The following is a 114320-nucleotide window of genomic DNA, read 5'->3' on the forward strand; positions in this document are numbered from 1 at the left end:
GCCCGCGCCTCGCCGTCGAGCGACTGGAGCTCGTGCAGCGGATAGGAGGGGGCATCGCCGCCGGGCGAGGTGCAGTTGAGGACGAGACGCTCGACGAGCTGCGGATGGCGGATCGCGAGGTGCTGGGCGACCATCCCGCCGAACGACGTGCCCATCACGTGACAGCGCTCCCAGCCGACCGCCGCGCAGAGCGCGGCGGCGTCGTCGGCGAAGTCGGCCATCGTCGGTTGCCGGTCGCCGCGGCTGGTGCGGCCGAGCCCTCGCTGGTCGTAGTGGAGCCCGCGGAAGTCACGGTTGAGCGGCGAGCGGTCGGGCATCGTCGCGCGCAGGTCCCCACCGGAGCCCGAGATGTGCAGCAGCGGCGGTCCCTCACCGTGGAACTCGTGGTACACACGCAGGTCGCCGACGTCGATGAAGGACATCGCGGGACCCTAGAGGTCGGCCGCCACGGTGGCCACCGTCGTGTAGCGAGCGCCGTCCGGGTGCAGCTCCGAGCGGACGAGCGCGATCTCCCGGACCGTGAAGGTGCCCCGCACCCCCACCCCGTCCAACGAGCAGGGGCCGTCGCCCTTCGAGCGAGCGAGCGTGATGTGGCCGACGAACGAACGCGGGTCGACCGGCTCCCCCACCGACGCCGTCGCCTCCCGAACGACCTTGGCGATCGTCTCCAGCCCTGCCACCGGGGCGACGACCACCCCCGGCCCGAGCCGTTCGACGGTCGGGCCGAGTCGCACGGCCGTCGCCGCGAACCGAACCTGGCGGAGCGCGGCCCGCGCCTCGGTCTCCGAACACGACCCGAGGAACCGCACGGTCGCGTGCCACTGCTCGGCGGTGGTGAAGCGCAGGCCGGGCGCCGCCTGGCGCGGGAGCGCGGCGAGGACATCCACGACGGCGGGCGGCGGCCACACGGCGACGAACAAACGAGGCACGATCGGCGAAACTAGCCCGCCCCACCAGCGCCCGGATGCGAGACTGGCCGGTGATGGACCTCCGCCCCCTCCTCCAGACGACCGACGATCAGTTCGCGGCCGCGCTCGGCATCCAGCAGCGGTCCGAGCGCAGATACGACCCGCATGTCGCGCCCACCACCGCCGAGGAACTGCGGCTGCTCGCGGCCCACGACCGGTCGGACGCCAACCACCACGAACGGTTCGTGGTCCTGGACACCGACGAGCCCCGGGCCGTGTGCCACCTCGAGTTCGAGCTCGACGAGGCGAACGCCCACCTCGCCAGCACCGAGATCTTCGGCGCGGCCGAGGACCCCGACGCCGGCCGGGCCGGTCTGGCCGCCGTGCTCGACCTCGTCGAGGCGGACGGGCGGACGAGTGTGCTCGGCTGGGGTCCGCAGCTGCCGGCGGAGACGGCGTTCTGGGAGGGCGTCGGGGCCGAGCTGCGCTACCGGGAGCGGATCTCCGTGCTGGACGTCGCCGCCGTCGACGCCGACCTGATGGACGCCTGGATCGAGCAGCGCCACGAGCGGGCGGCCGACGTCGAGCTCGTCCGCTTCGTCGAACGCTGCCCGGACGAGCACCTCGACGCCTGGACCGTCAGCCGCAGCGCCATGAGCGACGCGCCGATGGAGGACCTGGACATCAACGACACGGCGTACGACGCGGCGGACATCCGCGAGGACGAGGCGTCCTACATCGCCCTGGGCTATCGCATGATGCACCTGCTCGCCCTGACGCCCGACGGCGCCCCGTGCGGGCACACGAGCGTCCGGGTGAACACCCACCGCCCCGCCGTGTCGGACCAGTGGGACACCGTCGTGCTCGCCGACCACCGACGCCGCGGCATCGGCCGCTGGCTGAAGGCCGAGATGTGGCAATGGCTCCGCGAGACCGAACCGGAGGTGGCCCGGCTCGCCACGGGCAACGCCCAGAGCAACGATCCGATGCTCGCGATCAACGTCGCGATGGGCTACGTGCCGCTGTGCGTGTTCGGGGCGTGGCAGGCCGACGTCAGTACGTACCGACGGGCGCTGGCCTAGTCAGACCCGCACCTCGAAGTAGCGGTTGAGCGGATCCACGTCGAACTCCCGTGCGTCGACCGAGCCGAACCCGGCCGCCGCGGTGAGTTCGCCGAAGACGGGCTCGGTGAGACCGAGCGTGCCCAGCCCCGCGCCACCGGGCTCCGACATCGCCGACGACATGCAGTAGAGGATCGACATGCCGTACATCAGCGGCAGCACCGGGATCTTGCGGTTGTCCTCGAGGCCGCCGCGGGTCTTGATGTCCGCGACGAACCACACGCCGTCGTCGGCCAGGCACGAGCGAGCCGCCCGGACCGCGTCGCCGGGGCGAGGGAGGTCGTGGATCACGTCGAGGGTGAGCAGCAGGTCCACGCCGTCGAGGTCCGCCAGGTTGTCGAACACGCCCTGGCGATAGGACAGGTTGGTCAGGCCCGCTTCGGTCGCGCGGGCCTGAGCGGCGTCGATCGCGTGGCGGGACGGGTCCATGCCGATCACGGTCGACGCGGGGTAGGCCGCGGCGATCGCCGAGGCCGCGACGCCCGCCCCGCACCCGATGTCGACGACGGACGCGCCCTCGGTGAGGCGCTGGGTCATGCCCTCGATCGAGTCGAGGATCACCGGCACGAGCCAGGTCTTCTGTCCGGCCGCGCCCATGGCGGCCTGGAAATGGCAGGTGTCCGCGCCGTGCTCGTCCCACGTCATACCGATCCCCGTGGCGAAGGCCTCGACGGTGCGATCGATCTCACGATGGGTGATCGGCGGCCCGAACACGCCACCCACCGCGGCCGGGTGGTCCGGCTCGGTCAGGGTCGCCTTGGCCTCCGGGGTGAGGGTGAACCGGCCGTCGTCGTGTTCGGCGAGCTCCGCCGCCGCGACCGCGTGCAACCACTCCCGCACCCAGCGCTCGTGCAGCCCGGTCGTGGCGGCCAGCGACTCACTCATCGCGCCGTCGTTCGCCGCGAGGGCGTCGAACAGCCCGAGGCGGTTGCCGATGTGCACGATGGCGCTCATCACCTCGCCCTGCTTGTAGCGGTAGAGCTGTTGGACGGTCTCGCCCAGCTTCTCGAGATCGAGTTCGGTGCGCATGTTCACGATCCTCCGAGGATCCGGGTACGAAGCAGGTCGAGCGCCATGATGCACGTGAACTGCCGGATGCGCTCACGATCGAACGGCAGGGTGAGGGTGATCGCCTCGGAGTGACCGGGCCGATGCAGGCCGATCCACAGCGCGCCGGGGTCGAGCCCCTCGTGGGGGTCGGGACCGGCGACACCGCTCACCGCGATGCCCACGTCCGAGCCCAGGATCTCGCACACGCCCTCGGCCATGGCGAGCACCATCTCCTCGGACACCGCGGGCACGTCCGGCGCGCCGAGGACGGACTGCTTCAGGTCCCGGTGGTAGGGCACGACGGCTCCCCGGAAGACGTCCGAGCACCCCGGAATGTTCGTGAGCCGGCTGGCGATCAGGCCGCCGGTCAGCGACTCCGCCAGGCCCAGCGTGAGGCCGCGGTCGCGCAGCAACTGGAGGACGACGGACTCCATCGTGTCGTCGTCCATCCCGAAGACGACGTCGCCGATGATCTCGCGGACACGCGCCTCCTCCTCGTCGAGGATGTCGATCACCTCCGCCTCGGTGGCGGCCTTGGCGGTGATACGGACCTTCAGCCCCTCCCAGCCGCTGGCGAGGAACGCGATCGTCGCCGTGCCGGCGTCATCGAGGCGGCGGATCTCCTCGTCGAGCTGTTCGGCCAGCCCGGACTCGGACTGTCCCCAGGTGCGGAGCGTCCGGCTGCGGAGCACGGAGGTGATCCCGGCCCGGACCTGGAGATCGGGCAGGATGCCGGCGGTCACCATCTGCTGCATCTCCCACGGCACGCCGGGCACCGCGTAGATGACCTTGCCCTCGTCGGTGCCGGTCAGCGGGCAGATCAGTCCGGGCGCGGTGCCGGGCATCGCCGGGTTCAGCGAGGCCCCGATGGGGACATCCGCCTGGAGCAGGTTGTTCTCGGGCATGACCCGACCCCGTCCGCCGAACATGTTCCGGATCTTGTCGACGAGCTCCGGGTCGCGAACGAGCTCGACGCCCATCACCGCGGCGATGGCGTTGCGGGTGATGTCGTCCTGCGTGGGACCGAGCCCGCCGCACACGATCACGGCGTCGCTGCGATCCACGGCCTGACGGAGCACCTCCACCATGCGGTCGAGGTTGTCGCCGACCTTGGTCTGGTAGTGGCTGTCGATCCCGACCAGGGCGAGCTGCTCCCCGATCCACGAGGAGTTGGTGTCCACGATCTGTCCCAACAACAGCTCGGTACCCACCGCGACCACTTCACACTTCATGTCGCTCAGTCGCCCGTCGTGCTCAGCGCGTTCTGACCGTCGATCAGATACTGGATGCCGGTCACGGCGGTCCACGCCACGGCGATCCACAACAGCACGGCGATCGCCGTGTCCTGGTCCTCGAGCGTCGGCATCACCGCGGCGGCGAGCGCCACGCCCTGCACGACGGTCTTGTACTTCGCCGAGCGCCGCGCCGGAAGCGACAGCCCCTCCCGGGCCCACCGGCCGCGCCAGGCCGTGATCCCCAGCTCGCGCACGGCCATGATCGTCACGGGGAGCCACCAGTAGCGCTCCACCGCGACCAGACAGAACGCGGATCCGAGGATGACCACCTTGTCCGCGAGCGGATCCAGGAACGCGCCGCTGCGGCTGACGACGTTGGCCCGGCGCGCGACCTTGCCGTCGAAGAAGTCGGTCGATGCGAGCGCGACGCCGAGGCCGAAAGCGGCCCAGGAGACGCCGCGGGTGTCCTCCGCGTCCAACAGGAGCCAGAACAGCAACGGCGCGAGCACGAGGCGCGTGATGGTCAAGAGGTTCGCCGGGTGGGTGATCCCGGCCTGGCGCGGCTCCACGAGCTCGCTCACGAGGCCTCGAGATCGGGCCCGAGGGCGCCGGTGACGGTCAGGGTGGCGAAGGTGCCCACCTCGACAGTCTGGGGCACGGCGATGATCCCGTCGATCTCAGGAGCTTCGCGATGGCTGCGACCGATACCGGGTTCGTCCACGAGCACTTCGACCGTCTCGCCGACCAATTCGTCACGTTTGGTCGCCGTGATCCGGTCCTGGATCTCGCGGAGCTCCGCCAGCCGCTCCCCGGCGAGGGCTGCGTCGACGGCTCCGTCGAGGCCCGCGGCGTAGGTGCCGTCCTCCTTCGAGTAGGCGAAGAAGCCGCACCAGTCGAGCTGTGCGGCTTCGACGAAATCGAGCAGCCGATCGTGGTCGTCCTCGGTCTCGCCCGGGTAGCCGACGATGAAGTTGGAGCGGAAAGCGGCGTCGGGCTCCCGGTCGCGGATCGCGGCGATTCGCTCGAGGAACCGCTCACCGTCACCCCAGCGACGCATCCGGCGCATGAGCGGGGGCGAGACGTGCTGGAGGCTCAGGTCGAAGTAGGGCACGCCGGTCGCGCAGATCGCATCGATGAGCGCCTCGTTCAGGTCGGACGGATACAGGTAGAGCAGGCGCACCCGATCCACCCGGGCGGCGACCTGCTCGACGAGCGGCACGATGGCCCGCTCCCCCACACCCTGATCGCGGCCGAAGGCGGCCAGGTCCTGGGCGACCAGCACGATCTCCCGGGCGGCGAGCTGCTCGACCTCGGTGAGGATCTGCTCGATGGACCGGCTGCGTTGCGGACCGCGGAACGTGGGGATGGCACAGAAGCCACAGGCCCGGTCGCAGCCCTCGGCGATCTTGACGTAGGCCCACGGACGGGCCGAGGCCGGCCGCGGCAGGTTGAGCAGGTCGAAGTCCGGCGCACGGCGGGTCGGCCCCAGCGAGACGGGGACGGCCGTGTCCGCGTGCAACGACACGCCGAACGGTGCGACATGGTCGATCTCGTCCAGTTCCGCTGCGAGTTCGGCGCCGTGCCGCTCCGCCATGCAGCCCGTGACCACCAGATGCGCCCCGGGGCGACGGTCGGCCGCCGCGGCGAGGATGGTCTCGATCGACTCGGCCCGGGCCTCCTCGATGAACGCGCAGGTGTTGACGACCACGATGTCGGCCGCGCCGACGTCGTCCACGCGCGCCAGGCCGTCGGCGACGAGGGTGCCCTCCAGCTTGTCGGAGTCGACCTCGTTCTTCGGACAGCCGAGCGTCGTCAGGTGGTACGTCTGGCCGGCCCCGCTCACGGGGAGGGAGTCTACGACCGGAACGGGCTCGCCCCGCCCGGTCGACCGGCCCGCACCACCATCAGGGCGCCCAGCGCGATGAGGGCGACACCGAACACGACCGCGGCGGGGCCCGGCCCGCCCGTGACCGCGAGGCCGGGTGGTTCGGTCGGCGGCACCGACGACGCAGGCGGCGGAAGCAGGGTCGTCGGCGGCTCAGACGTGGTCGTCGGCGGCTCGGACGTCGTGGCCGGCGGCTCGATCGTGGTCGTCGGCGGCTCGGTCGTGGTGGTGGTCGTGGTCGTCGTCGTTGTGGTGGTCGTGGGCGGCTCGAGTTCGCACTCGATCGAGATGAGGAACCCACCGCTCGACACGCCGTCGGGGCCCAGCCGGACGAGCACGTCGACGCGGGCGGGCATCTGTTCGATCTGGCGGAACTCGTAGCGGATGTCGCGCTCGTCCTCGAAGTTCTCGATCACCCGGACCTGGTCACCGAGGCGGACCAGGAGATCGTTGCCCTCGTGCACCGAGTCCTGGTTGAGCGTCTCGCCGACCATCTCGCACTGCAAGCCGACGAGATCGGCCGGCACGTCCGCCGACGCGACCAGGATCTCGTCGCCTTCGTCGCCGCGGGTGATCTGCTCGATCGGTATGGAGATCAGCTCCGAGGCGGCCGCAGCCGGCCCGACGACCGTCCAACTCATCGCGGCGAGCAGACCGATCAGACAACTGGCACGCCGCATGGCATCGCCTCCGGCGTCAAACTAGCCGCCGAACAACGCGCTCGCGTTCTCCGTCACCTCACCACCGGAGAGCACCACGACGCTGGCGACCCAGAGCCCCAGGAGCACGACCGCATCGCGTCGGGTGACCCGCCCGCCGAGCAGCATCATCAACCAGCTCAACACCACCACGATCGCCATGAGTATCGACCCCCACTGGGCGAGTCGGGTGTCGAGCACGGGCCCGGGGCCGATCACGCCGATGAGCCCGCCGACCGCGAGGCTGTTGAAGATGTTGGAGCCGAGCAGGTTGCCGATGAGCAGCTCCGTCTCCCCCTGGCGGACCGCGGCGATGGCGGTCACCAGCTCGGGCGCCGAGGTGCCGACGGCCACGAGGGTGAACCCGACGAAGCCGCCGGACAGCTCGAGTTCGTCGGCCACCCGGGTGGCTCCTTCGACGATGAACCACGCCGACCCGGCCACGAAGACGAGGCCCACCAGCGTGCGCACCGACTCCGCGGTCACGGAGTGCTCCTCGTCGCCGACCAGGCCCTCGACTTCGACGAGGAGTGGGTCGTCGGGCCGCGCCGCGCCGAACACGAGGGCCAGGGCGAGGACCAGGAGCACGCCGAGAGCCGCGCCCTCCGCCCGGCTCAGCTCACCCTGGAGAAACGTGGCGAAGACGAGGACGGAGGCGACCGAGATCGGCGCCTCGAGGCGGACCGTGGCCGAGTTGACGGGGATCGTCGAGATGAACGCCGCGGCGGCGAGGACCAGCGAGATGTTGGCGACGTTGGAGCCGATGATGTTGCCGACGCCGATGTCGAGATTGCCGTCCACCGCGGCGAGGCCTGACACGACCATCTCGGGCGCACTCGTGCCGAACCCGACGATGATCGCACCGACGATCACCGGCGCGACCTGGAAGATCACGGCGACGCGGGCCGCGCCCTTGACGAACTGGTCGGCGGCGATCGTGAGTACGGCCAGCCCACCGACCGCGTAGACCAGCCCGAGAACCATCCTCGAGGAGGCTATCGCCGGGTGCGGTCAGCCCTCGCCGCGGCGGGCCGCGAGCTCGTCCGGGCCGATGAGCACGTCGCGCGCCTTCGATCCGGTCGACGGCCCGACGACGCCGCTCTCCTCCAGGAGATCCATGATGCGCCCGGCCCGGGCGAAGCCGACCCGGAGCTTGCGCTGGAGCATCGAGGTGGAACCGAGCTGTGTCTGCACGACGAGCTCCATCGCCTGTCCGAGCAACTCGTCGCCGTCGTCGTCCGTCGCGGGCGGGGCGTCGGTGATGTCGAGCGAGGGTGGGGTGTCGCTGACGCCACCCGGGTTGGCCGCTCCCGGCCCGGCACCGGGGTCGAGCGCGACGGTCGCCGCGTTGTCACCGTCGGTCGCCACCGACTGGTCGTCGGTGAACTCCGGCGCCTGGTCCTTCCAGTGCTTGACGATGGCGCGGACTTCCTCCTCCTCGACCCAGCATCCCTGCACGCGGTGGGGGCTGGACGACGAGGGCCCGAGCATCAACAGGTCGCCCTTGCCGACGAGCCGTTCGGCGCCGGGCTGGTCGAGGATCACCCGGGAGTCCGTGAGGCTCGACACCGCGAAGGCGAGACGGGCCGGCACATTGGCCTTGATGACGCCGGTGATGACGTTGACCGACGGGCGCTGGGTGGCGATCACCAGATGGATGCCGACGGCGCGGGCCATCTGGGCGATGCGGGCGATGGAGTCCTCCACGTCACGCGCCGCGACCATCATGAGATCGGCGAGCTCGTCGACCACGACGAGGATGAACGGCAGGCGGCGGTGCTGGAGCGGCTCGCCGTGCTCGTCGGTCTCACCGAGCCCGACCTCGAGCGAGTTGTTGTCGACCGCGTTGTTGTAGCCCGTGATGTCACGGAAGCCGACCTTGTGGAGCAGGTCGTAGCGGCGCTCCATCTCGCGCACGGCCCAGGCCAGCGCGTTCGCCGCCTTGCGGGGATCGGTGACCGGCGCGGTCAGCAGGTGCGGCGCCTTGTCGTACTGGCCCATCTCGACTCGCTTCGGGTCGACGAGGATCAGCCGGACCTGGTCCGGCGTGGACCGCATGAGGATCGAGGTGAGCAGGGAGTTGAGACACGACGACTTGCCCGCACCGGTGGCGCCGGCGATCAGCACGTGGGGCATCGTCGCCAGGTTGACCATGAGATTGCGGCCGTTGATGTCGCGACCGATCGCGACCTCCAGCGGATGGGCGGCCTGCCGGGCCTCCTTCGAGGTGAGGATGTCGCCGACGGTGATGATGTCGCGACTGGTGTTGGGCACCTCGACACCGATCGCACGCCGGCCGGGGATCGGCGCCAGGATGCGCACGTCCGGCGAGGCCATCGCGTAGGCGATGTCCTTGCGCAGGCTCTCCAGCTTCGAGACCTTGACGCCCTCGCCGAGCTCCAGCACGTAGCGGGTGACGGTGGGGCCGACGACGGGTTCGAGCAGGGTGGTCTCCACCCCGAACTGGTCGAGGGTCGCCTGGAGCAGACGGCCCCGCTCGGCCACCTCCATCGCGTCGACTTCCTGCTTCGCGCTGCGACCCAGCATCGAGAGGGGCGGCAGGGTCCACTCGCCCGGATCCATCGGCAGCGCCTGCTGCTCCTGCTCGCGGACGGGCTCGGCCGGTGTCTTCTTGCGCGACTTCTTCGGCTTCGGGTCCGGCTCGAGCGCCACGGTCTCCTCGGGCTCGGGAGCGGGGGGCGGGGCGGGTTCGTCGCGGAGATCGATCACGTCGGAGTTGGGATCGGCGAAGAGGCCGCGGAAGGAGCGGGAGACCGCGGCCCAGACCGGCCGCAGGATCCGCCCGGCGCCGGACCCGACCTCGCGAGCGGACGAGGCCGTGAGCACCATGACGCCCACGACCGCGATCGCGCCGAGGATGAGGACACTGCCGATGAGCGCGGTGAGCCCGTGGAGCGGACCGCCGACCGCCATGCCGAGCACACCACCGGCGGCGCCGATCTCGCTGACCGGATCATCGATTCCGGGACGGCCCCGAAGCACGTGGAAGAGGCCGGCGAGTGCGACCAGCACCAGGGCACCGCCGACCGCGGCGCGTGCGAGGCGCTCGGCATCGCTGTCGTCGCTGTCCTCGTCGCCGCCGCGGATCAGGGCGATGCCGACGAGCACGAGTCCGATCGGAACGAGCACTCGGAGGAGACCGAGTCCGAGCGCGAGCACGTCGTCGAGACCATCGCCGATGGGACCGGCCGCGCCGATCCACACACTGGCCGCTGAGAATAGGCCGAGCAGGATCGCCCCGACGCCCCAGATGTCGGCCTGATGGCCCGACAGCACCGAGCCGACCGCCTGGCGGGACGCGGAGGGGCCCTTCGCCGCCGATTTCCGGGCGGGGGCGCGCTTCTTGGACGGGGATTTCCGGGATTTCGTTTTCGTGGCCACGATGGCCCCGACGCTACCAGCGCCGTGTGACGGGTCTGGCGCACCCTCGCGCGGACCGCGCGATCAATCGCGCGTGAGGAGGTTATCCACAGCCCTGCGGGCCGGATTCGTGCTCGTTGCCCGGCGTCTCCGCGGAGACGTCGACGGCGCGCCGTCGCGCGATGTGCTGGGCGAGCACGCTCACCACGAAGTGGAAGTCGAGCCGGTCGTTCGCCTTCGATTCGATGGATCTCGGCGTGATGCGCAGCGGTTGCTGCGACGCGACGAGGGTGTCGGCGTCGCCGCGGAGCGGTTCGACCGTGGCCGGGACACCGTCGGGGTCCGACCACACCACCGCCCCATCGGCGATCGCCACCGCCCAACCGCCCTCGTGGACCAGCCGGTGATGGAAGCCGCACAGGCTCACGAGGTTGTCGAGGTCGGTCGGCCCGTCGTGGCTCCAATGGACGATGTGGTGGGCATGCAGCCACGAGGAGACGCCACAACCCGGGAACCGACACAGACCACCGTCGCGCCGATGCAGCGCCCGGCGGAGCTTGCGGTTGAGCACGGGGGTGTCGCGACCTTCGTCGTGGACGTGACCCTCGTGCTCGAGCATGACCGACGCCCGGATGTCACAGCACCAGCGCTTCGCCACCTCCGGCGCGATCCGTCGGCCGGACAGGGTGATCTCGCCGGCTTCGGCCTCCCCAGCATCGTCGGCGTTGTCGTCGGCGGCGGCGATCTCGGCCAGCCCGTCGGTGTCGATCACCAGCGCCAACCGGCCGACGTCACCACGAACGGCGGCAGCCGGGGTCGAGGCGACCGCCCGCTCGGCCACCTGGGTGAGCGCGTCGAATCGCATCGCCGCCATTCCGCCACGCTCGGCCATCACCTCCCGACGGGTGCGCCCCGACCCGGCCACCGCCTCGTCGACCATCTGCGAGACCACGACCTCCACCGCGGCCCAGATCACCTCGACCGCGTCGGCGGGGCCGATGATCTTCATCTCGTCCTGCCCGTCGGGCCGGCGGCCCCGGGTGACCATCCGGCGCTCGAAGGCCCGGCGGGCATCGGCGTTCTCGCCCCGGGCGATCGCCGCCCGTGCGGCGGACACGGACTTCTCGAGTTGGGCTCCCGTGGAGTGTCGGGCCATCTCCACCCACTCGTGTTCGTCGGCCGGTACGGCGACCCTCGTGACGGCGCGCACCTTGGTGAACGACAGCTCTCCCGCCGCGAACGACGCCGCGAGCACCGGGAGGGACTCCAGCGCACGCGCCGTACGCACCTTCTCGCGCGCGGCATGGAGCCCGTCGCCACACTTCCACGCCAACCATTGGGCCGCCGACGCGCAGCCCCAGGTACGCCACCCCTCGCGCCGGTCGTACTCGGCGATCCACATCAGCAGCCGGGCACTGGCCGCGGCGATGTGGCCGGAGAGCTCGGCGATCTCGGCTTCCAGCCGCTCGAGCGGCATGTCCGCCGGCGAGATTCCCGTCGTGTCGATCACGGTCATCGGATCCTCGTTTCTCGTTGTCGTTCCAACGAAAATACCGAGGGGGTGTGACACCCACGGATGGCGATCGGACGTCTCCGCGGAGACGTTCTTGCCGCTTCGGCTGCGCTCAGCCGTCGATAGGGTCCTCGGATGATCACCGTCCCCGAGATCGTGCAGGAGAAGGCTCGGGTGGAGGGCGTTGCCTGGTGGATCGACGCCGCGCCACGCGTGGTGGAGGATCTCGCCGCTGCGTGGCAGTTGGAGGTCGGACCGGTGCTCACCGGAGGAACCGAGTCGCTCGTCGCCGAGGTCGTCCTGTCCGACGGCCGGGACGCGGTGCTGAAGGTCCTCATCCCCCGCCAGGACTTCGCCTCCGCCGAGGCGCTCGCGCTGCAGCGGGCGGACGGGCGTGGCGCAGCTCGGCTCTTCGCGTACGACGAGGAGCACGGCGCCCTGCTCCTCGAGCGCCTGGGGCCACCGTTGGATCGTGCCGGATTGCCGGCCGCCGCGCGGCACGAAATCCTCGCCCGCGCCGCACAGGCGTTCTGGCGCCCGATCGAGCCGGGTCTGCTGCGCGACGGCACCGAGCAGGCGACGTGGCTGGCCGACTGCATCGAACGCATGTGGGTGGACCTCGGCCGTCCGTGTTCGCGCGCGGCGATCGACCACGCGTTGTCGTGTGCCGAGCGGCGGGCGGCCGCGCACGACGACGAGCGCGCCGTCCTCGTGCACGGCGACGTCCACCAGTGGAACACGCTGCGCCGAGGAGACGAGTGGGTCCTGATCGATCCCGACGGCCTCTTCATGGCGCCCGCGTACGACCTCGGGATCATCATGCGGGAGGACCCCGAGGAGCAGCTGAGCGGCGATCCCCGCGACCGCAGCCGTCGGCTCGCCGCGCTGACCGGTGTCGACGAGACCGCAGTGTGGGAGTGGGGCGTCGTCGAACGGGTCGCCACGGGACTCACCGCCCGCTCGATCGATCTCGAACCGGTGGCGACCACCATGCTCGCCGTCGCGGACCGACTGGCCGCCCGCCGCTGACAGCTCAGCCCAGGGCGGGCGCGAGGACCACGGCGAGTTCCTCGCGGCTGGCGACGTCGAGCCGTCGATAGACGGCTCGCAGGTGGTTGTCGACGGTACGCCGCGCGACCACGAGGCGATCGGCGATCTCCTGGCTCGAGAGCCCGCGCCCGGCGAGGCCGGCGATCTCGTGCTGCCGTTCGGTGAGCCCCCGCGGTGCGTCGGCGAGGGCGGGAGGCATGGTGCCGGAACAGCGCCGCCACCAGATCTCCGATCGGGCCGCCGATCTGGCCTGCGTCGTCTCGTCGCGGCCGTGGCGGGACGCCTGCGCCGCTGCCTCGGCGGCGAGGAGCGGGCACCCCAGGGCGGCTAGGTCGTGAGCTGCGGTGTCGAGACCGGCCGCGCTTGCGGCGACGAGCGACTCACCGTGCGCGGCGAACGCCCCCACCAGCGCCCCTCCGATCTCCGTCGCAGCCGCCGTCAGGTCGTCGATCACGAGCTCGGCCGCGCCCAGTCGCACCGCCTCGTGGAGTCCGACGACGCCCCACAACCGGTGACCGGCCTCCATCGCCAGGCGCGCCGCGGACGCGGCCTCGCCGGCACCCACCGTGCGCTCGCCGCGCCGCACCGCCTCCCAGGCGCGCCGGCGCCCGGCCGCGATCTCGCGAATTCTGGGGTCGGTGATCCCGACCGCGGACTCTGCAACCCGAGCGAGCGTGGTTGCCATGCCGGGCCGACCGGCCTGCCACGCGGCGGTGGCGCCGACCGCGGCGGAGAAGGGTCGCAAGCCGAACGGGTCCATGGCCCGGAAGCTGCGATCGGCATCGAAGGCCGCCGCCGCGGCGCCGTCGAGATCGCCGGTGAGCGGACCTGAGAACGCGACGCACAACCCCCACATACCGAGCGGCTCACCACGCGCCGTCGCGGCGGCGAGGGCTGTGGTGGCCGCGGCGTGGGCCTCGCCGACCCCACCCCGGCCCACGAGCGCGAGATGTTCGCACACCGCGATGCGGGCCTGGATCAGCGGCTCGGGATCGTGGTCTTCGACCGACGCGCGAAGCCGAGCGAGCACCGAGTCCAGCCCGCCGAGGTCGAGGTGCAGACACCGCAGCAAGGCGACGGCCAGTAGTTCCTCCGTCCGCGCGTCAGAGACCCGAGCATCGACGGGTCCGGAACCGGTGACGGTGTCGACCGGCTCGACGAAGGAGCGGACGAGCTCCTGCTCGCGCGACAGCCGCCGCGTCGCGCCGGGGTCCGAGACCGTGGTCGCCGCCGCGTCGAGATGCCGCAACGCCGCGTCCGGCGCCCGATTGAGCAACGTCTCGATCTGGGACCGCAGAACGGCGATGTCGGCGCGCTGCCCGTCATCGTCGGCGTGCGTCGCCGCGACATCGAGTTCGGCGAGCGCATCATCTGCGCGACGACCGCGACGGAGACACTCCGCGAGGACCAGACGCACGGACACGTCGTCGGGCTGCGCGGTCGACGCGGCATCGGCCAAGTGCTCAGCGAGGTCGAGGTCGGACTCGTCGAGGGCCAGACGGGCGAGTCCGGCGAGGTCCGCGGTGCCCAGCGGCACCGCGGACTCGATGGCCCACCGGGCGTGACGAAGCGCCCACGACGCGTCTGGCTCCGGGTGGACGCCGGCCAACCGCGCGAGGTGCCGGCGTCGCGCCGCGGGACCCAATCCGGCGGCCACGCACGCGGCGACCAGCGGCCGGGCGGGCAGAATCGCACCGGACTCACCAGTCCGGGCTGAATCCAGCAGTTCGGCCCGCTCGAGCTCCTCACGGGCGTCGTCGTCGAGCACCACGTCCGCGACGAGCGCCGGCAACGGCGCGCCGACCGCGACGAGCTCGTACGCGCGCCGAGCACCGTCGCCGAGCCCGGCGAGGTGCTGGTCGACGACGGCGCGGAGGCCGCTCGACACCGTGATCTCGCCGGTCCAATGCCAGACCTCGGCATCGGGGTCGACGCCCCCGGCGCGGTCGATGGCGTCGAGAAGGAGCTCCAGGTCACGGGGCCGACCACCCGTGTGATCCCAGAGCCGCTGGGCGCTCTCACGGGTCACCGGCCTGTCGCACACCGTGCCGACGAGCTGATCGTGCGCCTCCCGGCCGAGCGGCCCGATGTCGATGATGGTCGTGTCGGTCGTGGCGAAGGACCAACCCGTGGCCGCGGGCGCGGCTCGGGCATCGCGCCCGACGATCACGATCCGGGACCCCCGCCGGCTCCGGAGACGCTCCAGGAGCGCGACGGACGCGTCGTCGAGCCACTGCGCCTCGTCGACCACCATGAGGAGGTCCATGCCGTCGGCGGCATCGAGAAGATCCTGTTCGAGTGCAGCGATCACACCCAGTCGGTCGGCGGTGTCCAGTGCGCCGTCACGCGCGGCGAGCGGCGCCACGGCGCCGAACGGCACGGTGTGGAGCGCCCGCGACGCAACGCTCGTGCACACGTGCCAGCCCCGCCGACTTCCGTGCTCGACGACGCATTCGAGCAATCGGGACGTCCCCGCGCCCGGAGTGCCGACGAGCGCGACGGGGCGCCGGGACGGATCGTCGAGCGCCTCCCGGATGCGCCGGTCCTCGCTCTCTCGCCCGATCAGCGGCCATGCCATCGCCGGCAGCGTACCGACCATGATCCACCCGGTTCGAACGCTGTCATCCGGCACACTCCACGGCGAAGGCGAACGGCACGGGTGTCGGCATCTCCGTCCCTCCCGCCGCGGCGGTCGTGACGGCGAAGGTGTCGATCATCTGCCCGCTGCCGGTCGCCCGCCTGCCGTCGATCGAGAAGTCGTTGATCACGGCAGTGCTCGCGTCCACGTCGGCTGCGAGCCCGATGTCCGGTCCCGACTCGAAGATGCGCCAGTTCAGCTCGTCGCGCTCATCTCGAACCGTCATCGAGGGTGGCGCCCAGTCGACGGTCGTCGATGACTCCCAATCCTCGACCGGCAGGTCGATCGACATCTCCAGACCGGCCCCATCGGTAAACGTCGCGCTCAGCGCGCCCTGCAGCGCGACGCAGACGAGCTCCTGGGGAAACGTGAGCTCCTCGCCGACCGGGAAGATCGTCACGAGCGCGCCTGCGTCACCCGAGGGCGCCGAGGGACCGTCGTCGGCCCCGTCGTCGGTGCCGTCATCACCGCTGTCGTCGGTCTCGACGGGTTCCGGATCGTCGGCCGGATCCGCGGTTCGCCCATCATCGCCGTCATCACCACACGCGGCCAGGACGAGCATGAGACCGAGGAACAGGGCGAGGAGCCGACGGGTCGAGGGAATGGTCATGGGAAATCTCCGATCAATGGCGGGTGGATGGGTCGTCCGGGTCACGATGTGCAGTCGAGGTCGAGGGTGAAGGGGTCGAAGGTCGCTCCGTCGGGGAGCTCCGACCCGGGGGCCAGGCGGTCGAAGGACTCGTTCACGTACAGCTCGCCTCGCGCGGTGAACCGCTCACCCTCGATCGTCATGGTGTCGACGGCGTCGGCGAAGTGCGGAGCACGGGTCTCGACCCAGGCGTAGTTGCTGGTGACGCCTTCCTCGTTCGGGGTGGTGAGGATCAGGGTGAGTCGGGGCTCGGAGGCGAGGTACTGCACGGTGATCGAATACGGCGGCCCATCGGCCAGGTCGATGCGACCGTCGGCGAAGAGGTCGCCATCGGTGATCTGGCAGTTCCACGTCGCCTGGATACCGCGGGGACGCTGATTGGGCGGGTCGTGGCCGAACACGAGGATCTCGTCACCGATGGCGAGGATCGTGTCGCCCGGTGCCGGGGCCGGAACGGACGAATCACCCGCGGCGATCTCCCGCTCCGCCACCATGAGGAGGGCATCGAACGAATCGAGCGCCAGTGCGGGCTCGCCCGTCACCGCAACGTCGATGACGCAGGAGTCGAAGAGCGGCCCGTCGACGAAGACGCCGGCCGTGCGACAGGCCTGCTCGCCGAACACCCGGTCCTCCTCCGACAGCGACCCGACCACCACCTCATCCTCCGGGAACCCCTCGATCGTGAACGTCTCGTTCGACTCGCCGTCGTCGTAGTGGAAGAGCGATTCCGCGGCGGCGATGCGCCACGTCTCGATGAACTCGGGGTAGATCCGGTCGGTGAGCCGGCGCGGGTCGCCGTCGAACGGCGTGCCGTCGCGCCGGACGAGGTCTCCCTCGGGATCGCCGTCGCCGTCGCCGAACAACCCCACGGATCGACCACCGGCAGCCGGCTCGACCGTGATGACGAGGCTGAACAGGTTCTTGTCGACCCGGATCACCGTGCCGTCCGGGGTGATCGCCAACCATCGGTCACCGAACGAGACCAGCTCGCCCCCGCCCAAATCGAACGCGACGCCGCGCTCCAGCTCGACCGGCTCGCCATCGACCCACACGCCGCCGTCGAGGTGGAGCGAGACCTCGTGTCCGTCGACGGCCAAGCCCGCGGCGGTGGCGACCGACACGCCGATCGTCCCGTCGGCCCAGGGTTCGAGCCGCACCTGCACGATGGTGGAATCGTCGTCGTACAGGATGAACTCCCCGGCGGCGTTGTTGGTGTAGACCACCCCGTCGATGGTCGTGATGCGCACGTCGCCGTAGGCGATTCCCCCGGGCGACGGGGGCAGTTCGCCCGAGAATCCCGGCTCCTCGCATCCCGGGGGAGGCGGCGGCTCGTCGTCATCCTCCGGAGGATCGAAGTACGGGGTGAGGAGGGGCAATTCCGGCGCGCTGTCGTCCACCTCGCCCTCACCGATGATCTCGACGCCGAGCGGCGGATCTGCCTGCTCCCGCACACTCGGGAACGAGTCGATGATCGGGAACACCGGATCCGGCGACGAGGCGGCCTCGTTGAGCTCCCGGGCGACCGTGGCGAGGACCACGCAGCGGGCACGTGCCGCCAGGAGTCGGACCGTCGCGGTCATCTCCGCCTTCGAATCCATGGTGAAGATCTCGCCCAGATAGTGGACGGCGAACGATTCCTGGCCGTCCTCGACGTCGCCGGTGACGATGCCGGGAACGTCCGAGCCCGGAATCGTGAACGTCGTACGGAAACTCGCCGTGCCCGGCGACGACGCCGCCCGGTTCTTCACCAGCGAGTCCCAGACCTGATCCGTGTCCGGGCGTTCCAAGGCGAGGTCGAGCTGGACCAGAATGGCCGCCTTGACGTGACGATCGAGCAAGGTCGACCCCTCCCGTACCTCGACCGCCGTGTCGAGGAACGGTGCCGCCACACCATCGTCGCCCAGGAAGCGGACGAACCCCTGGTCCCACCGGTGGGCGAAGAGCTCGATCGGCGACAGCCCGACCTCGGCGTCGGGGGCGTCGGGAAGCGTCTGGGCGAAGAGGTACTCCATCGCGACCGAGTCACCGGGCTGGATCTGGTCGACGACGGTGATGTCGACGACCGACCGGTCCGTAGAGCCCACGTGGTTGAGACCGTCGGGCTCGGCGGTGATGACCTCGACCAGAAGCGGTTGTCCCTGGGCGTCGTCGGCGAGCGCAGCAAGGACGTCCTCCGCGCCCTCTCCCTCCGCATTCGCCACAAGCTCGTCGATCAGATCGGTGTTCTCGCCCGGCGTCGCCGAGAGAAGGGCGAAATCGGACGAGAGGCCGGGGATCTCGTCTCCGTCGGCGTCGAGCACCCGGCCGTCCAACCCCGCGACCGGCTGGAGGGTCATGCCGTCGGCGAGTTCGATCGCGTCGCCCACCGGAACGGCCGTATCGACCACCGAGGCGAGGAACGACTCCACCCCGTCGTCGCGTTCGACCCACATGCCGAGGTGGACCGCCACGTCCTGGACCTTCGGCGCGCCCCGCAGGGCGTCGGCCACCGTCATCGGGCGCGGCTCGTCCGGTGGGTCCGCCACCGTCGTGGTGGTCGTGGATGCGGTCGTTGTCGTCGTGGGTGCGAGCGTGGTCGTCGGAGGGTCGGGGGCTGTCGCGCCGCCGTCGTCGCCACTGCACGCCGCCGCCAGGAGGGCGACGCAGAGGAAGACCGACACCGCCGTCGACCGGGCTCGCTCCACGTCTCCCTCCCCCGCCGCTCGTGTGCGGTTCAACCTAGGGACGCGGTGCCGTGCCGTCAGTACTCAATCACCCGGGATTCGCTACTCAGTCCTCGCGCTCAGCCCTCGCGGACCATGGGCACGATCATCGGGCGGCGCCGGGTGCGGTCGCTCACCGTCTGACCTGCCGCGCGACGGGTGACCTGGTTGAGCTTCTCCAGGTCCTTCTCGCCCTTCTTCAGGGCCTTGTGCAGCTCCCGTTCGACTGCGTCCGCCACGGCGTCCTCGTGGGCGAGCAGGGCCGGCTTCTCGACCCAGCCGCGGGAGATGACGTCGGGCCCGGCGGTGATCTCCCGCCGTTCGATGTCGACGTGCACGACCACGGACACGAATCCGTCATCGCCCAGCACCCGGCGGTCGCCGAGCACGGCGTTGCCGATGTCGCCGACGGTGCCGTCGACGTAGACCCGGTCGGTCCCGATCGAACCGAGATGGGTGATGCCGTCGTCGGCGATCTCGATCTGGTCGCCGTCCTCGCAGAAGACGACACGGTCTTCGGGCATGCCCATGCGGTGGGCGAGGTCACGATGGGCGACGAGGTGGGCGTACTCCCCGTGGACCGGGACGAACCATTCGGGCACGGCCACCGAGTGGAGCGTGGCCAGCTCCTGCTGCTTGCCGTGGCCGCTCGTGTGGACGTCGACCTGACCACTGTGGAGCACCTTGGCCCCGAGGCGGGCGAGGCCGTTGCGCACGGCCGCAACCGCGGCTTCGTTGCCGGGAATCGGGTGCGAGCTGAAGACGACCGTGTCGTTGCCGTCCAGCTTCAGCCAGCGGCTCTCCCCGATCGACATCTGGGTCAGCGCGGCCCGAGGCTCGCCCTGTGAGCCGGTGCAGACCACACAGATCCGCTCCGGTTCGAGATCGTCGATGTCCTCGATGTCGCGGATCGACGCGTCGGGAATCCGCAGGATGCCCACGTCACGGGCGAGCTTCACGTTGCGGCGCATCGACAGGCCGAGGGTGACGAGCACCCGGCCCGTCTCGACCGCGGCATCGGCGATCTGCTGGATCCGATGGATGTGGCTGGCGAACGAGGCGATGATCACCCGTCGCCCCTCCTCGCCGCGGATGACGGCGTTCAGCGCGGCACCGACGTCCTTCTCCGAGCGCGACGCACCCGGCTGATCGGCGTTGGTCGAGTCGGCCAGCAGCAGCCGGATTCCCGGGTCGGAGCCGAGCGCGCCGATGCGCGAGAGATCGGTGCGGCGACCGTCGACCGGTGTGAGGTCGAGCTTGAAGTCGCTCGAGTGCAGGATGACGCCCTGCGCGGTGTGGAACGCGGTGATGTTGCCCGACGGGATCGAGTGGGTGACCGGGAGGAACTCGCAGTCGAAGGGACCCACCATGCCGCGGTCGCCGTCGTTGATCTTCTTCAGCGTTGTCTTGTCGAGCAGGCGCGCTTCCTTGAGCTTGTGCTGGACGAGCCCGAGGGTGAAGGCGGAGCCGTAGATCGGCGCCGAGAGGTGTTCCATCAGGTACGGCAGGGCGCCGATGTGATCCTCGTGGGCATGCGTGGCGATGATCGCCTCGACCCGATCCGCGTTGTCGATCAGGTAGGAGAGATCCGGCAGGACGGCGTCGACGCCGGGGAGATCGTCGCCCGCGAACATCTGGCCGCAGTCGAGCACGACGATCCGGCCCTCGGTCTCGATCGCGGCACAGTTGCGGCCGATCTGACCGAGGCCGCCGAGGAAGGTGATCTTGACCGGTGCGGCCACGTCAGCCCCTTCCGAGGTCGGCGAGGACCTGCTTGGCGTCGGCTTCGACGAAGTCCGGTTCGGGCCCCATCGGCATACGAGTGGGTCCGCCGGGCAGGCCGAGCACCCGCAGCATCGCCTTGCTCGGAATCGGGTTCGGGGCGAGGTCGCCCGTCTCGAACTCGTAGGACGGGATCAGCCGTCGGTTGATCGCGGCGGCGCCACGCACGTCGCCGGCGAAGAACGCGTTCATCATCTCGGTGGTCTCGTTGCCGACCCAGTGGGTCGCGACGCCGATGGTGCCGACCGCACCGATGGCGAGCAGAGCGAGCGTGAGCCCGTCGTCGCCGCTGTAGACCTCGGTGCCCTCCGGGGCCAGCGACAGCAGCCGCGCCGTCTCGCCCGGATTGCCGGCGGCGTCCTTCACGCCGATGATGTTGTCGACGTCCGCGAACAGGTCGACCATCGTCTCCGTCGCGATCTTGCGGCCCGTCCGTCCGGGGATGTCGTAGAGCAGGATCGGCAGGTCCGTGGACGCGGCGCAGGCCCGGAAGTGTTCGCTCAGCCCGGCCTGCGACGGCCGGTTGTAGTAGCCGGCGACGTGGAGCAGGCCGGCCGCGCCGACCTCCGTGGCCCGCTCGGTGTTGCTGATGGCCGAACGGGTGTCGTTGCTCCCGACCCCGGCCACGACCGGCACGTCGACCGCGTCCACGACGGCGGCGATCAGGGCGATGTGTTCGTCCTGCGTGAGCGTCGGTGCCTCACCGGTGGTGCCGGCGACGACGAGACCGTCGTTGCCGCCCTCGGTGGTCAGATGGGAGGCGAGCGCCCGAGCTCCGTCCAGATCGAGCGAGCCGTCCTCGTTGAAGGGTGTGACCATCGCCGTCAGTACCCGGCCGAAACGTGCGTTCATGTCGTCATCGTGCCACGTTCCGTCCCGATTCCCATCAGCGTTCGCCGGTGCGGTCCCGCCCGAGGGTGGCGAGCAGGTGCTCGTGGAGCTCGAACCAGATGGTGTGGACGGAGTCACGCGTCGGCGACGCGATCCAGTCGGGGTCCATTTCCGCGAGCCCGAGCGCCGTGTCGAACCGGGCGCGATAGGACCGGAACCGGGGCAGGGCCGTCGTGAGGACCTCGAGCACCGGCTCCAGATCGTCCACCATCTCCCGCAGTGCCTCGACGGGCACGTCCTCCGCCTGCACCGCGGCGAGGAAGGCCCGGTTGAGCGGGAGGAAGGCCTCGTAGGCCGTGGTCAGATCGGCCCGACCGACGACGTCGGTCTCCGCGCCGAGGTGGGCCGCCAGCTCCGCCTCACCGGCGCCCGTCAGCGAGCGCCGCTCCTCCTCGCCTCGGGTGCGGACCTGGTCGAGCGCCCCGGCCGCGGCGAGCCGCCGGTCGAAGGTCGCCGGGTCGCCGCCGAGCAGCGCGTCGGTGACCTGCACGAGTTCGCTCGGCGCACGGCTGCGCAGCCGGACGGCCAACAGCACGAGGATGTCGGGATGGGTCACCCGACCGCCTGGGGCTCGGCCCGGCGGCGGTGCAGGATCAGCGCGTAGGCCACGATCGTCGCCGCGGAGAAGAAGAACCACTGGAACGCGTAGGAGAGATGCGACCCCTCGTCGAGCCCGGGCGGCGGGACGGGGACGGGCAGGTCTCCGAGCGGTGGAGCCTGCTCGACGAGCTGGACCCAGACCGTGCCGAGGTCGTCGATCGCAAGGACCTCCTCGACGCGAGCGAGGTCGAGCCGCGTGATCTCGACAATGCCGATGTCGGTCGCCTCCCCGATCCGGCCACCGCCGACCGACGCGTTCACCCGGCCGAGGATCTCGATGTCTCCCTGCGGGGTCTCGATCGCCCGGCTGTCGTTTCCGGCGACCCATGACCGCGGCACCCAGCCCCGGCTGACCATGACCCGTCGTCCGTCCTCCAACCGCACTGCGGTGACGAGCCAGTAGCCGGCCTGGCTCTCGTGGGTCCGATTGGCGACGAGGACCGACAGGTCCGGCTCGTAGGTGCCCCGCACGAGGACGGGGCGGTGGTCGGCCGGTTCGGTGTCGAGGAGATCCTCGAGCGGCACGGGCTCGGCCTCGATCGCGGCCTGGACCTCCGCGTTCAGCGCCTTGCGCTCGTCCAGACGCCGCAGCTGCCAGAAGCCGAGGTTGACCATCAGGACGATCATCGCCAGCACGAAGACGTGCGACAGGATCCACTTCGGCGTGAGGAACTGCCGCACGGGTGCGGGTCAGAGACCGAGGTAGCTGTCGAGCCCGACGGTCAGGCCGGGATGGTCCGCGATGCGCTTGCAGGCGAGGACGACCCCGGGCATGAACGACGTGCGATCAAGGGTGTCGTGACGGATCGCGAGCGTCTGTCCCGTCGTGCCCAGCAGCACTTCCTGGTTCGCGACGACACCCTTCATGCGGACGGCGTGGACCCGGATGCCGGCCGGCCCCTCGCCGCCACGAGCGCCGTCGAAGACCTCGGTCTCGGTCGGGTCCGGCGCCCAGTCGGACTTGGCCGCGGCCATGCGCGCCGCGGTGTGGGTCGCGGTGCCGGACGGCGCATCGACCTTCTCGTTGTGGTGGTACTCGACGATCTCGGCGGTGTCGAAGAAGGGGGCCGCGAGCTCGGCGAAGCGGGTCATCAGCACGGCCCCGATGGCGAAGTTGGGCGCGAGGAGGCAGTTGCTCGAGGTGAACGCGGCGGCGAACGACTCGTGGTCCTCGTCGGTGAGTCCGGAGGTGCCGACGACCGCGTGGATGCCGTTGGCGGCGAGGAACGGCAGCGTCGTGCGGACGGCCTCGGCGACCGTGAAGTCGACGACCACGTCACACCCGGCGTCGACGAGCGTCTGGAGGTCGTCGTCCTCGTCCACCGTCGCCACGAGCTCGAGCGAATCGTCGTCCTCGACCGCGCGGCAGACTTCCTGACCCATGCGCCCGGCGGCGCCGACGACTCCGACTCGTGTCATGCCCCGAGACTACGCGGCCGTGTGCGCCTTCAGACGGAGAGTGCGATCGCTGCGACCAGGTCGGCCGTGACGCCGTCGAGCTCGGCCTGCGAATCGGCGACGGCGGCGACATAGCGGTCCGGACGCACGATCGAGCAGGCATGCCCCCCGATCTCCGCGGCCTCGACCGGCACGACGACACCGTGCGGGAGCCAGACCGACGGGACGGTGAGGGAGGAGTCCGCGACCAGCACCGCGAATCCCGAGCCGAGTCGATCGTCCGAGTAGGTGCCGTCGTCGCGGCGGATCTGGGTGCACTGCGCGCCGACGAACGTGCCCTCACCGACGAAGAGCGGGCCAGCGAGGCCCGGGAACTCTCGTCCGCCGCCGTAGCCCGCGGACTCGTCGATCTCACCGCCCTTGCCGGACAGCGCGTCGATCAGGCGCCCGGCGTCCACCGCGTACTGCACGACCGTGGCCGCGTGGGGCCGCCGCTCCCCGTCGTAGCTGTCGAGCAGCCGGTCGTCCGCCTCACCGCGGGCGACCATGCCGAGCTTCCACGCCAGGTTGAAGACGTCCCGCAGGCCGGAGTTGAGCCCCTGGCCGAGAAAGGGCGGCATCTGGTGGGCGGCGTCGCCGGCGAGGAACACATTCCCCGCCCGCATGCGATCGGCGACGACCGCGTGGAACCGGTACGCGACGGCCCGGATGAGCTCGCCGTCGTCGGGCGTCATCCACGGGGCGAGCAACTCCCACACCTTCGCCGGCGATTCGAGCTCCTCGCGGGTCTCGCCCGGCAGGGCCTGGAACTCCCAGCGGCGATGATTCCGGTCGCCGGGGACGAAGGTCCCCGGCCGCGCCGGGTCACAGATCTGCGTCGCATTTCGCGGCAGCCCGTCCGCGGCGCCGTGCCACTCGATGTCGATGACGATCCACTCCTGATCGAACCCCTGGTCGATCGGCTGGATGCCGAGCCGCTTGCGGGTGGCGCTCGACGCGCCGTCGCAAGCGACCACCCAGCGCGCCTCGATCGCCTCGCCGGCGGCCAACTCGACGGACACCGACTCCGCCCCCTCGACGACGTCCGTCACCTCGACCGAGAGCCGCAGGTCGGCCCCCCGCTCGACCGCCGTCCGTCGCAGCAGTGCGTCGAGGTTGGGCTGGTAGTACATCGCCATCGGCGGATGGCCGAGGCGACCGACGGTGCCGTCGGGCAGGTCGAAGCCGACGATGCGGTTGCCCTCGACGTCCACGAACTCGGCGCCGGGGAGCGGCGTCGTGATCTCGTCGATCTCGTCCCCCAGGCCGTGGTTCCGGAACGCCCGGAAGAGCTCCTCGTCCAACCCGATCGCCCGGGGCAGGTGGTAGATGTCTGGCTCCTTCTCGAGCACGGTCACCGACAGGCCCTGCGCCCGCAACGCGATCGCCAGCGCGGCGCCGACGGGCCCGCACCCGATCACGGCGACATCGCAGGTGGGCCCGTTCGCCATCGCCCTAGCCCTCGGCCATGGCCGCGAACACCTCGTCGATGTCGGGCGGGGCGAGGAACGACTCGGGGACGGGCGGTCCCCAGCTGGCGAGACCCTCGGGTCCGCTCCAGTCCTTGGGGCGGTACGCGTCCTGGCTGGAGATCCGGTCGATGTCCGACGAGTACTCGGCGAAGTTGCCGGACGGGTCCCGGAGGTACCAGAAGTAGTTGGAGCCGATCGCGTGGCGGCCGAGGCCCCAGACATGGCTGTCCGCGTCGAGTTCCAGCATGTGCGCCGCGCCGCGACCGACCTCGTCCACGTCGTCGCACTCGAAACTGACATGGTGCAGGAACGGGGCCGGGGCCTTCTGCACCGCCATGTTGTGGTGCACGTCGCTGCAGCGCATGAACCCCCCGAAGTCCCCGAGGGCGTCGCTCAGCTCGAACCCGAGGACCTCGGTGTGGAAGCGAATCGATTCGGCGGGATCGGTCGTCCCCCGCACGAGATGCGTCAGGTTCGAGGGCCGCACCGCGCTCCCCCGCAACACCGCGTCCGCCGGCACGTCGCGCCGTTCGACCGCGCTCGGACGGTTGACCGTCGAGGGGCCGATCGGTGCCGCGTCGTAGCGTGGCGCGACGGAGACCTCGTAGGGGATCGCGTCGATCGGGTCGCGGAAGCGGAGGGTCTCATCGTGCGCGACCTCGATGCCCATGTCCGCCGACTCCAGGGCGGCGGCGAGTCGGGCCAGGTCGTCCGGGTCGTCGACCCCGAGGCCGATCTGGCGGATGCCGCGGTAGGGCGCCTCGACGACGCGGAGCTGGACGCCCCCGTCGCGGGTCGCCAGCTCGCCGGGGGTCTCCTCGGTCAGCCCGAAGGCGCGGTACCACGCCCGGGTCTCGTCCAGCCGGGTGACACCGACGTCCAGTGTCGTGATCCGATGCAGTGCCATGTGACCGACTATTATCAAGTGATATGGTTTCGTCAAGTGCCTGACCAGGGAGAGAGCATGGGATTCCGCTTCGCCAACGTCGACAACCGCGCCGTTCTCGTCACCGGCGACCACTACCACGACGTCGAGTCGCTCTCGGACGGCGCCATCCCGAGCGACCCGATCCAGGCGATCGGCGCGGCCGACCGGCTCCACGAGCTCGCCGCGAAGCTCGATGCGAACACACCGACGGGGGCCCTCGCCGATGTCACGCTCGGCGCGCCGATCCCTCGTCCCTGCAACTCCATCGCGATCGGCCTGAACTACAAGGACCACGCCGCGGAGGCGGACATGGAGCTGCCGGAGAACCCGATGGTGTTCACCAAGTTCCCGTCGTGCATCGTCGGCCCGACGGCCACCGTCGAGATGCGGGGCGACATGGTCGACTACGAAGGCGAGCTGGTCGTCGTCATCGGCAAGCAGGGCAAGGACATCGCGGAGGCCGACGCCTACGACCACATCGCCGGCTTCACGATCGGCCAGGACATCTCCGACCGCCCCGCCCAGTTCATGGCGAAGCCCGCCCACTTCGCCCTGGGGAAGTCGTTCGACACCTACGGGCCACTCGGTCCGTGGGTCGTCTCCTGCGACGAGTTCGCCGACCCGAACGATCTCGGACTGACCACCGTCATCGACGGGGAAGAACGCCAGAACGCGCGGACATCGAGTCTGATCTTCGACGTGCCGTTCCTCGTCTCCTTCCTGTCTCACATCATGACGCTCCAGGTCGGCGACCTCATCTGGACCGGCACGCCCGAGGGCATCGGCTTCACCTCGGGCAACCTGCTCACCGACGGCCAGGTGATCACCACCGAGATCGAAGGAATCGGCGCACTGGTGAACCCGTGTGTCCGAGTCGGCGACTGGCGCTGACCCTCCCGTGACCCCGGGACCACACCACACCGTCGACACCGCGCTCGTCGCCCTCCCGCTCGCCCAGCCGATCGAGACGCCCCACCATCGCATCGAGTCCCTCGCGTGTGTGCTGGTGACGACGCGCACCGAGGACGGCACCGAGGGAACCGGCTTCTGCTATTCGATCGACCGGGATCACGCGGCGACGTTGCGGGACCGGGTGACGGCGCTCGCCGCCGGTGCCACCCCGACCGGCGAACGGGACGACGTGCTCGCCGCGGCGGCGCTGGACGTCGCCGCGTGGGACGCCCACGCGCGCTCGGCGGGCGAACCGCTGGCCGCCCTCTGGGGCCGGACCCGCACCCACGTCGACTGCTACGCGTCCGCCGGGTTCTGGCTCACCGCCTCGATCGGCGAGCTCGCGGCCGAGGCGCGACGGTGTCGCTCAGCGGGGATCCGCACGGTGAAGGTGCGGGTCGGCCACGACCTCGAAACCGATCTCGCCCGGGTGGCCGCCGTCGCCGACGCGCTCGGGCCGGGCGGCACCGTCCTCGTCGACGCGGCACAGGCGTTCGGGCCGGACGACGCGATCCGGCGGGGCCACGCCCTCGCCGAACTCGGCGTGACCTGGTTCGAGGAACCCGTCGCCTTCGACGATCACGCCGGCATGGCCGCCGTGCGCGACGCGGTGACCATCGACGTCGTCGCCGGCGAGAGCGAGATCGGGGCGCGGGCGTTGGTCGACCTGCTGGACGCGGGGGCCGTCGACATCGTCATGCCGGACCTCCAGACGGTCGGCGGCTTCACGCCCTTCCGGCAGGTCGCGGCCGACGCCGAGGGCCGCAGCGTCCCCGTGTCCTCGCACTTCTTCACCGAGTACACGCTGTCGTTGGCGGCAGCCACACCAGCGGTGGGCGCCATCGAGTGGATCGACTGGTTCGCACCCTTGTTCGCCGAGACGCTGACGTTCGACGACGGCCGGCTCGTCGTGCCGGAACGGCCCGGCCACGGGTTCACGTTCTCGACCGAGACCATCGGGCGCTACGGCATCTGAGCGCCGCGCGGGGTCTCAGCGCGGCTCGACGATCGAGCGGACCTGCGGGCCGCGGACGACCTTCGTGAGCACCCGCTGGACGTCGTCCGCGCTGACCGCTCGGACCTTCTCGAGGTACTCGGGGACGAGCACGACCCGGTCGCGCACGAGCAGGTTGGTGGCGATCTGGGTCATCCGCGAGCCGGCGTCCTCCATGGCGAGCACCGTGCCGCCCTCGAATCCGCCGCTCGCGACCTCCATCTCGCGCTCGCTCGGCCCGTTCTCGACCAGATCGGCGAGTTCACGTTCGACGACATCGGCGAGCTCCGGCACTCGGGCGGGGTGGGTGCCGGCGTAGATCGAGAACGTGCCGCTGTCGACATAGCTGCCCATCGAGGAGAAGACCGAGTACGAGATGCCCCGCTTCTCCCGGACCTCCTGGAAGAGCCGGCTGGACCAGCCACCCCCGATCAGCTGGTTCGCGACGGCCAGCGCGAAGCGGTCGTCGTCGAACTGGTCGACCGCCCGCCAGCCGAGGGTGACGTGGGACTGCTCGATGTCGCGGCGCACGATGGTCTCGGGAACGACCGGCTGGGTCGGCGCGATGCGCACGGGAGCCTCACCGTCGGCGAGGCCCCCGAGGCGGGCGTCCACCCGGGCGCAGATCTCGTCGTGATCGACGTCGCCGACCACGGCGACGACGAGATTCGCCCGCCGGTACCAGCGCTCGTGGAACGATCGGATGTCGTCCGCCGTGATCGCGGCCACGGACTCGGCGGACCCGAGGACCTCCCAGCCGAGGGAATGGTCCGGGAACAGCCCGAGCGCGAGATTCTGGTGCACGACGTCGTCGGGCGTGTCGGCGCTCCAGGCCAGCTCCTCGAGGATCACCTGGCGTTCCGCGTCGACGTCCGCCGCGGTGAAACCGGGATCGGCGACGACGTCGAGCAGCGTGTCGAGCCCGAAATCGAGATCCTTCGCCGGGGTGCGGGCGTGGAAGGCCGTGTACTCCTTCGACGTGAAGGCGTTGAGGTCGCCGCCGACCGCATCGATCCCCTCCGCGATGTCGCGCGCCGAACGGGAGGTGCTCCCCTTGAAGAGGAGGTGCTCGAGGAAGTGGGACGCACCGGCGATCTCGGGCGTCTCGTCGCGGTTGCCCACGCCGACCCACACGCCGACCGCGACGGACCGGGCCGTGGGGTCGTGCTGGGTCGCGAGACGAAGCCCGCCGGGCAGGCGGGAGACCCGGGTCTCCCGTTCGATGTCCGGCGTCGTCATCGGGCGAACTCGTAGGCGAAGAGGTCGATGTCTCGACGGTAGACCTCGGCGACCATGTCTCTCGTTTCGGGCGTGTAGTAGTCCGGATAGTCGACGGTTCGCTCCGTCTGATTGAGGTGATCGAGCGAGAGCGCCCGGCCGAGCGCGGCCTCCACGACCTGCAGGTCCTCCGCGAGCCGTTCGACCCGGCCGACATGGTCGACCAGCGGCTCACCGCGGCGATCGCACAGGAACGTCCACTGGGGACGGAACACGACGTCGACCTCGCCCATGGGGGCGGTCACGAGCCACTCCGCCACGAAACGCTCGAACGTCGCGAACGACTCGGAGCGGTAGACGGGATCGGGGATGGGACGCACCCACTCCGTGCCGCCGGAGCGGGCGAACTCGTAGGCGGACACCACCCGATCCCAGGGATTGCGCACGAAACCGAACCGGAAGTAGCGCCGGAAGTGCCGGGCCGAGATCCGGTGGTACTCGAGGGCTGTGCGATGGCCGACGTTGCCGCCGTACAGCGCATGGCTGATGCTCGTTCCCGCCGCCTTCGGCACGTGGATCTGGATCGATCCCGTCTCCCGGAAGCACGGAAGGAAGACATCCGTGCCGCCCCGGGCGAGATGGATGCGTTGACGCCAGAGCTCCGGGACCAGCCGGTCGTAGGACCGACGGATCACCGGAGCTCCCCGTCGTGGGTCAGCGTCGACCGCGACCGCCGCGGCCACGGCCACGGCCGCCGCCACCACCGCCGCCACCGCGACGCGGGGCCTCGGGGCCGAGATCGCCGAACTCCTCGCTGAGCTCGGCGTCGAAGGCGTCCTCGAAGGACACCGTCTCGGCGTCGCGCTCGTCGGACGCCGGCGAGTCGTCGCCGTTGTCGTCGCGCTCGCGGCGGGGACCACGGTCACGGTCGTTGCGGTCACCACGGTCGTTGCGCTCACCGCGATCACGGTCACGACCGCCACCCGACTTCTTGTCGGAGTCGGGCGCGCCCTCGGGCTTGAGGCTGATCTTGCCGTTGGGATCGACGTCCTCGACGGTGACGGCCACTTCCTGGCCGAGCTCCAGCACGTCCTCGACGCGATCGATGCGCTTGTCGCCACCGATCTTCGAGATGTGGAGCAGTCCGTCGCGGCCCGGGAGGATGTTCACGAACGCACCGAACTTGGTGATGTTCACGACCCGACCCTGATAGGTGGCGCCCACCTCGGCGGTCGGCGGATCGAGGATCAGCTCGATCTGACGCTGCGCCTCGGCGACCTTGGCGTTGTCCACCGAGGCGATCGCGACCACACCAACCATGCCGTCGTCGTCGACGGAGATGTCGGCGCCGGTCTCGGCCTGGATGGTGTTGATGACCTTGCCCTTCGGGCCGATGACCTCGCCGATCTTGTCGATCGGGATCTCGAAGCTGACGATCTTCGGCGCGGTGTCTCGCACCTCGGGACGGGGCTCGGCGATTGCCTCGGCCATCACGTCGAGGATGTCGAGACGGGCTTCCTTGGCCTGGGCCAGCGCATCGGCCAGCACGGTGGCCGGGATGCCGGAGATCTTCGTGTCGAGCTGGAGCGCCGTGATGAAGTCGGTGGTGCCGGCGACCTTGAAGTCCATGTCACCGAACGCGTCCTCCGCACCGAGGATGTCGGTGAGGGTGACGTATTCGCCTTCGGCATGGACGAGGCCCATGGCGATACCGGCGACGGGGGCCTTGATCGGCACACCGGCGTCCATCAGCGACAGGGTCGAGCCACAGACCGAACCCATCGAGGACGAACCGTTGGAGGCCATGACCTCGGAGACGGTGCGGACCGTGTAGGGCCACTCCTCGAAGCTCGGGACCACCGGGAACACCGCACGCTCGGCGAGCGCACCGTGGCCGATCTCACGACGCTTGGGACCGCGCATGAAGCCGGTCTCACCCGTGGAGAAGGGCGGGAAGTTGTAGTGGTGGAAGTAGCGCTTCTTGTCGGTCGGCGAGAGGTCGTCGATCATCATGTCGCTGCGGCCCATGCCGAGCGTCGTGAAGTTGAGGACCTGGGTCTCGCCGCGCTGGAAGAGGCCGGAGCCGTGCGCCGTCGGGATGACGCCGACTTCGCTGGTGACGTGGCGCAGCTCGTTGGTCTTGCGACCGTCGATGCGGATGCCTTCCTCGACGATGCGCTTGCGCACGACCGCCTTGGTGACCGAGCGGATCGCGTTCTTGATCTGCTGCACGGCGTCGTCGTTATCGGCGAACTGGCCTTCGAGCTCCGCGATGAGCGCGTCCTTGAGCTCACCCTCGGCGTTCTGACGGGCCGTCTTGTCGGCGATCTTCTGGGTCTCGGCGATGCGATCGGTGCCGGCCGACTGCACGGCGGCGAGGATCTCGTCGGTGTAGTCGGTGACCGTCGGCGGATCCATCTTGGCGATGGGCCCCGCGGCGTCGATCGCCTTCTGCTGAAGCTCGATCATCTCGCGGATCCACACCTTGCAGGCCTCGAGGCCACCGGCGAGGACGTCCTCGTCGACCTTCGGCGTGCCGGACTCGTAGAGGTTCCACGAGTTCCCGGTGCCGCCGGCCTCGACCATCATCACGGCGACGTCGTCGTCGGCGAGACGGCCGGCGACGACCATCTCGAAGGCCGACTCCTCGGACTCCTCGTAGGTCGGGAAGGGGACCCACTCACCGTCGGGCGACCAGCTCATCCGCACGGCACCGAGGGGGCCGTCGAACGGGATCGGCGACAGGCACAGGGCGAGCGACGCGGCGTTGAGGGCCAGGACGTCGTAGGGGTTCTCCTGGTCGGCGCCGAGCACGGTGCCGACGACGTGGACCTCGTTGCGGTACCCGTCGGGGAACGCGGGGCGCAGCGGACGGTCGATCAGGCGGCAGGTGAGGATCGCCTGCTCGCCGGCACGGGCCTCGCGCCGGAAGAACGAGCCGGGGATCTTGCCCGCGGCGTACATGCGCTCCTCGATGTCGACGGTCAGCGGGAAGAAGTCGGCGCCGGGACGGGCCGACTTCGCGCCGGTTGCAGTGACGAGGACGACGGTGTCGCCGATGCTCGCCGTGACGGAGCCACCGGCGAGAGGGGCGAACTTGCCGATCTCGAAGGTGGCGTCTTTGCCCTCACCGCGCGTGAATGCGCCGGTGAAGGAAGTGGTTTCAGTCATGTGGTGTATTCCTTGGAATTCGGACACATGACTGCCAGTTCCCAGTCGAGTACCTCGGAACCGGTGGGGCTCCGAAACACTCGACTAACACCAACTGCCATGTGTTCGGTTGTTCGCAGGACGTTCCTGCTACTGGGTTTCGTCGGGTTCGCCGGGATCCGTCCCGGTAAACCGAAAGGAGCGGCCCCGAAAGGACCGCTCCCACATCTTGTCAGCGACGCAGCCCGAGATGGGCGATCACTGCTCGGTACCGCTCGACGTCGTTGTCCTTGACATAGTCGAGGAGTCGACGGCGCTTGCCCACCAGCATCTGGAGGCCTCGCCGGCTGTGATGGTCCTTCTTGTGGACCTTCACGTGTTCGGTGAGGTGGTCGATGCGAGCCGAGAGCAACGCGATCTGGATCTCGGGAGATCCCGTGTCGTTCTCGTCGAGTTCGAAGGCCTTGGCCATCGTGGCCATGGTCTCGGACTTCGGAGGCAGGTTCACTGCGGCCATAGTTCGTGTTCTTTCCTGTGGGTCTCGTACCCGGCCACAAGCCCCGCGGTGCGCAGGCCGTCGCCGCCGACTCGTCTGAATCGGACTCCCCCCACGCTACCCGCAACATCGCAGGTCCGACACCTGCAGCTTCGTGCTTCGTCAGGGCGCGATCTCGACGCTCCAGTTCCCGTCCCCGTCGAGGAGCCGCACGGTGAAGTCGATCGGTGACCCGTCGTTGCTGGCGGTACAGGGGATCTCCGTTCCCGTGCGGGCGAGGACCACCGAGCGGGTGCACGTCACCGTCGGCGGACTGATGCCGAGGTCGTCGGCCAGTCGACCGGCCAGCTGCGCCTCGGCGTCGGCGACGCGGAAGAGCGTCTGACGCACCACGGCGGCGACGAATCCGACCTCGTCCACCACCACGTCCGCCGTGATCGGCTCGCCGTCGAGCGTGGCGGTGCACGCGACCGACTGGGCGATGAACTCGGCGAGGAGATCCGGACACGACACGTCGGCCACCAACGCCGGGTCGTCGGGCCAGACGAGCGCGGGCACCACCTCGTGCACGCTCTCGACGTCCAGGGTCGGCGGTCCGGCCTCCGCACAGGCGGCGAGCAGGAGGACCAGCGAGATCAGGCGGCGAGCCACAGCACCAGGCCCGCCTGGCCGAGGTGGTACGTGACGTGCACCAGCACTCGTCCACCCGGAGCGGGGCCGACGAAGCGGCCCCACCCGAGCAGTGCGTCGGAGACCACGAAGAGCATGCCGCCGACGCCGGTGACGGCGACCGCGGTACCCGCCGCGACGACACCCATCGCGCTCACGACGAGGACATACGCCGCGACGGCGACGACGATCGCCCGGCCGTGTGGCCGCGCGCCGGCGAGCAACTGCGGAACCACCCCGAAGCCCAAGGCGACGATGAGCAGGCCCGCGGCCAGGGCCGGCCCGACCGTGAAGTCCGACGCGAGCGCGGCGATGTAGAAGAGGTGGGCGATCAGGAACGACGCCAGCCCCGCCTCGAAACGGGCGTCCGGCGTCATCAGCACGACGTCGCCCGCCAGCGACGCGCCGAGGGCGGCGATGATGATTCCCCGCTGGACGTTGGAGGCCCCGCCCGGTTCGATCTCGATCGCGAGCGCGACGCCGATCAGGCAGATGATCACCGCCGGCTTCGCGAGGAACTCGACGCCGAGCTTGTCCGTCGCCACGGACCACCAGTCGACGGTCGCGGCGAGGCCGGCCACCACGAGCAACACCACCGCCGTGGTCGTCATCGTCAGAGATCGGCCGCGAGGGCCTCGTCGTAGGACACGCCCTGCTCGATGAGCGTCTTGTACTGCATGACGTGACGGGGGCGGTTGAAGCCGAGGACGCCGACGAGCCGCCCGGCGCGGCCGTAGAGGGCGGCGAAGCGCCGTTCCTCGACGGAACCGGTGACGATCTGCATGTCGTCGTCGGGGCGGATCCGCCCGGCGAGCTGGATCTTGCGGTCGTACTGGTCCGACCAAAACCACGGGACGGGCGTGAACGGCTCGGCCTCCTCGTCGGATTGCAGGAGGCGGCGAGCGGCATGGCCGCCCTGTTCGACGGCGTTGTCCCAGTGTTCGACCCGCATCACCTCGTCGAATCGCTGGTTCGGCCACCGGGCGACATCACCCGCCGCGGTCACGCCGGGAGCGGCGAGGCAGGTGGCGTCACACACGACGCCGTTGTCGATCTCGAGGCCGGAGCCCTCCAGCCACTCGGTGTTGGGGATCACACCGATCCCCACGACGACGACATCAGCGTCGATCACCGAACCGTCGGACAGGCGTACCCGCTCGACCCGGCCGTCGCCCTCGATCGCCTCGACGCCGACGCCGAGCCGCAGGTCGACCCCGTGATCCCGGTGGACGTCGGCGCACACGGCACCCATCTCGTCGCCGAGCACACGGCCGAGCGGCTGCGGCAGCGCCTCGACGAGGGTGACGTCGAGCCCCCGGCCCCGCGCCGTGGCGGCGACTTCGGCCCCGATGAAGCCGGCCCCCACGACGACAACTCGGCTCGGACCGGCGTCGAAGGCGCTCCGGATCGCCGACGAGTCGTCCAGGTCGCGCAGGACGAACACGCCCTCGAGCCCTTCGGTGCCGGGAAGGGTGCGACACCGTGCGCCGGTGGCGATCAACAACCCGTCGACCTCCACCTCCTCGCCGCCATCGAGCGTGAGCCGGCGGTCGGCGAGATCGAACGCGGTGGCCCGGGTGCCGAGCCGGAAGGTGAGGTCGTGATCGGCGAGCTTCTCCGGCTTGGTGAGCGCCAGCCGTTCCTCGTCCCACTCGCCCGCGAGGAACTGCTTCGAGAGCGGCGGACGGTCGTAGGGCGCGTGCGGCTCGTCACCGATCAGGACGATCGGCCCGTCGAAGTCGTGCCGGCGCAGCGACTCGGCGGCCCGCAGGCCGGCGAGCGACGCGCCGACGATCGTGATGTGACGCCGGGTCACTCCGCGATGGAGATGGCCTGCTTGGGGCAACGCTGCACGCACTCCTCGACGTCCGCACGGCGGTCCTCACCGGGCTCCTCGTTGAGCACGTAGAGGAAGTCGTCGTCGCGGACCTCGAACAGATCGGGCGCGATCTGCATGCAGATTGCGTTGCTCTCGCAGAGATCGAAGTCGACCACGATCTTCATGTGCGTCACCTTTCGTGCCTGTGGGCATCTGAGACAGGACGCCCATCATGCCCCACCCGGCGCGCCGGTGCGAACCCCTGCTCCGGGTGATTCGCGGTCATCCATCACAGGCGACGCGCGCCCGCTCGATGGTCGCCAGGTGCTCGGCGACGGCCGGACGCAGCGCGACCGCGGCGCGTTCCTCGAACGACGCGTCCGGCCCGAGGGCGCCGACCTGGCGCGACACCACGGCCAGCGCAGCGGCTGCCGCCGCCTCGTCACCGTCGAGCGAATCCGCGATCGCCCGCCAGCGCGCCTCGCTCTCGGGCTGATCCAGCGGCGGGAGCTCGCCGGCGATCAGCTCGCAGGGCGACGCGCCGTCGTCCGTGCACGCGACGAAGAACAGCCCTGCCGTGATGCACACCGCCACTCCCCGACGCATCCCGGCACCGTAGGCGGCACCGAGCGTGGTCGAAACGCGTCAGGTGAGCACAGCGTCGTCCGCCCCGGTCAACTCGAGCGACAGGTCCCAGAGCCGCGCCGCGTCCGGTGCCGACCGCGCCTTGGCCGTGCGACCGACCTTCTTCGGGTGGCCCCGCATCTCGCCCAGTCCGTCCGGCCCGTAGTAGTCGTCACCGGCGACGCCGGGGGCGACGGCCGCGTGGAGCTGGGGCAGCGCGCCCATGGCCGCCGACTGCGACATCGTCGCGTTCGCCAGCGGCCGCACCACACGGAACATCGTGCTCACGATGCCGCCCGCGCTCTCCTTGCCGAGCTCGGTGCGCGACCCACCCGGGTGGGCGGCCGCGGCGATCGTCGGGTGACCGCCCGCGGTGAGCCGACGCTGCAGCTCGCTGGTGAACAGCAGGTTGGCGAGCTTGCTCTGCCCGTACGCACCCCAGGGGCTGTAGCGCTTCTCGCTCATGAGATCCCCGAAGTTCATCGAGCCGAACTTGTGCGCGTTGCTGCTCACGCTGACGACCCGGCTCCCCGGCCCGGCCGTGAACAACGACGGGAGCAGCGCCATGGTGAGCGCGAAGTGGCCGAGGTGGTTGACGCCCAACTGCTGCTCGAACCCCTGTGCGGTGACACCCTTCGGGGTCGCCATGATGCCGGCGTTGTTGACGAGGAGATCGAGACGGTCGTGGGCGGCGGTGAACTGGGCCACGGAGCCGGCGATCGAGTCGAGGTCGGCCATGTCGGTCAGGAGCACCTCGACCGAGCCGCTCGGATCGAGCGCGTTGATCCGTGCCTCGGCATCGGCGGCCTTCGTGGCGTTGCGACATGCCATCACGACGTGGGCGCCGTGCTGGGCCAACGCCCGGGCGGTCTCGAACCCGAGCCCGCTGTTCGCGCCGGTCACCAGGGCGACACGGCCCGACTGGTCCGGAATGTCGTCTTCGGTCCACGTGGTCATGGCGGACGGTACCGCGTGACTCAGCCGCGGTCGACGGCGATGCCCCAACGATCGCGCACGGCGGCCTCGCGATCGGCGGGGATGTGCGCCGGATGGTGGGTCCGGAGGATCTCGCACGCCCGCTCGTGGGCGACGTCCATCGCCGACTTCCCGCCGGCCTCGAGCCAGTTGTCCGGGGTGTCCCGGTCCCCGATCTCCGGGTAGACGTACTCCTTCTGCATCAGCTCGAGGGTCTGGGCCGACCCGAGGAAGTGGCCGGGGCCGGCGATCACCTCGGCGATCACCTCCCGGGACAGGGTCTCCTCGTTGACCTCGATCCCCCGCACCGTGCGATTGACCGACCCGAGCATGTCGTTGTCGATCACGAGCGCCTCGTGGGAGCAGGCCAGCAGCGAGGCGAGCATGCCCGCGGACTCGTAGACCAGGTTCGCCCCGGCATGGCCAGCGAGCGTGATGTTGATGCCCTTCTCGTAGCCCGCCTGGTTGTCCGGGATCTTCGAGTCGGACATCCCGGCGGCCACGCCCGACGGCAGGCCCATCCAGTTCACCAGCTGGGCCGCCGCCGCGTTCAGCACACCCTCCTCCCCCGAGCCACCCGACATCGCGCCCGTGCGCAGATCGGAGACGAAGGGCCACAGCCCCATCACGCAGGGGTGGCCGGGCACCATGAGGTTCACCGCGGTGAGCGCCGACAGGCACTCCGCGAGCGCCTGGGCCAGCGACCCCGCGAGTGCCGCCGGCGACGTCGCGCCCGCCTGCCCGGCGGACAGCAGGTTGATCGGCATGCCCATCTCGACCTGCGCCACCATGCAGGCCGTCGATTCCTCGGCGTAGCGCAGGGGCGGCACCACGAAGGTGTTGTTGGCCGCGACGAAGGGCCGCTTGCGGAACTCCCCGGCGCCGCCGGCGAGCATGTCGTACATCGCCACGGTCTCGTAGACGTGCTCGCGCTCGAACCACGACGTCCCGACCGGCTTACCGGTGCCGATCGTCGCGCCGTACGCCGTGTTGAGATCGAGGAGGCGGGCGTCCTCCTGGTCGCGAGCGACCACCGTGCGCACCAGGAAGTGGATGTTGTCGAGCGTGTCGACGAGCCGGGCGGTGTCGTAGACGTCCTGCGCGGTGCTGTGACGGAACGTGTTGGTCGCGTAGTCGTGCATCAGCACGGCGGCCCCGGCGGTGCCGAAGTGGACCCGGTCGCCACCGACCTCGATGGAGCGGTCGTCGTCGAAGCCGTGCCAGACCCACTCCTTGCGAGCCGTGCGGATCGCGTTCTCCACGATCGCCCTCGGAAAGAAGAGCCGGTCGCCGTCGACGCGCCCGCCGGCCCCGGTGACGACCTGGACGAACTCGGGAACCGGCGAACCCATGCCGACGTTCTCCAACAGCCACAGCGCCGTGTCGTAGACCTGCTGGAGATCGGACTCCGACAGGGGCGCGTACCTCCCGCCGGGGAGCCCGGGCCGCACCGCCCGCTCGTCGACCGCGATCGGGGCGGCCCGCTCCGCGAGGCGCCCGGCCCGGCCGCCGGAGCGACGACGACGGGGCTCCTCGGTCATGGCCGTCTAGCTCCGCAGCGCCACGTTGGCGGGGTCGTAGGCCGGCTCGGCCAGGACGGTGGCCGTTCGCCGGTTGCCCAGCATGTCCAGCTCGAAGGTCGACCCCGGCGCCTCGTAGTCCGGGTGCACGTAGACGAACCCGAGCGACGAACCGACGGTGTGACCGAACGCCCCACTCGTGCCGATGCCCATTACCTCGCCGTCGCGGCCGTACGCCGGTTCGTTGCCGAGCAGGTCGGAGGGCCCGTCCTCGATGGCGCAGTACACCAGGACCATCGACAGCGGCTCGGCCTGATCCCGCCGGGCGATCGTCGCCTCCTTGCCGATGAACTCGCCGTCGAAGTCGACGAACCGTTCGAGGCGCGCTTCGATCGGAGTGATCTCGGTGGTGAGCTCGCTCCCCCAGGCCTTGTAGCCCTTCTCGATGCGCATCACGTTCATGGCGTAGGAGCCGAAATGGACGAGACCGTGCGGCTCCCCCGCCTGGACGATCGCGTCGTAGAGCGACGCCATCTGCTCGATCGGGACGTGCAGTTCCCATCCGAGCTCGCCGACGTAGCTGACCCGCAGGGCCTTGCACGGCACCCCGGCGACGTCGATCTCCTGCGCGGTGAGCCAGCGAAACGACTCGTTCGTGAGGTCTGCGTCGGTCAGCGTTTCGAGCAGCTCGCGGGACCTCGGTCCGGTGACGGCGAGCAGGCCGAGCCGATCGGTCACGTCGGTCACGGTGACGTCCTCGCCGTCGAGGATGTGGGCGTTGAGCCAGTCCTCGTCGTGGGTGGTGCCCATGATCGCGGAGTTCAGGTAGAAGCGATCGTCACCGAAACGGGTGATCGTCATCTCGCACTCGATGCCGCCGAGGTCGGTGAGCATGTGGACCAGCCGCATCCCGCCGGTCCGAGCGGGGATCCGGTTGGCCGACACGCGATCGAGCAGCGCCGCGGCGTCGGCACCGACCACCTCGAACTTGGCGAACGCGGTCAGATCCGCGATGCCGACCCGTTCCCGCGTGCCCCGCACCTCCTCGGCGACGATCGGGAAGGCGTTGGAACGTAGGAACGAGTGCTTCTCCGGCTCGCCGTAGTACTGGGGCCGCTCCCAGCCGTACACCTCCTGCCACTGGGCGCCACGGGCATCGAGCTTGTCGTGGATCGGCGTGACCTTCTGCCTGCGCGCCGCCGGGAGGTTCTCGCCCGGGAGCCGGGCCTGGTACATCTCGTGGTATTCCTCGATCGCCTTCTCGCACGCGAACACACCCTTCGGTCCGGTGTGATCGCCGAAGCGGCGGGGATCCATCCCCCGCACGTTGATCTCGGTCTGACCATGGACCATCCACTGGGCCAGGTACTTCCCGGCCCCGGGGCCCTGGGTGATTCCGATCGACGCGCCGTTGCAGTGCCAGTAGTTGCGCAGACCGGGCGCGGGGCCCATCAGGTAGCCCGAGTCCGGCGTGTGGGTGATCGGTCCGGAGACCACCTTCTTGATGCCGGCATCGGCCCACGCGGGCACCCGGTCGAGCGCGATGGTCAGGCACTCGGCGATCGCGTCCATGTCGGGTGGGGTCAGGTGGAAGTCGAGCTTCCAGTCGATGCCGTCGACGCCGTAGGCCTGCGCGCCGGACGTCTCGTAGGGGCCGATCAGCAGACCGTCGATCTCGCGGCGGTAGTACGACGACGAGATCGGGTCACGGGTGACCGGCGGCTCGAACCCGAGCTCCTTCATCGCGTCGAGGGGCTCGGTGATGATGTACTGGTGGATCACCGAGACGATCGGGACGTCGAGGCCCACCATCGCGCCGAGCTGGGGCGCGTAGCAGCCCGCCGCATTGACGACGTGCTCGCAGACGATCCGACCCTTCTCGGTGATGACCTCCCAACGCCCGTCGGCGAGCTGGTTCATGTCCGTGACCCGGTTGTGGCGTTCGATCTCGCAGCCGAGAAGCCGCGCGCCCTTCGCCATCGTCATCGTCGTGCCGGTGGGGTCGGCCCAGCCGTCGTTCGGCGTGTAGAAGCCGGTCTGGACGTCGTCGATGTTCTCGAAGAGCGGGTTGAGCTCCGTGATCTCCTTCGGGGAGATGATGTGGCTCTCGAGTCCGAGCTGCTCGAGCTGGGCATGGACCTGCCGGTGCCAGAGCACCTCCTCGTCGGTGATGGCGAAGCGGATCGCGCCACATCCGTGCCACCCGGATGCCAGCCCGGTCTCCTCCTCGATCCGCGGGTAGAGGGAGATGGCCTCCTGGTGGACCTTGGCCATGTTGAGGTCCCCGATGAAGTTGGGGACGAGCCCCGCCGCGTGCCAGGTCGACCCGGAGGTGAGTTCGCCCTTCTCGATCAGGACGGTGTCGGTCCAGCCCTCGTGGGCGAGGTGGTAGAGGAGGCCGGCGCCCATCGCGCCGCCGCCGATGATGACGCACTGCGCCTCGTCCTTCATCCCCGTTCCCCCGGAGCAACCCTCGGTGTTCCACTGAATGGAACGTTTCATTCCATGAGCTAGTGTAGTTCCTGTCATGCAGGCGATCGAGCGAACCTTCGGCATTCTCGGCGCGCTGGCCGAGCACCCGGAACGGGCCGGGGTCAGCGAGATCGCCCGACGGGCCGATCTGCCGAAGAGCACGACCTCGCGGATTCTCGCCAGCCTCGAGTCGCTCGGCATGGTCGAACGGATCGGCGATCAGTACGGCATCGGCGCCGCCCTCGCGACCCTGACCCACGGGGCGTCCCCGATCGGATCGCTGCGCGAGGTCGCCCGGCCCCAGCTGGTCGAGCTCGCCGATGCGTTCGGGGAGAACGCGTCGCTCGTGGTCGACGACGGCGACATGGTGCTCTACATCGACACGGCGACCCCGTCCGACACCCAGGTGCAGGTCCAGGACTGGACGGGCGAACGCCTGCCCTTCCACCCGGCGGCGGGTGGGCTGTCGCTGATGAGCACCTGGCCCGACGAGCGGGTCGCGGCGCTCGTCGACGACGGCCTCGAAGCGTTCACGGACGCGACGGTGACCTCGATCGAGGCGTTGCGCGCCAAGCTCCACGACGTGCGCACCCGCGGCGTCGTCTGGACGATCCAGGAGTTCGCCGACGACGTGAACGGCATCGGCGCACCGATTCTCGGCCCGGACGGCGCGGCGGTCGGGGCCATCAACGTCTACGGGCCGACCTATCGCTTCCCGGGCGACCGGACGGCCGCAATCGAAGCCGCCGTGCTCGACGCGGCCCACCGGATCGCCACCCGCCTGGTCGGCACCGCTCAGACCTCGAGATAGCGGAACGGCGCGCCCGGCTCCGCCCAGAACCACCAGATCGCCACGATCGCGGCGGCGAGCACGATCGCCGTCACGACGACCGCGACGGGACGAGGCAGCACGGACGCCACGAGCCGGAAGATGACCACGTCACCAGCCTCCCACGAAGAGGTCGCGGAACTCGTCGAGCATGACGTCGACGGATGCGGCCCGCGTGATCGTGAACCCGGCCATCACGAACGCGACGGTGAGCAGCGTCGCCGCACCCCGGGAGACCAGGCCCGCACGGGCGGGGCCCCGTCGATCCGCGTACGCACGATGGATCGCCAGCCCGGCGGCGTGGTACGCGCCCCAGATCAGGTAGCGAGCGGTCAACTCGTGCCACAGCCCGATCGCGACCATCGTCACGGTGATCGCCGGCACGTGGCGACGCCATTGGGCCATTGCCGGCCGGTACAGATAGTCCGTCGCCCAGCGGGTGAGCGAGATGTGCCACCCCCGCCAGAAGTCGGCGATGTTGCGCTGCAGGAACGGACGGTGGAAGTTCGGCAGCACCCGGATGCCCTGGAGATTCGCGATGCCGATCGCGACCGCACTCCATCCTGCGAACGCGGCGTAGAGGTTCGCGCCGTACTCGACCGAGCGCAGCGCCGACACGAGGCCGGCCCGTTCCGGGTCGATGCCGTCGATCCAGTCGCCGAACCAGCGGGACACGACGATGTTGGCGATCACCACGGCCGTGAACAGCCCGACGACGACCCGCTCGACCCCCTGGGCCAGGACCGCCGGGTCGGCCCGGTGGCGACGGAACTCCCGCTCGTGGTCGGGGAACCGGTGGATCGGACCGATCACGAGCAGCGGCCAGTACCAGAGGTAGCTGCACAGGGCGAGCAGCGACGGTGGGCGAAGACGCCCCGAACGGACGTCGATCACGACGTGGGCGACCCGCGGTGCCGTGTAGGCGAAGCCGAGCAGGGTCGCGACCGTGGCGACGTCGCGCTCGGCCGAGTCCATCGCCAGGAGCTTCGCCAGCACGAAGGCCGTCGCGATCGTGACGAGGGCGATCGCGGTGCGACTCGCCCGCGCCCCACGTGTGCCGAGGAAGGCGATCGTCGTCGCGCCGACGAGGGCGGCGGCACCGACCGGCGAGGCCGCGGTGAGGAGAACCACGCCCACGGCGAGGTTGACGCGGGCGCGATGGCGATGGGGCGTGATCCAGTGGATCGCCACGGCGACCGCGACGGCGAGGATCCAGCGTCCGTCGATCACCCGTCGCTCCTGTCGAGCGCCTCGTGCACCAGCGCGGCGACGGTCGCGGACACCACCGCGCGACCGTCGTCGTTGACATGCGTCCAGTCGCAGAACGAGTCGAGACCGAGCTCGACGCCGGCCTCGACGGGCCCGATCACGTTCGGCTCTCCGGCCAGCGCGTCGAACAGCACCGCCCGCCAGGCCTCGTCGACGCCGTCGATCGCCTCGATGATCGGCGGCGATCGCGGGGGTACGTAGAGCACGATCGCCACGCCGTTGCGGGCCGCGTGGTGGACCAACTCGAGTGCCTCGGCGACATACGGCACGGTGGTCGTGTGCCGGGCGAGGTTGCGCTCCACCGACGTCTCGAAGGCCCGGTCCGTCTGTTCGGGACAGCGACGCGTGTCGAGCGGCGCGAGGTCGGGCGGGTCGAAGCGGCGACGCAGCCGCTCCCGCAGCGTGTTCTCGTCGTCGCGCACCTCCGGTCGGAAGACGTCCGGTTGGAGGACGAGCACGTCGGGGTCGGCCGCCCACACCCGGTCGAGGATCGGCGCGAACGTCTCGTAACCGGCCGCGCTGTAGCCGAGGTTCACCGCACCGACCCGTCGGTCCTCGGTGCTGAGCACGGCGCTCAGTTCCGCCGCGGTCCCGAGCGCGTTGCGGTCGAGGCTCGTGCCGAGCACGACGACTCGATGATCGACGTCGGCCCCGCCGAGGCCGTCGAGCAGCTCCACCATCTGGACCTGGTAGGGATGCAGGGTCTCGGTGGTCCGGTCGGCGACGAACCAGGCGATCCCGAGCAGGGCCACCACGAGCCCGACGATCGTCGCCAACTCACCGCGGCGTGGCGTCACGTGGGCAGCTGATCCCGAACGCATTCCACGATGTCACCGAGCGATCGGATGCCGATCACCGCGGTGTTGGACAACTCGATCGTCCAGTGCTCCTCGACCGCGGCCACGAGCTCCATGTGCGCGAGCGAGTCCCAACCCGGCGTGGCATCGATGTCGCTGCCGAGCGACAACGCCGCGACGTCGACACCGAGCACCGTCGCGGCGAGCTCCAGCACCGTCTCGTCGACCGAGCTGCCGGTCACCGCGACCCGGTCGAGCTCGGCGAGCGTCACCGCGACCGCCCGCGCGTCGATCTTTCCGGCCGGAGTCCGGGGCAGGGCCTCCAGCCGCACCACCTCCCGAGGAACCTTCTCCGGCGCGAGCTGCCCCCGGCAGTACGAGAGCACGGCGGCCGGGTCGAAGGGGTCGCCCGCCGTCACGGCGGTGACGACACGCTCTCCCCACACGGCGTCGTCGAGGCCCACGGTGCACGACTCGACGACGCCCGGAGCGGCACCGACCACGTCGTCCACCTCGTCCGGGGCGACGTTGGTGCCGGCCGTGATGATCATCCGTGACGCACGACCGACGATGACGAACGCCCCGTCGTCGGTCCGGCGGGCGAGGTCGCCGGTACGGAAGCGGGTGCCGTCGAACACGGCCGCGGTCGCCGCCGGGTCGCCGAGATACCCGGAGAAGAGATGGTCGCCCTCGATGACGAGTTCGCCGACCTCCCCGTGGGCCGCAGGTGCACCGTCCTCGCGCACGATGGAGATGGTCGCGTCCAGTGGTCGACCCACCGTCCCGACGGCACGGCCGGTCTCGGCCGTCGGCCCGCTCAGCAGGCTGCTCGTGACCGTCTCCGTGAGGCCGTAGCTGTTGCACACGGTCACCCCGAACTGGTCCTCGATCCGACGCCAGAGACGCTCGCCGAGCGGTGCGGCGTTCGAGACGATCGAGCGGAAGTCGTCGGTGCGGAACGCATCGTGGAAGTCCGCGCCGAGCCGATCCAACAACGCCAGGATCGTCGGCACGGTGATCATGTGGGTCACCCGGTGCGTGTACACGGCGTCGACGATCTCCGGCAGCGCCCCGACCGAGAACGCGCCGGGCCGGACCCACGTGCCGCCGTTGACCCACGCCTGGAGCGGACCCTGCACGAGCCCGTCGCTGTGATGGAGCGGGAGCACGTTGTGGATGACGGTCGCGTCGTGGTCGAGCGCCCGGCGCAGACTCTCGAGGTGCACCGACAGCGCCCGCCGGCTGAGCAGGACGCCCTTCGGCGCGGCGCTCGAGCCGGAGGTGAACATGATCAGGGCGATCGACGCCGCGTCGCCCGCCGAGTCGACCGCGACCGGTTCGATCCCCGCGAGCCGCTCCGTCAGTTCGTCGGCCGGACCGGCGGACTTCCGGCGACCGAGGAGCCGCGACGCCATGGTGGGCCGAGCGACGGCGTCGAGGGGCAGCAGCGCCACACCGCACTGGGCCGCGCCGCTCGACTCGACGGCCGTGCGGTCGACGACGATGAGCTCGGGTTCCACGAGTCCGACGGCATGGTGGAGTTCGCGGGGTCGGGCCGAGGGGTCGACAACGGCGAGCGTGCGGCCGGACCCGACGACGGCCGTGAGCACCGCGGCGACGTGACGGGGTTCGGCGCTCATGAGCACGACCCGTCCGGTCGCGCTCACGTTCTCGGCGTCGAGCAACCCGGCCAGGCGACCGGCCCGGTCGCGCAGCTCGCCGTAGGTGAGGGAGCCGTGCTCGTCGACGAGGAACGTCGCGCGGTCCGGGGTGTCGCGGGCGCGGGCGTGGAGGTCGGCGGTCATGGGGCGGGCAGGCGGTCGACGAGGTCGATCCGGTCGGGGGTCTTGTCGGGCCCGAGCGTCTCGTGCAGGCGCGTTCGGAGATCGGCGACGAGGTACTCCCGGCCGGCATCGGGAATCGCGACGACCAGGGCTCGCAGCTCGCCCCGCTCCGCCGTCGTCGCCACCGTGCAGGAGGCGACGCCCGGGTGGGCGCGGATCGCGTTCTCGATCTCCGCACCCGAGACCCGCTCGCCGACGCGATTGTTCAACAGTGCGTCGTTGCGCCCGAGTAGGCGGACCGTTCCCCGCTCGTCGACGACACCCTGGTCGCCGGTGTGGATCCACCCGTCGTGACGAGCCATCACTGCATCGCCCACATAGCGGCCGGCGATGCCTGGCCCACTGACCCGGATCTCCCCCACCTCGCCGACCGCGGCGCGCCGACCGTCGACATGCACCTCGACCACCGCGCCGAGCGCCCGCCCGAGCGACCCGTCCGCTTCGGCATGGGGCAGGCTGCCCGCGCAGAACCCGCCGGTCTCGGTGAGGCCGTAATAGTCACCCACCCGGACGCCGGTCGAGCGTTCGAACCGGGCGGCCCGGGCCGGGTCGAGAGGCGAGCCGGTGCTGAGGAGCAGGCGAAGGGCGCCGAGCGGCCGGGACGCGGGCAGGCGGTCGGCCTGGGTCTCGATTGCCGAGACGAAGCTGGGCCCGGCGGTGAGCACGGACACGCCGGTGCGGCGGACGCACTCCGCCGCACCGAGGCCGTGCTGGGCGTCCGGGCCGGGGACGACCACGCTCGCGCCCGCCCGGAGCGCGACGAGCGACGGGTTGCGCAGACCGGACATCGTGTGGAAACCGCTCAGCGACATCAGGGTGTCGTCGTGACGCAGGCCGGCGAAGTCGGCGACGCCGGCCGACGTGTGCATCAGCGAGCGCATCGTCAGTTCGACGCCCTTCGGCTCGCCGGTGGTGCCCGACGTGAAGAGGACCGCGGCCGCGACGTCCGGACCTTGGTCCGCCCCGGGGGGCGGCGGGGCATCGAGAAACGGTTCGACGACGACGGCGAAGTGCTCCTCGGCCAGCTCGGCCTCCAGGTCGACCGGGTCGAACACGACGACGGCGTCGTCCCGGAAGCGGTGGCGATGCCGGTCGTCGACGAACACGGCCTTCGGGGTGATCTCGCACCGAATGGCCTGGACCGCGGCCGGCGTCGATCTCGTCGGCAACGGGACGACGACGAGCCCCGCCCGCCAGGCCGCCCAGATCGTCATCAGGTACTCGGGATGCGGCTCGGCCATCAGCGCGATCGCGTCGCCTTCGACGAGTCCGCGATCCGCGAACCAGCCCCGCAGGCCGTCGGTGACGACGGCGACGTCCTCCACGGTGAAGATGCTCCCGTCGTCTGCAGCCAGCAGCGCGCCGTCGCCGTAGCGAGCCGGAAGGACGTCCCAGAGCGCGGCGAAGTCGTCGCCTTCCGGCCGGAGGTCCACGTAGGTCCGCTGCGACGCCGCCGTGGCCGGCGCCACCTCCGCGACCACGGCGAGCCCCCGGTCCACGAGGTCGGCGACCGGTTCGCGGAGGCCCTCGACCGTTGCATCGAGCCGGTCGGCGATCTGGCCGAGCGTGAGCCCGGCCCGGGCGTGGACCACCAGCTGCAGCTGCCGACTGGTGAGATCCGGGGCGAGCCCGATCCGGTCGACACAGACCGCGTGCCGGGCCGTCATGTACTCGACGACGCTTCCGGGGCGGGCGTCGTCGACGGAGACAGCGCCGCCGGTCAGGTCGATGTCCACGAGGGGGTTGACGAAGAGTGTGGCGCTCGACGAGTCGATCGGGAGCGGCGGCGCCGCCAGCGTGCGGCCCTCCCAGGCCTCGTCGGCGATGAGGACGAGACCGTTGTAGTGCTCGGTGTCACGTTCGTCGCGGACGGCGAACGACGCACGTTCGGTGTAGGCACGGGCCTCGCTCATCACCCATGCCCGCCGCCGGTCACCCGCGAGCCGTGCGTCGAGGAACTCGCCCCACTCCCGACCGTGCCGCTGGGTGCAGCCGCGCTCGAACCACGGGTCCGGTTCGCTGTTCGTGAGATGGATGTGGGGGAAGACGACGACCGCGTCGGCGTCGCCCACCCGCAGGACCTCGTCCAGCAACGCCGCCTCCGGGTAGCGATGCAGCGTGTCGAGGCCGTGCACGACCCGGAACGAATCGTCGACGAAGGGCAGCGGGTCGCCGGGGTGGGCGAACGCGAGCGTCAGGTTGTCCGGGCGGCCAGCCGACGGGAGCGCCTCCAGGAACCCGCCGTAGCCGAGCTGGTCTGTGTCGCCCTCCCAGATCGAGACGACCTCGACGTCGGGGAACAAGCCGGCGAGCCACGCTCCCGTCCAGCCCGTCCGGTTCCACAGATCGAGGATGCGACCACCGCCGATCAGCGCCTCCTCCAGGATCGGCAGGAGCGGTTCGAGCGCGCGGCTCGATTCGTTGAACGGACGGAACCACGCGTACGGCTCCCGATGCCCCCGGCGCCGCCGCGCCTCGGACAGCGCCACGAACCCCTCCCGGAAGCGGGGAGCGTCGTCCGTCGCGAACGCCACCGGGTCGCGACCGCGTTCACCGAAGAACGCGATGCCGTCCACGACCGGGACGGCCGAGCGGCAGCGCTCGCACCAGAGGCCGCCGCCGACCTCCGCCAACCGGCCCCGACACGTCGGGCACGCGCCACACCCCGAACCCCACACGGGGACGAATCTAGGGGATCGGCGCGGACGTCCTGTCACCGGGTCACATCTTCGGACGCTCGTTCCCGGGGTCGTACCACGAGCCGATGCCGCAGGAGACGGGAACCCGGGCACCGGCGATGTTGGTCTCCCATGTGCCGGCCGCGATCCACTCCTTGGTGATCGCCTCGTCGTGTTCGACATAGCCCATCGCGCAGCAGCGACCCTGGGTCGCGCTCCACATCGACGACGACGTGCGACCGACGACAAGACCGTCGCGGTAGAGCGGTTCGTCGTGATACGTGAGCAACTCCGGATCCTCGATCCGGAACTGGAGGAGCCGCTTCGTCCGCGGCGCGGCCCGCTGGGCGTCGAGCGCGGCACGGCCGACGAAGTCGACGGGCTTGTCCCAGGCGACCGCGAAGCCGAGACCGGCCTCGAGCGGGGTGTCCTCGTCCGTGATGTCGTGGCCCCAGTGCCGCATGCCGGCCTCGAGGCGCAGGGCGTTCATGGCGTGGTAGCCCGCGTGGACGAGGCCGTGGCTCCTGCCGGCTTCCACGACCGCGTCATAGACCGCGACCGCGTCCGCATTCGCCACGTAGAGCTCCCAACCGAGCTCGCCGACATAGCTCATCCGCAGGGCGAGCACGTCGGCCCCGGCGATGTCGATGGACTGACCCGTGCCGAACGCGAAGCCGTCGTTCGACAGGTCGGCGCGGGTGAGCTCGGCCAGGAGCGCACGGGAGTTCGGCCCCATCACGCCGAGCACGGCCTGGTCGTGGGTGACGTTCGCGAGGGTGACGTCCCGGCCGACGGCCGCCCGCCGCAACCATGCCCAGTCGCGGGTCTCGCTCGCCGCCGCGGTCACGACGAAGAACCGATCCTCGCCGAGCCGGTTCACCGTGAGGTCGGCCTCGATACCGCCGCGGTCATTGCACCATTGCGTGTACACGGCCCGGCCGAGAGGGGCGTCGATGTCGGCGACGCTGATCCGGTTCAGCACCTCGAGCGCGTCGGGCCCCTCCACGGTGAACTTCGCGAACGAGGTCTGGTCGAACAGACCGACCGTCTCCCGCACGCCGAGGCACTCCCGGACCATGTTGTCGTGCCAGTTCTGCTTGCCGTACGAGTACGTGTACTCACGGGTCTGGCCGGGGTTGGCGTACCAGTTCGGACGCTCCCAGCCCGCGAGCTCGCCGAAGACGGCGCCGGCCCCCTCGATCCGCTCGTGCAGGGGCGACAGCCGGATGCCCCGCGCACTCTCGTACTGGCGGAACGGCCAGTGCATCGCGTAGAGCAGGCCGAGGCTCTCGGAGACACGGTCCCGGAGGTACGCCTCGTCCGCCTGGAACGGCTGCGCCCGGCGGATGTCGACCGAGTTGAGATCCATGGGCGGGTGCGCGTCGGCGATCCAGTCCGCGAGCGCCCAACCGACCCCACCGGCGGACTGGATGCCGACCGAGTTGAAGCCGGCGGCCACGTAGCAGTTGTCGACCTCGGGGGCTTCGCCCAGGTAGTAGACGCCGTCCGGGGTGAACGCCTCCGGTCCGTTGAAGAAGAGCTGGAGTCCGCACTCCCCGAGCGCGGGGACCCGATGGATCGCCCGCTCGAAGATCGGGCCGATGTGCTCCCAGTCCTCCGGCAGGCTCTGGAACGAGAAGTCGCGCGGGATCCGGTCCATCCGCCAGACCTTCCCCCGCGGCTCGAAGAAGCCGGCCATGATCTTGCCGGTCTCCTCCTTGAAGTACGTGTGGTTGCCGGGGTCACGCAGGGTCGGCGTGCCGATCACCATGCCCTCGACCGGTTCGGTGACGATGTAGAAGTGCTCGCACGCCTGGAGCGGCACGTTGACCCCGATCTGCGCGGCGAGGTGGCGGGTCCACATGCCGGTCGCCAGCACCACGATCTCCGCTCCGATCGCGCCCTGCTCAGTGATCACGCCGGTCACCCGCCCGTTGCGCGCCGTGAGATCGGTGACGGCGACGTTCTCGATGATCGTCGCGCCGCGGGACTTCGCGCCCTTGGCGAGCGCCATGGTGGTGTCGACGGGCGACGTCTGCCCGTCGCGCGGGATGTAGAGCGCGCCGACCAGGTCGTCGGTACGCATCAACGGCCAGCGCTCGCTCGCCTCGTCGAGGTCGATGACGCGGGTCTCCACACCGACACCCTCCGCCATCGTGGCCCCACGCAGGATCTCCTCCCAGCGCTCCTGGTTGTCCGCCACCGACAGTGAGCCGGGCGTGCGGTAGCCGGTCGCCTGGCCCGTCTCGTCCTCGAGCTCCTCGAACAGGCGGGCCGAGTAGGTGGCCAGCTTCGTGAGCGAATGCGTCGACTTGAGCTGGGACACGAGCCCTGCCGCATGCCAGGTGGTGCCGCAGGTGAGCGTTCCCTGCTCGAGCACGACCACGTCGGTGATGTCGCGCCGGGTCAGGTGGTAGGCGATGCTCGCGCCCACGATCCCGCCGCCGACCACGACAACCTGCGCGCGCTCCGGGACGATGGGTGGCATCGGCCGGAGGCTAGACCGTCGCTTGCAATTCGGACACTGATCCGGGCGTGTCGTATCTTGCGCTCGATGAGTGACGACACCACGGCCGAAGACGACGTCAGCAGCGCCCCGAAGTTCCACACGGATCGCAGCCACTACGGCCCCGCCTTCGAGGCGTGGTTCGCGAGCCGGCATCCGGAGCGCACCGACATCACCGTCACCGAGATCGACATCCCGGTCTCCACCGGCTTCTCGAACGAGACGGTGTTCGTCGACCTCGCGTGGACCGAAGTGGGCGAGTCCCGCACCGACAAGTACGTCGCCCGCATCGAGCCGACCGGCGGTGCGCTCTTCCCCGCCCAGACGGACCAGTGCGGTGTGTCCGTGGAGGTTCAGTACCGAGCGATGCAGACGGTCGGGGCCCACTGCGACGCCCCGGTGCCGGAGCTGCTCGGCTACGAGGCCGATCCGTCCGTCCTCGGGCAGCCGTTCTTCGTGATGGGCTTCACCGAAGGCCGCGTCCCGTCCGACACGCCGCGCTATTCCGAGGAGGGCTTCCTCGTCGACGAGGCGACCCCCGAGGACCGCACCCGCATGGTGACCACCGGTCTGCGGGCCATGGGGCAGATCCACAACATCGACTGGCGCACGGCCGACCTCGACTGGCTCGACACGAGCGGCACCGGCGAGCCGTCCACCAAGGTCCAGCTCGACCTCTACCGGGCTTCCACGCTCGCCGAACTCGACGGGCGGCCCCACCCGGTGCTCGACGCGGCGTTCGACTGGCTGTACGAGCACGATCCGCACGACGATCGCATCGGCCTCAGCTGGGGCGACTCCCGCCTCGGCAACATCCTGTGGCAGGACTACACCCCGGCCGCCGTCGTCGACTGGGAAGCGTGCGCGCTCTCCCCCACCGAGGCCGACGTCGGTTGGTGGCTGATGTTCGACCGCATGTCGTTCGACGAGCCGGGGAACCCCCGCATGGAGGGCTTCCCCACCCGCGAGGAGATGGTCGAGATCTACGAGCGGGAGTCCGGGCGCGAGGTCCGCGACCCCCACTACTGGGAGGTTTTCGCCACGATGCGGTTCTGTGCGATCTTCATCGGGCTCGCCGACCGGATGGTCGCCAACGGCCTCGTTCCCGCCGAGATGAACATGGCCATCGCGAACATGGTGACCCAGTCACTCGCCACCCACCTCGACATCGAGAACCCCACCCCCAGCGCCTTCTGACCCGACCCCACGCGTTCTGGGTGAACGGGGGCGCGGATTCCAGCCCTATGTTCACCCAGAACGGGGATCAGGACGAGGTTTCGATGACCGCGGCGTAGTCGTCGAGCAGGGGGAGCAACACGTCCTCGCCGGCCGGCGGGAGCCCGAAGATGAACCGCGAGACGCCGGCGGCTTCGTGGGTCTCGACGACCGCCGGGTCGGGCGGCGCGGCGTAGAGCGACAGCTCGATCTCGGCGACGTCGCGTCCGTTCTTCTCGCATTCGGTGGCGAGAACATCGAGCTCGTCGAGCATCGAGCCGCGGCCGTGGATCGGCATCCAGCCGTTGCCGTAGCGGGCCGCGCGGCGCGGCCCCGACGGGGACCCGCCACCGACATGGATCGGCGGATGCGGCGTCTGCACCGGCTTGGGCTTCGACCAGATCGGATCGAAGTCGACGAGCTCGCCGTGGTACTCGGCCGGGTCGTCGGCCCAGATGGCCTTCATCGCTTCGATGCGTTCGCGCATCAGCTTCCAGCGGGTCGAGAAGTCGCCGCCGTGGTTCTCCATCTCCTCGGCATTCCAACCGCCGCCGACACCGAGGATGAACCGGCCACCCGACACCTGATCGAGTGAGGCGACCTGCTTGGCCAGCGTGATCGGATGGTGCTGGGGCACGAGGGTGATCCCGGTGGCGACCTTCAGGGTGGTCGTCGCCGTCGCCGCCGCGGTGAGGGCGACGAACGGGTCCATCGTCTCGTAGTACATCTGAGGCAGTTCGGCGCCGCCGGGCCACGGACTCTTCCGGCTCGCGGGAATGTGGGTGTGCTCCGCGACCCACAGCGACTCGAAGCCGCGTTCCTCGAGCGCCCGCCCGAGATCGGCCGGATGCATGGCATCCGCGGTCGGGAAGATCGTCGCGCCGAAGTGCATCGGATCAGGCTACGTCAGCGGTGGCGCTCACGACCTTCTCGCTCACGACCCGGCTGGATCCCCCCGGCTTCATCGACACGCCGTAGAGACAGTCGGCCGCTTCCATGGTGCGCTTCTGGTGACTCACGAGCAGCAGCTGGGCGTCGGCCCGGAACTCCTCGACCAGCGACAGGAACCGGTGGAGGTTCACATCGTCGAGCGCGGCCTCGACCTCGTCCATCACGTAGAACGGCGAGGGCCGACTGCGGAACACAGCGAAGAGGAACGCCAGTGCGGTCAGGGTGCGCTCGCCGCCGCTCAGCAGCGAGAGCTTGCGCACATTCTTGCCGGACGGACGGGCGCTGATCTCGATCCCGGTGTTGAGCAGATCGTCCGGGGTCGTGAGGGCGATCGAACCCTGGCCGCCGGGGAACAACGTCTCGAAGAGATGCTGGAAGTTCACCGCGACGTCGGCGAACGCAGAGGCGAACACCGTGACGATCTCCTCGTCGATGGAGGCGATCACCTTGCTGAGCTCGCGGCGGGTGCCGCGGATGTCGTCGAGCTGCCCCTGGAGGAAGGTGTGACGCTCCTGGAGCGCCTGATACTCCTCGAGCGCGAGGGGGTTGACGGGGCCCATGATCTCCAGCTCGGACTCCAGCTGGGCGGCCCGCGCCGCGGCCTCGACGCCCTCGTCCAGGGGCGGACAGGGGGCCGACACGGCAACGTCGGGCGCCAGATCGTGCTCCTCGCGCAGGCGGTCGACGGCGACCTGCAGCTTCGTGCGCAGCTCGGCCTCCTCCACCTCGGCCCGGGCCGATTGCACCCGGAGGTTCTCGAGCTGCTTCTCGGCCTCGGCCCGCGACCGACGGAGATCGTCGAGGCGGCGGGTGACCTGCTGGGCCGCCTCGGACTGCTGACGACGGCGGTCGCGCACGTCCTCCAGCCGTTCGTCCACCACGGCCGATCGAACGGCGACGGAGGCGGCGAGTTGCTCGAGGACGAGGGCCTTGCGTTCGAGGTTCTCCCGCTGCTCACCGGCCTCGGCCCGCTCGACGGCGTCACGCTCGAGCCGTTCGTCGATCTCGGCGAGGCGAGCGGTGAGGAACGTACGACGCTCCTCGAGCCCGGCGGCACGGACCTCGATGTCGGTGCGCAACGACCCGACCTCGGCGGCGCGGGCCTCGATGTCGGACCGGTCTGCGGCAAGGCGGCGACCCTTCTCGAGCGACTCCGTCTCGTCCGCCTCGAGCAGCGGCAGGCTCGTCTCGAGCTCGTCGACCCGACTGGACTCGCGTTCGACGCGGGCGGCGAGTTCGTCGAAGCGGCCCTGGAGCGCGTCGGCCTCGGTGGCCACGTCACGGCGGTCGGCCTCGATGCGCTGGAGCGCGTCGGCGGCGGCGGTGAGGCCGCCGTCGATGCCGTCGAGGCGCGCCGCGAGCTCAGCGGCGGCCCGGCGACGCCCGTCGAGCGCCTCGCGCGCGGCCGACACGTCGCGGTCACGGGACTCGCAGATGGCCTGGGTGGCGGCCGAACGCTCCTCTGCCTCGGTCAGCGCTGCGCCGGTGGCGCCGGAGGCCCCGGTGCCGAGACGCCATCCATCGGGACCGAACCGATCGCCGTCGCGGGTGACCACGGTGCGACCCGGATCGGCGACGACCGCATCCGCCGCCGCCCGCCAGTCGCCGTCGACGACGCCGACATGGCCGATGAGCGCGTCGAGCAGGGCATCGACACCGGGCTGGGTCCCTCGGACCCGAGCACGGATGGTGTCCCCTCCGGCGGTGGCCGTCCGCGGCTCGGCCCCGAGAGCCAGCACCGCGCCGGTCGAGTCACCGGCGCTCAGCAGATCCAGCGCCGCCCGGGCGGTCTGCGGATCCCGCACGACGACCGCGCCGAGCGCGTCGCCGATCGCCGATTCGAACGCCTGTTCCCAGCCGCCGTCGACCTCGACGAGATCGAGCACCGTGCCGAGCACGCCGTCGACATCGGTGAGCTGCGCCGCGCCGGCCGCGTCGCGCGCTTCGTCGAGGGCCAGGGCGAGCGCCTCGGCGCGCGCGGACCAACGATGGTGGTCCGCTTCGGCATCCGCTTGCGCGGCCTGGGCGGCCGCCAGCTCGTCCTCCGCCGAGAGTCGCGCCGACTCAGCGGCTTCGAGCGCCGCGACCAGCGGCTCCTCTTCGTCCTGGAGCGCGCCGAGCTCGCTGCGACGCTGTGCGGCGTCGCGCTCGAGCGCGGTGCGCCGCTCGTCCAGCTCGGTGAGCCGAGCCTGGAGACGGTCGACTTCGCTGCTGCCCCGCTCGATCGACGCCTTGAGGGCGCCGAGCTCGCCGCGCACCTCGGCGGCCTGCCCGCTGGGCACCGGCACGCCGTCGCCCCACTCCTCCTGGAAGCGCTCACGATCGGCGGCCAACCGACGTTCGGTTTCGGCGAGCCGGGCCGTGTCCGGCGCCAGGGCCGCGAGCTCTGCCTCGACCCGACCGAGGTCATCACGCGACCGCGCGGCCTCGGCTTCGAGGTTGGCGATGACGCCGCGATCCGTGAACGCGGCGCGCTCGCGATCGACACCACGCCGTCGTTCCGCGATCACCGCCGACAAGCCCCGCGCCCGCTCGCGCATCGACTCGAGGCGGACGAGGGTGTCACCCAGATCATCGCCGCCGTGTTCGGCGAGCTGCTGCTCGTCGGCCGACACCGCCGCGCTCAGGCGAGCGAGCTCGGCCTTGGTGGTGCCCTCGCGCTCGCCACGGGTGCTGCGCAGCTCGCTGACCGTCTGGAGCCTGACCCGCAGGTCGTCGATCTCACGACCCGCGAGATGGATGCGCAGTGCAGTGAGTTCGCCCACCAGATCGCCGTGGCGGCGCGCCGCCTCGGCCTGCTTTTCGAGGGGGCGCAGCTGACGCCGGACTTCGCGCATGAGGTCCTTCACGCGGGTGAGATCCGCGTCGCTCGCGGTGAGACGCCGTTCGGCGCGATCCTTGCGCTTGCGGTACTTGAGGACGCCGGCCGCCTCCTCGATGATCGCCCGACGCTCCTCGGGGCGTGCGTTCAGCACGGCATCGATCTGGCCCTGGGACACGATCACGTGCTGCTGGCGACCCACGCCTCCGTCACTGAGCAGCTCGGTGATGTCGAGCAGGCGGCACGGCACGCCGTTGATCGCGTATTCACTGTCGCCGGAACGGAAGAGCGTGCGGGTGATCGTCACCTCGTTGAACTCGACCGGCAGCATCCCGGAGTGGTTGTCGATCGTGAGGGCGACCTCGGCGCGACCGAGCGCGGCCTTGCCGGTCGTGCCCGCGAAGATGACGTCGTCCATCTTCCCGGAGCGGACCGCGGTCGGCGCCTGGGCACCGAGCACCCAGGCAATGGCGTCGACCACGTTGGACTTGCCCGAACCGTTGGGGCCGACGACGACGGTGACCCCCGGCTCGAGGTCGATCGACGTGGTGTCGGCGAAGGACTTGAAGCCCTTCAGCGTGAGGTTCTTGAGATGCATCGGGAACGACGGTAGCAACCCGAATTACATCTGTGTAGTCCTCCCCCTGTGGAAACCCTGTGGATACCAGAATCCCCCACCCGGAATCTCTGGTCACGAAAGGGTCGAACTCGGCCGTTTCGAGGCCCGCAGAGCGACCCTTTCGTGACCAGAGATTGCAGAACAGGAAGAAAGAGAGGGCGTCAGACCTGGGTGTCGCAGTAGTAGGTCCAGCTGCCGCCGAACTTCACGCGCTGGATGGGGAGGCGACTGCGGCCGCTGAGTTGGCCGTGCTTGCCCCAGACCTCGAGGTGCTCGGCGTATTCGCCGGGCTGGCCGAACGGGTCGATGAACGGCCGGCTCTCGACGGACGTGCCGCGGTACTTGATCGCATCGTGCAGGGTCCCCACGACAGCGCGGTGGAGCCGACGGATCTCCTGGCTCGACAGCGAGTCGCTCAGACGATCGTGGCGCAGACCGGCGTGGTACAGGATCTCGTCGGCGTAGATGTCGTCGATGCCCACGACGAAGGACGAGTCGGTCAGCAGCGTCTTGAGCTTCGTCTGATGCTGCAACAGCGAACGGCCGAACGCCGTCCACGACACCGGCTCGTCGACCGGGTCGAGACCGTAGCCGTCCAGCTCGGGCAGCTCGTCGGCGAGCGCGTCGGTGTCCACGACGAACGCCTGGGCGCTGTTGCCCGAGTCCAGCAGCCGGAGCTGGCCGTGCTGGGTGAAGGTGATGACGATCTCGGTGTCGCTCTCGACGGCGTCCTTGTTGGCGTTGCGTCGCAGCGAGCCGGTGGACCCGAGGTCCACGACCAGCGTGGAGTCGCCGTCGAGCACGATGGTGATGTACAGACCCTTGCGCTCGACGCCGAGGATCTTCATCCCCTCGAGCTGGGAGGTGAAGGCCTTGCGGTTCTTGTAGCGACCGAGCGTCTTCATGCTCATCGCCTCGGCCTCCTTCACCTTCTTGCCGACGAGGTCACGATCCAGATCACGTTTGACCGTCTCGACTTCGGGGATCTCAAACATCGGATGCTCCATCCTCAGCCGAGTGCGCGTCCCATGCGGCACGGGCGGCACGTTGTTCGGCTTCTTTCTTGGACGAACCGTCGCCGGTTCCTCGCACCACGCCGCCGATGGCGACCGTGGCTTCGAACTTCTTCAGGTGATCGGGTCCGCTCTCGGTGATCTCATAGGCGGGCGGACCTTCGCCGTCAGCGGCGGCGAGTTCCTGGAGACGGGTCTTGTAGTCGCGCGCGCCCGGCCGCGACGCGGCCTCGGCGATGCGATCGTCGAGCTGGTCGAGCACGAGCGTCCGCGCCGGCTCGATACCGCCGTCGAGATAGACGGCGCCGATCACGGCTTCGACGGCGTCGGCCAGGATCGACGATTTCTCACGACCACCGGACGCGGCCTCGCCCTTGCCCAGCTTCAGATGCTCACCGAGGTCGAGCGCATGGCCGACGTCGGCGAGTGTCGCCGCGCTCACGACCGCCGCCCGGGTCTTGGCGAGTTGGCCTTCGGGCTCGTCGGGAAATGTCGCGTAGAGATGCTCGGTGACGACCACGCCGAGAACGGCGTCGCCGAGGAACTCGAGCCGCTCGTTCGACTGTTCACCCTCGTGCTCGGCACACCACGATCGGTGAGCGAGTGCGACCTGGAGCAACTCAGGGTCGCGGAAGCGATACGCAAGGCGCTCCTCGAGCGCAACTGCGGTGGACGGGGAGGCCAGTGCCTCAACCCAACTTGGCGATCACGTAGTCGACCGCGTCGCGCACCGTGCGAAGGTCCTCGAGGTCCTCGTCGTCGATGCGAAACCCGGACGCCCGCTCGGCGAGCTCTTCTTCGAGCGCTTCGACCAGCTCGATCAACGCGAGGGAGTCCGCGTCGAGATCGTCGGCGAACGCGTCGCCTTCGTTGATGGACGAGGGCTCGATCTCCAGGATGTCGGCGAGCTGCTCCTTGACGATCGTCAGGACCTCGTCACGACCGATCGGACCCTGTTCGACATGCGTTTCTGCGGGCACTTCATCCCTCCGTGGATGCGCACGACTGACGACATCCGGTCCGGATGTCTGCTGGCACGCTGACCCTAGCGGCCGAGATCGCTTGTGCGCTTGTGAAGACCGATTTCCTGGGGCCTTGGACTGAATTCAGTCCTGTGGACGAGCGGCCGCCGTCAGATGGTCGACCATCTCGACCTCGACCATCTCCGCCGCGACGCGGATCGCGTTGGTCATCGCGTCGGCCGAACTCGACCCGTGGGAGATCACACAGACGCCCTTCACGCCGAGCAGGAGGGCTCCACCCACGGAATCGGGGTGCAGCTCGGTCATCATGTCGCCGAGCACGCCACTCAGCGCCGCACCGGCAGCCCGGGTGTCATCGTCGGTGTCGATGCCGACCAGGAGCCGGCCGATCAGCGCCTTCATCGCCCCTTCGAGCGTCTTCAGCGTGACGTTGCCGGTGAACCCGTCGGTCACGATCACGTCGACGTCGGTGGTCATCACGTCGCGACCCTCGACATTGCCGATCCAGTCCGCGCCGGCCACCGACGCCCAGCCCGGTTGGTCCAGGAGCTCGAAGCACTCCTTCACGAAGGGACTGCCCTTCCCGGCCTCTTCACCGATCGACAGCAGGCCGACCCGCGGACGCTCGATGCCGAAGCGATCGCGGGCGTAGACGGCCCCCATCTGGGCGAACTCCACGAGCCACTCGGGCTTGCACTCGGCGTTGGCGCCGGCGTCGAGCAATGTGGTGGGCGTGCTGCCCGGAACGGGAATCGGCGTGGCAATCGCAGGCCGGTTGATGCCCTTGATCCGGCCCATCCGCAACAGCGCGGACGCCATCGTGGCGCCGGTGTTCCCCGCCGAGACCATGGCGGAGGCATGACCGTCGCGCACTGCTTCGGCCGCGCGGACGAGCGAGGAGTCCTTCATCCGGCGGACACTCGAGCCGGGCTCGGCGTCCATCGCGATGACTTCGCTCGCCTCGATGATCTCCAGATCGCCCGTGTCGGTCAGATCGGCCGAACGACCGACCAGAACCACCGGGATGCCGAGCTCTTCCGCGGCGCGGCGGGCACCGGCGACGATCGCTCCCGGCGCATGGTCGCCGCCCATGGCGTCGACCGCGATGGGCAGCATCGACTCAGTCGACCTCGATGGCCTGACGGCCGGCGTACCAACCGCAGTTGCCGCACGCCCGGTGAGGGCGCTTGGTGGAGCCGCAGCGATCGCAGGCGCTGCGAGCCGAGGCGCCGACGCGCCACGCGGACGCCTTGCGGCTGCGGCTCTTCGACTTCGACATCTTCTTCTTCGGGACAGCCATGGCGTTCCTGCTCTACGGGCCCAGCTGGGGCGTACTCGAACAGTGAAGGTTATCGACGCCGGGTGTCGGCGCCACCCTCACTCCACGAGACCCTTCAGAACGACCCGACCCGAGCTCGTCGGGTCGGCCTCGTCCTGGATCGTGATGGTGAAGAGCGGGTAGTCCTCGATCGTCACGCCGGCCCACAGCTCGATCCGGCCGTCGCCGCCGCGGAGATGGAACGTGCCGGCGCTGACGCCCACGTCGGGCCCCGTCCGCAGCCACGCTTCGTAGTACTGCCCGGCGGGGGCCGGGGGCAGGCCGGACACGTCGAGGATCAGGCGCGTGCCCAGGGGCGTGGTGTCGATCTCGACGAGCCCCTCGGCGCTCGGCGCCAGGTCCGTGGCGTCGAGGGCGAGCTCGATCTCGGGCGTCACGGTGTCGTCGCGCAGGAACGTGACGAGCAGTCCGGCGACGAGCACCACGACCGCGGCCCCCGCGAGCAGCGGCGTGACCCACCGGCGACGAGCGTCGACCGCGATGACGGGAGCCACGAGATCGCGCTCCTCCGCGATGGCGGCCACGATCGCGTCCTCGACCGCCGGATCGAGTTCGTCCCACATGGACGGCTCGGCCAGGAACGCGGCGAGGTCGGCGTCGACGGGATCCTGGCTGTCGAACGAATCCTCGGTCACGGTTTCTCCTCGCTCTGCTCTACGTCTCCGGCGTCCGTTCGGTTCGCGAGATGCCCGAGCGCGGCGGCAAGCCGCGCGTGGGCACGCGCCGAGCGGGACTTCACGGTGCCGACCGGGATCTCGAGGCGTTCGGCGATCTCGGGGTGCGAGAGGCCGGCGAGGTGGCTCAGGCGTACGACCTCGCGTTCGGCCGCCGGTAGCCCGTCCAGGGCGCGCCGCACCTCGTGGATCTCCCACGTCCGCTCGAAGGACATCGTGGTCACTGCGGCATCGGTCTCCGGTTCGTGATCACCGCGCGTCGGCTGCATCTCGCGCCGTAGGACGTCGACCGCTGTGCGCCGGGCGATCGTGTACAGCCAGGGCGCCAGATCGCGGGTGTCGTCGAAGGTGGCCGCCGCCCGCCACGCCTTCACGAACGTCTGTTGCACGATCTCCGCCACGAGCTCGGCATCACCCGTCATCGACCGGGCGACGGTCTGCACCGGTCCGCCGTAATGACGGAAGACGGCGCGCACCGCGTCGTCGTCGCCGGTACGGAACCGAGCGACGAGATCGGAGGAGAGGGGCTCGGGCATCGCCGCACGATGATCGCGCGAAAAATCCGACGTCGGCGCGAACCGCGGCACGGGGTCGCCCGTACAGGTCCCCGAACGACCCAAACCTGGAGGCGACCGTGACGACCACGGCAACCGAAACGAATCCGACCGCGATCGGGCCGGCACCCCACGCGGCAGCGCTTCTCGTCGCCGCGGCGATCGGTGGTGCCGTCGCGATCAGCCTCGGCGTCTACGGGAGCGTCCACGACGGCACGGGCCAGACGATCTGGCAGTTCGGGTTCCCCACGATGCTGTCGATGAAGGCGTGGTTCACCACCGCCGCGGCGGTCCTGGCCCTCGCCCAGGGCACGACCGCCCTCTGGATGTGGAGCCGCCTCCCCGGCGCGGGCCCGGCCCCGGCCTGGGCATCGGCGGCGCATCGCTGGCTCGGGACCGTCGCGTTCCTCTGCACACTGCCGGTCGCCTACCACTGCCTGTGGGCCCTCGGGTTTCGCACCACCGACACCCGAGTCGTCGCCCATTCGATCCTCGGCTGCGCGTTCTTCGGCGCCTTCACCACGAAGATGCTCGTCCTGCACTCCCGCCGGATGCCGGCGTGGGCACTGCCGGGCGCCGGCGCCCTGCTCGTCGTCCTCCTCGCCGCCATCTGGACGACGTCGTCGCTGTGGTTCTTCACGACCATCGGTTTCCCCGGCGTCTGATCCCCCCATGCCCATCTCCACCCTCCCCTGGCGAAAGGAACACACCATGCGCGCCCGTCCCTCCCTCCCCCTGACGATCTGCCTGCTGGCCGCCGCGGTCGCGGTCCTCGGCCTCCTGCGTCCCGGCGACCGGCCCCCGGCGGCCGACGCCGTGTCCGACACGGCCGGCGACGCAGTCGACATCGCCGGGTTCGCGTTCAGCCCGCTGCCGGCAAGGAGCGGCGGCACGACGATCGAGGTCACGAACAGCGACGGCGCCGCCCACACCCTCACCGCCCGCGACGGTTCGTTCGACACCGGCCTGCTGAGCGGGGGCGACCGCGCCACCTTCACCGCACCGCTCGCCCCCGGCACCTACGAGTTCTTCTGTGAACTTCACCCGTCCATGACGGGCACCTTGACCGTCGGCTGATGGACCAGCCGAGGACCCCGATCCACCCAACCAGGAGAAGACCCATGACCACCCCCACCCGGCGCGCCCGCGCCCGACTCCTCGCCCTCCTCGCGGCGATCGCCCTCGTGCTCGCCGCCTGCGGTGACGACACCGAGACCTCGGACCCGACACCGGACCCCGGCGCCGGAACATCCGATGACGGCGACGGCGGCACCCCCGATGCCGATCCGCCCGCCGATCTCACGACGGACGACGTGCTCGTCGCACTGGCCGCCAGCGGACTGGGCGACATCCTCGTCGACGGCGCCGGGCTGAGCCTCTACGGCTTCACGAACGACGTCGACGGCGTGCCCGCCTGCTACGACGCCTGCGCCGACGCATGGCCGCCGATCGTCGTGGACGGCGCGCTCGACGACGGCGCGCTCGGCGCCGGTCTGGACGCGGCGGTCTTCTCGACGGTCGAACGGACGGACGGCACCAACCAGCTGGTAGCCGGCAACTGGCCCCTGTACCTCTTCGCCGGCGACGGCGCTCCGGGCGACGTCAACGGCCAGGGTTCCGGCGACGTCTGGTTCCTCGCTGCGCCCGACGGATCACTCATCGGCCGTGACGCGCCGGCCGGCGACGATGCCGCCGCGGTGCCCGCCAACGACTACTGATCCCCGTCGTCGAAGCGCAGTTCGTCGAGGGCCGCCCACCGGGGATCCGGGGGCGGCTCCTCGGCGACCAGGTCGACGTCGGCCTCGACGTTCGCCGGGAAGCGCTCCGGTTCGGGTCCCTCGCAGTCCTCCCCGCACAGCGGGACGAGCGGGAGCGCGAGCAGGGCGCTCTCGCGGATCACGGGCGCGAGATCGATGCGTTCGTCCTCGATCGGCCAGGTCTCGCCTTCGGTAGGTTGGCGCTCGAAGATCTCCCGTACCTCGATCTCCAGCGGCCGCTCGATCGGATCGAGACAGCGTCGACAGGGCCCCGTCCAGCGGCCCCGGAGGTAACCCGTCGCGCTGACACCCTCGGTCACGGCCTCGATCACGAGGTCGACATCGATCCGGCCGTCCACCACCGAGAACTCGCCGGCAACGAGATCCGGGAACCGGGTCGCCGCGACGAAGGGGCGGCGGGTCCCCGTGTGCCGCCGTACCTCGACGGTGTCGACGATCAGCTGGCTTGGCGGAGTGATGCGCGGCGACTCGGCCACTAGTCGTCCTGGTCGAACACCAGGTCGTCGGGCATCGGCGGCTCGGGCTCACCGCTCATCTCGCGTTCTTCGACCGCACCCTGGAGTCGGGCGCGGCCCGAGGCCACGGTACGCAGGGTGCGTTCGAGCACGACCTCCATGCCGCCCAGCTTCTGGTCACACCAGTCCTCGGTCTCGAGACGGAGGTTCTTGGCCCGCTCCTCGGCGTCGGACACGACCCGGCGGGCCCGCTCCTCGGCCGACTTCACCAGCTCCGTGCGCTGCACCATCTGCTCGGCTCGGGTGCGAGCCCGGGCGATCAGCTCGTCGCCCTCGCGTTGCACGCGGGCGAGGAAGTCGTCGCGTTCCTTGAGCAGCCACCGGGCCGACCGCAGCTCTTCGGGCAGCGCCTGCGCGGCCGCGGTCAGCACGGCGAGGACCTCGTCCTTGTTGATCATGGAGGAGGCCGACAACGGCATGGGCCGCGCCTCCTCCACGAGCTCGATCGCCTGCCGCAGAAGCGATTCGGTCTCGGGCGCGCGATAACTCGGCGCGACGGCATCGGCCGACGCCTCCTGCTGCTCCGACTCGTCGCTCACCCGTACTGCTCCTTCAACTTGCGGGCCACGGACTCCGGCACCATGCCCGAGATGTCGCCGCCCCAGCGGGCGAAGTCACGGATGAACTTGGACGCGAGGAACGAACTGCGCGAGGCCGACGGGATGAACAGGGTGTGGATCCCGGACGCGGCGTTGTTCATCTGGGCCATCTGGAGTTCGTTCTCGAAGTCGCTGACCGCGCGCAGGCCCTTCACGATGAAGTCGGCCTCCAGTTCGCGGGCCAGATCGACGACGAGGCCGGAGAACATCTTCACCGACACGTTGTCCATGTGGGCGACGGACTCGTTCAGCATCTCCTCACGGTCGTCGAGCTGGAACACGCCGTCCTTGGTCGTGTTCACCATGGCGGCCACGACGACCTCGTCGAACAGCGACGCCGCTGTCTCGATGATCTCGATGTGCCCGTTGTGCACAGGATCGAACGAGCCGGGATAGAGGACGCGCGTCACGGTGTTGAGAACTCCACTCAGTCGGAGACCGACGCAGGTGGGGCATCGGCAAGGGTCACCACGGTAGTCCCGTACTCACGCACTCGGTGCGGAACCCACCCGGCCGGCAGCTCGATCGCCCGGTCGGACTCGATCACGACGACAGCGTCGCGGACGGTACCGAGCAACGCGGGCCACTCGTCGAACGCATACGGCGGATCGAGCAACACCAGGTCCACGTCGTCGACCAGGCGAGCGACCGCGGCGACGCCGTCGCCCGAGATCACGGTTGCGTCGGCCTCGAAGCCGAGGGTCTCGAGGTTCTCGCTCAGTGCGGCGAGGGCCCGCCGGTCGTTCTCCACGAACGTGCAGTGCGCGGCTCCCCGGCTCAACGCCTCGATCCCCAACGCCCCCGATCCCGCGAAGGCGTCGAGCACCCGCACGTCGTCGAGCGCCCCGAGGGAGTACAGCGAGTTGAACACCGCCTCGCGGACACGATCGGCCGTCGGGCGCGTGTGATCGCCGTCGGGCACCACGAGGCGACGGCCCCGCGCCGAGCCGGAGACGACACGCATCGGGCCAGTGTGGCCGGAATCCGGCCCGGTGGCGCGTTACGGTCGCCCCATGCCGCTGCCGGAGACCATCACGTGCGTCGACTGCGGCGGCGAGTGCGGCCGGATCACCTACGAACCCGACGAGGGATTCGAGCCGGGTGACATCGTCGCCTACCGGTGCCGTGATTGTCTCGACCGCTGGGACATCGAGATCACCGCCGACGACCTCGACATCTGACACCTCGCGCGTCCACTGGTACTACTGGAGCGATGTCCAGCGAGATCGAGATCAACGGCCACCGGTTCACGCTGGACACGCACCAGGGGCGACGGGGCAGCGGCGAGGTCATCACGCTCAAGAAGCCGATGTGGATGCTCGAGCGCTACCGGGAGCTCGCCACGGAGTTCACCGCGCCCAACATGGTCGAAGTCGGACTGTGGGACGGCGGCTCGACGGCGTTCCTCGCCGCAACCTTCCAACCGCTCACTCTGGTCGGTGTCGAACTCGACACGCGACCGCTCGAAGCGCTCGACCGCTTCCTGACCGACTCGCCGCTTCGGCCGCACGTGCACGCCTACACCGGCGTCGACCAGGCCGACACCCGGCGGCTGACCGAGCTGGTCGACGCCCATGTCGACGGCGAACTCGACGTGGTGATCGACGACGCCTCCCACCTGCTCGAGCCGACCACCGCGACGTTCGACTGCCTGTTCCCCCGCCTCCGGGCGGGTGGTGTGTTCGTGATCGAGGACTGGTCGCACGACCACCAGATGGCCTACGGCATCCGCCGGGCGATCGCCCGCGGCGACCTCGACGCCGACCAGGTTGTCACCGGTGACGGCCAGATCCCCGACTCGCCGCAGAGCCGCATCGTTCTCGACTGCGTGCTCGCGACCGCGAACAACGACGGCGTCATCGCCGACGTGCGGGTGCGCCAGGGCCTGGCCGAGATCCGCCGCGGGGACGCACCGGTGCCCGCCGACTTCTCGATCCGCGAACACATCGGGGAGATGGGCCGACTCGTCTCCCCGCGGCCGGCCAACCCGGACTAGCCCTTCATCAGGAACTCGGCCTCGTCGTCACCGAGCAGCAGGGCGATCTCGTCGGCCAGGGCGGGGTGCGCCTCGAGCTCGGGGTCGCCGTCGATGATCTCGACCGCGACCTCCCGTGCCGTCGCGACCCACTCCTTGTCCCGCCGCAGCGACGCGAGGCGCAGGTCGTTGCGGCCCTTCTGGCGCTCACCCATGATCGTGCCCTCGCCCCGCAGTTCGAGATCCACCTCGGCCAGCTCGAAGCCGTCGGTACTGTCCACCAGGGCCTGGATGCGCGACTCGCCGTCCGTCGTCGTCGGTTCGCCCACCAGGAAACACCGGCTCGCGTGCTCGCCGCGCCCCACGCGGCCGCGCAGCTGGTGGAGCTGGGCGATGCCGAACCGGTCGGCGTCCAGCACGACCATCACGGTGGCATTCGGCACGTCCACCCCGACTTCGATGACCGTCGTCGCCACGAGGACCTGCACATCGCCGGCCCGGAAGCGTTCCATCACCGACTGCTTGTCGTCGCTCGGCATCTGGCCGTGGAGGAGGGCGAGGGACAGTCCGTGGAGGTGCCCGCCCTCGAGTTCCTCGAACGTCTCCGTGGCGGAACGGACGTCGAGCGCCTCGGACTCGTCGATCAGCGGACACACGACATAGGCCTGACGGCCGGCCGCGACCGCGTCACGCACGGCGGCCCACACGGCTTCCTCCTCGTCGGGCGTCGGCGCGGCTTCCGTCACGATCGGGGTTCGACCCGGCGGGAGTTCGTCGAGGACGCTGACGTCGAGGTCGCCGTAGACGGTCATCGCCGCGGTGCGCGGGATCGGCGTCGCGGTCATGACGAGCACGTCGGGCGCGGCGCCGGCATCGCCCTTGTCGCGCAACGCCGCACGCTGCTCGACCCCGAACCGGTGCTGCTCGTCGATCACGACCACGCCGAGCGAGGCGTACTCCACCTTGTCCTGGATGAGGGCATGGGTGCCGATCAGGAGATCGACCTTCCCGGTGATGAGGTCGGCGAGGATCCGGCGGCGGTCCGCGGCGCCGACCCGGTTCGTGAGGAGCTCCACCCGCAGCGGACGATCACCCATGAGCGTCGTCGGGTCCGGCACGGAGAGGTCGCCGAGCATCGCGGTCACGCCGAGATGATGCTGCTCCGCCAGGACCTCGGTCGGCGCCATGAACGCGCCCTGGTGTCCCCCCTGGACCGCCGCCAACAGGGCGGTGACCGCGACGAGCGTCTTACCCGAACCGACGTCACCCTGCAGCAGTCGATGCATCGGTCGGGCCAGGGCCAGGTCCGCGCCGATCTCGGCGATCGCCCGCTCCTGGGCGTCGGTGAGGGGGAACGGCAGGCGCCCGTGGAAGCGGTCGACGAGTTCGCCGGTGACGCTGTGGGCGATGCCCGCGGTCTCGCGCTCGATCCGACGCTTGCGGCGCACGAGCTCCAGCTGCACCCGCAGCAGCTCGTCGAACACGAGCCGGCGACGGGCCTCGTCCTTCTCCGCCATGGTCTCCGGCGCATGGATGCCCCACAGCGCGGCTTCCCTCGTCACGAAGTCGAAGCGGTCCAGCACCGACTCCGGCACGGGATCGAGCAGGCCCCGCGGCGCGCAGCGGCGCAGTGCCTCGGCGACGAAACGGCCGAGGTCCGCCGTCATGAGGCCGGCCTTCTCGGACTGGGGGTACACGGGGATGATGCGGCCCGTCTGGTCCCCCATGAGATCCACCACGGGACTCCCCATCTGCGGCGTGCCCCGGTACACCTCGTACTTGCCGTGGACGAGCAGCTGCATGCCGGGCTTCAGCTGCTTCTCGCGCCAGCGCTGGTTGAAGAACGCGAGCGTGACCTTTCCGGTGCCGTCGCCGATCACGACGTTGGTGAGCGTGCGCCGGCCCCGGAGCTGGCGGGTGCTCGCGCTGCGGACCTCGGCGAGCACGGTGGCCTCGTCGCCGGGGACGAGTTCCCCGATCCGGGCCTGGCGGGTGCGGTCGAGGTAGCGGCGCGGATAGTGCTGGAGCAGATCGAGGACCGTGGAGACGTCGACGGCCGCGAGGCTGGAACCGCGCTTCTCGCCCACGCCCTTCAGATCCGTGACCGGCCGCCCGGCCAGATCCCGGAACGTGAGCGGCGGATCTCCGTCCGGCACCGGCGCTACTCCAGGCCGAAGTAGTACGGGTACAGCGGCTGCCCGCCGTCGTGGACCTCGACCTCGACCTCGGGGTGGTGCTCCTCGATCCACGCCTCGATCGCGGCGGTCACGTCGTCCTCGGCCTCGTCGCCGGCGATCACCGTGAGCAGCTCGTGCTCGTCGTCGAGGATCGACGCGAGCAGGCCGGTCGCCGCGTCGAGCATGTTCGGCTCGACCGCGGTGATGCCGTCGCGGCAGATGCCGAGCCAGTCGCCGGTCGAGATCGGGCCGACATCGCTCGTCGACTCGCGGACCGCCTGGGTGACCTCGCCGGCGACGACCGCGGTGGCGGCGCCGGTCATCGCCGCGGCGTTCGCTTCGGCCGTCGCCTGCGGGTCGTAGGCCATGAGGCAGGCGAGCCCCTCGGCCACACCCTTCGTCGGCACGACCCGCACGGTTCGGCTGGTCTGGGCGTCGACCTGCTCCGCGACCGGGATGATGTTCTTGTTGTTGGGCAGGATGACGACCTCGGGGGCCGGCACCGACTCCACCGCCGCCACGAGCTCGGCTGTCGACGGATTCATCGACTGTCCGCCGGCCACCACGGCATGGACGCCCATCGACTTGAGGATCGCCACGACCCCCGGACCGACCCCGACGGCCACCACGGCCGTGGGCACGGGCTCGCCGGCGACCGCGTCCGCCGGCTGCCCCATCTCCGCCTGGACCCAGTCCCGTTCCTCGAGCTCCTCGAGGAGATCGGTCACCCGGATCTTGTGGGGGCGACCGACGTCGATGCCGCACTCGATCGCGGCGCCGATGTCGTCGCAGTGGATGTGGCAATTGAAGATGCCGTCGCCACCGACCACCACGATGGAGTCTCCGACCTCGGCCCACGCGGACTTGAAACCGTCGATCGACGCGTCGGGCGCGTCCAGCAGGAACATGACCTCGTAGCGGAGGTCGGCGATGGACGGCTCGTGGTCGTCGTCATCGGGCCGGACCGGCTCGGCCAGCGGCGCGACGATCGCCGGCGCGGGCATCGGTCGGTCGTCCACGACATGGAGCGCGGCGTCGAGGAACAGCAGCAGGCCGCTGCCGCCGGCATCGACCACGCCGGCATCCGCGAGCACCTTGAGCAGCGTCGGCGTGCGCTCGAGCGACTCGCCCCCCTCCGTACGGGCTGCGTTCAGGACACCGAGCAGGTCGCCGCCGTCGTCCGCAGCGGCGACCGCGGCGTCGGCGGACTCGCGTACGACGGTGAGGATCGTGCCCTCGACGGGGTTGCCGACCGCCCCGTAGGCGCCTTCGGCCGCCGCCGCCCAGGCCGCGGCGAACACCGCGCCGTCGATCGTCGGGGCGGACTTCACCACGCCGGCGAACCCACGCAGGATCTGCGACATGATCACACCGCTGTTGCCCCGCGCTCCCATCAGCGACCCGTGGGCGACGGCGTCGCAGACCGCCGCGACGTCGGCGTCGTCGCCCAGCGTGTCGAGCTCCTCGACCACGGACACGAGGGTGAGGGACATGTTCGTGCCCGTGTCGCCATCGGGCACGGGGTACACGTTCAGGTTGTTGATCGACTCGCGGTGCTCTGTCAGCGCATCGCGGAACGCGACCACGATGGCGCGGAGAGTGGAGGCGTCGAGCGAGTCAATCGGCACGGCAGCGGATCGTACCGGTCCCACGTCGCCCGCGTGACCTCCGTACGGATACGCTGCGCCCCATGCAGGGAGTCATCAAGAGCTACGACCCGGGAACCGGCGACGGCGTGCTGGTCAACGAGGCCGACCTGGCCGACGTCGATCTCGCCGACAACGCCCTCGAGGGCTCGATCTTCCGCATGCTGCGCCAGGGCCAACGCGTGCAGTTCGATCTCGACGACACCGGCCGCGCCACCCGCCTCCGGCTCGGCTCCGAGATCGACATGACCACCCCCGACCTCTGACCCCCCAACCCAGGGCTTCTTAACCGAGTTGTGGTCGTGAGACGACCACAACTCAACGCGGATCCGGGGGACGGGAGCCGAGGGCCCGCCGGATCTCCCCCGCGACCCACGCCGGGCGGTCACGCACGTCCGACTTCGTGAACCGGAGAACGATCCACCCCGCGAGCACGAGCGCGTTCTGGCGCCGGCGGTCACGTTCGAACTGCTCCGGAGCGACGTGCTCGCGATAGCCGTCGTACTCGATCAGAACCCGCTGCTCCGGATAGGCGAGATCGATGCGGAATCGCTGCCCCGCCACCTCGACCGGATACTGCGGGGTCGCCGCCGGCAGTCCATGTCGATCGATCAGCCGCATCAGGGCGATCTCCATCGGCGACTCCGCGGCGTCGACAGACGTCGGCGCCTCACCGAGCACACGATCGATCGCCGTCACCCCGGAGCGACCGTGACGCCCGACGCGTTCACGATGGGCGCGAATCTCGTCGTTGGTGACGAGCCCCAGGCCGACGGCCGCATCAACCGCCCGTTCGACCTCCCAATCGCGCAGGTACGAGCCGGCATCGACGAGTGTGAGCGTCACGGAGGTGACGGGCAGCCCACCGACCTCGCACACGTCTTCGGGGGACAGATCCCAGGAACGGTGCACGACCACGCCCTCGACTGCCGGGGCCGCGAACCCGCGCACGGTCACTTCGAGCGCGGTCTCCCACGGCCGTAGGTCCCACACCCGCATCGCGCTCCGGTGGCTCACGACGCCGCGCCCGGCCGCGCCGAGACATCCGCGCATCAGCTGCTGTTCCCAAGTCGGTGGCGCGCCGGCGAGGACATAGAGCCCGCGCCGCTCCCGCGTGAGCACTCCCGCGGCGACGAGCGTGCGGACCTCCGCTCGGGTGTAGTGGAGCCGTTCGAGGTCCTGGTTGGTGAGGAGGCCGTGTGTACTCGCAGCCTGCCGAGCGAGATCGGTGATCTCTCGCATGCAGCAGAGTCAAGCGCGCGGGTGTGACACCCTCCCCTGTCCGATCCGACTCCCCCGCCGATCCGCGTTGAGTTGTGGTCGTCTCACGACCACAACTCGGTTAAGAAGCCAGAACTACATGGCGGCGGTGATGCCGAGGTCGGCGTAACCCTGCTTGTCGTAGTTGGCGCGGAACATGTCGCGGAGCTTGGCGGCGGCTTCGTCGTAGGCCTCGGGGTCGTCCCAGGTGTCGCGGGGGTTGAGGATCTCGTCGTCGACGCCCTCACAGGAGACAGGCATCTTCACGCCCAGCGTCGGCTCGACCTGGAGCTCGGCGCCGTCGAACTCGCCCTCCAGTGCCGCGTTGAGCAGGGCCCGGGTGGCCTTGAGCGACATGCGCTCGCCCTTGCCGTAGGGGCCGCCACTCCAACCGGTGTTCAGCAGGATGCAGCGGGTCTCGTTCTCGGCCATCCGCTTCGCGAGGAGTTCCGCGTAGACCGACGCCTTCTGCGACATGAACGCCGCGCCGAAGCACGACGAGAACGACGGCTCCGGCTCGGTCACGCCGACCTCGGTGCCGGCGAGCTTCGAGGTGAAGCCCATCACGAAGTGGTACATCGTCTCGTTCGTGTCGAGGATCGAGACGGGCGGCAGCACGCCGAAGGCGTCGGCGGTCAGCAGCACGATGGTCTCCGGGTGGGGGCCCGACGCGCCCTCGCGCACGTTCGGGTTGGCCGACAGCGGGTAGGCGAAGCGGGTGTTCTCGGTGATCGTGCCGTCCGTCAGGTCGAGCTCCTGCGGGTCGGTCTCCTCGATCGCCTTGCCCGGAAGCGGCGGCACGTTCTCGATCATCGTGCCCCTCATGGACATCGCCGCCGCGATCACCGGTTCGGCTTTCTTGTCGAGGTCGATGAGCTTGGCGTAGCAGCCGTCCTCGAAGTTCGAGATGCCGCTGTCGGTCCAGACGTGCTCGTCGTCGCCGATCAGCTCGCGGTCCGGGTCGGCGGACAACGTCGTCTTGCCGGTGCCCGAGAGGCCGAAGAGGATCGCCGTGTCGCCCCGCGCGCCCACGTTGGCCGAGCAGTGCATCGACAGCTGGCCCTTCGCGGGGAGGACGTAGTTCATGATCGTGAACATCGTCTTCTTGTTCACGCCGCAGTAGTCGGCCTTGCCGAGAACGAGACCGACCCGCTTCTCGATGTCGATGATGACCGCCCGCTTCGAGACCGTGCCGTCGCGCTCGGGATCACACTCGAACGACGGGACGTTGATGAGCGTCCAGCCGCTGTCGGCGCGGTCGCTGTCGTCGCGCACGTTCTTCGGGAACATGATGTTGCAGAAGTAGGCGTGGGTCGCGTACTCGCCGACGAATCGGTAGGGCTCGGCGAACTGGGTGTCCCAGCCGCAGAACACATCGGTCACGTAGAGGTGCCGGTCCTGCGCATTGAGGTAGTCGATGACGCGCGGCAACAGGGCGTCGAACTGTTCGGGATCGAACTTGGCGAAACCGCTCTTCCACCACACAGAGTCGGTGACGGAGTCCCGGTTCACACAGAACGTGTCCTGCACGGGGCGGCCGGTACAGGTGGGATCCGAATAGAAGACGAGCGGACCGTCGGCGCCCAGCGCCGTGGGGAAGGCCTTCTGGACGTCCTCCGGTCCGTCGGGCTCGACGCGGCCGCGATCGTTGGCGATCGCCTCGTGGAACAGCTCGTCCTGGCTCAATCCGTACCGGAGCTCCACGCCCTGCAGGCCGAAGGTGCTCTCGAGTTGTGCTGCTGCGTGCGCTGCGCTGCTCATTGTTCTCTACTCCACGGGTCTGATCACGAATCCGGTCGGCCCACCACGTTGGTATGTGAGCGCGCCGGATCAGCCATCCAACCTAGCGATGGCCACCCGTCAGGTACGACACGGGCGACACAGGTGGACCGAACGGCCTAACGTCGGCTCCATGAGCGTGAACGCGTACATCCTGATCCAGGCCGACGTCGGCACCGCGGCCGATGTCGCGAGGCAGGTCGGGGCCCTCGATTCCGTCCTCACCGCCGAGGTGGCGATGGGCCCCTACGACGTGATCGCCCGCGCCGAGGCAGCGTCAATGGACGAGCTCGGCCAGGTGGTCGTCCACGCGGTGCAGGCCATCGCCGGGGTCGAGCGCACCCTGCTCTGCCCGATCGTGCACATCTGACGGTCCGCCCGCGTCAGAGCACGGCGGCTCGGATGCCGAGCCCCATCAACCACAGGCTGCCGAGCCCGTAGAGGAGATGGGGCTTCTCCTTCATCTCGTTGCGGTACGCGTAGATGATGCCGACGCTCGCGAAGGCCGAGAAACCGTAGAGCTGGTGACGATCACCCTCGATGTCCTCGTTGACCTGGAGGATCACCCCGAGCACGACCTGGGCCAGCACGATCACCTCGGCGACGACGACCGCGATCCAGCCCGCCCGATGTCGCAGACGGGGCCACTGGTGCGCGGCGAGCGCCCAGACACCCACTGCGCCGTTGGCCACGATGAACACCCAGCTGAGGATGCCGTGGGCGTCGCGGATCACGTGCCGTCGCGGCCGACTTCGACCTCGTAGCTCCAGAGCTCCGCGGTGATCGGCAGCGGAGCCGGCGCGTTCTCGCCCGCGGCGAGCGCGTCGCGGTGGCCGTCACGGAACTGGTCCGACTTCGTCCAGGCGTCGAACGACTCCTCGTCGCGCCAACGGGTCAGCACCAGCCAGGTCTCGCGTTCGTCGACGGGTCGGAGCAGCTCGAACCCCTCGAACCCGTCCATGCCGTCCACCGCGCCCGCACGCGCCGCGAAACGGCGGGCGACCTCGTCTCCGAGGTCGCCGGGGACGGTGATGGCGTTGATCTTGATGACCTGACTCATGGAGTGAGTCTCCCCCGAATCGGACGGTTCCCGAGAAATCGCGCGAAATGTCCGTGAAGCTGTCGAGATCACCCGGGACCGTTCGTCGTTCGGACAATCCCCTGAGAACCCGACCAAACCCGGAGGAAACACCATGCCCAAGTACGTGCTCACCTATCACGGCCCCGGCCACATGCCCGAGGGCGAAGAGGAGATGGCGCAGCTGATGGAACGGTGGGGCGCCTGGTTCGCCTCGATCGGCGAGGATCTCGTCGACGGCGGCAACCCGTTCTCCCAGGCTCGCACCGTGGGCGCCGACGGCAGCGTCAGCGACGCCGAGCGGGCCGATCCCACGACCGGCTACTCCGTCGTCAACGCCGCCGACATCGACGCCGCCTGCGGGCACGCCAAGGGCTGCCCGGTGCTCGACCACGGCGGCAACGTCCAGGTGCTGGAAGCAATCGACATGTGATTGCCGTGTGATCGGTCAGCCGACGCCGGCGAACAGATCCCGCTCGTGGGGTTCGCCGGCGCGGCCGGCACCGATCTCGATGAAGCACTCGTGACCGAACGCCGCGGCGAACGCCTCGTCGGGCATGGTCAGGAAGAACGACTCCTCGGAGATCTGGGAACGGTGGGCCGCCATGGCCCGCCGTTTCTCGTCGAGGACGTCGGTGACATCGACCTCGTGGGTGATCTCGTCCGCCGGTGAGCCCATGTCCGTGTTGCGCATCTCCTCGCGCTGCTCGAGGAGTTCGGGGTCGTCGTCCGCCCCCTCGAACGCGAAGTCGGCGAGCGCTCGCATGCGGTCACGGTTCATCGTCGACTCGAACACGTGCGGCGTGCCGGCGAGCGCCGCGGCGCGGTGCCCGACGCGGTGGACCTGGATGTGATCCGGGTGGCCGTAGCCACCGTTGTGGTCGTAGACGGTGAGGACATCGGCCGCTTCGTCGCGCAGGATCACCGCGAGCCGTTCGGCGGCGTCATCGACGTCGGCCTGCCAGAAGCATGCCGGATCGTCGTTCGTCGGCTCGCCCTCCATTCCCGAATCGCCGTAGCCCAGCCACTCGACCCGACGGGCACCGAGAATCTCGCCCGCTTCGCTCAGTTCGGCGAGGCGCACCTCCGCCAGCGTCGACCCCTCGGGGACCGACCCCTCGGCTGGCTCGCCCACCGCACCGTCGGTCGCGCACACGAGGATCACGCGATGGCCGGCCCGCGCCGCCAGGGCCATCACGCCGCCGGTGGCGATCGCCTCGTCGTCGGGATGGGCGTGGAAGAAGACCGCGGTCGCCATGTCAGGCAATGGCGCCGGACTCGCGCAGGGCGGCGAGCTCGTCGGCGGTGAACCCGTACGCGCCGAGTACGTCGTCGGTGTGCTGGCCGGCGTGCGGGGGCGGGCTCTGGATCGCGCTGTCCGTGCGGCTGAACCGCGGGGCCGGACGGGGCTGCACCACGCCGGCAACCTCGGTGAAGGTGCCGCGGGCCTTGTTGTGGGGGTGCTCGGGCGCTTCGGCCATCGACAGCACCGGCGCGAAGCAGATGTCGGTGTGCTCCATGATCTCGCACCACTCGTCGCGGGTCTTGGTGCGGAAGACGGCGGCGAGTTCGTCCTTGAACGCGGGCCAGTCGGACCGGCTCATCTGGGCGTCCCACTTCGGATCGTCGAGCCCGAGCTTCTCGCGCAGCTCGGCGTAGAACTGGGGCTCGATCGAGCCGATGGAGACGAAGGCGCCGTCGCTGCACTCGTAGACGTCGTAGTAGTGGGCGCCGGTGTCGAGCATGTTGGTGCCCCGCTCGTCGTTCCAGATGCCCATGGCCCGAAAGCCGTGGAAGAACGTCATGAGCGATGCGGCGCCGTCGACCATCGCCGCGTCCACGACCTGGCCCTGGCCGCTCGAGCGGGACTCGAGGATCGCGCACACCAAGCCGAACGCCAGGTACATGCCGCCGCCACCGAAGTCCCCGACGAGGTTGAGCGGCGGGACGGGCGCCTCGCCGCGCCGCCCCATCGACTCGAGCGCGCCGGCGAGGGCGATGTAGTTGATGTCGTGGCCCGCCGCGTTGGCGTAGGGCCCGTCCTGGCCCCACCCGGTCATCCGGCCGTAGGCGAGGCGCGGGTTGCGGGCGAGGCAGTCGTCCGGGCCGATGCCGAGCCGTTCGGCGACGCCGGGCCGGAAGCCCTCGATCAGGCCGTCGGCCTGCTCGACGAGGCGGAGCACCGTCTCGACGCCGTCGGGCGACTTCAGGTCGACGCCGATCGAACGACGACCACGGTTGATGAGGTCCTGGGGCGGCACGTCCGGATCACCGCCGCGCACGCTGCCGGCCCGGTCGACGCGGATCACCTCGGCGCCCATGTCGGCGAGCATCATGGCGCAGAACGGGCCCGGCCCGATCCCCGCGATCTCGACGATCTTCACTCCTGCCAGCGGGCCCATGTCCACTCCTCTTGCGGGTTCGTGCGAACGGGCAGGACCCTACCGGTCCGCACTGACAACGAAGAAGGCGGTCAGGCGAACGTCCGCGCCGTGAGGGCGGTCGTCGCTTCGATGATGGGCGGCCACGCCTGGTACACGAAGTCGTGGCGCATCCCGTCGACGAGCAGGAACTCGGCGTCCGGCACGAGCTCGGCCGTACGTTCCCCGCCGGAGACGTGGACGAGGGTGTCCTGTTCACCGTGGGCGACGAGGGCGGGCACGGTCAGTGCGGCGAGCCCGGCCGCCCGGTCGCCGCTGCGCATGACCGCGTCGAACTGACGCCCCGACCCGCCCGGCACCCAGGACCGCTCGTAGCAGGACCGGAAGTACGCAGCCATCTGCTCCGGATCGAACCACTCGGGGTTGCTCCAGATCGCACGGGCCTCCAGGTCCTGCGCGATCTGTTCGTCGATGGACGCCGCCGGCTCGGCCACGAGGGCGGCCATCGCCTCGCGGCTCGGGGTCCCCACATCGGGCTCGCCGGTCGTCGACATGATCGACACGAGCGCACGCACCCGCGCCGGATGCTCGATCGCGGTCGTCTGGGCGATCATGCCGCCGAGCGACACGCCGAGCACGACCGCGTCGTCGACCCCGGCGTCGTCGAGGACGGCGATCACGTCCGCCGCCATGTCGCTCAGCGTGTACTCGTCGCCGGGCTCGGTCAGCGAGGACAGCCCGGCGTCGCGGTTGTCCATCCGGATGACATGGAACCCCCGCCCGACGAAGGACTCACAGAACTCCACCGGGAAGAGGAGGAGTTGGTTCCCCAGGCCGGGGAGACAGATGAGGGTGGGGTCGTCGGTCGAGCCGAAGGCCTCGTACTCGAGTTCGACGGAGCCGTTGTGGGCGCGGGGCATGACCGAAAGTTTGCCCTGTCATCACAGTCTCTTCATCTCCGGATGTGAACAATGGCGTCATGGAGCCCGTGCGCCGCCCGCCTCGCCGTCCCGCCCGGGTCAGCCGCTGGGTGGCGTCGGGCGTGACCGCGGCGGTTGCGGTCGGCAGCGTCGGCGCGATGGCCGAGGCGGCCGACGAGGAGATCGACGAGTCGAGCGGCACCGCCGTCGGTGCCACTGCCGCCTGGCGGGCCGAGGTCGTGGCCGCCGAGCTGATGGCGGCGGCCGACGCGGGAAACGACACCGGGGTCGATGAGCCGGCCGTCACCCCACCACCGCGGATCGGACGGTCCGGTGCGAGCTGACGACCTGCGCACGACCCGGCGACCCGCCATGGGTGCGGAGGTCGTGCTGACGACGAACGCCTCCGAGATGGCGGTGCACGCCGCGCTGACGATCGTCGCCACCCTCGAGCAGCGCTGGTCCCGCTTCCTGCCGGACAGCGAGCTGAGCCGTATCAACGCGGCCGACGGCCCGGCGGTCGCCCGTCCGTCCACGGCCAGGATCATCGAGATCGCTCTCGCGGGTCGCACCCTCACCGGCGGCTGGTTCGACCCGACCCGGGGACTCGACCTCGTGGCCGCGGGCTACGCCGGCGACCGGGCCTGGGACGACGCCGGTCCGGTCCCGCATCGGATCGACGACGTGACGGTCGACGGCGACTCGGGTCTCGTCCACGTCCCCGAAGGGACGGCGATCGACCTCGGTGGTATCGCCAAGGGCTGGACCGCGGACGTCGCCGCATCGTTGCTGTTCGAGGCTGGCGCGACGCACGCCGGCGCGAGCATCGGCGGCGACACGCGGATCCGCAGCCGCACGCGCGCCCTGGTCGAGATCGAGTCACCCCACCCGGACCGGTCCGACGCGCCCGCGCTCGTCGGACTGCGGGACGGCGGCGTGGCGGTCTCCGGCCCGACCAAGAGGCGGACCGACGACGGCCGCCACCACCTCATCGACCCCTCGACCGGGCAGCCCGCCGCCGCACCCCGCGTCGCCGCCGTCATCGCCGCGAGCGCGGCGGGAGCCGAGATGCTGGCAACGGCCGCCAGCGTCGCGCCGTGGCTCGAAGCCCGGGCGCTCGTCGAGCGGGCGGGCGCCACGGCGTGGCTCGTGGAGGCGGACGGTTCGCTCACCACCGTCGGTCCGACCGAACGCTTCCTTCTCGACGATGGCTGGCTCGCCGAGCCGGCGCGCCGAGAATGGGCGCTGTGACCGACGAGTTCACCTGGTACCTCACCCGAACCTCCGGCCTGCTCGGCTGGGTCCTGCTCGCCGTGGCCACCATCTGGGGACTCCTGCTCGCCAGCCGCGTCCTCGAACGCCGCCCCTCCCCCGCCTGGCTGCTCGACCTCCACCGTCACCTGGGCAACCTGACCCTGCTGCTCACGGTCGTGCACGTCGGCGCGATCGTCATCGACGACTTCGTGGACTACACGCTCGCCGAGGTGCTGATCCCGTTCCGCAGCGACGAGGAGACGACCGCGGTCGCGCTCGGAGTCGTCAGCGCCTGGCTGCTGGTCGTCGTGCAGGCGTCGTCGTGGATGCGCCGCCGGCTCGATCAACGACTGTGGCGGCTCCTGCACCTTCTGAGCGCGCCCCTCCTGATCCTCGTGCTCGTCCACGGCTGGCTCGTCGGCACTGACGCGGACAACCCGATCGTCGTCATCGTCAGTCTCGTGCTCCTCGCCGAGATCGCCGTCATCTTCGCCGTGCGCGTCCGTTACGGCCGCCGTCCGCTGACCGACGCGGGGTGAGACCGGTCAGAGCGCGACGAGTGCGATCGCCGCCAGTGCGAGCACGACGCCCGCCACCTGATGACGGGCGAGGCGTTCGCGCAGGAACACCCAGGCGAGCAGCACGGTGCTGACCGGGTAGAGCGAGCCGAAGACCGAGGCGATGGCGAGCTCCCCGCGGCGCAGGGCGATCAGCAGGAGCGCATTCGCGATCATCTCCGTGACCCCGGTGTAGCAGGCCAGGGCGAGGCTCGACCGGTTGGCCGGGAGGACCCGTCGGGTGATCCGCCACGCCACGACACAGACCACGGGCACCGACACGACGCGGGCGACCACCAGCGGCCACATCCCCGCCGCCGTCTCCGTCTCCGCCAGCGCGATGAAGAAGATCGAGAAGCCGACGCCCGCGACGAGGGCGAGCACCATCGCCGAGCGCGGCGTCGTCGCCCCGTCCGCATCACGGCGTTCGCGGGTGACGAGCACGATCGCGATGATCGCCACCACCAACCCGACCGCCGTCACCACGCCGAGCTCCTCACCGCGGGCGATGCCCACGAAGGCGGGAAAGGCGGCCCCGACCACGGCGGTCGTCGGGGCGACGACGCTCATCACCCCTTCGGACAGCGCCCGGTAGAAGCAGATGAACGAGAACGTGCCGGACGCGCCGGCGATCGCTCCCGCGACCACATCGGTGGTCGTGACCGCGTCCCAGCCGACGACGACCACGAACACGACCGCCGTCACGCCACCCGCGATCTGGGCGACGGCGGTGACCCGGAAGGTGCTGTCGCGCTTCGTGGCGACGCCCCCGCCGAAGTCGGACCCGCCGATGATCAGCGCGGAGGCGAGCGCGAGGAGGGCCGTCATGGGAGAGGAGGCTACGGGCGGAACGGCGACCTAGAGTGGGAGCACAACTGAATCCGGGGAGCTCGGGACAGCCGGGCTGAGAGGTCGACCAGATGCGTCGGCGACCCGCCTGAACCTGATCTGGGTAATGCCAGCGGAGGAAGCAATGAAACGACTGACCCACCTGCTGCTCGTGGTCCTGACCGTCGGACTGCTCGCGTCGGCCTGCGGTGATGACGACGGGCTCACCCTGACCCTCGTGACCCACGATTCGTTCGCTGTCAGCGACGAGACGCTCGCCGCCTTCACCGCGGAGACGGGCGTGACCGTCGAACTCCTCGCCTCGGGCGATGCGGGCCAGATGGTGAGCGAGGCGATCCTCTCGGCCGGGAACCCCCTCGGCGACGTGCTGTACGGCGTGGACAACACCTTCCTCCAGCGGGCCCTCGACGGCGGCATCTTCGAGGCGTACGACTCGCCGGGGCTCGCCGTCGTGCCCACCGAGTTCCAGTTGGACGCCGACCACCGCGTCACCCCGGTCGTCTACGGCGACGTGTGCGTGAACTACTGGATCGACGCCCTGCCCGATGGCGTGACGCCACCGACCACCCTCGAGGACCTGACGGATCCGGCGCTCGCCGGGGAGCTCGTCGTCCAGAGTCCCGAGTCGTCGTCGCCCGGGCTCGCGTTCCTGCTCGCCACCATCGCCGGGACCGACGACTGGGAGCAGTACTGGGCGGACCTGGCCGCCAACGACGTCGAGGTCACCGCCGGGTGGGAGGACGCCTACTACGGATCCTTCGTCGCCGGTGGCGGCGATCGCTCGCTCGTCGTCAGCTACGCGTCGAGCCCGCCGGCCGAGGTCATCTTCGCCGACCCGCCGGTCGACACGCCCCCGACCGGCTTGCTGCTCGACTCGTGCTACCGCCAGATCGAGTTCGCCGGCGTCCTCGCCGGGACGGACCAACCCGACGCCGCCCGGCAGCTGATCGACTTCCTGCTGACCCCGACGTTCCAGGACGACGTGCCGCTCAACATGTTCGTCTTCCCGGTGTCGGACGAGGCAACCCTTCCGCCGGCCTTCGTCGAACACGCCCGGCTCAGCGACGACCCGCTCATCCTGGACCCGGCGGAGGTCGAGGCGAACCGCGACGAGTGGACGGACCGGTGGGTCGAGATCGTTCTCGGCTGATCAACGCGGCGGCCGTCGTCCCGGCGGCCTTCTTCGCCGTGTTCTTCGCGTACCCGGTCGCGACCGTGTTGTGGCGCGGTCTGGGGGGCGACGGTTTCGGCGCCATGAGCGACGTGTGGGCGACCTCGCGGACGCGCGACGCCGTCTGGTTCACCATGTGGCAGGCGACGCTGTCGACCGTCGTGACCCTCGCGGTCGCCCTGCCCGCCGCGTCGATCGTCGCCCGCGCCACTCCCCGCATGCGCCGCCGGCTCCGGGCCCTCGTCACGGTGCCCTTCGTGATGCCCACGGTGCTCGTCGCCGGCGCCTTCGCCGAGCTCTTCGCGCGGACCGGACTCGACGAGGGCACGATCCGCGCCCGGCACACGATCTGGGCGATCCTCATCGCCCACCTGTTCTTCAACTACGCCGTGGTCGTCCGCTCGGTCGGCTCCTTCTGGGCCGGCCTCGACCCCCGCATGGAGGAACAGGCCCGCATGCTCGGGGCGAGCCGCCGGCGGGCCTTCACCGAGGTGACCCTCCCCCGCCTGCGCCCGGTGCTCGCCTCGGCGGCATCGATCGTCTTTCTGTTCTCCTTCACGTCGTTCGGCGTGATCCTCGTGCTCGGCGGGCCGCGGCAGGCGACGATCGAGACCGAGATCCACCGCTACGCCGTCACCCGGACCGACTTCAGGTCCGCCGCCGCGATCGCGGTGCTCCAGCTGGTCGCCGTCGTCGCGCTCGTCGCGGTGACCACGATGCTCGAGCGGCGCCGACCGATCACGACCCACGTCGCCCGGCCACTGGCGCCCAGCCGGCGGCGGTGGCGATTGCTGAACGGCGTGACCGCCGCCCTGTTGCTGGTCACCCCGATCGCCGTGATCGTGGAGCGGTCGTTCGCCGTCGGCGGCGGCTACGGGCTCGATCACTATCGCGCCCTCTCGACCCGCGTGAACCAGCTCCCGGCCCCCGCCACGACCGCCCTGCGCAACACGATCGTCTACGCCTCGCTCGCCATGATCATCGCCATCGTCGTGGGGACGCTCGCCGCCCTCATCGTGGTGCACGGCCGCCGATCACTGAGCCATGTGTTCGATCTCGGGCTGACGATCCCGCTCGGCACCAGTGCCGTGACCATCGGTTTCGGCATCCTCCTCGCCCTCGACGAACCACCGGTCGACTTCCGCACCCGATGGTGGATCGTGCCCGTGGCCCACGCGCTCGTCGGCGTGCCCTTCGTCGTCCGCACGATGGTGCCGATCCTGCGGCGGATCGATCCGGCGCTGCGCGAGGCCGCCGCCACACTCGGGGCGCCGCCGAGCCGGGTGCGCCGCGAGATCGACCTGCCGATCGCCCGTCGCGGCCTGCTCGTGGGCGCCGGCTTCGCGTTCGCGGTGTCGGTCGGCGAGTTCGGCGCGACCGCCTTCCTCCCCCGCCGACCCGAGACACTCACGGCCCCGCGGGCGCTCTTCCGGCTCCTGTCCACCCCGGGCGACCTACTGCGCGGCCAAGCGATGGCGCTCGCCGTCGTGATGATGGTCCTCGTCGCCGCGGCCGCGTTCGTGATCGAGTCCGGCCGGTCGAACGACGAGGGGGTCTTCTGATGTGGAGCCTGGAGGATGCCACGGTTCGCTTCGGTTCGACGACCGCGCTCGACGGCGTCTCGCTCGCGGTCCAACCCGCCGAGACGCTGGTCGTGCTGGGCCCCAGCGGCTGCGGCAAGTCGACCCTCCTGCGGGTGATGGCCGGGCTCCAGCCGCTCGACCGGGGCCGGTTCCTGATCGACGGTGAGGACGCGACCGAGCGACCGCCCCACGAGCGCGGCATCGGCATGGTTTTCCAGGACCCGACCCTTTTCCCCCACCGCCGGGTCGGCGAGAACATCGAGTTCGGGCTGCGCATGCAGGGCGTCGACGGGGCCGAGCGGCGGACCCGCGTGGCCGAACTGCTGGCCCTGGTCGGGCTGGGCGGCTTCACCGATCGCGACCCGTCCACGCTGTCGGGTGGCGAGGCGCAGCGGGTGGCGCTCGCTCGTTCACTCGCGCCCGGACCCCGCCTCCTTCTCCTCGACGAGCCGCTCGGTGCGCTCGACCGGGCCCTGCGCGATCGCCTCGTGGATGACCTCCCCGGCGTCCTGTCGGCCTCCGGGACCGCGGCGGTCCACGTCACCCACGACCAGGACGAAGCCTTCGCGCTTGCCGACCGGATCGCGGTCATGGACGCCGGGCGGGTGCTGCGCGTCGACGCCCCCCACTCGCTCTACGCCGACCCCCGAACGGAGACGGTCGCCCGTTTCCTCGGACACACCAACCTCGTGGGCGAGGGTGACGATCGGCGGGTGCTGCGGCGCGACGCCGCGACGATCGATCCGGCCGGCGAGCTCACCGCCACGGTCGTCTCCAGTCGTTTCCGCGGCGATCACCACGACGTCGAGGTCGACACCGACCTCGGTCGACTCGCCTTCGCGCTCGCCGACGGTGCCACTCCGGGGACGACCATCCGCCTCCACATCGATCCCGCTCGCGTGGCCCCGATCGGCCAGGACTGACGGGATCGAGCAGGACTGACCGTTCAGTCGTCGCGGCGCATCGGGACGTGGGCGATGCCGTCTTCGACGAACTCCGGGCCGCACGCCACGAAGCCGCGCGCCGTGTACCACTCCGCGAGATGGGACTGGGCGTCGAGGACCCACGGGCCGCTCGACGTCGCGATCACATGGTCCACCAGCGCCCCGGCGTGACCGTTGCCGCGGGCGTCGGACCGGGTCGCGACCCGGCCGATGCGGCGGGCCTCCCCGTCGTCGAGGAGACGGACGTAGGCCTGCGGACCAGCGTCGTCCGCCATCCAGACGTGGCGCGTGGTCGTCTCGGTGTCCCGCCCGTCCAGTTCCGGATACGGGCACGCCTGCTCCACGACGAAGACGTCGACGCGCAGACGGAGTAGATCGTGGAGCTCGAGGGTGGAGAGTTCGGCGAAGCTGCGGTCGAAGACCGCCATCACATGCGATCGAGGAGTTCGCGCTTCTTCGCCTCGAACTCCTCGTCGGTGACCACGCCCTGCCGTCGCAACTGGTCGAGCTTCTCGATCTGCTCGGGGATGGACGCCTCGGCCGGCGCGGCCGACGACGCCGCCTGGCCCAGCCGATGGAGCTTGCGGTCCTCGAGCCCTTCGACCTGCCGGTAGATCTCGTTCTGGACGAGATTCGGGCGGCGGATGTCGGTGAAGGTCTGCCGCCCGCCCTCACCGGCCGACTCGATCCCGAGATCGCCGGCCCCGATCATCCGCTCGAACACGGACTGGTTGAAGAACACCGTGTTGATGCGGTCGAGGGGGATCTCGATGCCCTGCTTCGAGACGACGCCGGTGCGAGAGATGACCCGCTCACTCGTGACCACGAAGTTGATCGTGGTCCAGGTGAGGTACCGGATGCCGAAGTAGCCGAGGGCGACCAGCACCCAGACGCCGATCGGGACCGAGATCCAACTCGTCCAGTTGTTGATCAGCGCGAGGAGCCCGAAGAGAACCGCGACGGCGAGCAGGGCGACCGCGGGCGCGAGATACCACCAGTGCGGCCGGAGGTCGAGCACCAGATCTTCGTCGTCGGTCAGCAGATGACGGGGAAAGGGCATGCGGGCAGATTAGCTAGCCCCATCCCCACTCGTGGAGGGACTCGTCGTCGATGCCGAAGTGGTGGGCGATCTCGTGTACGACCGTGACCGCGATCTCCTCGATCAACTCGTCGTCGTCGTCGCACATCTCGCACAACGGCAAGCGGTACAGCGAGATGACGTCCGGCATCACCAGGCCGCCGTAGTCATCGCGTTCGGTGAGGGGGATGCCCTCGTAGAGGCCGAGCAGGTCCTCCGTCGGATGACGGTCCACGGCGACGACCGCGACGTTCTCCATGAGGCGACCGAGCTCCTCCGGCAGCGCGTCGAGGGCGTCGCCCACGAGGCGCTCGAATCGGGCCGGGCTGACGGGCTCCATCGGGGCGACCCTACCGGCGAGTCGCCTCGGGTCGAGTGGGTAGGGTGCGCTCCGTGTCACCGTCGTCACCGTCCGATCCGCTGCTCGAAGGGCTCACCGACGAACAGCGCGACGCGGTCACGACCGCGGCGAACCCGCTGTGCATCATCGCCGGTGCCGGTTCGGGCAAGACCCGCGTGCTCACCCGCCGCATCGCGTGGCAGTCGAGCGAGGGCACCCACGACCCCCGTCGCGTCCTGGCACTCACCTTCACCCGCCGCGCCGCCGCCGAGCTGCGGGCCCGCACCCGCCGGCTCGGCCTGCGCGAGGACGTCGCCGCCGGCACGTTCCACGCCGCCGCCCTGGCGACGCTGCGTCGCTTCTGGGATCACACCGGCCGCACCCACCCGACCCTGCTCGACCGGCGAATGGCCTATCTCGCCCGCGCCCACCCCCGCCTCGATCGCGCCGTGGTCGCCGACCTCGATGCGGAGATCGGGTGGGCCCGGGCCCGGCTGATCACGCCCGAGGGCTACGGCGAGGCAGCGGAGGCCGCGCGCCGCCGACCACCCCGCAGCGCCGCGTTCGTGGCGAAGGCCTACGCCGGGTACCAGGAGTCCAAGCGCGAGCGCCGCCTCATCGACTTCGACGACGTGCTGGCCCTGTGCCACGCGACGATGCAACGCGAGACGGCGTTCGCCGACGCCCAGCGCTGGCGCCACCGCCACCTGTTCGTCGACGAGTTCCAGGACGTCAACCCGCTCCAGTTCGCCGTGCTCGAATCCCTTCGGGGCCCCGAATCCACGCTCGTGGTGGTCGGTGACCCGGACCAGGCGATCTACGGGTGGAACGGTGCGGATCCCCGGTTCATCAACGACATCGACGAGCATCTTCCCGGCGTCGCGGTCGTCCACCTACGCACCAACTTCCGCTCCACCCCGGAGGTGTTGGCCGCCGCGGGCCGCGTGCTCGACAAGGAGCCGCAGCCGGCACACCGGATGTCCGGCGACGCCCCGACCGTGACCGGCGCGCCGCTCGACCAGGAGGGCCTGCTCCTCGCGCGGGCCGTGCGGGCCCGCCGGAAGCCGGGCGCGCCGTGGCGCCACCAGGCCGTTCTCGCCCGCACCAACGCCCAGCTTCCGGCGCTCCGCTCCGCCCTCGAGGCCACGGGCATCCCGACGCGCAGCCGCGGCGAGGGCGCGCTCCTGCGCCGCCCGGAGATCATCGACGTGCTGGAGCGCTGGCCGGCGAAGGGGTCGCTCAGTGCCGCCCTCGCCGACGAGCGGACGGCCGGACACGAGCCCCTCGACGCGGAGCGGCAGGCAATGGTGGACGCGTTCCTCGACCTCGCCCGCGACCATCTCGTGCTCGAGCCCGACGCGTCCGTCGACGAATTCGTCACCGCCCTTCGCCACGACGACCGCGTGGGGGCGGCGGGCGACGCCGTCGAGCTCGCCACGTTCCACTCGGCCAAGGGGCTGGAGTGGCCGATCGTCCATCTCGTCGGTCTCGAGGACGGACTGGTGCCGATCACGTTCGCCCGCACCAAGGCGGCGCGAGCCGAGGAGCAGCGCCTCCTCTACGTGGCGACCACCCGGGCCGAGCGCGAGCTGCACGTCACCTGGGCGACGGAACGGACCGTCGGCGACACGGTCCACCGGCGGGCGCCGTCACCCTGGCTCGATGCCTTCGCGACCACGGACGACCTCGCGCCGATCCATCCGGACGTCGGCGAGCTCCGCGAGCGCATCGGCCACGACACGCCGGACATCGACCTCACCGACCTCGTGACACCCGTCGTGGAGAGCCTCACCGCGTGGCGCGAGCACGCCGCCCTCCAGGCGAAGATCGCTCCGGGGGCCGTGCTGTCCGACGCCGCCCTGCGAGGCATCGCCGAAGCCCGTCCGAGCACCATCGACGAACTCGCCGCCGTCCCCGGCGTCGGCTCCGGCAAGGCCCGGCGCTTCGGCCCCCGCCTCCTCGAGATCAGTTCCCCGATCGGCTAGCCGGCGGTTTGCTCAGCCGACCATGGCGAAGTCGGCGAACGTCGTGCCGTCACTGAAGGTGAGGCCCGACACGACGAGGTCGTAGCCGCTCTCGTCGAGCTGGTTGATCGTGACGGTCCCCGTCGCGCCGAAGTCCGCGCCGAGGTCGTTGCCTTCCGCGCTGACGGGGATGAAGTGGACACAGATGCCACTGTCCGCCACCTGGTCGTTGCACCCGATCTCGAAGGTCCCGGTCTCGCCCGTCCAGGCACCACCCCACACCGTGTACATCTCGAACGACAGGTAGAACCCGTCGACCGCGTTGCTGGAGTGGATGTGGAAGAAGGGATCGGCGCTCCCGGCGGCAGGCGGGATGAAGGTGGGCGTCACGGCGTCCCAGTTCACGGTGAGGGTGTTGCCGTCCACCACGAGGGCCGGGTCGTCGGGCGGCGGGTCCACCGCATCGTCGCCGTCGACGTCATCCTCGCCGGACCCGTCGTCGGCGGCACTGTCGTCGGCAGCACCGTCGTCGGCGGCACTGTCGTCGGCGGCACTGTCGTCGGCGGCACTGTCGTCGGCAGCACTGTCGTCGGCAGCACTGTCGTCGGAAGGCGCGTCATCCGCGCCGTCATCCCCCGCGCCACCGTCGTCGGTGACCACGGGGTCGTCGGGGGCCGCATCATCGGACGAGTCGTCGCTGCATGCCGCGGCGAACAGGACAACGGCCGCGCACAGCGCGACGAGCATTCTCGAACGTGTTCCACCCATGGCAAGACCCTAGGTGGTCACCCCGCCAACGGGAAGCGGTTCAGTGCTCCCCGCCCTCACGGGTCCGCGGATAGGCGACGACCACGACCGTGGCGTCGCTCTGCTCGAGCACGGTCTCGACGGTGTTTCCGAGGAAGGGACGTCCGTCGACGTTGCGCAGCTGGGCGCCGAGCACGACGAGGTCCGCCGTCTCTTCGCGAGCGGCGGCGACGAGCGCCGCGCCCGCCGTGTCGGACTCGCGCACCACGGCGCGGGTCTGGAGGCCCGATTCCGTCGCGAGGGCCGCCGCGCCCTCGATCATCTGGTCGGCGACCGCCATGGCGGGATCGTCCTCTCGCTGGCGGCGACCGAAGATGCGCGGCAACGGCGACGAGCGGCTCAGCACGTGGGTGAGCACGACCTCGGTCCCGAGGTTCGACGAGATGGAGAACGCGACCTCCTGCGCCGAGCGGCTCGAGCGGGTGCCGGTCACCGGCACGATCACGCGGCTGAACGCGGGAGGGAGCGGGCGGTCCAGGCCACGGGCCCGACGCACGATCACGACCGGCAGCGTGGCGTTGAGCAGCAGTTCGTCGACCATCGGTGAGTAGAGCTGACCTTCGTGACGGGCCGCCACCCCCACCGCGATCACGCCGTAGCCGAGCCGCGATTCGGCGACGATGGATCCGGCGATGTCGTCGCCCTTGACCTGGCGATGATCGACCTCACGCTCGTCCAGCACCGCTTCGACCACGGAGACGTCCGGCCATTCGCCGTTGCGGCGAACGGACACGATCGTCGCCGGTGCCTCCGTGGGCCACGCGAAGTGCACGAGTTGGGCGGCGGCGATCGACGCCGGCTCACCCTGGGAGGGGAGCAGGATCCGCGACGACTTCACGACGAGATTGCGGCTCAGCGCCTCCTCGCGTTCGAGGCGTTCCTGTTCCTCGTCGCTCCCCCGCCAATCCCGCACGACGATGCGGAGGCTGACCGCGGCGAAGATCGAGGTGACCAGCGGGACGATCACGATGACGGTGTAGGCCGTCTCGTTGAAGACGCCGAGGGACAGTCCGACCGACGCGATGACGATCTCGAGTGCACCGCGGGCGTTGAGCCCCGCCCCCAGCGCCGTTGCCGCCCGGTTGCTCTGACCGGCGAGGCGAGCACCGACGAAGGCTCCGGCGAACTTGAAGACGATGGCGACCGCCACCACCACGGCGGCCCACGCCAGTGCATCGTCCTCCCCGAGCAGACCGAGGTCGACGCGCAACCCGGCGGTCGCGAAGAAGATCGGCGCGAGGAACGTGGTGGTCAACGACTCGATGTGGTGCAGCACCTCGGGCTGCTGGAACCGGGAGCGGTGGAGCACCACCCCCGCCACGAACGCACCGAGAACCGCTTCGATCCCGAGCGCCTGGGTGGCGACGCCGTAGACGAGCATGGTGAAGATCGCGACGCTCATCGCGCCGGACACGTTCGCGCCGTCGCGCCGTACCCAGCGCAGGGCACGGTCCACGGCCCGCTGGCCGAGGGTCATCGCGATCGCGAGGAACGCGGCCAGACCGACCACGGTCTTGAGGACGGCGCTGAGGGAGACCTCGCCCGAGACGGCGAAACCGGCGAACACCGCGAGCATCACCCAGCCGACGACGTCGTTCGCCATGCCGGCGGCGACCGTGATCTGCCCGAAGTCGCGGCGCATGAGGCCGAGTTCGGAGAGGATCTTGGCGATGACGGCGAGGGCGGAGACGGAGAGGGCCGCCGCGACGAACAGGGCGAAGACGGTGCGGTTGCTCTCGGCGCCGACGAAGGAGTCCGGCAGCAGGATGCCGACCCCCAGTCCGCCGATGAGGGGGACGACGAGGCTGAAGCCCGTTACGAGCGCGGCGGCGCGGCCGAGGCGCCGGATGAGCCCGAGATCCGTCTCGAAGCCGGCGGTGACCAGCAGGAGGGCGACGCCGAGCCAGCTGACGGCGAGGAGCGCGCCCGAGCTGATCTGGTAGTCGGGCAGGAACCAGTGGAAGCCGTCCTCCCACACCCGGCCGAAGATGGACGGGCCGAGGATCACCCCGGCCGCGAGTTGGCCGATGACCGACGGCAGGTTGATCCGCCGCATCAGTTCGCCGCACAGGCGCGCCATCGCGACGAGAACGAGGAGCTGAGTCCAGAAGACGAGGAGCTGGTGCTCGTCGAGCGGAGTCAGCATCGTCAGCGGGCGCCGTCGATCAGGACGGGGGCGTGGTCACTCGGCGGGTCGTCCTTCGGTCCCTTGCGTTCGTTGCGGTCCACGAGGGCGACGCCGACCGAGTCCGCCACGGAGCGCGTGGCGAGGTGGAGGTCGATCCGCATGCCGAGCTTCTTGTGGAAGTTCCCGGCCCGGTAGTCCCACCACGAGTAGAGCCCGCCCTCGTCGTGGTGTTCTCGGAACACGTCGACCAGCCCCCAGTCCAGCAATTGCTGGATCCGCTCCCGCTCGGGCGTGCTCGTGTGGGTCTCGTCCACGAACTTCTTCGGGTCGTAGACGTCGCGGTCGTCGGGAGCGATGTTGAAGTCTCCGCACACGACGACATCGTCCGTCGGCGTGCACTGCCCGTCCAGATCGGCCGCGAGGCGGTCGAGCCAGCGCAACTTGTACTGGTAGTGCTCGTGGTCGAGCGATCGGCCGTTGGGCACGTAGCAGGACGCCACCCGCACGCCGCCGCAGGTCGCCCAGGCGATGCGGGCGTCCGCGTCCGGCTCCCCGCCGTCACCGAACCCGCCGATCGGATCCTCGATGCCGACCCGGCTGAGGATCGCGACACCGTTCCACTGGCCCTGCCCGTGGTGGAACGTCTCGTAGCCGAGCGCCTCGAAGGTGAGGGCCGGGAAGGCGTCGTCGGCGAGCTTGGTCTCCTGGAGGCACAGCACGTCCGGCTCGAAGGTCTGGAGCCAGCGCTCGACCCGACCGAGTCGCGCGTTGAGCGAGTTGACGTTCCACGTGACGATGCGCACGGCGGCACCCTATCCGCCGCACGGCTCCCGTTTCGGCTCACCAGTCAGCCCCTCCTCCAGCCCATAGACTCCCGCTGTGGCTACCACCGATGACCCTGCCGATCTGGGCCCCAACGCCTGGCTCGTCGACGAGATGCGCGCCCGGTGGGAAGCCGACCCCACGTCGGTGGACGCGAGCTGGCGCGGTGTCTTCGAGAACGGCAGCAACGGCACCGGGACCACCGCCCCACCACCCCCTCCCCCCGCGCCGATCGAGGTCGCCGGCAACGAGGTGACCAGGCCCACCGTCGCCCCCATCGCCGACTGGTCCGCCCCGACGCCGACCCCGCCACCGACTGCCGCCCCGGAGCCCGAGACCCCCAGCCCCGCGCCGACTGCCACCCCGGAGCCCACGGCGGCCCCCGCGCCGCCGCAGGACGCACCACCTGCCGCGGTTCCGGCGAATGCCGGCGAAGGCAACGAAAGCAACGCCTCCCCCATCCGGGGCGCCGGCGCCCGGATCGTGGCGAACATGGAGGCCTCCCTCGGCGTCCCGACGGCCACCTCGTTCCGGCAGATCCCCGCGAAGCTGCTGGAGGTCAACCGGAAGGTCATCAACGGGCACCTGGCTCGCAAGCAGACGGGCAAGGTGAGCTTCACCCACTTGATCGGCTACGCCGTCGTGCGGGCGATCGCGGACGAGATGCCGGCGATGAACAACACCTACGAGGCCGATGCGGACGGCAAGCCCCTGCTCGTCCGCAACCCCCACGTGGGTCTGGGAATCGCGGTCGATCTCGAGAAGTCCGACGGCTCGCGGACACTGATGGTGCCGTGCATCAAGGATGCCGACACGCTCGACTTCCGGGAGTTCATCGACCGCTACGAAGCGCTGATCCGCAAGGTCCGCGACGGCAAGCTGTCTCCGGACGACTTCGTCGGGACGACCGTGAGCCTCACGAACCCGGGCACGATCGGCACGCTCCAGAGCGTCCCCCGGCTGATGGCCGGCCAGGGACTGATCGTCGGCGTCGGGTCGATCTCGTTCCCGACGGAGTTCGAGGCGGCCGATCCCGCGAAGCTCGCCGATCTCGGCGTGTCGAAGGTGATCACGGTCACCTCGACCTACGACCACCGGATCATCCAGGGCGCCGAGTCCGGCATGTTCCTCAAGAAGGTCCACGAGCTGCTGCTGGGGGAGGACGACTTCTACGTCGACATCTTCCGCGCTCTCGACGTGCCCTACGAGGCGGTCAAGTGGCGCCGCGACGTCAACCCGGTGGACCGCGAGACGTCGCTGCTGGAGAAGCAGGCCAAGGTCAACCAGCTGATCAACATGCATCGCGTGCGCGGCCATCTGATCGCGGATCTCGATCCGCTCCAGGTCAAGGAACCGACGATGCACGCGGAGCTCGATCCCGCCACCTACGGCCTCACGATCTGGGACCTCGACCGCGAGTTCCTCACCGGCACCGACACCGGCATCTACGCCCAGGTGGGCGGTCGACCGAAGATGCCCCTGGGGGACCTGCTCGGCGTGCTTCGTGACGCCTACTGCCGCACGATCGGCGTCGAGTACATGCACATCCAGGATCCGGTGGAGAAGCGCTGGATGCAGGAACAGCTCGAGGGCGCCGACCGCACGATCGACGCCGACGAACAGCGCCATGTCCTCTCCCGACTGAACGCGGCGGAGGCGCTGGAGACGTTCCTCGGCACGAAGTACGTGGGCCAGAAGCGCTTCGGCATCGAAGGGGCCGAGAGCACGATCCCGTTGGTGGACGCGGTGATCGGCGCCGCGGCCGACGCGGGCCTCGCCGAGGTCATCATGGGCATGGCCCACCGCGGCCGGCTGAACGTGCTCGTCAACATCGTCGGGAAGACCTACGGCGAGCTGTTCAACGAGTTCGAGGGCGGCTCGATCAGCCAGATGACCCAGGGCTCGGGCGACGTGAAGTACCACCTCGGCCAGACGGGCGTGTTCGAGAGCCGCAACGGCAACACCATCCCGGTGGAGCTGGCCGCCAACCCGTCCCACCTCGAGGCGGTCGACCCGGTGGTGGTCGGCATGGTCCGCGCCCGCATGGACTCGATCCCGGAGGGATCCGATTTCGACGCGTACCCCGTGCTCCCCCTGTTGATCCACGGCGACGCGGCCTTCGCCGGTCAGGGCGTCGTGGCGGAGACGCTCAACCTGTCGCAGATCCGTGGCTATCGCGTCGGTGGCACCGTCCACGTCATCATCAACAACCAGGTCGGCTTCACGAGCACCCCGGACGTCGCCCGGTCCTCGGAGTACTCGACCGACGTCGCCAAGATGATCCAGGCGCCGATCTTCCACGTGAACGGCGACGATCCCGAAGCCTGTGTCCGGGTCGCCCGGCTCGCCTTCGCGTATCGCCAGCAGTTCAACAAGGACGTCGTGATCGACATGATCTGCTACCGACGCCACGGTCACAACGAAGGCGACGACCCGAGCTACACCCTCCCGGAGATGTACCGCCGCATCGACGCCCGCCCGTCCGTGCGCGCCCAGTACACGACGTCACTCGTGAAGCGGGGTGACCTCACGCCGGAAGAGGAGGAGGACGCGCTGGCCGACTTCAAGGCGCGTCTGCAGGCCGCGCTCGACAGCACGCGCGAGATCCCCCACGACCCCGACGCGCGGGCCCAGCCCCCGGTGCAACCGATCGGTGTGCTGCCCCACCTGCGCACGTCGATCGATCGGGTCACCGTCGACCGGATCTACGCCGCCCTCTCCTCGACCCCGGAGGGGTTCACCGTCCATCCGAAACTCGGCCAGCAGTTCGACCGGCGCGACGAGATGTTCGCCGCCGGTGAGATCGACTGGGCGCTCGGCGAGGCGATGGCCATGGGGTCGCTGCTGCTCGAGGGCACCTCGATCCGCCTCGCCGGCCAGGACTCGCGGCGCGGCACGTTCAGCCATCGCCACTCCACGCTCGTGGACTACGAGACCGGCGCCGAGCACGTGCCCCTCGCCGACCTCGCGGGCGACGACACCGAGCTGTGGATCTACGACTCGCTCCTCAGCGAGTACGCCGCGCTCGGATTCGAATACGGCTATTCGGTCGCGAAACCCGAGGCGATGGTCATCTGGGAGGCCCAGTTCGGCGACTTCGCCAACGGCGCGCAGATCATCATCGATCAGTTCATCGTCGCCGCGAAGGACAAATGGCAACAGGACTCCGGTCTCGTCCTCCTGCTCCCCCACGGCTTCGAAGGACAGGGACCCGAGCACTCGTCGGCCCGCATCGAGCGGTTCCTGCTGCTCGCGGCCGAGGACAACATGCAGATCTGCAACGCCACCACGGCCGCCCAGTTCTTCCACCTGCTGCGCCGCCAGATGCTCCAACACCATCGCACGCCGCTCGTCGTGTTCACGCCGAAGTCGTTGCTACGGGCCAAGCAGAGCCGTTCCCCGGTCAGCGACCTGCTGTCCGGCACGTTCGAGGAGCTGCTGCCGGATCGGTCCGGGATCGACCCGGCCGAGGTCCGTCGTCTCGTGTTGTGCAGCGGCAAGATCGCGGTCGACGCGGAGACCGAGCGCGACAAGCGGGGCGCGCCGGTCGCGATCGCCCGGGTGGAGCAGCTCTATCCCTGGCCCTTCGACGCCGTGGCCGCCGAGCTGGCCCGCTATCCGAACGCGGACGAGATCATGTGGCTCCAGGAGGAGCCGGAGAACATGGGCGCGTGGAATGCGATCAAGGGCCGGCTCTACGAGCGCCACGAACGCTCGCACAAGATCCGCCGAGCGAGCCGATTCGAGTCCGGCTCACCGGCATGCGGCAGCATCAAGGTGCACGCCCAGGAGCAGGCCGAGCTGCTCGACCGGGCCCTGAGCGTCGACGACCCGACCTGAGCCGACCGTTCAGGCGAACGGAATGGTCGCTGCGAGAGCGAGAGCCCAGCTCATCAACGAGCCGATCAGCACGTATTCGGTGACCGCGTGGACGTCGACGTCATCGTGGCTGCGTAGCTCCGGGTAGCGCAGGAGCGACTTCGCCGTGACCACCAGGGCGGCCGTGGTCGGCTGCCCGGCGAGGACGAGCCCGACGATCAGGAGGCGTTCGAGCGGACCGATCACCCGACCGCCGCGGATGCGCGTCGTCGGCGGGTCGCCGTCGATGACGACATCGAGCACGACCCGCACGATCGCGTTCGCGGTGGCGACCATCACCACCCCGACACCGAGGACGAGCAGGACCTCCGCAGCCGGTGTCTCCCGGACCAGGTCGATGCGGGACTCGTCGAGGAAATCGCCCCAGCGGCCGTTGTGGCCCGAGAAGTGCAGCGTGGAGATGACGGCCGCCGCACCGATCCCACCGCCCAGCGTGGCCAGCTGGAGCTGAGGGGCCGTGAACCCGACGCGGACCAGCTGCCAGGCCGACGCGACGATGGCGACGACGACGATCGTCACGACGGCGTCCTGGCCTCGACCGTCGTTGCCCAGCACCCCGACCACGCCGACGAGGAGGCTGACGCCGATCGCCAGCACGGCCCGATTGCGCGACGAGGGCATACCGGCGAGGCCGTGGGTCAGGTCGCCGAAGCCGATGGCGAGCAGGACGATGGCGAGCGCGGTCATGACGGACTGTGTAGCGCGTCGACGGCGGCGGCGAGGGCGCGGAGATTGTTCCGACGACGCCGTTGGGACACACCGCTCGCACTGATCCCCACCTCGGCGGCGATCTCGTCGGTCGGCCGACCCTCCAGATCACCGAGCAGGATGCGGGCCTCGACCCGGTCGAGTCCGGCGAGCGCGTGGTCGAGCAGGATGAGGTGGCTGCGAACGAGATCGACGGATCGGGCATCGAGCGGCCGCGGCGGCGGGAGCCCGCCAACCCCGTCCGTCGACGACGACACCGGGTCGGCGTAGGCGACGGCGAGGCGGCCCTCCCATCGGACCGTCCCGTCGGACAGCCGTTCGAGTGCGGCGCGGGCCGCCCACCAGGCCGGTCCGTCCTGGCCGAACGGCGTACGGGCCGGGTCGTGGATCTCAATGCTTCCCCAACCGATGGACGCACGGACGTCCACCATGCCGATCAGCTCGAGCCGCAAGCGCGCGACAGCCGCGATCGCATCCATGACCCCCGCATAGGTGGCCTGGAGTTCGTCTCCCACCGTCGCCGTGAGTGGGTCGAGGCCCGGCGCAGCGGCGTTCGCCCGATCCGCCGCCGTCTGCACCGCCCGCTGGAGCGCGGCGCGATCCGGGTGATCCCGCGAGCCGACGACATCGACGAGGACGGCGGCATAGCCGCGGTGCGGTTCCTCCACAGAGTCCATGCGATCACTATACTGACGACTTCCGTCAGATCAATAGAGACTGACGATATTCGTCAGTTCAATACACGATGACGCATGTCGTCAGGTGATGGCTCACCGGAGCGGGATCCCGACGACGGCTTCCAGCTCTGCGAGCGCAACCGCCGGGTCCATCACCTTGATCGTGGTCATGCCCATCGCCCTCGCCGGCTTGAGGTTGACCCCCAGATCGTCGAGGAAGACGCACGCGTCGGGTTCGACGCCCAGCCGCTCGCAGGCGATCTCGTAGAAGCGGGGCTCGGGCTTGCGCACGCCGACCACGCTCGACTCCACGACCTCGTCGAACAACGCCATGATCGTTGCCATCTCGTGCGCTCGATCCTCGGCCGGGCCGCCGGGTGACGGGTCGCGGAAGTTGTTCGTGAGGCACGCCGTCTTGAACCGCTCACCGCAGCGGCGAAGTGCCTCGACCATCTCCGGCCGGACGTGGCCGCGCAGCGAGTCGAGGACCCGGCGCGCATCGACCTCGTGGCCGAGCGCTCGCGCCTCCCGTTCGAACACCTCCACGAACCCGGCCGGGTCCAGATCGCCGCGCTCGAACCGGGCCCACGCGTTGTCGTCCGGATTCGTGGCGTTGATCGTGCGGATCGTGTCCTTTGCCAGCCCGACCTCGGCCTCGTAGACGTTGAAGGCGTCGAACGGGCTGGACAGGATGACGCCGCCGAAATCGAAGAGAACTGCCGAGATCACGGGTGCACCCTAGGGCGCGTGGTTGACTGACCCCCATGTCGAAACGGGCCGCCACCAACTCCCACGCCGTGATCGATGGGTCGAACCTCGCCACGGAGGGCCGCAAGGAACCAAGCCTCGCGCAGCTGAAGGAGGCCGTCGCGGCGATCCGCGACGAGTACGACTTCACCCACGTGACGGTGATCGTCGATGCGACGTTCGAGCATCGCGTGGCGAAGTCCGAGACCAAGGCGGCCCGCAAGGCCATCGACGACAACGAGATCCTCACGCCACCGGCCGGGGTCATCGGCCGCGGCGACACGTTCATCCTCGAGGTCGCCGATCGCGCCGACGCCGTGGTGTTCTCGAACGACTCGTTCCAGGAGTTCCACGGCACCTTCGACTGGCTCTTCGACGAGGGGCGTCTCGTCGGCGGCAAGCCGGTGCCGGGGGTCGGCTGGATCTATGTGCCCCGCTCCCCCGTCCGAGGTCCGGTGAGTCGCCGGGCCACGTCGGAACGACGGCGCAAGAAAGCCGACGACGCCCCGAAGCCGGCGGCGAAGTCCGCCAAGAAGTCCACCCGGAAGGAAGCCGAGAAGTCCTCCCGGTCGACCTCGCGATCGTCGAAGTCGTCCCAGCCAGCACCGTCGTCTCGACGGGGGAAGTCCTCCGCACCGGCCGATTCGGCTGACGGCGCCAACGCGCCGGACGCGTGGAAGACCTTCACCAACGACTACCCGATCGGCACGACCGTGGCCGTGACGGTCGACCGCTTCTCGTCGCACGGCGCCTACGGCTCGGTCGACGACGTGGCCATCTATCTCCCCAACCGCCTGCTCGGCGACCCGGCGCCGACCAAGGCCCGTGACGTGCTCGACATCGGCTCGACCGTCGACGTCATCGTCCACCGCTTCGACGACGAGCGATTCGGCATCGACGCCGGACTCATCCCGGTTCCCGGCGGTCGGGCGAAGGGATCGTCGAAGCGGCCCGCCCGCAAAGCCACCAAGCAGGCGACGAAGAAGACGACGAAGAAGAAGGCCGCGACCAAGCGCACGACCAAGAAGACGACGAAGGCGACGACCAAGAAGGTGGCCAAGAAGACGACGAAGAAGGCCGCGACCAAGCGCAGCGCCAAGAAGACGACGAAGGCGACCGCGGCGAAGAAGACCGCGCGCCCGGCGAAGAAGGCCGGCACCTCACGCACACGCCGCTGAGCGTCGACACCGATAGATTCGCTGGCCATGGCCGCCCAGTTCATCTTCACCATGCACAAGGTCGGTCGGTTCATCCCGCCGGACCGCGACGTGCTCAAGGACATCACGCTCGCCTTCTACCCAGGCGCCAAGATCGGTGTGCTCGGCCCCAACGGTGCGGGCAAGTCCACCCTGTTGCGGATCATGGCCGGCATCGATCAGGAGTTCACCGGCGAGGCCCGGCTCACGGACGGCTTCACGGTCGGCATGCTGGAGCAGGAACCCCATCTCGACCCGGCGAAGGACGTGATGGGCAACGTGATGGACGGCGTCGGCGAGGTCGCCGGGCTGCTGCGCGAGTACGACGAGGTCCTGGCGGGCTGGTCGGACCCCGACGCCGACTACGAGAAGCTCGGAGCCCGGCAAGCGGACCTCGAGTCCAAGATCGAGGCGGCCGGCGCGTGGGATCTCCAGCGCAACGTGGAGATCGCCATGGACGCGTTGCGCACGCCACCCGGTGACACGCCGGTCGACAACCTGTCCGGTGGTGAGGCCCGCCGCGTGGCGATGGCCCGGCTGCTCCTCGCGAAGCCGGACCTGCTGCTGCTCGACGAGCCGACCAACCATCTCGACGCCGAATCCGTCGCCTGGCTCGAGCGGACGCTGCAGGACTATGCGGGCACGGTCGTCGCGATCACGCACGATCGCTACTTCCTCGACAACGTCGCCGGCTGGATCCTCGAGCTCGACCGAGGCAAGGGCATGCCCTTCGAGGGCAACTACTCCGGGTTCCTCGAACAGAAGGAAGCCCGCTACGCCCAGGAGCAGAAGGACGACGACAAGCGCACCCGCACGCTCAAGCGCGAGCTCGAGTGGGTCCGGATGGCGCCGAAGGCCCGCCAGGCGAAGGGCAAGGCCCGCCTCGCCCAGTACGAGAAGCTGCTCGAGGAGCAGAAGGCCGCCGACGGCCGCCAGAACGATCTCGAGATCGTGATCCCGGCCGACACCCGCCTCGGCGACGTCGTCATCGAAGCCGACGGGATCTCCAAGGCCTTCGGCGACAAGCTCCTGATCGACGACCTCTCGTTCTCCCTCCCGCCCGCCGGCATCGTCGGCGTGATCGGCGCGAACGGCGCCGGCAAGTCGACCCTGTTCAAGATGATCATCGAGGCGGCCGAGGAGGCCGGCGACGCCGATGCCCAGCCCGACAACGGCACCCTGCGGATCGGGCCGACCGTCACCCTCGGCTATGTCGACCAGAACCGCACGCTCGATCCGGACAAGACGGTCTACGAGGAGATCACCGGCGGCGTCGACGACCTCGTCGTGGGCGGCCGGGAGATCAACGGCCGCGCCTATGTCGCGTCGTTCAACTTCCGCGGCTCGGACCAACAGAAGAAGGTCGGCACGCTGTCCGGCGGCGAGCGCAACCGGGTCCATCTCGCGAAGGTGCTCAAGGAGGGGGCCAACGTGCTCCTGCTCGACGAGCCGACCAACGACCTGGACGTCGACACGCTGCGGGCCCTCGAGGACGCGGTGGAGGCCTACGCCGGCTGTGCGGTCATCGTGAGCCACGATCGCTGGTTCCTCGACCGGGTCGCCACCCACATGCTCGCCTTCGAGGGCGACAGTCAGGTCCGCTGGTTCGAGGGCAACTTCACGGAATACGCCGACTATCGCAAGCGCGAGCACGGCGTCGACGCCATGCGCCCCCAGCGCATCAAGTACAAGCCGGTCTCCCGCAGCTGATTTCACCGATTCCGTCCAAAACGACGGGTTGAAGTTCGCCGGTACCGGCCTGGAACTGCGGATCGGGCAGGTTCACACTGGGGCCATGGCCCCCACACCCCCCGAGCGGACTCGGGTCGTCGTCGTGTTCGACACCGACACGGACACCGACGACGCGATCGCGGCGATGATCGCCCAGCTCGACGCGACGGATCTCGTGACGCTGGTCAACGTCCGCCCCTCCCCACTCGTGGCCGCCGGGGCCACCCCGATGCTCTCGGCGGCTGCCATGACGATGTCGGAGATCGGATGGCGGATGTATCACGACGCCTGCGCCGGCGGCACCGAAGAGGAGGAACGCATCCGCGCCCGGACGGCCCACCACTCCGCGGCCCTGCGCGCGGCCGGTATCGGCCATGCCGTCGAGACGGTCGTCGCCCAGGGTCGAGCCGGATCGCCTCGGAGTCGGCGGACCGTCGACCGAGCCGTCACCCGCATCGCCCGGCGCTTCCGCGCCGATCGCATCGTTCGCACCACGAAACCAGGGGTCCCCTCCAGGCCCGGGGCCGATGACCGGACCGCTCCGACTGCAGCTCGCCTGCACCGCAGCGGAGGGTCATCGGCCCCGCTTGCGAGCTGAAGACGCCCCGCCGGCGCTGCGCCGGCCGACGAGGGGACGACAGCGAAGCGCCAGTTCCAGCGTGAACCGGCCGTCGGCCTCGCGCGCCGACCAGCCCGTCAGCTCGGCGATGCGATCGAGCCGGTAGGAGACTGTCCGGGGTCCGAGCGCCATCGCGCGCGCGACCGCCGCCATGTTGCCGCCGTGGGCGATGAACGTCTCCAGCGTCTCCAGCAGGTCGCCACGCGACGACCGCTCGAGCGGTCCGAGCACCGCGGCGACAAGCTCGGCGGCAACCTCCGGCGAGCCGGCCAGCACCCGGTGCGCCAGCATCGTGTCGTAGACCCCGACCCGGGCCGAACCGAAGAGTCGGCACAAGCCGAGTGCTTCCCGCGCCTCCTGGTACGCACGGTCGACCGCACCCAGGTCGTCCGCCCGACCGCCGACGCCGACCCACCAATCCGCATCGTGCACCGACATCAACTCGTCGTGGACGAAGCCGAGGTCGCCCGGTGTCCCCTTCGGGAGGAGCACGACGAGCTGACCGGCCTTCGTGAAGGTGATCAGCCCGCGGTCCGGAGCTCGGCCGGCGAGCGCCGTGTCGGCTCGCAGGTGGATCGGCCCGCTGTCGGACAAGGCCTGGTCGGTCTCGGCGACGGCGACGGCGAACCCGACACCCGTCGGAAGCCCGGCGAGCGTGGCCCGTTCGTCGAGCGGGTCATCGCGGAGGCGCCCACCGAGAAGGTCGTCGAACAGTTCCCGGCGGAGCGACTCCTCGGCCCGGATGAAGCGTCGTTGGGCGGACTCGAACCCCTCGGCCAGCGCGCCGACCGCACTCTCGGACACGCGCCGCAGGGACCGGCCGACCTCCAGTGCGCCGTCGGGCTCGATCGACCCGAACACCTGCTCCCAGAGCTGCCCCGCACCCGCGAGGTACCCGTCGATGAGCTCGCTGAGCGACCCGCCGCTGTCGACGGCCGTCTGACCCGCCGCGAAGAACCGGTCCCGCTCGCCGAGGGTGAGGTCGCGGCGGTCACCCGCGGCGTCGAGCACGATCTCGAACAGTTGGGCGAGGCCCGGCGCGACCCACCGGCGTCGAGTCGTGTCGGGGCCGTCCATGCCGCGAGCGTAGACCCCCTCGACGCACCTCCCGGAGCGGCAGTGCAGCTGCTCAGGGCTCCTCGCTCGTCGGCCAACGGGCGGCGCGCCACGCCGACCAGGTTCCAGCCTCCGGCGGTGCGGGTGGCGGCTCGGTCGCGGCCAACTCGTCGGCGGTCGGCGGGTCGAACATGTCGGCGTAGACGTCGAGCATGTCGCGGCTGATGGTGAACGACGTCGCCAACTCGTGGTCCGATCGCTGGCGTGCGTCGACCCGGCGCCACTGCTCGTCGCGTTCGACGTCGGCGTACTCGATGCGGAACTCGGCACCGCAGGCTCGGGCGAGATCATGGAGCGCGCTGCGCTCGTCCCTACTCCAGAAGCCGAAGTCGAGGATCACGCTCTGGCCGAGCTCGAGGAGGCGGCGGGCGGTCGCGATGAGCCGGCCCTCCATGATGTAGCGGCCCTCTCTCGGGTTCGCCTCACCGAAAAGCGGCTTCAACCACGCGTCGACCGTGAAGCGGATGGCCCCGAGCTCCTCCTCGACCTCCATCGCGCGGGTGGTCTTGCCCATGCCGGGAAGACCCACGGTGACGGCGAGAATCGGTCGAACCATGCGCCGATCATGCCATCGGTGGGTGTCACACCCCCTTCGTAGTGTGGGGTCATGTTCGGTGATGGTGTTGCGGAGCTCGATGATCTGGGTGAGGCGGTCGATCTCGCGTTGAAGGTCGATTTCCATGCGCTGTACGCGGATGAGCGTGATGCGGCGGTGGTCGAGATCGCCCGGCTCGAAGCCAAGCTCGCGGCGTTGCGTTCGAATGCGGTGCAGGCCTACGACGCCCATCTCGACTGGGGCCGCGAAGGCCACCGATCCGCAGCGGCCGGCATACGGCATCGGTGTCGGATGTACGGCGGCGAAGCCGCCGGCAAAGTCAAGCTCGCCCGCGCACTGCTCAAGATGCCGGTGACCGCGGCGGCGCTGGAGCGCGGTGACATCACCGAAGCCCATGCCCGCCGGCTGATGCGGTCGACGTCGCGGCCCGAGTTCGCCGGCGCGGAAGCGATGCTGATCGACAAGGCCATGGACCGGTCCTACGCCAGCTGGCACCGACGCGTCACCTACTGGGAACAACAGGTCGACGAGGCCCGCCGCGACGAACGCGACCCCGAACCACCCGACGACCGCGAAACACGCCGCGAAGCCCACGCCTCCAAGACCGTGTTCGACCTGACCCGCGTCGACGCGTGGCTCGACCCGATCGGCGGTGAAGCCTTCCGCGAAGCCCTACGCCGTATCGAACAAGAACTCTTCGACGCCGACTGGCAGTTGGCCAAAGCCGACCACGGCGACGCGGTCACCGTCGACAAGCTCTGGCGCACCCCCGCCCAACGCCGCGCCGACGCCCTCGTCGAAATGGCCCAACGGGCCATGACCGCACCCCCCGGCGGCAAACGACCACTCCCGCTCGTCATCATCCACACCGACCTCGACACCTTCGAACACGCCCTCGCCCGCGTCATCGGCACCCAAGCCCCCACCCCGCTCGGCACCGACAGGCTCTGCGAAACCGACGACGGCACCGTCATCGGTCCCACCCAGATGATCGAACAAGCACTCCTCGGCCACGTCCGCCGCCTCGTCTACGAATCACCCGGCGTCATCCTCGACTACGGCCGAAGCGAACGGCTCTTCAAGGGGGCCCTCCGGCAGGCGATCCAGGCCCGCGACCGCCACTGCGACCATCTCGGGTGCGAGATACCAGCTCGGCGGTGCGAGATCGACCACGTGATCGAGTGGGACGATCAGGGAGAAACCAACCACCGCAACGGCAAAGCCCGCTGCAGCTACCACCACCGCAACCACAAACCCCGACCCGGCTAGGCCCGGGCGACGCGACTGCTCATGATCCCGGCGGCTTCTCCGATGGAGAGGCATGGCCAAAGCCGCAACCAAGACCAAGTGGAAGAGCCGTGCGGTCACTCGCTTGATCGAGGCCGGCTCCATGACGGAGTGTTCGCACTGCGAGGAACGGGTGAAGTTCAAGGCCCGCGAACGTCACGAGCAGGTGATCTGCAACGTGTACATCAACGGTGCCTGGGACCGTGTCGAGCACTTCCACGCACCGTGCTACGACGACGCCGGGCAACCCTTCGGCCCTCCGGTCGACTGACCTGACAACACTGACCTGACAACATTGACCTGACAACATCGGGCGGTGACCCCCGCTCGATCAGGCCAGGCCCTCGCCGCCAGGGTGCTCTCGACCGTCGGATCACACGACGGCATCCAGCTGCTCGCGGAGGGGATGTCCTCGTCGGCCTGGCGCGCGACGGTGGACGGGACCCCGTACGTGGTGCGGGTGCCGAAGGGCGACGGACTCCGACCGCTTCCCCGCTACGAGCAGGAGGCCCATCTGCTGGCCGATCTCGCGCGCCGGGGCGTGCCGGTCGCGACCACGACCATCGTCGAACTCGGTGATGCGACGTGCTCGCTCGCCGAGGAGATCCGGGGCGATCCGGTGCGGCCGAACGACTGGACGTCCGCGCTCGTGCAGGAGATGCACGAGGCACTGCGGATCGTGCACGAGACGGATCCGGCGCTCGCGGTCGAGTCCGATGTCGTCGCCCGCTTCCATCTCGCCCGGATCTGGCCCTTCGACGGCACGCGCCTCGACGACCACCCGATGGCTGCCCGCTGGCCCGAACGGGTCGCCGCGGTCGCGGCCCGGGAGGCCGGGATCCGGCTGGCGGGCGCGGCGCCGGCCACCGTGGTCCACACCGATCTGCATTGGGATCACATCCTCGTCGCCGACGGTCGCCTCGTCGGTCTCCTCGACTTCGGCGATGCGTTCGCCGGTCCGGCCGCGTGGGACGACGCGTGCCTGCGCTACTACCACGGTCCTGCGGTGGTCGGCCCGCTGACGGAGGATGCTCGACTGCTGTCCATCGCGTTCGTGCTCTACAAGCTCGCCAAGACGCCAGCGCGCGCCGATGTGGTCGAACGGGTCGACGCGGTGCTCCGCGACGCGTTGGCCGGGTGAGGGCCGTCCTAGCCGAGCAGTGAGAGCACGAGGCCGGCCATCGTGTCGGCGTCGCCGTCCTCGGGCACGAGGCGGAGCTCGGGCGCGGCCGGGGCCTCGTAGGGATCGTCGATGCCGGTGAACCCGGTGATCTCGCCGGCCCGGGCCTTGGCGTAGAGACCCTTCACGTCGCGCTCCTCGCAGAGCTCGATCGGCGTGTCGACGAAGACCTCGTGGAACGGCACATCGGCGGCGACGTGCAGCGCCCGGGCGTTGTCACGGGCGGCTCGGTAGGGGGACACCAGCGGCACCAGCGCGACCACCCCGGCGTCGGCGAACAGGCGGGCGACCTCCGCGACGCGACGCACGTTCTCGTCGCGGTCCTCGGCCGAGAAGCCGAGGTCGCCGTTGAGTCCCATGCGGACGTTGTCGCCATCGAGGACGTAGCACGGCCGACCGGCGTCGAGCAGCGCCTTCTCGACCGCCGTCGCGACCGTGGACTTGCCGGAGCCCGAGAGCCCGGTGAACCACACGGTGGCGCCACGATGACCGATGGCCTCCCAGCGTTCCGCCTGCGAGAGGTGGCCCGGGTGCCAGACGACGTTCGGGCTCTGGGTCATGCCCGTCAGTTGGATTCGCCGAGGATCATGCCCGCGCCGACGGTCACGTTCGTGGCCTCGTCGATCATGATGAAGCTGCCGGTCTCCCGGTTGCGGCGGTACTCGTCGAAGAACAACGGCTGTTGGGTGCGCAGCTGCACCCGGCCGATCTCGTTCAGCTTCAGCTCGGTGGCCGACTCGTTGCGGTGCAACGTGTTGATGTCGAGCATGTAGCTGAGATCCTTCACGATCGCCTTCGTGGTGCGGGTGGTGTGCTTGATGACCACCTTCGAGCTCGGCGTCAGCGACAGCCGCTCGTTCATCCAGCACACCATCGCGTCAACGTCCTGGGACACGTCCGGCCGGTTGTTCGGACGCACGATCATGTCGCCGCGGGAGATGTCGAGCTCGTCGTTCAGCCGCACGGTGACCGCCATCGGCGCGAACGCCTCGTCGAGCGGGCCGGTCAGCGTGTCGATGCTCTTGACCGTCGACTGGAAGCCCGAGGGCAGCACGACGACGTCGTCGCCGGGCCGCAGGACGCCGCCGGCGATCGTGCCGGCGTAGCCGCGATAGTCGTGGTACTCGTCGGACTGGGGACGGATCACGTACTGGACCGGGAACCGGGTGTCGATGTGGTTGCGGTCGGACGCGATGTGCACCTCCTCGAGGTGGTGCAGCAGCGACGGGCCCTCGTACCAGCCCATGTGGGGCGACCGATCGACGACATTGTCGCCGTGGAGAGCCGACACCGGAATGAACGTCAGATCCGTGATGTCGAGCTTGCTGGCGAAGTCGCGGAACTCGTCCTTGACCTCCTCGAAGCGGGCCTGGTCGTAGTCGACCAGATCCATCTTGTTGACGGCGAGGACCAGGTGCGGAATACGCAGCAGGGACGCGAGGAAGGCGTGACGCTTCGACTGCTCGAGCACACCCTTGCGGGCGTCGAGCAGGACGATGGCGAGATCGGCGGTCGACGCGCCGGTGACCATGTTGCGCGTGTACTGGGTGTGGCCGGGGGTGTCCGCGATGATGAACTTGCGCCGGGGCGTGTGGAAATAGCGGTAGGCGACATCGATGGTGATGCCCTGCTCACGTTCGGCCCGCAGACCGTCGGTGAGCAACGCGAGGTTCGTGTACTCGGTGCCCATCTGGACCGAGGCCCGTTCGACGGCCTCCATCTGGTCCTCGAAGATCGTCTTCGTGTCGTAGAGCAGCCGCCCGATGAGGGTGGACTTGCCGTCGTCGACCGACCCTGCGGTCGCGAATCGGAGCATCTCCATTAGAAGTACCCCTCCTTCTTGCGGTCTTCCATCGCCGCTTCGGACACCCGGTCGTCGGCGCGGGTGGCACCTCGCTCGGTGATCCGGGTGGCAGCGACTTCCTCGATGATCTTGTCGATGGTGTCGGCCGAGGACTCGACCGCACCGGTGCAGCTCATGTCGCCGACGGTGCGGTAACGCACGGTCTCCATGAACGGCTCCTCGTCGTCCATCAGCGTGATGTAGGGCCCGGTCGACAGCAGCATGCCGTCGCGCTCGAAGACCTCACGCTGGTGCGAGAAGTAGACGTTGGGGATGTCGATCCCCTCTTCCTTGATGTACTGCCAGATGTCGAGCTCGGTGTAGTTCGAGATCGGGAACACCCGGATGTGTTCGCCCTGCTTGATGCGCCCGTTGTAGAGGCTCCACAGTTCCGGTCGCTGGTTCTTCGGATCCCAGGATCCGAACTCGTCGCGGAACGAGTAGACGCGCTCCTTGGCCCGCGCCTTCTCCTCGTCGCGACGGGCGCCACCGAAGAGGGCGTCGAAGCGGTGCTCGGCGATGCCGTCGAGCAGGGCCGTGGTCTGGAGCCGGTTGCGACTCGCCCGCGGTCCCGTCTCCTCGACGACGCGGCCGGAGTCGATCGCATCCTGCACGGAGGCGACCACCAGCCGGGCACCGAGCTCGGCGACACGCCGGTCCCGGAACTCGATGACCTCCGGGAAGTTGTGGCCCGTGTCCACGTGCATCACGGGGAACGGCAGCTTCGCCGGCCAGAACGCCTTCTCGGCGAGCCGGAGCATGACGATGCTGTCCTTACCCCCGGAGAACAGGAGGCAGGGATTCTCGAATTCGGCAGCCACTTCGCGGAAGATGTGAATCGATTCCGCTTCGAGCTGGCGCAGATGGGTGAGGTCGTAGGCCATAGACGGGGTCAATGTTACGGTCGTCCGGCGCGGTTCCGAAATGGGCACTCTGGCCCACGCCCGGAAGCCGCCGGAACCGAGACACTGGACCGATGCCTGCCACGCCCGAAGATCACCAACTCGCCGCCGACCTCGCCGAGGAGGCGGGTCGTCTTCTCGTCGAGATCCGGGCCCGGATGCACGCCGCGGACACCCCGCCCGCCGTCCTCAAGGACGAGGGTGATCGCCAGGCCCACGAGCTCCTGATGGAACGCCTCCAGGCCGCGCGGCCCGACGACGCCATCCTCTCCGAGGAGGGGAAGGACGATCCCGTCCGGCTCCGCGCGGCCCGCACCTGGATCGTCGACCCCCTCGACGGCACCCGCGAGTTCTCGGAGGTCCCCCGCACCGACTGGGCCGTCCACGTCGCCCTGGTCGAGAACCATCGCCCGATCGCCGGCGCGGTCGCCCTCCCGGCTCTGGAGCTCGTGCTCTCGACGGCGGCCCCGGCCGTGCTCAGCGACTCGCCGGCCGACCCGCCCCGGATGATCGTCTCCCGCAGCCGTCCGCCCGCCGCCGCGACCCACGTCGCCGAGGCGCTCGGCGCCGACCTGGTCGAGATGGGCTCTGCCGGCGCCAAGACCATGGCCGTCATCCGCGGCGAGTGTGAGATCTACGCCCACTCGGGCGGGCAGTACGAGTGGGACTCGTGCGCACCGGTGGCCGTCGCCGCGGCGGCGGGCTGCCACGTCAGCCGCATCGACGGCAGCAAGCTGCTCTACAACCAGGAGGACCCCTACCTCCCGGATCTCCTCGTCTGCCGGCCGGAACTGGCGGACGCGGCCCTGGCCGCGTTGGCCTCCTTCGAGGACTGACACATACTGATGACGTGACGCAGTCCCCCTGGTCCGTCGATCCGGACGACATGGCGTGGCGCGCCGGAGTGCCCGGGCTGCGTCGAGCCTCGCACCGGCGGCTGCCCACGCTGATCGAACCGACCCGGCGTCCACCGGGGCGTCGGGCCATCACGGTCGTCCGCCACATCGGCACCGCCCTCGCCGGCTGGGCCGTCAACGGCCGCCGGAAGGGCGGCTCGGCGTCGAAAGCCGACCTGTCGCGGCGGCTCCGGGAAGCAGCCGAGGCGCTCGGTCCGACCTACATCAAGCTCGGGCAGATCATCTCCAGCGGTGAAGGCATCTTCCCGTCGGAGCTCGTCGCCGAGTTCGTCAAGTGCCGGGATCAGGTGCCGGCCGAGGACTTCCACCTGGTGCGCGAGGTCGTCGAGCGCGATCTCGGTGCGCCGCTGGAAGCGGTGTTCGCCTCGTTCGACCGTCGCCCCATCGCGGCCGCGTCGATCGCCCAGGTGCACGGTGCGACCCTGCGCGACGGCACCGACGTCGTCGTGAAGGTGCAGCGCCCGACGGTGGACACGCTCGTCCACCAGGACCTGCGGGTGATGGCCTGGCTCGCCCCGTATCTCGTCGGCCGGATCCCCATCACCGCGCTCGCCAACCCCCCGGCCCTCGTCGAGGTCTTCGCCCACACGATCAGCGAGGAGCTCGACTTCCGGGTCGAGGCGGACAACATGATCGACGTGGCCCGGGTCTTCGTGGAACTCGGCCAGGACCAGTTCGTCGTTCCCCGGCCCCATCCCGAGCTCGTCACCCGACGGGTGCTCGTGATGGAGCGCATCGACGGATTCAACTTCGACGACCTCGAGTCCTACGAGGCCCACGGCGTCGACACCCATGCCGTCGTCCGGGCGGGGATGATCGGCTTCATGGAGGGCGCGCTCGTCCACGGCGTCTTCCACGGCGACCTGCACGGCGGCAACCTCTACGTACTCCCCGACGGCCGCACCGCCCTGCTCGACTTCGGGATCACCGGACGGATGAGCGAGGCCCGCCGCCTCGCGTTCGTGCGTCTCCTCATCGCCGGGATGATGAACGACCCGATGGGCCAACTCGCCGCGCTGCGCGATCTCGGCGCCCTCCCCGACGACACCGACCTCGACGTCGTTGCCGCGGATCTCGGCATCTTCGGCGACCCGGTCGACCCGACCACCATGACGGCGGACGAGCTCGTCGCCGAGCTCCAGCGCGTCATCAAGGCCCTCCTCGGGTACGGCGCCCGGATGCCCAAGGAACTGATGCTGTTCGTGAAGAACATGGTCTTCCTCGACGGCGCCATCGCCCGCCTCGCCCCGGACCTCGACCTGTTCGCCGAGATCGCCCACATCGCCGCCTACTTCGCAGCGACCCACGGCGAGAACCTGGCCCAACAGGTCGGCATGGACCCGACCGTCTACGAGTTCGACCCGGACGGGGTGCGGGCCGCGTTCGGCGTCGACGACACCGTCGAGACCATGACCTACCGCGACCTCCAGGCCCGCCGCGAGCTGATCCGCAACCGACTCCGCGCGCGGACCTGATCGGCTGACTACGTTCCCTTCTCTCGAAAGGACAGCCATGCGTCTCGTCGTCGCCGAGTGCACCGTCGACTACGACGGGCGCCTCCAGGCCCACCTCCCCGCCGCCACCCGCCTCGTGATGGTGAAGGCCGACGGCTGTGTCGCCATCCACGCCGACGGCGGCGCCTACAAGCCGCTCAACTGGATGAACGCCCCGAACCGGCTCATCGAGGACCGCGAGGAGGGCGTCTGGACGGTCACCAGCCCCAAGGGCGAGGTGCTGACGATCACCTTCCACGACATCATCAGCGACTCGTCGCACGAGATGGGCCAGGACCCCGGGCTCCAGAAGGACGGCGTGGAGGCGCACCTCCAGAAGCTTTTGGCCGACGACCCCACGTCCATCCAGCCGGGCCTGCGCCTCGTGCGCCGCGAGTACCCGACCGACATCGGTCCCGTCGACCTCCTCTGCCGCGACGAGGACGGCATCGCGGTGGCGATCGAGGTGAAGCGGCGGGGCGAGATCGACGGCGTCGAACAGCTGACCCGCTACCTCGAGTTCCTCAATCGGGACCCGATGCTGCGGCCGGTGCGGGGCGTCTTCGTCGCCCAGGAGATCAAGCCGCAGGCGAAGGTTCTGGCCACCGATCGCGCCATCGACTGGGTCGAGGTCGACTATGGCGAGTTGCGCGGTATCGAGTCGCCCAACCTGAAGCTTTTCTAGGCGCAGACGCCACTACCCTTCGCCGCCATGCGTTTGACGGTGGCGATTCTCGCAGTGGTCGCGCTCGCGATCGTCGGGCGTTTCTTCGTCGACGACGTCATCGACTCGGCCGACATCCCCCGCGGTGTCGTGGTGGACGGCATCCCGGTCGGGAACACGGATCGCGACACCGCCGCGGCCCGCCTCGGCGCGCTCCGAGCCGATGCCGAGGTCACCCTCACCTTCGCCGACCAGAGTCGCACCCGCCCGCTCGCCGACTGGGGAGTCACGCTCGACGTCGACGCGACCCTCGACGCGGCCGAGGCGATGCGGGGCGGCGGTCTCGTCCGCTTCCTGCGCTGGAACGCCGCCGTGCTGCGCGACCGAACGGTCGACCCGATCTGGACCGTCGACCGCGACCTGCTGGCGGCCCAGTTCGACAGCGATGATCTCGGCATCGTGTTCGAGACCTCGACGATCGAGCTCGTCGACGGCCGCTTCGAGCCCGTGGAAAGCCAGACCGTGCCCCTCGTCGATGTCGACGGGCTCGCCGACGCCCTGCTCCTCGCCGTCGACGACCCGGCCTACGCCGAGATCGCGGTCCCCTCGCGGGGCGAGGACGAGATCCTCGGCGATTCCGCGCTCGCGGCGGCCGCCAACACCCTGACCGACACCGAACTCACCGTCGTCCTCGCCGGCCAGCTCCAGGCACACACGTTCGACTCCGCCACGCTGCGGGAGTGGCTCGACGTGGCCGGCGCGAACTCCAGCGGGGACTTCCGCTTCGATGCCGACCGGGTGCACGCGAGCGTGGCCGCGGCCTTTCCCGAGATCGGTGACCCGAACGCGCCGGGCGTGCAGTTCGCGATGGGCTTCGACGGCGAGCCGTGGATCCTGGGGGGCATCCCCGAGGCCGAGTGCTGCGCGGCCGACACCGCCGCGCGATTGTTCGAGCACCTCCTGGTCGGGCCGGACGAGCCGATCATCGTCTTCCCGTCCGAGCCGGAGGACGCCCAGGGCCTCAACTGGGCCCACGGGCTCGGGGTCACCGAGGTCGTCGGCGAGTTCACGACCTTCTACACACCGAACCAGACCCGCAACATCAACATCGCCCGCATCGCCGAGCTCACCCGCGGCGTCGTCATCGAGCCGGGGACGACGTTCTCCGTGAACGACTTCGTCGGGCGGCGCACCCGAGCCAACGGTTTCGTCTCGGCCGGCGTGATCAGCAACGGCGTCTTCAGCAGCTCCGTCGGCGGCGGGATCTCGCAGTACGCGACGACCCTCTTCAACGCGGCGTTCTTCGCCGGTCTCGACTTCGGCGAGTACCAGAGCCACTCGATCTACCTCGATCGCTATCCCTACGGCCGCGAGGCCACGGTCTCGTTCCCCGCGCCGGACCTCCAGATCCGCAACACGACGCCGCACGCCATCCTGTTGTGGCCCACGACCAACGCGGACTCGATCACCGTGCGCATGTACGGCACGCCCTATGTCGTCGGGGAGCAGACCGGCCAGACCAGCCGCAGCGAGGGTGCCGCCTGCACCCGGGTCACCACCGAGCGCACCCGCACCTGGCTCGAGGACGGCCGCACGGAGACCGACACCGTCACGGCCCGCTATCGCCCCGAGGGCATCTCGTGCAGCGGCGCCTCCACCCGGCCGACGACCACGACGACGACCACGTCGACCACGGTTCCGACGTCGGTTCCGTAGCGACGCGGTTCGTAGGATGGCCGGCGTGAGCGAGGTCCCGGCCGACGAACCCCTGAGCGACCTCGACGCGCTCCTCTGGGCCGTGGACGACCCGAGACACCGCACGACGATCGCCGCGCTGGCGCGCGTCGACGGCCGGGTTGACCACGACGAGCTCGGCCGCCGCGTCGACCGGACGAGCCGCGCCGTGCCCCGGTTGCGTCAGCGGGTGACCGCGGACGCCTCCGGCCGGGCGATGTGGACGACGGATCCCGCGTTCGATCCCGACCGACACCTGGACGTCGTCACGGTTCCCGACAGCTCCGACGACGCCCTCGCCCGGCTCGTGCGCGACCGGGTGGCCCAGCCCCTCGACCGGGAGCGACCCCTGTGGGAGCTCACGCTCGTCGAGGGGCCGCCGGGTGACGACTGCGCCCTGCTGGTCACGGCCCACCACGCGATCAGCGACGGTGTCGGCGGGGTGGCGATGATGGCGGCGCTCTTCGACCTCGACCTCGACCCTGACCTCGATCCAGACCTCGGTCCGGGCATTGCGGTCGAGCCCGTCTCCCGCGAACAATCACGCCAGGACCCGCCCCCGTCGATCACCGATCGCGCCTGGCGGCTCGGCGAGACCCTGGGCGCCGCGTACCGGGTGCTCCGCCCGAGTGAGGGCGAGGCCGTCGTCGCGCCGGCTCGGTCCGCCGAACTCGACCTGCGCTTCCTCTCGCTCGATCTCGACGACCTGCGCGCCGCCGGTGCTCGGGTCGGCGGCACGATCAACACCGCGTTCCTGACCGCCGTCGCGATCGGCCTGGCCGACCACGCGGCGATGACGGGCCGCACCCCACTGCGGATCGGCGTCCCGGTCAGCACCCGCACCCACGACTGCGAGACGGGCAACTACTGGAGTCCGACGCGCATCGACGTGACGCTGGCCGCCGGGGCTGAGCCCGATTCGGTCGCCGCCCGCCTGGTGGCTGACTCGGCCCGCCTGCGGGGCGATCCGATCCACGAGCTGCTGCCGTTGGCGGCGGCGGGCCTCCGCCTCCTCCCCGAGCAGGCTGCGGCAGCCGTCTTCCGCGCCGTGTCGGCGGGCGCCGACGTGGCCGCGTCGAACGTGCCGGGGTGTCCGTTCCCCCTCCGCCTCTGTGGCCGCCCGGTCCGGGAACTGATCCCGTTCGGCCCCCTCAGCGGCACCGCGGTCAACGTGACGCTGCTCAGCTACGCCGGCGTGGCCCACATCGGCATCGCCTCCGATCCGGCGGCGATCACCGATCCGGATGCGCTGGCCCGCGACCTCCGCCACGCCTTCACCGCGGTGGTCAAGGGCAGCTGATGATCGACGTCGAGACCCTCATCGTCGGAGCGGGGCCGGCCGGCACCGCGGCCGCGATCGAGCTCGCTCGCCACGGTCACGAGGCGCTCGTCGTCGACCGTGCCACCTTCCCGCGCGACAAGTGCTGCGGCGACGGGCTCACCGCCCTCGCCTTGCGCGAGCTCGAAAACCTCGGGCTCGAGCCCTCCGAGGTCGAGTCGTGGCGGGTCGTGGACGAGGTCGTCATCCGTGCCCCCGGCGGCCGGGAGCGGCGCTACCGGCTCCCGGACGGCCCGGGCTACCACGCCGCCGTCGCCCGGCGCACGGACCTCGACGCCGCCCTCGTCGACCGGGCGATCGAAGCCGGGGCCACCGTCGAACAGGGCGTCATGCTGCGCGACGTCACCGCCGACGACCACGCCGTCACCGCCGAGATCGACGGCCTCGGCACCGTGCGGGCCCGCCATCTGATCGCCGCCGACGGCATGTGGTCGCCGGTCCGCAAGGCGCTGGGCCTGCGGGTCGACGGCTACCGCGGCGAGTGGCACGCGTTCCGTCAGTACTACGAGAACGTCAGCCCCCGGGCCGGCAACGAGCTGATCGTCTGGTTCGAGAAGGACCTCCTGCCCGGCTACGCCTGGTCGTTCCCGCTCGCCGACGGACGGGCGAACATCGGGTTCGGCATCCAACGGGGCGGCGCCCACGCGGTCGGCGACATGAAACAGCTGTGGCCGGACCTGCTCTCGCGACCGCACATCCGCGAGGTCCTCGGGCCGGACGCCCAGCCGGAGGAGCCGCACAAGGCCTGGCCGATTCCCGCCCGCGTGGGCCGGGTTCCCCTGGTCGGGCCGCACACGATGTTCGTCGGTGACGCGGCCGCGGTGACCGACCCGATGACCGGCGAAGGCATCGGCCAGGCGCTGCTGACCGGGCGCCTCGCCGCCGAGGCGATCATGGGTGACCCCGAGAGCGGCGGGAGGGATCCGGTGGCCGCCTACGAACGGGAGGTCCGTCGCGAGCTCGTGGCGGACGACCGGATGGCGCGGGTGCTGATCCCGCTCCTCGCCCGCCCGCTCATCGCCCGGGGCGCCCTCAGGCTCACCGGCGCCACCGACTGGACCCGCCGGAACTTCGCCCGCTGGATGTTCGAGGACTACCCGCGGGCGATGGTCGCCACCCCGCGCCGCTGGCACCGCGGCATGTTCGCGGGTGCCGGCGCGTTCCCGGCCCGCTCTACAGTGAGCCCCGATGGCCGCCCCTGACCACG

At 70.1% G+C, this 114320-nt stretch carries 110 protein-coding genes and 1 riboswitch (2 of these 111 cut by a window edge); of the genes, 35 read left to right on the forward strand and 75 right to left on the reverse strand.

Annotated features, from left to right (window positions below; genetic code table 11):
• Positions 1–422, reverse strand: partial view of an alpha/beta hydrolase gene (locus tag R8F63_10880; protein ID MDW3219102.1) — the 5' portion only. The gene continues 367 nt to the left of window position 1, outside the view; only the first 422 of its 789 coding nucleotides appear in the window; the start codon lies at positions 420–422; its stop codon lies beyond the left edge, outside the window.
• A 9-nt stretch (positions 423–431) separates the two neighbouring features.
• Positions 432–929: an RNA 2',3'-cyclic phosphodiesterase gene (thpR, locus tag R8F63_10885; protein ID MDW3219103.1), complete on the reverse strand. Its 498-nt coding sequence runs from the start codon at positions 927–929 to the stop codon at positions 432–434.
• 53 nt (positions 930–982) lie between these two features.
• Between thpR and R8F63_10890 the strand changes: the two genes are divergently transcribed.
• Positions 983–1990 (forward strand): GNAT family N-acetyltransferase, encoded by a 1008-nt coding sequence (locus R8F63_10890; GenBank protein ID MDW3219104.1) that lies wholly within the window; start codon positions 983–985, stop codon positions 1988–1990.
• On the opposite strand, the gene R8F63_10895 is transcribed toward R8F63_10890, so the two are convergent.
• The 8 genes from R8F63_10895 to R8F63_10930 form a co-directional block, all read right to left on the reverse strand.
• A complete protein-coding gene (locus R8F63_10895) occupies positions 1991–3058 on the reverse strand; it encodes a class I SAM-dependent methyltransferase (GenBank protein MDW3219105.1) in 1068 nt (355 codons plus the stop codon). It lies immediately after the preceding gene.
• Between the two features lie 2 nt (positions 3059–3060).
• On the reverse strand, positions 3061–4311 hold the full coding sequence (locus R8F63_10900) for a competence/damage-inducible protein A (GenBank protein MDW3219106.1): 1251 nt from the start codon (positions 4309–4311) through the stop codon (positions 3061–3063).
• A 5-nt stretch (positions 4312–4316) separates the two neighbouring features.
• A complete protein-coding gene (locus tag R8F63_10905; GenBank protein ID MDW3219107.1) occupies positions 4317–4895 on the reverse strand; it encodes a CDP-alcohol phosphatidyltransferase family protein in 579 nt (192 codons plus the stop codon).
• Positions 4892–6157 carry a 30S ribosomal protein S12 methylthiotransferase RimO gene (gene rimO / locus R8F63_10910; protein ID MDW3219108.1) on the reverse strand — a complete coding sequence of 422 codons (1266 nt, stop codon included), beginning with the start codon at positions 6155–6157 and terminating at the stop codon, positions 4892–4894. The genes R8F63_10905 and rimO overlap by 4 nt, the downstream gene beginning before the upstream one ends.
• 11 nt (positions 6158–6168) lie before the next feature.
• Positions 6169–6879, reverse strand: coding sequence for a hypothetical protein (locus tag R8F63_10915; GenBank protein MDW3219109.1), 711 nt, complete (start codon positions 6877–6879; stop codon positions 6169–6171).
• 21 nt (positions 6880–6900) lie between these two features.
• Positions 6901–7881: a sodium:calcium antiporter gene (locus R8F63_10920; protein MDW3219110.1), complete on the reverse strand. Its 981-nt coding sequence runs from the start codon at positions 7879–7881 to the stop codon at positions 6901–6903.
• Positions 7882–7908: 27 nt separating this feature from the next.
• On the reverse strand, positions 7909–10299 hold the full coding sequence (locus R8F63_10925) for a DNA translocase FtsK 4TM domain-containing protein (protein ID MDW3219111.1): 2391 nt from the start codon (positions 10297–10299) through the stop codon (positions 7909–7911).
• An 82-nt stretch (positions 10300–10381) separates the two neighbouring features.
• Positions 10382–11794, reverse strand: coding sequence for a DUF222 domain-containing protein (locus R8F63_10930; protein MDW3219112.1), 1413 nt, complete (start codon positions 11792–11794; stop codon positions 10382–10384).
• 132 nt (positions 11795–11926) lie between these two features.
• Here R8F63_10930 and R8F63_10935 point away from each other — a divergent pair, with 132 nt between their 5' ends.
• Entirely contained in the window at positions 11927–12820 is an 894-nt protein-coding gene (locus R8F63_10935; GenBank protein ID MDW3219113.1) for an aminoglycoside phosphotransferase family protein, read from the forward strand.
• Between the two features lie 4 nt (positions 12821–12824).
• Here R8F63_10935 and R8F63_10940 read toward each other — a convergent pair whose 3' ends face one another.
• The 10 genes from R8F63_10940 to R8F63_10985 all read right to left on the reverse strand — a co-directional run bounded on the left by R8F63_10940 (position 12825) and on the right by R8F63_10985 (position 25919).
• A complete protein-coding gene (locus tag R8F63_10940) occupies positions 12825–15419 on the reverse strand; it encodes a LuxR C-terminal-related transcriptional regulator (GenBank protein ID MDW3219114.1) in 2595 nt (864 codons plus the stop codon).
• A gap of 43 nt (positions 15420–15462) precedes the next feature.
• Positions 15463–16089 (reverse strand): hypothetical protein, encoded by a 627-nt coding sequence (locus tag R8F63_10945; protein ID MDW3219115.1) that lies wholly within the window; start codon positions 16087–16089, stop codon positions 15463–15465.
• A 41-nt stretch (positions 16090–16130) separates the two neighbouring features.
• Positions 16131–18812 (reverse strand): VWD domain-containing protein, encoded by a 2682-nt coding sequence (locus R8F63_10950; GenBank protein ID MDW3219116.1) that lies wholly within the window; start codon positions 18810–18812, stop codon positions 16131–16133.
• 98 nt (positions 18813–18910) lie between these two features.
• Positions 18911–20572: a ribonuclease J gene (locus R8F63_10955; protein MDW3219117.1), complete on the reverse strand. Its 1662-nt coding sequence runs from the start codon at positions 20570–20572 to the stop codon at positions 18911–18913.
• Position 20573: 1 nt separating this feature from the next.
• On the reverse strand, positions 20574–21464 hold the full coding sequence (dapA, locus tag R8F63_10960) for a 4-hydroxy-tetrahydrodipicolinate synthase (GenBank protein ID MDW3219118.1): 891 nt from the start codon (positions 21462–21464) through the stop codon (positions 20574–20576).
• A 34-nt stretch (positions 21465–21498) separates the two neighbouring features.
• Positions 21499–22059: a hypothetical protein gene (locus R8F63_10965; protein ID MDW3219119.1), complete on the reverse strand. Its 561-nt coding sequence runs from the start codon at positions 22057–22059 to the stop codon at positions 21499–21501.
• Positions 22056–22784, reverse strand: coding sequence for an SURF1 family protein (locus tag R8F63_10970; GenBank protein ID MDW3219120.1), 729 nt, complete (start codon positions 22782–22784; stop codon positions 22056–22058). Before R8F63_10970 ends, R8F63_10965 begins: the two co-directional genes overlap by 4 nt.
• Before the next feature lie 9 nt (positions 22785–22793).
• On the reverse strand, positions 22794–23522 hold the full coding sequence (gene dapB / locus R8F63_10975) for a 4-hydroxy-tetrahydrodipicolinate reductase (protein MDW3219121.1): 729 nt from the start codon (positions 23520–23522) through the stop codon (positions 22794–22796).
• Positions 23523–23551: 29 nt separating this feature from the next.
• Positions 23552–24991, reverse strand: a complete 1440-nt coding sequence (locus R8F63_10980; GenBank protein MDW3219122.1) for a bifunctional 3-(3-hydroxy-phenyl)propionate/3-hydroxycinnamic acid hydroxylase — start codon at positions 24989–24991, stop codon at positions 23552–23554.
• Between the two features lie 4 nt (positions 24992–24995).
• Positions 24996–25919 (reverse strand): VOC family protein, encoded by a 924-nt coding sequence (locus R8F63_10985; GenBank protein MDW3219123.1) that lies wholly within the window; start codon positions 25917–25919, stop codon positions 24996–24998.
• 36 nt (positions 25920–25955) lie between these two features.
• Between R8F63_10985 and R8F63_10990 the strand changes: the two genes are divergently transcribed.
• Entirely contained in the window at positions 25956–26831 is an 876-nt protein-coding gene (locus tag R8F63_10990) for a fumarylacetoacetate hydrolase family protein (protein ID MDW3219124.1), read from the forward strand.
• A 7-nt stretch (positions 26832–26838) separates the two neighbouring features.
• Positions 26839–27867, forward strand: coding sequence for a mandelate racemase/muconate lactonizing enzyme family protein (locus tag R8F63_10995; protein ID MDW3219125.1), 1029 nt, complete (start codon positions 26839–26841; stop codon positions 27865–27867).
• 15 nt (positions 27868–27882) lie between these two features.
• Here the strand turns inward: R8F63_10995 and R8F63_11000 are convergent, their stop codons facing one another.
• The 12 genes from R8F63_11000 to R8F63_11055 form a co-directional block, all read right to left on the reverse strand.
• Positions 27883–29124, reverse strand: coding sequence for a pitrilysin family protein (locus tag R8F63_11000; protein MDW3219126.1), 1242 nt, complete (start codon positions 29122–29124; stop codon positions 27883–27885).
• Positions 29121–29798 carry a sulfotransferase family 2 domain-containing protein gene (locus tag R8F63_11005; GenBank protein MDW3219127.1) on the reverse strand — a complete coding sequence of 226 codons (678 nt, stop codon included), beginning with the start codon at positions 29796–29798 and terminating at the stop codon, positions 29121–29123. The genes R8F63_11000 and R8F63_11005 overlap by 4 nt, the downstream gene beginning before the upstream one ends.
• Positions 29799–29817: 19 nt before the next feature.
• A complete protein-coding gene (locus tag R8F63_11010; GenBank protein MDW3219128.1) occupies positions 29818–32274 on the reverse strand; it encodes a polyribonucleotide nucleotidyltransferase in 2457 nt (818 codons plus the stop codon).
• Positions 32275–32485: 211 nt separating this feature from the next.
• A complete protein-coding gene (gene rpsO, locus R8F63_11015; protein MDW3219129.1) occupies positions 32486–32734 on the reverse strand; it encodes a 30S ribosomal protein S15 in 249 nt (82 codons plus the stop codon).
• A gap of 177 nt (positions 32735–32911) precedes the next feature.
• Positions 32912–33400, reverse strand: coding sequence for a DUF4333 domain-containing protein (locus R8F63_11020; GenBank protein MDW3219130.1), 489 nt, complete (start codon positions 33398–33400; stop codon positions 32912–32914).
• The gene (locus tag R8F63_11025) at positions 33385–34029 is read right to left on the reverse strand and encodes a lysoplasmalogenase family protein (protein ID MDW3219131.1); all 645 of its coding nucleotides are present in this window, start codon (positions 34027–34029) and stop codon (positions 33385–33387) included. The genes R8F63_11020 and R8F63_11025 overlap by 16 nt, the downstream gene beginning before the upstream one ends.
• Positions 34030–34031: 2 nt before the next feature.
• Positions 34032–35234 (reverse strand): FAD-dependent oxidoreductase, encoded by a 1203-nt coding sequence (locus R8F63_11030; protein ID MDW3219132.1) that lies wholly within the window; start codon positions 35232–35234, stop codon positions 34032–34034.
• Positions 35231–35422, reverse strand: a complete 192-nt coding sequence (locus R8F63_11035) for a ferredoxin (protein ID MDW3219133.1) — start codon at positions 35420–35422, stop codon at positions 35231–35233. Before R8F63_11035 ends, R8F63_11030 begins: the two co-directional genes overlap by 4 nt.
• Positions 35423–35519: 97 nt before the next feature.
• Positions 35520–35843, reverse strand: coding sequence for a hypothetical protein (locus R8F63_11040; GenBank protein ID MDW3219134.1), 324 nt, complete (start codon positions 35841–35843; stop codon positions 35520–35522).
• Between the two features lie 39 nt (positions 35844–35882).
• On the reverse strand, positions 35883–36818 hold the full coding sequence (locus tag R8F63_11045; protein MDW3219135.1) for an oxidoreductase: 936 nt from the start codon (positions 36816–36818) through the stop codon (positions 35883–35885).
• Positions 36819–36838: 20 nt separating this feature from the next.
• Positions 36839–38377, reverse strand: coding sequence for a trimethylamine methyltransferase family protein (locus R8F63_11050; protein ID MDW3219136.1), 1539 nt, complete (start codon positions 38375–38377; stop codon positions 36839–36841).
• A gap of 6 nt (positions 38378–38383) precedes the next feature.
• Complete coding sequence (locus R8F63_11055) at positions 38384–40858, reverse strand: FAD-dependent oxidoreductase (GenBank protein MDW3219137.1); 2475 nt, start codon at positions 40856–40858, stop codon at positions 38384–38386.
• Positions 40859–40883: 25 nt separating this feature from the next.
• Between R8F63_11055 and R8F63_11060 the strand changes: the two genes are divergently transcribed.
• The gene (locus tag R8F63_11060; protein MDW3219138.1) at positions 40884–41639 is read left to right on the forward strand and encodes an IclR family transcriptional regulator; all 756 of its coding nucleotides are present in this window, start codon (positions 40884–40886) and stop codon (positions 41637–41639) included.
• Here the strand turns inward: R8F63_11060 and R8F63_11065 are convergent.
• The 6 genes from R8F63_11065 to R8F63_11090 are packed head-to-tail and all read right to left on the reverse strand — an operon-like array spanning position 41624 to position 50733.
• Positions 41624–41767, reverse strand: coding sequence for a hypothetical protein (locus R8F63_11065; GenBank protein ID MDW3219139.1), 144 nt, complete (start codon positions 41765–41767; stop codon positions 41624–41626). The two genes, R8F63_11060 and R8F63_11065, sit on opposite strands and share 16 nt — an antisense overlap.
• 1 nt (position 41768) lies before the next feature.
• Positions 41769–42887, reverse strand: coding sequence for an MBOAT family O-acyltransferase (locus R8F63_11070; protein MDW3219140.1), 1119 nt, complete (start codon positions 42885–42887; stop codon positions 41769–41771).
• Positions 42884–43723: a hypothetical protein gene (locus tag R8F63_11075; GenBank protein MDW3219141.1), complete on the reverse strand. Its 840-nt coding sequence runs from the start codon at positions 43721–43723 to the stop codon at positions 42884–42886. The genes R8F63_11070 and R8F63_11075 overlap by 4 nt, the downstream gene beginning before the upstream one ends.
• Entirely contained in the window at positions 43720–45528 is a 1809-nt protein-coding gene (locus R8F63_11080; GenBank protein MDW3219142.1) for an AMP-binding protein, read from the reverse strand. The genes R8F63_11075 and R8F63_11080 overlap by 4 nt, the downstream gene beginning before the upstream one ends.
• Positions 45525–48245 carry an AMP-binding protein gene (locus R8F63_11085; GenBank protein MDW3219143.1) on the reverse strand — a complete coding sequence of 907 codons (2721 nt, stop codon included), beginning with the start codon at positions 48243–48245 and terminating at the stop codon, positions 45525–45527. Before R8F63_11085 ends, R8F63_11080 begins: the two co-directional genes overlap by 4 nt.
• Before the next feature lie 43 nt (positions 48246–48288).
• Positions 48289–50733 carry an FAD-dependent oxidoreductase gene (locus tag R8F63_11090; protein ID MDW3219144.1) on the reverse strand — a complete coding sequence of 815 codons (2445 nt, stop codon included), beginning with the start codon at positions 50731–50733 and terminating at the stop codon, positions 48289–48291.
• Between the two features lie 66 nt (positions 50734–50799).
• On the opposite strand from R8F63_11090, the gene R8F63_11095 reads away from it, so the two are divergent.
• Entirely contained in the window at positions 50800–51948 is a 1149-nt protein-coding gene (locus tag R8F63_11095) for a phosphotransferase family protein (GenBank protein ID MDW3219145.1), read from the forward strand.
• Positions 51949–52015: 67 nt separating this feature from the next.
• Here the strand turns inward: R8F63_11095 and R8F63_11100 are convergent, their stop codons facing one another.
• The 9 genes from R8F63_11100 to R8F63_11140 all read right to left on the reverse strand — a co-directional run bounded on the left by R8F63_11100 (position 52016) and on the right by R8F63_11140 (position 60902).
• Positions 52016–52858, reverse strand: coding sequence for an LLM class F420-dependent oxidoreductase (locus tag R8F63_11100; GenBank protein ID MDW3219146.1), 843 nt, complete (start codon positions 52856–52858; stop codon positions 52016–52018).
• Positions 52859–52862: 4 nt separating this feature from the next.
• Positions 52863–56336: a chromosome segregation protein SMC gene (smc, locus tag R8F63_11105; GenBank protein ID MDW3219147.1), complete on the reverse strand. Its 3474-nt coding sequence runs from the start codon at positions 56334–56336 to the stop codon at positions 52863–52865.
• Positions 56337–56518: 182 nt separating this feature from the next.
• Positions 56519–57352, reverse strand: coding sequence for a DNA-formamidopyrimidine glycosylase family protein (locus R8F63_11110; GenBank protein MDW3219148.1), 834 nt, complete (start codon positions 57350–57352; stop codon positions 56519–56521).
• On the reverse strand, positions 57345–58055 hold the full coding sequence (gene rnc, locus R8F63_11115) for a ribonuclease III (protein MDW3219149.1): 711 nt from the start codon (positions 58053–58055) through the stop codon (positions 57345–57347). Before rnc ends, R8F63_11110 begins: the two co-directional genes overlap by 8 nt.
• Positions 58056–58059: 4 nt before the next feature.
• On the reverse strand, positions 58060–58350 hold the full coding sequence (locus R8F63_11120) for a phosphopantetheine-binding protein (GenBank protein ID MDW3219150.1): 291 nt from the start codon (positions 58348–58350) through the stop codon (positions 58060–58062).
• A 126-nt stretch (positions 58351–58476) separates the two neighbouring features.
• Entirely contained in the window at positions 58477–59469 is a 993-nt protein-coding gene (gene plsX, locus R8F63_11125; GenBank protein MDW3219151.1) for a phosphate acyltransferase PlsX, read from the reverse strand.
• Positions 59470–59473: 4 nt separating this feature from the next.
• Complete coding sequence (rpmF, locus tag R8F63_11130) at positions 59474–59653, reverse strand: 50S ribosomal protein L32 (GenBank protein ID MDW3219152.1); 180 nt, start codon at positions 59651–59653, stop codon at positions 59474–59476.
• Between the two features lie 77 nt (positions 59654–59730).
• Positions 59731–60327 carry an anti-sigma factor gene (locus R8F63_11135; GenBank protein ID MDW3219153.1) on the reverse strand — a complete coding sequence of 199 codons (597 nt, stop codon included), beginning with the start codon at positions 60325–60327 and terminating at the stop codon, positions 59731–59733.
• On the reverse strand, positions 60324–60902 hold the full coding sequence (locus R8F63_11140; GenBank protein MDW3219154.1) for a sigma-70 family RNA polymerase sigma factor: 579 nt from the start codon (positions 60900–60902) through the stop codon (positions 60324–60326). Before R8F63_11140 ends, R8F63_11135 begins: the two co-directional genes overlap by 4 nt.
• A 98-nt stretch (positions 60903–61000) precedes the next feature.
• On the opposite strand from R8F63_11140, the gene R8F63_11145 reads away from it, so the two are divergent.
• The 3 genes from R8F63_11145 to R8F63_11155 are packed head-to-tail and all read left to right on the forward strand — an operon-like array spanning position 61001 to position 62638.
• Positions 61001–61585: a DUF6529 family protein gene (locus R8F63_11145; protein MDW3219155.1), complete on the forward strand. Its 585-nt coding sequence runs from the start codon at positions 61001–61003 to the stop codon at positions 61583–61585.
• Positions 61586–61631: 46 nt separating this feature from the next.
• Entirely contained in the window at positions 61632–61997 is a 366-nt protein-coding gene (locus R8F63_11150) for a cupredoxin domain-containing protein (GenBank protein ID MDW3219156.1), read from the forward strand.
• A 44-nt stretch (positions 61998–62041) separates the two neighbouring features.
• Positions 62042–62638, forward strand: a complete 597-nt coding sequence (locus R8F63_11155) for a hypothetical protein (protein MDW3219157.1) — start codon at positions 62042–62044, stop codon at positions 62636–62638.
• Here R8F63_11155 and R8F63_11160 read toward each other — a convergent pair.
• The 4 genes from R8F63_11160 to rsmD are packed head-to-tail and all read right to left on the reverse strand — an operon-like array spanning position 62632 to position 64776.
• Positions 62632–63174, reverse strand: coding sequence for a DUF177 domain-containing protein (locus R8F63_11160; protein MDW3219158.1), 543 nt, complete (start codon positions 63172–63174; stop codon positions 62632–62634). The genes R8F63_11155 and R8F63_11160 overlap by 7 nt on opposite strands.
• Positions 63174–63752 carry a hypothetical protein gene (locus R8F63_11165; protein MDW3219159.1) on the reverse strand — a complete coding sequence of 193 codons (579 nt, stop codon included), beginning with the start codon at positions 63750–63752 and terminating at the stop codon, positions 63174–63176. The genes R8F63_11160 and R8F63_11165 overlap by 1 nt, the downstream gene beginning before the upstream one ends.
• Positions 63749–64222: a pantetheine-phosphate adenylyltransferase gene (gene coaD, locus R8F63_11170; protein MDW3219160.1), complete on the reverse strand. Its 474-nt coding sequence runs from the start codon at positions 64220–64222 to the stop codon at positions 63749–63751. Before coaD ends, R8F63_11165 begins: the two co-directional genes overlap by 4 nt.
• A 17-nt stretch (positions 64223–64239) precedes the next feature.
• Positions 64240–64776 carry a 16S rRNA (guanine(966)-N(2))-methyltransferase RsmD gene (rsmD, locus tag R8F63_11175; GenBank protein MDW3219161.1) on the reverse strand — a complete coding sequence of 179 codons (537 nt, stop codon included), beginning with the start codon at positions 64774–64776 and terminating at the stop codon, positions 64240–64242.
• 49 nt (positions 64777–64825) lie between these two features.
• Here rsmD and R8F63_11180 point away from each other — a divergent pair, with 49 nt between their 5' ends.
• Both R8F63_11180 and R8F63_11185 read left to right on the forward strand, forming a co-directional pair.
• The gene (locus R8F63_11180) at positions 64826–64993 is read left to right on the forward strand and encodes a hypothetical protein (protein ID MDW3219162.1); all 168 of its coding nucleotides are present in this window, start codon (positions 64826–64828) and stop codon (positions 64991–64993) included.
• 32 nt (positions 64994–65025) lie between these two features.
• A complete protein-coding gene (locus tag R8F63_11185) occupies positions 65026–65808 on the forward strand; it encodes a class I SAM-dependent methyltransferase (GenBank protein MDW3219163.1) in 783 nt (260 codons plus the stop codon).
• Here the strand turns inward: R8F63_11185 and recG are convergent.
• Positions 65805–67943 carry an ATP-dependent DNA helicase RecG gene (gene recG / locus R8F63_11190; protein MDW3219164.1) on the reverse strand — a complete coding sequence of 713 codons (2139 nt, stop codon included), beginning with the start codon at positions 67941–67943 and terminating at the stop codon, positions 65805–65807. The two genes, R8F63_11185 and recG, sit on opposite strands and share 4 nt — an antisense overlap.
• Positions 67944–67948: 5 nt before the next feature.
• A complete protein-coding gene (locus tag R8F63_11195) occupies positions 67949–69592 on the reverse strand; it encodes a DAK2 domain-containing protein (protein MDW3219165.1) in 1644 nt (547 codons plus the stop codon).
• Positions 69593–69654: 62 nt separating this feature from the next.
• Between R8F63_11195 and R8F63_11200 the strand changes: the two genes are divergently transcribed.
• The gene (locus R8F63_11200; protein MDW3219166.1) at positions 69655–69876 is read left to right on the forward strand and encodes a hypothetical protein; all 222 of its coding nucleotides are present in this window, start codon (positions 69655–69657) and stop codon (positions 69874–69876) included.
• A gap of 52 nt (positions 69877–69928) precedes the next feature.
• Here the strand turns inward: R8F63_11200 and R8F63_11205 are convergent, their stop codons facing one another.
• Positions 69929–70852, reverse strand: coding sequence for a type IV toxin-antitoxin system AbiEi family antitoxin domain-containing protein (locus tag R8F63_11205; GenBank protein MDW3219167.1), 924 nt, complete (start codon positions 70850–70852; stop codon positions 69929–69931).
• 114 nt (positions 70853–70966) lie between these two features.
• Positions 70967–72631, reverse strand: a complete 1665-nt coding sequence (locus tag R8F63_11210; GenBank protein MDW3219168.1) for a phosphoenolpyruvate carboxykinase (ATP) — start codon at positions 72629–72631, stop codon at positions 70967–70969.
• Positions 72632–72782: 151 nt separating this feature from the next.
• On the opposite strand from R8F63_11210, the gene R8F63_11215 reads away from it, so the two are divergent.
• Positions 72783–73019 carry an Lrp/AsnC ligand binding domain-containing protein gene (locus R8F63_11215; GenBank protein MDW3219169.1) on the forward strand — a complete coding sequence of 79 codons (237 nt, stop codon included), beginning with the start codon at positions 72783–72785 and terminating at the stop codon, positions 73017–73019.
• A gap of 13 nt (positions 73020–73032) precedes the next feature.
• On the opposite strand, the gene R8F63_11220 is transcribed toward R8F63_11215, so the two are convergent.
• Complete coding sequence (locus R8F63_11220; protein MDW3219170.1) at positions 73033–73383, reverse strand: hypothetical protein; 351 nt, start codon at positions 73381–73383, stop codon at positions 73033–73035.
• Positions 73380–73709 carry an antibiotic biosynthesis monooxygenase family protein gene (locus R8F63_11225; GenBank protein MDW3219171.1) on the reverse strand — a complete coding sequence of 110 codons (330 nt, stop codon included), beginning with the start codon at positions 73707–73709 and terminating at the stop codon, positions 73380–73382. Before R8F63_11225 ends, R8F63_11220 begins: the two co-directional genes overlap by 4 nt.
• Before the next feature lie 133 nt (positions 73710–73842).
• Between R8F63_11225 and R8F63_11230 the strand changes: the two genes are divergently transcribed.
• Positions 73843–74160 carry a hypothetical protein gene (locus tag R8F63_11230; protein MDW3219172.1) on the forward strand — a complete coding sequence of 106 codons (318 nt, stop codon included), beginning with the start codon at positions 73843–73845 and terminating at the stop codon, positions 74158–74160.
• A 15-nt stretch (positions 74161–74175) separates the two neighbouring features.
• Here R8F63_11230 and R8F63_11235 read toward each other — a convergent pair whose 3' ends face one another.
• The 3 genes from R8F63_11235 to R8F63_11245 all read right to left on the reverse strand — a co-directional run bounded on the left by R8F63_11235 (position 74176) and on the right by R8F63_11245 (position 77028).
• Positions 74176–74985 (reverse strand): PIG-L family deacetylase, encoded by an 810-nt coding sequence (locus R8F63_11235; GenBank protein ID MDW3219173.1) that lies wholly within the window; start codon positions 74983–74985, stop codon positions 74176–74178.
• A gap of 1 nt (position 74986) precedes the next feature.
• Positions 74987–76129, reverse strand: a complete 1143-nt coding sequence (locus R8F63_11240) for a CaiB/BaiF CoA-transferase family protein (protein MDW3219174.1) — start codon at positions 76127–76129, stop codon at positions 74987–74989.
• Positions 76130–76200: 71 nt separating this feature from the next.
• A complete protein-coding gene (locus tag R8F63_11245; protein ID MDW3219175.1) occupies positions 76201–77028 on the reverse strand; it encodes an alpha/beta hydrolase in 828 nt (275 codons plus the stop codon).
• Between the two features lie 59 nt (positions 77029–77087).
• On the opposite strand from R8F63_11245, the gene R8F63_11250 reads away from it, so the two are divergent.
• From R8F63_11250 to R8F63_11260, 3 genes are read left to right on the forward strand one after another with little or no spacing between them, the layout of a single operon-like run.
• Complete coding sequence (locus R8F63_11250; GenBank protein ID MDW3219176.1) at positions 77088–77372, forward strand: hypothetical protein; 285 nt, start codon at positions 77088–77090, stop codon at positions 77370–77372.
• A complete protein-coding gene (locus tag R8F63_11255) occupies positions 77362–78279 on the forward strand; it encodes an FAD:protein FMN transferase (protein MDW3219177.1) in 918 nt (305 codons plus the stop codon). The genes R8F63_11250 and R8F63_11255 overlap by 11 nt, the downstream gene beginning before the upstream one ends.
• Positions 78276–78821, forward strand: a complete 546-nt coding sequence (locus tag R8F63_11260; protein MDW3219178.1) for a ferric reductase-like transmembrane domain-containing protein — start codon at positions 78276–78278, stop codon at positions 78819–78821. The genes R8F63_11255 and R8F63_11260 overlap by 4 nt, the downstream gene beginning before the upstream one ends.
• A 6-nt stretch (positions 78822–78827) precedes the next feature.
• Here R8F63_11260 and R8F63_11265 read toward each other — a convergent pair whose 3' ends face one another.
• On the reverse strand, positions 78828–79667 hold the full coding sequence (locus R8F63_11265) for a DMT family transporter (protein ID MDW3219179.1): 840 nt from the start codon (positions 79665–79667) through the stop codon (positions 78828–78830).
• A gap of 45 nt (positions 79668–79712) precedes the next feature.
• Positions 79713–79826: riboswitch (TPP riboswitch) on the forward strand.
• Here R8F63_11265 and R8F63_11270 point away from each other — a divergent pair.
• The 3 genes from R8F63_11270 to R8F63_11280 all read left to right on the forward strand — a co-directional run bounded on the left by R8F63_11270 (position 79813) and on the right by R8F63_11280 (position 83365).
• Positions 79813–80838 carry a thiamine ABC transporter substrate-binding protein gene (locus R8F63_11270; GenBank protein MDW3219180.1) on the forward strand — a complete coding sequence of 342 codons (1026 nt, stop codon included), beginning with the start codon at positions 79813–79815 and terminating at the stop codon, positions 80836–80838. It overlaps the preceding riboswitch by 14 nt.
• Positions 80814–82421 (forward strand): iron ABC transporter permease, encoded by a 1608-nt coding sequence (locus R8F63_11275; GenBank protein ID MDW3219181.1) that lies wholly within the window; start codon positions 80814–80816, stop codon positions 82419–82421. Before R8F63_11270 ends, R8F63_11275 begins: the two co-directional genes overlap by 25 nt.
• Entirely contained in the window at positions 82421–83365 is a 945-nt protein-coding gene (locus tag R8F63_11280) for an ABC transporter ATP-binding protein (GenBank protein MDW3219182.1), read from the forward strand. The genes R8F63_11275 and R8F63_11280 overlap by 1 nt, the downstream gene beginning before the upstream one ends.
• 23 nt (positions 83366–83388) lie before the next feature.
• Here R8F63_11280 and R8F63_11285 read toward each other — a convergent pair whose 3' ends face one another.
• The 3 genes from R8F63_11285 to R8F63_11295 are packed head-to-tail and all read right to left on the reverse strand — an operon-like array spanning position 83389 to position 84804.
• Positions 83389–83814 carry a GNAT family N-acetyltransferase gene (locus R8F63_11285; protein MDW3219183.1) on the reverse strand — a complete coding sequence of 142 codons (426 nt, stop codon included), beginning with the start codon at positions 83812–83814 and terminating at the stop codon, positions 83389–83391.
• Complete coding sequence (locus tag R8F63_11290) at positions 83814–84446, reverse strand: PH domain-containing protein (protein ID MDW3219184.1); 633 nt, start codon at positions 84444–84446, stop codon at positions 83814–83816. Before R8F63_11290 ends, R8F63_11285 begins: the two co-directional genes overlap by 1 nt.
• Positions 84447–84459: 13 nt before the next feature.
• On the reverse strand, positions 84460–84804 hold the full coding sequence (locus tag R8F63_11295; GenBank protein MDW3219185.1) for a metallopeptidase family protein: 345 nt from the start codon (positions 84802–84804) through the stop codon (positions 84460–84462).
• Between the two features lie 53 nt (positions 84805–84857).
• Between R8F63_11295 and R8F63_11300 the strand changes: the two genes are divergently transcribed.
• Positions 84858–86789, forward strand: coding sequence for an ATP-dependent DNA helicase UvrD2 (locus tag R8F63_11300; GenBank protein MDW3219186.1), 1932 nt, complete (start codon positions 84858–84860; stop codon positions 86787–86789).
• Positions 86790–86801: 12 nt separating this feature from the next.
• On the opposite strand, the gene R8F63_11305 is transcribed toward R8F63_11300, so the two are convergent.
• Genes R8F63_11305 through R8F63_11315 form a run of 3 tightly spaced genes read right to left on the reverse strand, consistent with a single transcriptional unit; the run spans position 86802 to position 90506 of the window.
• Positions 86802–87536: a hypothetical protein gene (locus R8F63_11305; protein MDW3219187.1), complete on the reverse strand. Its 735-nt coding sequence runs from the start codon at positions 87534–87536 to the stop codon at positions 86802–86804.
• A gap of 40 nt (positions 87537–87576) precedes the next feature.
• Entirely contained in the window at positions 87577–89721 is a 2145-nt protein-coding gene (locus R8F63_11310) for a cation:proton antiporter (GenBank protein ID MDW3219188.1), read from the reverse strand.
• A 2-nt stretch (positions 89722–89723) separates the two neighbouring features.
• A complete protein-coding gene (locus R8F63_11315; protein MDW3219189.1) occupies positions 89724–90506 on the reverse strand; it encodes an exodeoxyribonuclease III in 783 nt (260 codons plus the stop codon).
• Positions 90507–90582: 76 nt separating this feature from the next.
• Between R8F63_11315 and R8F63_11320 the strand changes: the two genes are divergently transcribed.
• Positions 90583–94365, forward strand: a complete 3783-nt coding sequence (locus R8F63_11320; GenBank protein MDW3219190.1) for a multifunctional oxoglutarate decarboxylase/oxoglutarate dehydrogenase thiamine pyrophosphate-binding subunit/dihydrolipoyllysine-residue succinyltransferase subunit — start codon at positions 90583–90585, stop codon at positions 94363–94365.
• Positions 94366–94374: 9 nt separating this feature from the next.
• On the opposite strand, the gene R8F63_11325 is transcribed toward R8F63_11320, so the two are convergent.
• The 3 genes from R8F63_11325 to R8F63_11335 all read right to left on the reverse strand — a co-directional run bounded on the left by R8F63_11325 (position 94375) and on the right by R8F63_11335 (position 96518).
• Positions 94375–95091: a hypothetical protein gene (locus tag R8F63_11325; protein MDW3219191.1), complete on the reverse strand. Its 717-nt coding sequence runs from the start codon at positions 95089–95091 to the stop codon at positions 94375–94377.
• Complete coding sequence (locus R8F63_11330; GenBank protein MDW3219192.1) at positions 95088–95789, reverse strand: SatD family protein; 702 nt, start codon at positions 95787–95789, stop codon at positions 95088–95090. The genes R8F63_11325 and R8F63_11330 overlap by 4 nt, the downstream gene beginning before the upstream one ends.
• Before the next feature lie 93 nt (positions 95790–95882).
• Positions 95883–96518 (reverse strand): HAD-IA family hydrolase, encoded by a 636-nt coding sequence (locus R8F63_11335; GenBank protein ID MDW3219193.1) that lies wholly within the window; start codon positions 96516–96518, stop codon positions 95883–95885.
• Between the two features lie 35 nt (positions 96519–96553).
• Between R8F63_11335 and R8F63_11340 the strand changes: the two genes are divergently transcribed.
• From R8F63_11340 to R8F63_11350, 3 genes are all read left to right on the forward strand, one after another.
• Positions 96554–97714, forward strand: a complete 1161-nt coding sequence (locus R8F63_11340) for a hypothetical protein (GenBank protein ID MDW3219194.1) — start codon at positions 96554–96556, stop codon at positions 97712–97714.
• Between the two features lie 27 nt (positions 97715–97741).
• Entirely contained in the window at positions 97742–99442 is a 1701-nt protein-coding gene (ettA, locus tag R8F63_11345) for an energy-dependent translational throttle protein EttA (GenBank protein MDW3219195.1), read from the forward strand.
• An 85-nt stretch (positions 99443–99527) separates the two neighbouring features.
• Positions 99528–100061, forward strand: a complete 534-nt coding sequence (locus R8F63_11350; GenBank protein MDW3219196.1) for a hypothetical protein — start codon at positions 99528–99530, stop codon at positions 100059–100061.
• Here R8F63_11350 and R8F63_11355 read toward each other — a convergent pair.
• Complete coding sequence (locus R8F63_11355) at positions 100038–101159, reverse strand: helix-turn-helix domain-containing protein (protein MDW3219197.1); 1122 nt, start codon at positions 101157–101159, stop codon at positions 100038–100040. The two genes, R8F63_11350 and R8F63_11355, sit on opposite strands and share 24 nt — an antisense overlap.
• A gap of 52 nt (positions 101160–101211) precedes the next feature.
• Positions 101212–101754, reverse strand: coding sequence for an ATP-binding protein (locus R8F63_11360; protein ID MDW3219198.1), 543 nt, complete (start codon positions 101752–101754; stop codon positions 101212–101214).
• A 51-nt stretch (positions 101755–101805) separates the two neighbouring features.
• Between R8F63_11360 and R8F63_11365 the strand changes: the two genes are divergently transcribed.
• Genes R8F63_11365 through R8F63_11375 form a run of 3 tightly spaced genes read left to right on the forward strand, consistent with a single transcriptional unit; the run spans position 101806 to position 104182 of the window.
• The gene (locus R8F63_11365; GenBank protein ID MDW3219199.1) at positions 101806–103023 is read left to right on the forward strand and encodes a DUF222 domain-containing protein; all 1218 of its coding nucleotides are present in this window, start codon (positions 101806–101808) and stop codon (positions 103021–103023) included.
• Between the two features lie 52 nt (positions 103024–103075).
• Positions 103076–103312, forward strand: coding sequence for a hypothetical protein (locus R8F63_11370; GenBank protein ID MDW3219200.1), 237 nt, complete (start codon positions 103076–103078; stop codon positions 103310–103312).
• A 45-nt stretch (positions 103313–103357) separates the two neighbouring features.
• A complete protein-coding gene (locus R8F63_11375; GenBank protein MDW3219201.1) occupies positions 103358–104182 on the forward strand; it encodes an aminoglycoside phosphotransferase family protein in 825 nt (274 codons plus the stop codon).
• A gap of 8 nt (positions 104183–104190) precedes the next feature.
• Here the strand turns inward: R8F63_11375 and cysC are convergent, their stop codons facing one another.
• From cysC to cysD, 3 genes are read right to left on the reverse strand one after another with little or no spacing between them, the layout of a single operon-like run.
• Positions 104191–104781, reverse strand: a complete 591-nt coding sequence (cysC, locus tag R8F63_11380) for an adenylyl-sulfate kinase (GenBank protein ID MDW3219202.1) — start codon at positions 104779–104781, stop codon at positions 104191–104193.
• A 5-nt stretch (positions 104782–104786) separates the two neighbouring features.
• Entirely contained in the window at positions 104787–106043 is a 1257-nt protein-coding gene (gene cysN / locus R8F63_11385; GenBank protein MDW3219203.1) for a sulfate adenylyltransferase subunit CysN, read from the reverse strand.
• Positions 106043–106948: a sulfate adenylyltransferase subunit CysD gene (gene cysD / locus R8F63_11390; GenBank protein MDW3219204.1), complete on the reverse strand. Its 906-nt coding sequence runs from the start codon at positions 106946–106948 to the stop codon at positions 106043–106045. Before cysD ends, cysN begins: the two co-directional genes overlap by 1 nt.
• Positions 106949–107040: 92 nt before the next feature.
• Here cysD and R8F63_11395 point away from each other — a divergent pair, with 92 nt between their 5' ends.
• The 7 genes in view from R8F63_11395 to R8F63_11425 are tightly spaced (at most 37 nt apart) and all read left to right on the forward strand, a layout consistent with a single transcriptional unit that may run on beyond the window.
• Positions 107041–107802, forward strand: coding sequence for a 3'(2'),5'-bisphosphate nucleotidase CysQ (locus R8F63_11395; protein MDW3219205.1), 762 nt, complete (start codon positions 107041–107043; stop codon positions 107800–107802).
• A 14-nt stretch (positions 107803–107816) separates the two neighbouring features.
• Positions 107817–109358, forward strand: coding sequence for an AarF/UbiB family protein (locus R8F63_11400; GenBank protein ID MDW3219206.1), 1542 nt, complete (start codon positions 107817–107819; stop codon positions 109356–109358).
• Positions 109359–109395: 37 nt separating this feature from the next.
• Complete coding sequence (gene nucS / locus R8F63_11405; protein MDW3219207.1) at positions 109396–110061, forward strand: endonuclease NucS; 666 nt, start codon at positions 109396–109398, stop codon at positions 110059–110061.
• 27 nt (positions 110062–110088) lie between these two features.
• Positions 110089–111756, forward strand: a complete 1668-nt coding sequence (locus R8F63_11410; protein ID MDW3219208.1) for a VanW family protein — start codon at positions 110089–110091, stop codon at positions 111754–111756.
• Between the two features lie 25 nt (positions 111757–111781).
• Positions 111782–113074, forward strand: a complete 1293-nt coding sequence (locus R8F63_11415) for a wax ester/triacylglycerol synthase family O-acyltransferase (protein ID MDW3219209.1) — start codon at positions 111782–111784, stop codon at positions 113072–113074.
• Positions 113074–114315: an NAD(P)/FAD-dependent oxidoreductase gene (locus tag R8F63_11420; protein MDW3219210.1), complete on the forward strand. Its 1242-nt coding sequence runs from the start codon at positions 113074–113076 to the stop codon at positions 114313–114315. Before R8F63_11415 ends, R8F63_11420 begins: the two co-directional genes overlap by 1 nt.
• Positions 114302–114320, forward strand: partial view of a phosphatase PAP2 family protein gene (locus R8F63_11425; GenBank protein MDW3219211.1) — the start only. It continues 518 nt past the right edge of the window; 19 of the gene's 537 nt are visible here — the first part of the coding sequence; it begins with the start codon at positions 114302–114304; the stop codon falls past the right edge of the window. The genes R8F63_11420 and R8F63_11425 overlap by 14 nt, the downstream gene beginning before the upstream one ends.

It is taken from the genome of Acidimicrobiales bacterium, from assembly GCA_033344915.1.
Lineage (GTDB): Bacteria > Actinomycetota > Acidimicrobiia > Acidimicrobiales > Aldehydirespiratoraceae > JAJRXC01.

Bases quoted from the DNA above. Each gene is read 5' to 3' on its own strand.
- R8F63_11060 (MDW3219138.1), top strand. From the start codon at position 40,884: ATGCAGGCGATCGAGCGAACCTTCGGCATTCTCGGCGCGCTGGCCGAG.
- R8F63_11410 (MDW3219208.1), top strand. From the start codon at position 110,089: ATGCGTTTGACGGTGGCGATTCTCGCAGTGGTCGCGCTCGCGATCGTC.
- ettA (MDW3219195.1), top strand. From the start codon at position 97,742: ATGGCCGCCCAGTTCATCTTCACCATGCACAAGGTCGGTCGGTTCATC.
- R8F63_11215 (MDW3219169.1), top strand. From the start codon at position 72,783: ATGAGCGTGAACGCGTACATCCTGATCCAGGCCGACGTCGGCACCGCG.
- R8F63_10945 (MDW3219115.1), bottom strand. From the start codon at position 16,089: ATGACCATTCCCTCGACCCGTCGGCTCCTCGCCCTGTTCCTCGGTCTC.
- R8F63_11010 (MDW3219128.1), bottom strand. From the start codon at position 32,274: ATGACTGAAACCACTTCCTTCACCGGCGCATTCACGCGCGGTGAGGGC.
- R8F63_10940 (MDW3219114.1), bottom strand. From the start codon at position 15,419: ATGGCATGGCCGCTGATCGGGCGAGAGAGCGAGGACCGGCGCATCCGG.
- R8F63_11100 (MDW3219146.1), bottom strand. From the start codon at position 52,858: ATGCACTTCGGCGCGACGATCTTCCCGACCGCGGATGCCATGCATCCG.
- rpmF (MDW3219152.1), bottom strand. From the start codon at position 59,653: ATGGCTGTCCCGAAGAAGAAGATGTCGAAGTCGAAGAGCCGCAGCCGC.
- R8F63_11250 (MDW3219176.1), top strand. From the start codon at position 77,088: ATGGAGCCCGTGCGCCGCCCGCCTCGCCGTCCCGCCCGGGTCAGCCGC.
- R8F63_11330 (MDW3219192.1), bottom strand. From the start codon at position 95,789: ATGGACTCTGTGGAGGAACCGCACCGCGGCTATGCCGCCGTCCTCGTC.
- R8F63_11110 (MDW3219148.1), bottom strand. From the start codon at position 57,352: ATGTTTGAGATCCCCGAAGTCGAGACGGTCAAACGTGATCTGGATCGT.
- R8F63_10985 (MDW3219123.1), bottom strand. From the start codon at position 25,919: ATGGCACTGCATCGGATCACGACACTGGACGTCGGTGTCACCCGGCTG.
- R8F63_11205 (MDW3219167.1), bottom strand. From the start codon at position 70,852: ATGCGAGAGATCACCGATCTCGCTCGGCAGGCTGCGAGTACACACGGC.
- R8F63_10915 (MDW3219109.1), bottom strand. From the start codon at position 6,879: ATGCGGCGTGCCAGTTGTCTGATCGGTCTGCTCGCCGCGATGAGTTGG.
- R8F63_11270 (MDW3219180.1), top strand. From the start codon at position 79,813: ATGAAACGACTGACCCACCTGCTGCTCGTGGTCCTGACCGTCGGACTG.
- R8F63_11310 (MDW3219188.1), bottom strand. From the start codon at position 89,721: ATGCTGACTCCGCTCGACGAGCACCAGCTCCTCGTCTTCTGGACTCAG.
- R8F63_11090 (MDW3219144.1), bottom strand. From the start codon at position 50,733: ATGCCACCCATCGTCCCGGAGCGCGCGCAGGTTGTCGTGGTCGGCGGC.
- R8F63_11355 (MDW3219197.1), bottom strand. From the start codon at position 101,159: ATGGACGGCCCCGACACGACTCGACGCCGGTGGGTCGCGCCGGGCCTC.
- plsX (MDW3219151.1), bottom strand. From the start codon at position 59,469: ATGCTGCCCATCGCGGTCGACGCCATGGGCGGCGACCATGCGCCGGGA.
- R8F63_10895 (MDW3219105.1), bottom strand. From the start codon at position 3,058: ATGCGCACCGAACTCGATCTCGAGAAGCTGGGCGAGACCGTCCAACAG.
- R8F63_11245 (MDW3219175.1), bottom strand. From the start codon at position 77,028: ATGCCCCGCGCCCACAACGGCTCCGTCGAACTCGAGTACGAGGCCTTC.
- R8F63_11050 (MDW3219136.1), bottom strand. From the start codon at position 38,377: ATGACCGAGGAGCCCCGTCGTCGTCGCTCCGGCGGCCGGGCCGGGCGC.
- R8F63_11325 (MDW3219191.1), bottom strand. From the start codon at position 95,091: ATGACCGCGCTCGCCATCGTCCTGCTCGCCATCGGCTTCGGCGACCTG.
- R8F63_11150 (MDW3219156.1), top strand. From the start codon at position 61,632: ATGCGCGCCCGTCCCTCCCTCCCCCTGACGATCTGCCTGCTGGCCGCC.
- R8F63_11285 (MDW3219183.1), bottom strand. From the start codon at position 83,814: ATGGCGGTCTTCGACCGCAGCTTCGCCGAACTCTCCACCCTCGAGCTC.
- R8F63_10980 (MDW3219122.1), bottom strand. From the start codon at position 24,991: ATGGCGAACGGGCCCACCTGCGATGTCGCCGTGATCGGGTGCGGGCCC.
- nucS (MDW3219207.1), top strand. From the start codon at position 109,396: ATGCGTCTCGTCGTCGCCGAGTGCACCGTCGACTACGACGGGCGCCTC.
- R8F63_11155 (MDW3219157.1), top strand. From the start codon at position 62,042: ATGACCACCCCCACCCGGCGCGCCCGCGCCCGACTCCTCGCCCTCCTC.
- R8F63_11200 (MDW3219166.1), top strand. From the start codon at position 69,655: ATGCAGGGAGTCATCAAGAGCTACGACCCGGGAACCGGCGACGGCGTG.
- R8F63_10930 (MDW3219112.1), bottom strand. From the start codon at position 11,794: ATGACCGTGATCGACACGACGGGAATCTCGCCGGCGGACATGCCGCTC.
- R8F63_11080 (MDW3219142.1), bottom strand. From the start codon at position 45,528: ATGACCGCCGACCTCCACGCCCGCGCCCGCGACACCCCGGACCGCGCG.
- R8F63_11370 (MDW3219200.1), top strand. From the start codon at position 103,076: ATGGCCAAAGCCGCAACCAAGACCAAGTGGAAGAGCCGTGCGGTCACT.
- R8F63_11025 (MDW3219131.1), bottom strand. From the start codon at position 34,029: ATGACGACCACGGCGGTGGTGTTGCTCGTGGTGGCCGGCCTCGCCGCG.
- R8F63_11295 (MDW3219185.1), bottom strand. From the start codon at position 84,804: ATGGAGCCCGTCAGCCCGGCCCGATTCGAGCGCCTCGTGGGCGACGCC.
- R8F63_11210 (MDW3219168.1), bottom strand. From the start codon at position 72,631: ATGAGCAGCGCAGCGCACGCAGCAGCACAACTCGAGAGCACCTTCGGC.
- R8F63_11265 (MDW3219179.1), bottom strand. From the start codon at position 79,667: ATGACGGCCCTCCTCGCGCTCGCCTCCGCGCTGATCATCGGCGGGTCC.
- dapB (MDW3219121.1), bottom strand. From the start codon at position 23,522: ATGACACGAGTCGGAGTCGTCGGCGCCGCCGGGCGCATGGGTCAGGAA.
- R8F63_11095 (MDW3219145.1), top strand. From the start codon at position 50,800: ATGAGTGACGACACCACGGCCGAAGACGACGTCAGCAGCGCCCCGAAG.
- cysD (MDW3219204.1), bottom strand. From the start codon at position 106,948: ATGGCCTACGACCTCACCCATCTGCGCCAGCTCGAAGCGGAATCGATT.
- R8F63_11055 (MDW3219137.1), bottom strand. From the start codon at position 40,858: ATGAAACGTTCCATTCAGTGGAACACCGAGGGTTGCTCCGGGGGAACG.
- R8F63_11340 (MDW3219194.1), top strand. From the start codon at position 96,554: ATGTCGAAACGGGCCGCCACCAACTCCCACGCCGTGATCGATGGGTCG.
- cysN (MDW3219203.1), bottom strand. From the start codon at position 106,043: ATGGAGATGCTCCGATTCGCGACCGCAGGGTCGGTCGACGACGGCAAG.
- R8F63_11360 (MDW3219198.1), bottom strand. From the start codon at position 101,754: ATGGTTCGACCGATTCTCGCCGTCACCGTGGGTCTTCCCGGCATGGGC.
- R8F63_11305 (MDW3219187.1), bottom strand. From the start codon at position 87,536: ATGGGTGGAACACGTTCGAGAATGCTCGTCGCGCTGTGCGCGGCCGTT.
- R8F63_11395 (MDW3219205.1), top strand. From the start codon at position 107,041: ATGCCTGCCACGCCCGAAGATCACCAACTCGCCGCCGACCTCGCCGAG.
- R8F63_11280 (MDW3219182.1), top strand. From the start codon at position 82,421: ATGTGGAGCCTGGAGGATGCCACGGTTCGCTTCGGTTCGACGACCGCG.
- R8F63_11140 (MDW3219154.1), bottom strand. From the start codon at position 60,902: ATGCCCGAGCCCCTCTCCTCCGATCTCGTCGCTCGGTTCCGTACCGGC.
- dapA (MDW3219118.1), bottom strand. From the start codon at position 21,464: ATGAACGCACGTTTCGGCCGGGTACTGACGGCGATGGTCACACCCTTC.
- R8F63_11365 (MDW3219199.1), top strand. From the start codon at position 101,806: ATGTTCGGTGATGGTGTTGCGGAGCTCGATGATCTGGGTGAGGCGGTC.
- cysC (MDW3219202.1), bottom strand. From the start codon at position 104,781: ATGACCCAGAGCCCGAACGTCGTCTGGCACCCGGGCCACCTCTCGCAG.
- R8F63_10900 (MDW3219106.1), bottom strand. From the start codon at position 4,311: ATGAAGTGTGAAGTGGTCGCGGTGGGTACCGAGCTGTTGTTGGGACAG.
- R8F63_10935 (MDW3219113.1), top strand. From the start codon at position 11,927: ATGATCACCGTCCCCGAGATCGTGCAGGAGAAGGCTCGGGTGGAGGGC.
- R8F63_11000 (MDW3219126.1), bottom strand. From the start codon at position 29,124: ATGACGACGCCGGACATCGAACGGGAGACCCGGGTCTCCCGCCTGCCC.
- R8F63_11180 (MDW3219162.1), top strand. From the start codon at position 64,826: ATGCCGCTGCCGGAGACCATCACGTGCGTCGACTGCGGCGGCGAGTGC.
- R8F63_11045 (MDW3219135.1), bottom strand. From the start codon at position 36,818: ATGACCACGTGGACCGAAGACGACATTCCGGACCAGTCGGGCCGTGTC.
- R8F63_11350 (MDW3219196.1), top strand. From the start codon at position 99,528: ATGGCCCCCACACCCCCCGAGCGGACTCGGGTCGTCGTCGTGTTCGAC.
- R8F63_11420 (MDW3219210.1), top strand. From the start codon at position 113,074: ATGATCGACGTCGAGACCCTCATCGTCGGAGCGGGGCCGGCCGGCACC.
- R8F63_10890 (MDW3219104.1), top strand. From the start codon at position 983: ATGGACCTCCGCCCCCTCCTCCAGACGACCGACGATCAGTTCGCGGCC.
- R8F63_11185 (MDW3219163.1), top strand. From the start codon at position 65,026: ATGTCCAGCGAGATCGAGATCAACGGCCACCGGTTCACGCTGGACACG.
- R8F63_10920 (MDW3219110.1), bottom strand. From the start codon at position 7,881: ATGGTTCTCGGGCTGGTCTACGCGGTCGGTGGGCTGGCCGTACTCACG.
- R8F63_11240 (MDW3219174.1), bottom strand. From the start codon at position 76,129: ATGGGCCCGCTGGCAGGAGTGAAGATCGTCGAGATCGCGGGGATCGGG.
- rpsO (MDW3219129.1), bottom strand. From the start codon at position 32,734: ATGGCCACGATGGCCAAGGCCTTCGAACTCGACGAGAACGACACGGGA.
- R8F63_11230 (MDW3219172.1), top strand. From the start codon at position 73,843: ATGCCCAAGTACGTGCTCACCTATCACGGCCCCGGCCACATGCCCGAG.
- R8F63_11225 (MDW3219171.1), bottom strand. From the start codon at position 73,709: ATGAGTCAGGTCATCAAGATCAACGCCATCACCGTCCCCGGCGACCTC.
- R8F63_11040 (MDW3219134.1), bottom strand. From the start codon at position 35,843: ATGCGTCGGGGAGTGGCGGTGTGCATCACGGCAGGGCTGTTCTTCGTC.
- R8F63_11235 (MDW3219173.1), bottom strand. From the start codon at position 74,985: ATGGCGACCGCGGTCTTCTTCCACGCCCATCCCGACGACGAGGCGATC.
- R8F63_11290 (MDW3219184.1), bottom strand. From the start codon at position 84,446: ATGCCCTTTCCCCGTCATCTGCTGACCGACGACGAAGATCTGGTGCTC.
- R8F63_11035 (MDW3219133.1), bottom strand. From the start codon at position 35,422: ATGAAGATCGTGGTCGACTTCGATCTCTGCGAGAGCAACGCAATCTGC.
- rsmD (MDW3219161.1), bottom strand. From the start codon at position 64,776: ATGCGTGTCGTCTCCGGCTCGGCGCGGGGCCGTCGCCTCGTGGTGCCC.
- smc (MDW3219147.1), bottom strand. From the start codon at position 56,336: ATGCATCTCAAGAACCTCACGCTGAAGGGCTTCAAGTCCTTCGCCGAC.